General features: G+C 62.7%; 99 protein-coding genes, 2 tRNA genes and 4 pseudogenes. 58 read left to right on the plus strand and 47 right to left on the minus strand.

Annotated features, from left to right (window positions below; genetic code table 11):
- Positions 1-316: 316 nt before the first annotated feature.
- The 4 genes from NKI47_RS13370 to NKI47_RS13385 all read left to right on the plus strand — a co-directional run bounded on the left by NKI47_RS13370 (position 317) and on the right by NKI47_RS13385 (position 5686).
- Entirely contained in the window at positions 317-946 is a 630-nt protein-coding gene (locus NKI47_RS13370) for an ATP-dependent Clp protease proteolytic subunit (protein ID WP_023674655.1), read from the plus strand.
- 304 nt (positions 947-1250) lie between these two features.
- Complete coding sequence (clpX, locus tag NKI47_RS13375; protein ID WP_006332719.1) at positions 1251-2525, plus strand: ATP-dependent Clp protease ATP-binding subunit ClpX; 1275 nt, start codon at positions 1251-1253, stop codon at positions 2523-2525.
- 280 nt (positions 2526-2805) lie between these two features.
- A complete protein-coding gene (gene lon / locus NKI47_RS13380) occupies positions 2806-5217 on the plus strand; it encodes an endopeptidase La (RefSeq protein WP_023674656.1) in 2412 nt (803 codons plus the stop codon).
- 196 nt (positions 5218-5413) lie between these two features.
- Positions 5414-5686, plus strand: coding sequence for an HU family DNA-binding protein (locus tag NKI47_RS13385; protein ID WP_023674657.1), 273 nt, complete (start codon positions 5414-5416; stop codon positions 5684-5686).
- 88 nt (positions 5687-5774) lie between these two features.
- Here the strand turns inward: NKI47_RS13385 and NKI47_RS13390 are convergent, their stop codons facing one another.
- Positions 5775-6797: an aldo/keto reductase gene (locus tag NKI47_RS13390; RefSeq protein WP_023674658.1), complete on the minus strand. Its 1023-nt coding sequence runs from the start codon at positions 6795-6797 to the stop codon at positions 5775-5777.
- Between NKI47_RS13390 and NKI47_RS13395 the strand changes: the two genes are divergently transcribed.
- From NKI47_RS13395 to NKI47_RS13405, 3 genes are read left to right on the plus strand one after another with little or no spacing between them, the layout of a single operon-like run.
- Positions 6788-6985: a hypothetical protein gene (locus tag NKI47_RS13395; RefSeq protein WP_352590603.1), complete on the plus strand. Its 198-nt coding sequence runs from the start codon at positions 6788-6790 to the stop codon at positions 6983-6985. The two genes, NKI47_RS13390 and NKI47_RS13395, sit on opposite strands and share 10 nt — an antisense overlap.
- On the plus strand, positions 6982-7548 hold the full coding sequence (gene hxlB / locus NKI47_RS13400; RefSeq protein ID WP_352590606.1) for a 6-phospho-3-hexuloisomerase: 567 nt from the start codon (positions 6982-6984) through the stop codon (positions 7546-7548). Before NKI47_RS13395 ends, hxlB begins: the two co-directional genes overlap by 4 nt.
- A gap of 5 nt (positions 7549-7553) precedes the next feature.
- Positions 7554-8297 carry a creatininase family protein gene (locus NKI47_RS13405; protein WP_352590609.1) on the plus strand — a complete coding sequence of 248 codons (744 nt, stop codon included), beginning with the start codon at positions 7554-7556 and terminating at the stop codon, positions 8295-8297.
- A gap of 50 nt (positions 8298-8347) precedes the next feature.
- On the opposite strand, the gene NKI47_RS13410 is transcribed toward NKI47_RS13405, so the two are convergent.
- The 3 genes from NKI47_RS13410 to NKI47_RS13420 all read right to left on the minus strand — a co-directional run bounded on the left by NKI47_RS13410 (position 8348) and on the right by NKI47_RS13420 (position 12193).
- Complete coding sequence (locus tag NKI47_RS13410) at positions 8348-9265, minus strand: carbohydrate ABC transporter permease (RefSeq protein ID WP_352590612.1); 918 nt, start codon at positions 9263-9265, stop codon at positions 8348-8350.
- 13 nt (positions 9266-9278) lie between these two features.
- The gene (locus NKI47_RS13415; protein WP_031211226.1) at positions 9279-10400 is read right to left on the minus strand and encodes a carbohydrate ABC transporter permease; all 1122 of its coding nucleotides are present in this window, start codon (positions 10398-10400) and stop codon (positions 9279-9281) included.
- 128 nt (positions 10401-10528) lie between these two features.
- Positions 10529-12193, minus strand: coding sequence for an ABC transporter substrate-binding protein (locus NKI47_RS13420; RefSeq protein WP_023674663.1), 1665 nt, complete (start codon positions 12191-12193; stop codon positions 10529-10531).
- A 293-nt stretch (positions 12194-12486) separates the two neighbouring features.
- Here NKI47_RS13420 and NKI47_RS13425 point away from each other — a divergent pair, with 293 nt between their 5' ends.
- Genes NKI47_RS13425 through rbsK form a run of 3 tightly spaced genes read left to right on the plus strand, consistent with a single transcriptional unit; the run spans position 12487 to position 14975 of the window.
- Positions 12487-13545: an ABC transporter ATP-binding protein gene (locus NKI47_RS13425; protein WP_352456634.1), complete on the plus strand. Its 1059-nt coding sequence runs from the start codon at positions 12487-12489 to the stop codon at positions 13543-13545.
- Positions 13546-13576: 31 nt separating this feature from the next.
- Complete coding sequence (locus NKI47_RS13430) at positions 13577-14029, plus strand: RbsD/FucU family protein (RefSeq protein WP_352571442.1); 453 nt, start codon at positions 13577-13579, stop codon at positions 14027-14029.
- Between the two features lie 4 nt (positions 14030-14033).
- Complete coding sequence (gene rbsK / locus NKI47_RS13435) at positions 14034-14975, plus strand: ribokinase (protein ID WP_352590615.1); 942 nt, start codon at positions 14034-14036, stop codon at positions 14973-14975.
- Positions 14976-15211: 236 nt separating this feature from the next.
- On the opposite strand, the gene NKI47_RS13440 is transcribed toward rbsK, so the two are convergent.
- Positions 15212-15288 (minus strand) — tRNA-Asp (locus tag NKI47_RS13440).
- 216 nt (positions 15289-15504) lie between these two features.
- Here NKI47_RS13440 and NKI47_RS13445 point away from each other — a divergent pair.
- Positions 15505-15580 (plus strand) — tRNA-Val (locus NKI47_RS13445).
- A 187-nt stretch (positions 15581-15767) separates the two neighbouring features.
- Positions 15768-16106 carry a hypothetical protein gene (locus NKI47_RS13450; RefSeq protein ID WP_352590618.1) on the plus strand — a complete coding sequence of 113 codons (339 nt, stop codon included), beginning with the start codon at positions 15768-15770 and terminating at the stop codon, positions 16104-16106.
- A gap of 201 nt (positions 16107-16307) precedes the next feature.
- On the opposite strand, the gene NKI47_RS13455 is transcribed toward NKI47_RS13450, so the two are convergent.
- The 6 genes from NKI47_RS13455 to NKI47_RS13480 all read right to left on the minus strand — a co-directional run bounded on the left by NKI47_RS13455 (position 16308) and on the right by NKI47_RS13480 (position 21893).
- Complete coding sequence (locus NKI47_RS13455; RefSeq protein ID WP_352590621.1) at positions 16308-16964, minus strand: GNAT family N-acetyltransferase; 657 nt, start codon at positions 16962-16964, stop codon at positions 16308-16310.
- Positions 16961-17731 carry an SDR family oxidoreductase gene (locus tag NKI47_RS13460; RefSeq protein ID WP_352590624.1) on the minus strand — a complete coding sequence of 257 codons (771 nt, stop codon included), beginning with the start codon at positions 17729-17731 and terminating at the stop codon, positions 16961-16963. Before NKI47_RS13460 ends, NKI47_RS13455 begins: the two co-directional genes overlap by 4 nt.
- The gene (locus NKI47_RS13465) at positions 17728-18723 is read right to left on the minus strand and encodes an ABC transporter permease (RefSeq protein ID WP_352449360.1); all 996 of its coding nucleotides are present in this window, start codon (positions 18721-18723) and stop codon (positions 17728-17730) included. Before NKI47_RS13465 ends, NKI47_RS13460 begins: the two co-directional genes overlap by 4 nt.
- A gap of 162 nt (positions 18724-18885) precedes the next feature.
- The gene (locus tag NKI47_RS13470) at positions 18886-19926 is read right to left on the minus strand and encodes a sugar ABC transporter substrate-binding protein (protein ID WP_352571438.1); all 1041 of its coding nucleotides are present in this window, start codon (positions 19924-19926) and stop codon (positions 18886-18888) included.
- Positions 19927-19965: 39 nt separating this feature from the next.
- Positions 19966-20730, minus strand: coding sequence for an ATP-binding cassette domain-containing protein (locus tag NKI47_RS13475; protein ID WP_352456627.1), 765 nt, complete (start codon positions 20728-20730; stop codon positions 19966-19968).
- Positions 20727-21893: an ROK family transcriptional regulator gene (locus NKI47_RS13480; RefSeq protein WP_352590629.1), complete on the minus strand. Its 1167-nt coding sequence runs from the start codon at positions 21891-21893 to the stop codon at positions 20727-20729. The genes NKI47_RS13475 and NKI47_RS13480 overlap by 4 nt, the downstream gene beginning before the upstream one ends.
- Before the next feature lie 321 nt (positions 21894-22214).
- On the opposite strand from NKI47_RS13480, the gene NKI47_RS13485 reads away from it, so the two are divergent.
- Positions 22215-23006, plus strand: coding sequence for an alpha/beta fold hydrolase (locus NKI47_RS13485; protein ID WP_352590632.1), 792 nt, complete (start codon positions 22215-22217; stop codon positions 23004-23006).
- Between the two features lie 75 nt (positions 23007-23081).
- Here NKI47_RS13485 and NKI47_RS13490 read toward each other — a convergent pair whose 3' ends face one another.
- Positions 23082-24362 (minus strand): M23 family metallopeptidase, encoded by a 1281-nt coding sequence (locus NKI47_RS13490; RefSeq protein WP_352571435.1) that lies wholly within the window; start codon positions 24360-24362, stop codon positions 23082-23084.
- A gap of 138 nt (positions 24363-24500) precedes the next feature.
- Positions 24501-24968, minus strand: a complete 468-nt coding sequence (locus NKI47_RS13495; protein ID WP_352571434.1) for a peroxiredoxin — start codon at positions 24966-24968, stop codon at positions 24501-24503.
- A 96-nt stretch (positions 24969-25064) separates the two neighbouring features.
- Between NKI47_RS13495 and NKI47_RS13500 the strand changes: the two genes are divergently transcribed.
- Complete coding sequence (locus NKI47_RS13500; protein ID WP_352590636.1) at positions 25065-28439, plus strand: hypothetical protein; 3375 nt, start codon at positions 25065-25067, stop codon at positions 28437-28439.
- Between the two features lie 89 nt (positions 28440-28528).
- On the opposite strand, the gene tyrS is transcribed toward NKI47_RS13500, so the two are convergent.
- Positions 28529-29782: a tyrosine--tRNA ligase gene (gene tyrS, locus NKI47_RS13505; protein WP_352590639.1), complete on the minus strand. Its 1254-nt coding sequence runs from the start codon at positions 29780-29782 to the stop codon at positions 28529-28531.
- A gap of 386 nt (positions 29783-30168) precedes the next feature.
- On the opposite strand from tyrS, the gene NKI47_RS13510 reads away from it, so the two are divergent.
- Together NKI47_RS13510 and NKI47_RS13515 are read left to right on the plus strand one after the other, a co-directional pair.
- Positions 30169-30897, plus strand: coding sequence for a glycosyltransferase family 2 protein (locus NKI47_RS13510; RefSeq protein ID WP_031211231.1), 729 nt, complete (start codon positions 30169-30171; stop codon positions 30895-30897).
- On the plus strand, positions 30890-31222 hold the full coding sequence (locus NKI47_RS13515; protein WP_352458432.1) for a lipid-A-disaccharide synthase N-terminal domain-containing protein: 333 nt from the start codon (positions 30890-30892) through the stop codon (positions 31220-31222). The genes NKI47_RS13510 and NKI47_RS13515 overlap by 8 nt, the downstream gene beginning before the upstream one ends.
- Positions 31223-31263: 41 nt before the next feature.
- Here NKI47_RS13515 and NKI47_RS13520 read toward each other — a convergent pair whose 3' ends face one another.
- Together NKI47_RS13520 and NKI47_RS13525 are read right to left on the minus strand one after the other, a co-directional pair.
- The gene (locus tag NKI47_RS13520; RefSeq protein WP_352458431.1) at positions 31264-31914 is read right to left on the minus strand and encodes an FMN-binding negative transcriptional regulator; all 651 of its coding nucleotides are present in this window, start codon (positions 31912-31914) and stop codon (positions 31264-31266) included.
- Positions 31915-31920: 6 nt separating this feature from the next.
- Positions 31921-32595, minus strand: a complete 675-nt coding sequence (locus NKI47_RS13525; protein ID WP_023674683.1) for an alpha/beta hydrolase — start codon at positions 32593-32595, stop codon at positions 31921-31923.
- Positions 32596-32885: 290 nt separating this feature from the next.
- Here NKI47_RS13525 and NKI47_RS13530 point away from each other — a divergent pair, with 290 nt between their 5' ends.
- From NKI47_RS13530 to sufA, 8 genes are all read left to right on the plus strand, one after another.
- Complete coding sequence (locus NKI47_RS13530) at positions 32886-34064, plus strand: cysteine desulfurase family protein (RefSeq protein WP_352590643.1); 1179 nt, start codon at positions 32886-32888, stop codon at positions 34062-34064.
- 188 nt (positions 34065-34252) lie between these two features.
- A complete protein-coding gene (gene sufB / locus NKI47_RS13535) occupies positions 34253-35770 on the plus strand; it encodes a Fe-S cluster assembly protein SufB (protein WP_023674685.1) in 1518 nt (505 codons plus the stop codon).
- A complete protein-coding gene (locus NKI47_RS13540) occupies positions 35767-36183 on the plus strand; it encodes a hypothetical protein (RefSeq protein WP_352590646.1) in 417 nt (138 codons plus the stop codon). Before sufB ends, NKI47_RS13540 begins: the two co-directional genes overlap by 4 nt.
- Complete coding sequence (gene sufC / locus NKI47_RS13545) at positions 36176-36931, plus strand: Fe-S cluster assembly ATPase SufC (RefSeq protein ID WP_352590649.1); 756 nt, start codon at positions 36176-36178, stop codon at positions 36929-36931. The genes NKI47_RS13540 and sufC overlap by 8 nt, the downstream gene beginning before the upstream one ends.
- Positions 36932-36956: 25 nt before the next feature.
- Positions 36957-38228, plus strand: coding sequence for a Fe-S cluster assembly protein SufD (gene sufD, locus NKI47_RS13550; RefSeq protein ID WP_352590652.1), 1272 nt, complete (start codon positions 36957-36959; stop codon positions 38226-38228).
- A 178-nt stretch (positions 38229-38406) separates the two neighbouring features.
- Positions 38407-39648: a cysteine desulfurase gene (locus NKI47_RS13555; RefSeq protein WP_352541447.1), complete on the plus strand. Its 1242-nt coding sequence runs from the start codon at positions 38407-38409 to the stop codon at positions 39646-39648.
- 5 nt (positions 39649-39653) lie between these two features.
- Positions 39654-40049: an SUF system Fe-S cluster assembly protein gene (locus NKI47_RS13560; protein ID WP_352449378.1), complete on the plus strand. Its 396-nt coding sequence runs from the start codon at positions 39654-39656 to the stop codon at positions 40047-40049.
- A 110-nt stretch (positions 40050-40159) separates the two neighbouring features.
- The gene (gene sufA / locus NKI47_RS13565; protein ID WP_352590656.1) at positions 40160-40540 is read left to right on the plus strand and encodes a Fe-S cluster assembly scaffold SufA; all 381 of its coding nucleotides are present in this window, start codon (positions 40160-40162) and stop codon (positions 40538-40540) included.
- Between the two features lie 163 nt (positions 40541-40703).
- Here the strand turns inward: sufA and NKI47_RS13570 are convergent, their stop codons facing one another.
- Entirely contained in the window at positions 40704-41201 is a 498-nt protein-coding gene (locus NKI47_RS13570) for a GFA family protein (protein WP_352458423.1), read from the minus strand.
- A gap of 90 nt (positions 41202-41291) precedes the next feature.
- Here NKI47_RS13570 and NKI47_RS13575 point away from each other — a divergent pair.
- A pseudogene (locus NKI47_RS13575) lies at positions 41292-41614 on the plus strand (TfoX/Sxy family protein).
- A gap of 34 nt (positions 41615-41648) precedes the next feature.
- On the opposite strand, the pseudogene NKI47_RS13580 reads toward NKI47_RS13575, so the two are convergent.
- A pseudogene (locus NKI47_RS13580) lies at positions 41649-42580 on the minus strand (PfkB family carbohydrate kinase).
- A 277-nt stretch (positions 42581-42857) separates the two neighbouring features.
- Between NKI47_RS13580 and recA the strand changes: the two are divergent.
- From recA to NKI47_RS13595, 3 genes are all read left to right on the plus strand, one after another.
- Positions 42858-43955 carry a recombinase RecA gene (gene recA, locus NKI47_RS13585; protein WP_023674696.1) on the plus strand — a complete coding sequence of 366 codons (1098 nt, stop codon included), beginning with the start codon at positions 42858-42860 and terminating at the stop codon, positions 43953-43955.
- A 259-nt stretch (positions 43956-44214) separates the two neighbouring features.
- Positions 44215-46881, plus strand: a complete 2667-nt coding sequence (gene alaS, locus NKI47_RS13590; RefSeq protein ID WP_352590753.1) for an alanine--tRNA ligase — start codon at positions 44215-44217, stop codon at positions 46879-46881.
- A 64-nt stretch (positions 46882-46945) separates the two neighbouring features.
- On the plus strand, positions 46946-47740 hold the full coding sequence (locus NKI47_RS13595; protein ID WP_352590660.1) for a PhzF family phenazine biosynthesis protein: 795 nt from the start codon (positions 46946-46948) through the stop codon (positions 47738-47740).
- A 123-nt stretch (positions 47741-47863) separates the two neighbouring features.
- On the opposite strand, the gene NKI47_RS13600 is transcribed toward NKI47_RS13595, so the two are convergent.
- Positions 47864-48490, minus strand: a complete 627-nt coding sequence (locus tag NKI47_RS13600; RefSeq protein ID WP_352590663.1) for a glutathione S-transferase family protein — start codon at positions 48488-48490, stop codon at positions 47864-47866.
- A gap of 11 nt (positions 48491-48501) precedes the next feature.
- A complete protein-coding gene (locus NKI47_RS13605) occupies positions 48502-49713 on the minus strand; it encodes an NADP-dependent isocitrate dehydrogenase (RefSeq protein ID WP_096445278.1) in 1212 nt (403 codons plus the stop codon).
- Between the two features lie 206 nt (positions 49714-49919).
- On the opposite strand from NKI47_RS13605, the gene NKI47_RS13610 reads away from it, so the two are divergent.
- The 4 genes from NKI47_RS13610 to NKI47_RS13625 all read left to right on the plus strand — a co-directional run bounded on the left by NKI47_RS13610 (position 49920) and on the right by NKI47_RS13625 (position 52724).
- Entirely contained in the window at positions 49920-50786 is an 867-nt protein-coding gene (locus tag NKI47_RS13610) for an RNA methyltransferase (RefSeq protein WP_023674702.1), read from the plus strand.
- A 132-nt stretch (positions 50787-50918) separates the two neighbouring features.
- Positions 50919-51512 carry a hypothetical protein gene (locus NKI47_RS13615; protein WP_352590666.1) on the plus strand — a complete coding sequence of 198 codons (594 nt, stop codon included), beginning with the start codon at positions 50919-50921 and terminating at the stop codon, positions 51510-51512.
- Positions 51513-51646: 134 nt separating this feature from the next.
- Positions 51647-52459, plus strand: coding sequence for a glutamate racemase (gene murI / locus NKI47_RS13620; protein WP_352457798.1), 813 nt, complete (start codon positions 51647-51649; stop codon positions 52457-52459).
- Between the two features lie 76 nt (positions 52460-52535).
- Positions 52536-52724, plus strand: a complete 189-nt coding sequence (locus NKI47_RS13625; RefSeq protein ID WP_023674705.1) for a DUF3008 family protein — start codon at positions 52536-52538, stop codon at positions 52722-52724.
- 90 nt (positions 52725-52814) lie between these two features.
- On the opposite strand, the gene NKI47_RS13630 is transcribed toward NKI47_RS13625, so the two are convergent.
- Entirely contained in the window at positions 52815-53027 is a 213-nt protein-coding gene (locus NKI47_RS13630; protein WP_352590669.1) for a hypothetical protein, read from the minus strand.
- Positions 53028-53407: 380 nt separating this feature from the next.
- Here NKI47_RS13630 and rpsD point away from each other — a divergent pair, with 380 nt between their 5' ends.
- The 4 genes and pseudogenes from rpsD (at position 53408) to NKI47_RS35125 (ending at position 56338) form a co-directional block, all read left to right on the plus strand.
- On the plus strand, positions 53408-54025 hold the full coding sequence (gene rpsD / locus NKI47_RS13635) for a 30S ribosomal protein S4 (RefSeq protein WP_352457789.1): 618 nt from the start codon (positions 53408-53410) through the stop codon (positions 54023-54025).
- Between the two features lie 152 nt (positions 54026-54177).
- Positions 54178-55065, plus strand: a complete 888-nt coding sequence (gene ttcA / locus NKI47_RS13640) for a tRNA 2-thiocytidine(32) synthetase TtcA (protein ID WP_352590673.1) — start codon at positions 54178-54180, stop codon at positions 55063-55065.
- Positions 55055-55881: pseudogene (locus tag NKI47_RS13645) on the plus strand (inositol monophosphatase family protein). The gene ttcA and the pseudogene NKI47_RS13645 overlap by 11 nt, the downstream one beginning before the upstream one ends.
- A 49-nt stretch (positions 55882-55930) precedes the next feature.
- Positions 55931-56338 carry a UCP034077 family protein gene (locus tag NKI47_RS35125; RefSeq protein WP_502898037.1) on the plus strand — a complete coding sequence of 136 codons (408 nt, stop codon included), beginning with the start codon at positions 55931-55933 and terminating at the stop codon, positions 56336-56338.
- A gap of 18 nt (positions 56339-56356) precedes the next feature.
- On the opposite strand, the gene NKI47_RS13655 is transcribed toward NKI47_RS35125, so the two are convergent.
- Positions 56357-57556, minus strand: coding sequence for a multidrug effflux MFS transporter (locus NKI47_RS13655; protein ID WP_502897046.1), 1200 nt, complete (start codon positions 57554-57556; stop codon positions 56357-56359).
- 207 nt (positions 57557-57763) lie between these two features.
- On the minus strand, positions 57764-58099 hold the full coding sequence (gene grxD / locus NKI47_RS13660; protein WP_023674712.1) for a Grx4 family monothiol glutaredoxin: 336 nt from the start codon (positions 58097-58099) through the stop codon (positions 57764-57766).
- A 163-nt stretch (positions 58100-58262) separates the two neighbouring features.
- Here grxD and NKI47_RS13665 point away from each other — a divergent pair, with 163 nt between their 5' ends.
- Positions 58263-59069, plus strand: a complete 807-nt coding sequence (locus tag NKI47_RS13665; RefSeq protein ID WP_352590679.1) for a phosphodiester glycosidase family protein — start codon at positions 58263-58265, stop codon at positions 59067-59069.
- 12 nt (positions 59070-59081) lie between these two features.
- Here NKI47_RS13665 and NKI47_RS13670 read toward each other — a convergent pair whose 3' ends face one another.
- The 3 genes from NKI47_RS13670 to NKI47_RS13680 all read right to left on the minus strand — a co-directional run bounded on the left by NKI47_RS13670 (position 59082) and on the right by NKI47_RS13680 (position 63201).
- Positions 59082-59315, minus strand: coding sequence for a BolA/IbaG family iron-sulfur metabolism protein (locus NKI47_RS13670; protein ID WP_023674714.1), 234 nt, complete (start codon positions 59313-59315; stop codon positions 59082-59084).
- An 86-nt stretch (positions 59316-59401) separates the two neighbouring features.
- Complete coding sequence (gene purL / locus NKI47_RS13675) at positions 59402-61639, minus strand: phosphoribosylformylglycinamidine synthase subunit PurL (protein WP_352590682.1); 2238 nt, start codon at positions 61637-61639, stop codon at positions 59402-59404.
- A 149-nt stretch (positions 61640-61788) separates the two neighbouring features.
- A complete protein-coding gene (locus tag NKI47_RS13680; RefSeq protein ID WP_352590685.1) occupies positions 61789-63201 on the minus strand; it encodes an aminotransferase-like domain-containing protein in 1413 nt (470 codons plus the stop codon).
- Between the two features lie 93 nt (positions 63202-63294).
- On the opposite strand from NKI47_RS13680, the gene NKI47_RS13685 reads away from it, so the two are divergent.
- The 3 genes from NKI47_RS13685 (at position 63295) to NKI47_RS13695 (ending at position 64412) form a co-directional block, all read left to right on the plus strand.
- Positions 63295-63546 carry a DUF1127 domain-containing protein gene (locus NKI47_RS13685; RefSeq protein ID WP_023674717.1) on the plus strand — a complete coding sequence of 84 codons (252 nt, stop codon included), beginning with the start codon at positions 63295-63297 and terminating at the stop codon, positions 63544-63546.
- A gap of 164 nt (positions 63547-63710) precedes the next feature.
- Entirely contained in the window at positions 63711-64013 is a 303-nt protein-coding gene (locus NKI47_RS13690) for a type II toxin-antitoxin system prevent-host-death family antitoxin (protein ID WP_352570851.1), read from the plus strand.
- A 96-nt stretch (positions 64014-64109) separates the two neighbouring features.
- Complete coding sequence (locus NKI47_RS13695; protein WP_352590688.1) at positions 64110-64412, plus strand: hypothetical protein; 303 nt, start codon at positions 64110-64112, stop codon at positions 64410-64412.
- Positions 64413-64434: 22 nt separating this feature from the next.
- Here the strand turns inward: NKI47_RS13695 and NKI47_RS13700 are convergent, their stop codons facing one another.
- Genes NKI47_RS13700 through purC form a run of 6 tightly spaced genes read right to left on the minus strand, consistent with a single transcriptional unit; the run spans position 64435 to position 67944 of the window.
- Positions 64435-65082, minus strand: a complete 648-nt coding sequence (locus NKI47_RS13700; protein WP_352457782.1) for a Pr6Pr family membrane protein — start codon at positions 65080-65082, stop codon at positions 64435-64437.
- Positions 65083-65086: 4 nt separating this feature from the next.
- Positions 65087-65497 (minus strand): hypothetical protein, encoded by a 411-nt coding sequence (locus NKI47_RS13705; protein WP_352457781.1) that lies wholly within the window; start codon positions 65495-65497, stop codon positions 65087-65089.
- A 2-nt stretch (positions 65498-65499) separates the two neighbouring features.
- Positions 65500-66165: a glutathione S-transferase family protein gene (locus tag NKI47_RS13710; RefSeq protein ID WP_352590693.1), complete on the minus strand. Its 666-nt coding sequence runs from the start codon at positions 66163-66165 to the stop codon at positions 65500-65502.
- A gap of 31 nt (positions 66166-66196) precedes the next feature.
- A complete protein-coding gene (gene purQ / locus NKI47_RS13715) occupies positions 66197-66865 on the minus strand; it encodes a phosphoribosylformylglycinamidine synthase subunit PurQ (RefSeq protein WP_023674723.1) in 669 nt (222 codons plus the stop codon).
- Position 66866: 1 nt separating this feature from the next.
- Positions 66867-67109 (minus strand): phosphoribosylformylglycinamidine synthase subunit PurS, encoded by a 243-nt coding sequence (gene purS / locus NKI47_RS13720; protein WP_023674724.1) that lies wholly within the window; start codon positions 67107-67109, stop codon positions 66867-66869.
- Positions 67110-67149: 40 nt separating this feature from the next.
- Entirely contained in the window at positions 67150-67944 is a 795-nt protein-coding gene (purC, locus tag NKI47_RS13725) for a phosphoribosylaminoimidazolesuccinocarboxamide synthase (protein WP_023674725.1), read from the minus strand.
- A gap of 270 nt (positions 67945-68214) precedes the next feature.
- Here purC and NKI47_RS13730 point away from each other — a divergent pair, with 270 nt between their 5' ends.
- Together NKI47_RS13730 and NKI47_RS13735 are read left to right on the plus strand one after the other, a co-directional pair.
- A complete protein-coding gene (locus tag NKI47_RS13730) occupies positions 68215-68535 on the plus strand; it encodes a DUF1476 domain-containing protein (RefSeq protein ID WP_023674726.1) in 321 nt (106 codons plus the stop codon).
- Between the two features lie 118 nt (positions 68536-68653).
- Positions 68654-69427, plus strand: a complete 774-nt coding sequence (locus tag NKI47_RS13735; RefSeq protein ID WP_352590696.1) for an HpcH/HpaI aldolase family protein — start codon at positions 68654-68656, stop codon at positions 69425-69427.
- Positions 69428-69524: 97 nt separating this feature from the next.
- Here NKI47_RS13735 and NKI47_RS13740 read toward each other — a convergent pair whose 3' ends face one another.
- Positions 69525-70073 (minus strand): RBBP9/YdeN family alpha/beta hydrolase, encoded by a 549-nt coding sequence (locus tag NKI47_RS13740; protein WP_023674728.1) that lies wholly within the window; start codon positions 70071-70073, stop codon positions 69525-69527.
- Between the two features lie 271 nt (positions 70074-70344).
- Here NKI47_RS13740 and NKI47_RS13745 point away from each other — a divergent pair, with 271 nt between their 5' ends.
- Positions 70345-71157, plus strand: a complete 813-nt coding sequence (locus NKI47_RS13745; RefSeq protein WP_352590699.1) for a VOC family protein — start codon at positions 70345-70347, stop codon at positions 71155-71157.
- A 1-nt stretch (position 71158) separates the two neighbouring features.
- Here NKI47_RS13745 and NKI47_RS13750 read toward each other — a convergent pair whose 3' ends face one another.
- Genes NKI47_RS13750 through NKI47_RS13765 form a run of 4 tightly spaced genes read right to left on the minus strand, consistent with a single transcriptional unit; the run spans position 71159 to position 74335 of the window.
- The gene (locus tag NKI47_RS13750; RefSeq protein WP_352590702.1) at positions 71159-71731 is read right to left on the minus strand and encodes an alpha/beta hydrolase; all 573 of its coding nucleotides are present in this window, start codon (positions 71729-71731) and stop codon (positions 71159-71161) included.
- Positions 71731-73038: an adenylosuccinate lyase gene (purB, locus tag NKI47_RS13755; protein WP_352590705.1), complete on the minus strand. Its 1308-nt coding sequence runs from the start codon at positions 73036-73038 to the stop codon at positions 71731-71733. The genes NKI47_RS13750 and purB overlap by 1 nt, the downstream gene beginning before the upstream one ends.
- A 59-nt stretch (positions 73039-73097) precedes the next feature.
- Complete coding sequence (locus NKI47_RS13760; RefSeq protein ID WP_352590708.1) at positions 73098-73598, minus strand: hypothetical protein; 501 nt, start codon at positions 73596-73598, stop codon at positions 73098-73100.
- 11 nt (positions 73599-73609) lie between these two features.
- Complete coding sequence (locus NKI47_RS13765) at positions 73610-74335, minus strand: DUF2259 domain-containing protein (RefSeq protein WP_352590711.1); 726 nt, start codon at positions 74333-74335, stop codon at positions 73610-73612.
- Between the two features lie 247 nt (positions 74336-74582).
- Here NKI47_RS13765 and NKI47_RS13770 point away from each other — a divergent pair, with 247 nt between their 5' ends.
- Positions 74583-74837, plus strand: coding sequence for a DUF2171 domain-containing protein (locus tag NKI47_RS13770; protein ID WP_023674734.1), 255 nt, complete (start codon positions 74583-74585; stop codon positions 74835-74837).
- A gap of 46 nt (positions 74838-74883) precedes the next feature.
- Here NKI47_RS13770 and NKI47_RS13775 read toward each other — a convergent pair whose 3' ends face one another.
- Both NKI47_RS13775 and NKI47_RS13780 read right to left on the minus strand, forming a co-directional pair.
- On the minus strand, positions 74884-75903 hold the full coding sequence (locus NKI47_RS13775) for a P1 family peptidase (RefSeq protein WP_352590756.1): 1020 nt from the start codon (positions 75901-75903) through the stop codon (positions 74884-74886).
- Positions 75904-75917: 14 nt separating this feature from the next.
- Positions 75918-76991 carry a branched-chain amino acid ABC transporter substrate-binding protein gene (locus NKI47_RS13780; RefSeq protein WP_352590714.1) on the minus strand — a complete coding sequence of 358 codons (1074 nt, stop codon included), beginning with the start codon at positions 76989-76991 and terminating at the stop codon, positions 75918-75920.
- Between the two features lie 179 nt (positions 76992-77170).
- Between NKI47_RS13780 and NKI47_RS13785 the strand changes: the two genes are divergently transcribed.
- The 5 genes from NKI47_RS13785 to NKI47_RS13805 all read left to right on the plus strand — a co-directional run bounded on the left by NKI47_RS13785 (position 77171) and on the right by NKI47_RS13805 (position 81498).
- A complete protein-coding gene (locus NKI47_RS13785) occupies positions 77171-77665 on the plus strand; it encodes a flavin reductase (protein ID WP_023674737.1) in 495 nt (164 codons plus the stop codon).
- Positions 77666-77891: 226 nt separating this feature from the next.
- The gene (locus NKI47_RS13790) at positions 77892-78230 is read left to right on the plus strand and encodes an XdhC family protein (RefSeq protein ID WP_352570856.1); all 339 of its coding nucleotides are present in this window, start codon (positions 77892-77894) and stop codon (positions 78228-78230) included.
- Positions 78231-78236: 6 nt separating this feature from the next.
- Positions 78237-78941 (plus strand): XdhC family protein, encoded by a 705-nt coding sequence (locus tag NKI47_RS13795; RefSeq protein WP_352590717.1) that lies wholly within the window; start codon positions 78237-78239, stop codon positions 78939-78941.
- Positions 78938-80548: an NTP transferase domain-containing protein gene (locus NKI47_RS13800; protein WP_352590720.1), complete on the plus strand. Its 1611-nt coding sequence runs from the start codon at positions 78938-78940 to the stop codon at positions 80546-80548. Before NKI47_RS13795 ends, NKI47_RS13800 begins: the two co-directional genes overlap by 4 nt.
- Before the next feature lie 32 nt (positions 80549-80580).
- Positions 80581-81498 carry an alpha/beta hydrolase gene (locus tag NKI47_RS13805; RefSeq protein ID WP_352590723.1) on the plus strand — a complete coding sequence of 306 codons (918 nt, stop codon included), beginning with the start codon at positions 80581-80583 and terminating at the stop codon, positions 81496-81498.
- Here NKI47_RS13805 and NKI47_RS13810 read toward each other — a convergent pair.
- On the minus strand, positions 81495-82544 hold the full coding sequence (locus tag NKI47_RS13810) for a DUF1176 domain-containing protein (RefSeq protein WP_352570859.1): 1050 nt from the start codon (positions 82542-82544) through the stop codon (positions 81495-81497). The genes NKI47_RS13805 and NKI47_RS13810 overlap by 4 nt on opposite strands.
- A gap of 123 nt (positions 82545-82667) precedes the next feature.
- Here NKI47_RS13810 and NKI47_RS13815 point away from each other — a divergent pair, with 123 nt between their 5' ends.
- Positions 82668-83174, plus strand: a complete 507-nt coding sequence (locus NKI47_RS13815; RefSeq protein ID WP_023674743.1) for a DUF1993 domain-containing protein — start codon at positions 82668-82670, stop codon at positions 83172-83174.
- A gap of 52 nt (positions 83175-83226) precedes the next feature.
- On the opposite strand, the gene NKI47_RS13820 is transcribed toward NKI47_RS13815, so the two are convergent.
- The gene (locus NKI47_RS13820; RefSeq protein ID WP_352590726.1) at positions 83227-83391 is read right to left on the minus strand and encodes a hypothetical protein; all 165 of its coding nucleotides are present in this window, start codon (positions 83389-83391) and stop codon (positions 83227-83229) included.
- Positions 83392-83776: 385 nt separating this feature from the next.
- On the opposite strand from NKI47_RS13820, the gene NKI47_RS13825 reads away from it, so the two are divergent.
- Complete coding sequence (locus NKI47_RS13825; protein WP_352590729.1) at positions 83777-84844, plus strand: aldo/keto reductase; 1068 nt, start codon at positions 83777-83779, stop codon at positions 84842-84844.
- Positions 84845-84892: 48 nt separating this feature from the next.
- Positions 84893-86157 (plus strand): annotated as a pseudogene (locus NKI47_RS13830) (cysteine desulfurase-like protein).
- An 18-nt stretch (positions 86158-86175) separates the two neighbouring features.
- Here the strand turns inward: NKI47_RS13830 and NKI47_RS13835 are convergent.
- The 5 genes from NKI47_RS13835 to NKI47_RS13855 form a co-directional block, all read right to left on the minus strand.
- The gene (locus NKI47_RS13835; protein WP_352590732.1) at positions 86176-87207 is read right to left on the minus strand and encodes a histone deacetylase family protein; all 1032 of its coding nucleotides are present in this window, start codon (positions 87205-87207) and stop codon (positions 86176-86178) included.
- Entirely contained in the window at positions 87204-87713 is a 510-nt protein-coding gene (locus NKI47_RS13840; RefSeq protein ID WP_352590734.1) for a GNAT family N-acetyltransferase, read from the minus strand. The genes NKI47_RS13835 and NKI47_RS13840 overlap by 4 nt, the downstream gene beginning before the upstream one ends.
- A 238-nt stretch (positions 87714-87951) precedes the next feature.
- On the minus strand, positions 87952-88881 hold the full coding sequence (gene kce, locus NKI47_RS13845; RefSeq protein WP_352590735.1) for a 3,5-dioxohexanoate:acetyl-CoA acetone transferase: 930 nt from the start codon (positions 88879-88881) through the stop codon (positions 87952-87954).
- Between the two features lie 10 nt (positions 88882-88891).
- The gene (locus NKI47_RS13850) at positions 88892-90259 is read right to left on the minus strand and encodes an aminotransferase family protein (protein ID WP_352590736.1); all 1368 of its coding nucleotides are present in this window, start codon (positions 90257-90259) and stop codon (positions 88892-88894) included.
- 1 nt (position 90260) lies between these two features.
- The gene (locus NKI47_RS13855; RefSeq protein WP_352590739.1) at positions 90261-91901 is read right to left on the minus strand and encodes a N,N-dimethylformamidase beta subunit family domain-containing protein; all 1641 of its coding nucleotides are present in this window, start codon (positions 91899-91901) and stop codon (positions 90261-90263) included.
- 156 nt (positions 91902-92057) lie between these two features.
- Between NKI47_RS13855 and NKI47_RS13860 the strand changes: the two genes are divergently transcribed.
- The 5 genes from NKI47_RS13860 to NKI47_RS13880 all read left to right on the plus strand — a co-directional run bounded on the left by NKI47_RS13860 (position 92058) and on the right by NKI47_RS13880 (position 94819).
- Positions 92058-92306, plus strand: coding sequence for a ParB N-terminal domain-containing protein (locus NKI47_RS13860; protein WP_023674751.1), 249 nt, complete (start codon positions 92058-92060; stop codon positions 92304-92306).
- 121 nt (positions 92307-92427) lie between these two features.
- Positions 92428-92913 carry an SRPBCC family protein gene (locus NKI47_RS13865; RefSeq protein WP_023674752.1) on the plus strand — a complete coding sequence of 162 codons (486 nt, stop codon included), beginning with the start codon at positions 92428-92430 and terminating at the stop codon, positions 92911-92913.
- 22 nt (positions 92914-92935) lie between these two features.
- Positions 92936-93892 (plus strand): alpha/beta fold hydrolase, encoded by a 957-nt coding sequence (locus NKI47_RS13870; RefSeq protein WP_023674753.1) that lies wholly within the window; start codon positions 92936-92938, stop codon positions 93890-93892.
- 196 nt (positions 93893-94088) lie between these two features.
- The gene (locus NKI47_RS13875) at positions 94089-94487 is read left to right on the plus strand and encodes a GFA family protein (RefSeq protein ID WP_352457758.1); all 399 of its coding nucleotides are present in this window, start codon (positions 94089-94091) and stop codon (positions 94485-94487) included.
- Positions 94488-94606: 119 nt separating this feature from the next.
- Positions 94607-94819, plus strand: a complete 213-nt coding sequence (locus tag NKI47_RS13880) for a hypothetical protein (RefSeq protein WP_023674755.1) — start codon at positions 94607-94609, stop codon at positions 94817-94819.
- A 13-nt stretch (positions 94820-94832) separates the two neighbouring features.
- On the opposite strand, the gene NKI47_RS13885 is transcribed toward NKI47_RS13880, so the two are convergent.
- Complete coding sequence (locus NKI47_RS13885; protein WP_352590742.1) at positions 94833-95747, minus strand: hypothetical protein; 915 nt, start codon at positions 95745-95747, stop codon at positions 94833-94835.
- A 251-nt stretch (positions 95748-95998) separates the two neighbouring features.
- On the opposite strand from NKI47_RS13885, the gene NKI47_RS13890 reads away from it, so the two are divergent.
- The gene (locus NKI47_RS13890) at positions 95999-97018 is read left to right on the plus strand and encodes a GH25 family lysozyme (protein ID WP_352590745.1); all 1020 of its coding nucleotides are present in this window, start codon (positions 95999-96001) and stop codon (positions 97016-97018) included.
- The last annotated feature ends 250 nt before the right edge of the window (positions 97019-97268 follow it).

The following is a 97268-nucleotide window of genomic DNA, read 5'->3' on the forward strand; positions in this document are numbered from 1 at the left end:
AGTTCAACGTTGAATTGTAGGGTAAGCCGTGGCCGGAAAAAGCGGTTTCACCACTTTTCGTTAAGCGATGCGGTTAAGAAACTGCTAAACAACGGCCAAGCATGAGCGCCCCTTCCCACGGCAGGAGAGGGGCTGCCGGCACGGCGACAGGCGAAACTGGTTTGGAAACCTTGATTCGACTTAACCGGATGGCTAGGAGAGGCGGCCTTGCGCTAGGGTGAGCCGGCATCCTATTTACACAATAACGATCCAGAACCGATTCTGCCCGATTGCAAATCTCCGGCGCCGGAATCCCATCCTCAAAAAGGGATAGTCCATGAAGAACCCCGTCGAAACCTACATGAACCTCGTTCCGATGGTGGTCGAACAGACCAATCGCGGCGAGCGGGCCTACGACATTTTCTCGCGGCTCCTCAAGGAGCGCATCATTTTCATCACCGGCCCGGTCGAGGACGGCATGGCGACGCTGGTCTGCGCGCAGCTGCTGTTCCTCGAGGCGGAGAATCCGAAGAAGGAAATCAACCTCTATATCAACTCGCCCGGCGGCGTCGTCACCTCCGGCATGGCGATCTATGACACCATGCAGTTCATCAAGCCTGCCGTGTCGACGCTCTGCATCGGTCAGGCCGCCTCGATGGGCTCGCTGCTCTTGACGGCGGGCCACAAGGACATGCGCTTTGCCACGCCGAACGCCCGCATCATGGTCCACCAGCCTTCCGGCGGCTTCCAGGGCCAGGCTTCCGACATCGAGCGCCATGCCCAGGACATCATCAAGCTGAAGCGTCGCCTCAACGAGGTTTACGTCAAGCACACCGGCAAGAGCTACGATGAGATTGAAAAAACGCTCGACCGTGACCATTTCATGACTGCCGACGAGGCCAGGGATTTCGGCCTCATCGACAAGGTCATTTCGTCACGTGAGCCGGTCGAAGGTATTGCCTTATAGGCCCGCGGTGGCACTGCGGTGGCAATGAGTGGCGGGATCACGCGCTTTTGGCGCAGCTTGCGGCATTTCGGCCACAATTGGCTGTTCCCTCGACGGGTGCAATTGCCTACGTTAAGGCTATGTTGATTTTCGACGGCTTAGCTTTGCGTGGGGTTGTTCGAATCATTGCCCCGTTTTCCGATTTGTGTTTCGTACGGAATGCGTTGCGGGAGCCGGGGCACTGGCGGCAGCGGATTCCCGCGATAGATTGAATATGCGCCCTTTCAACCAGACCATCGGCGGGCGGCCATGAAAGGACAGGAAAATGAGCAAGGTCGGCAACAACAGCGGTGATTCCAAGAACACGCTTTATTGCTCGTTTTGCGGCAAAAGCCAGCACGAAGTGCGCAAGCTGATCGCCGGGCCGACGGTGTTCATCTGCGACGAATGCGTCGAACTGTGCATGGACATCATCCGCGAGGAGAACAAGACCTCGATGGTGAAGTCGCGAGAGGGCGTGCCGACCCCACAGGAAATCCTCAAGGTTCTCGACGACTACGTCATCGGCCAGCCTTACGCCAAGCGCGTGCTGTCGGTGGCCGTCCACAACCACTACAAGCGCCTCGCCCATGCCGGCAAGAACAACGACGTCGAACTCGCGAAGTCTAACATCCTGCTGATCGGCCCGACCGGCTGCGGCAAGACGTTGCTGGCGCAGACGCTGGCCCGTATCATCGACGTCCCCTTCACCATGGCCGACGCGACGACGCTGACCGAGGCCGGCTATGTCGGCGAGGACGTCGAGAACATCATCCTGAAGCTGTTGCAGTCGGCCGACTACAATGTCGAGCGCGCCCAGCGCGGCATCGTCTATATCGACGAGATCGACAAGATCTCGCGCAAGTCGGACAATCCCTCGATCACCCGCGACGTCTCGGGCGAGGGCGTGCAGCAGGCACTTTTGAAGATCATGGAAGGCACTGTCGCCTCCGTGCCGCCGCAGGGCGGCAGGAAGCATCCGCAGCAGGAATTCCTGCAGGTCGACACCGCCAACATCCTGTTCATCTGCGGTGGCGCTTTCGCCGGCCTGGACAAGATCATCTCGGATCGCGGCAGGAAGACCTCGATCGGTTTCGGCGCCATCGTCGCTTCGCCCGAGGATCGCCGCACCGGCGATGTTTTCCGCCTGGTCGAGCCTGAGGATCTCTTGAAGTTCGGCCTCATTCCAGAGTTCGTCGGCCGTTTGCCTGTCCTGGCGACGCTGGAGGATCTCGACGAGCCGGCGCTGATCCAGATCCTGACCGAGCCGAAGAACGCGCTGGTCAAGCAGTATCAGCGGCTGTTCGAGATGGAGAATGTCGACCTGACCTTCCACGAGAACGCGCTGTCGGCGATCGCCAAGCGCGCCATCGAGCGCAAGACCGGCGCGCGCGGCCTTCGTTCGATCATGGAAGCGATCCTGCTCGACACCATGTTCGAGCTGCCGGCGCTGGAAGGCGTGCGCGAAGTCGTTATTTCGGAAGAGGTGGTGTCAGGCAACGCCAGGCCGCTCTACATCTATTCCGAGCAGAAGGAAAAGAAGGGCAACGTCAGCGCCTGACGTGAGCCGGCAATGGATTTTTCTGAAACGGCGCCGCAGGGCGCCGTTTTGCTGTCGCACACCGCGTACGGCGCCGCCTAATGGCTGCGGATTGGAGGGACGGACCGTGTTGACCCTTGATCTTTACCCCCTGTGCCTCCAACTAATGGCAGAAGGCCGTGGTGCCGAATTCTGTGCTGTAAAACTCCCGTCACAAACGGTGGTAGGCGGAACGATCCCCGGTCGTTAATATGAGATTCGCGGTTGGCCGATTGGCGGCCGCGACATGAAAGGTTGGACAATGGCCAAATTATCCAAGGCTCCCAGCGACGGGGTCTTCGCAGTCCTCCCACTGCGCGACATCGTGGTGTTCCCGCACATGATCGTTCCGCTCTTCGTCGGGCGTGAAAAGTCGATCAAGGCGCTGGAAGAAGTGATGGGTCAGGAAAAGCAGATCCTGCTTGCGACCCAGATGAATGCCGCCGACGACGATCCGGAGCCTGATGCCATCTTTGACATCGGCACGCTCGCCAATGTGCTGCAATTGCTGAAACTGCCGGACGGCACCGTGAAGGTGCTGGTCGAAGGCGCCTCGCGCGCGAAAATCGTCGCGTTCACCGACCGTCCCGACTTCCATGAAGCCCGTGCTGCGGCGCTGGTCGAACCGGAGGAGGAAGAGGTCGAGGTCGAGGCGCTGGCCCGTTCCGTCGTCACCGACTTCGAGAACTACGTCAAGCTGAACAAGAAGATCTCGCCCGAAGTGGTGGGTGCCGCCAGCCAGATCGACGACTATTCCAAGCTCGCCGACACGGTCGCTTCGCATCTTGCCATCAAGATCCCCGAGAAGCAGGAGATGCTCGCCACGCTGTCCGTCAAGGAACGGCTGGAAAAGGCGATGGGCTTCATGGAAGCCGAAATCTCGGTGCTCCAGGTTGAGAAGCGTATCCGCTCGCGCGTCAAGCGCCAGATGGAGAAGACGCAGCGCGAATACTACCTCAACGAGCAGATGAAGGCGATCCAGAAGGAGCTCGGCGAGGGCGAGGACGGCCGCGACGAGGCCGCCGAGATCGAGGCGCGCATCAAGAAGACAAAGCTCTCCAAGGAGGCCCGCGAAAAGGCGGAAGCCGAACTGAAGAAGCTGCGGACGATGTCGCCGATGTCGGCTGAATCGACCGTCGTGCGCAACTATCTCGACTGGCTGCTGTCGATCCCGTGGGGCAGGAACTCCAAGGTCAAGCAGGATCTGGCCTTTGCCCAGAACGTGCTCGATACCGATCATTTCGGCCTCGACAAGGTCAAGGACCGCATCGTCGAATACCTCGCCGTGCAGAGCCGCCAGAAGAAGCTGAAGGGGCCGATCCTGTGCCTCGTCGGACCTCCCGGCGTCGGCAAGACCTCGCTCGGCAAGTCGATCGCCAAGGCGACCGGCCGTGAGTTCATCCGCATGGCGCTGGGCGGCGTGCGCGACGAGGCCGAGATCCGTGGTCACCGCCGCACCTATATCGGCTCGATGCCCGGCAAGGTCATCCAGTCGATGAAGAAGGCGAAGAAATCCAACCCGCTCTTCCTGCTCGACGAGATCGACAAGATGGGCCAGGATTTCCGCGGCGATCCGTCATCGGCTTTGCTCGAGGTGCTCGATCCCGAGCAGAACTCGACGTTCATGGACCATTACCTCGAGGTCGAATACGACCTGTCGAGCGTGATGTTCGTGACGACGGCGAACACGCTGAACATCCCTGCGCCCTTGATGGACCGCATGGAGATCATCCGTATCGCCGGTTACACCGAGGACGAGAAGATCGAAATCGCCAAGCGTCACCTGATGCCCAAGGTGATCCGCGACCACGCGTTGCAGCCGAAGGAGTTCTCCGTCGGCGAGGACGCGATCCGCGGCATCATCCAGACCTACACCCGTGAAGCGGGCGTCAGGAGCCTGGAGCGCGAGCTGATGAAGCTCGGGCGCAAGGCGGTGACCGAGATCCTGAAGACGAAGAAGAAGACGATCAACATCACGGCGGATAATCTTGCCGATTACCTTGGTGTTCCGCGCTTCCGCTTCGGCCAGGTCGAGAGCGACGATCAGGTCGGCGTGGTCACCGGGCTCGCCTGGACGGAAGTCGGTGGCGAGCTGTTGACGGTGGAAGGTGTCATGATGCCCGGCAAGGGCCGCATGACCGTGACCGGCAATCTGCGCGACGTTATGAAGGAATCGATTTCGGCGGCGGCGTCCTATGTCCGCTCGCGGGCCATCGATTTCGGCGTCGAGCCGCCGCTGTTCGACAAGCGCGATATCCACGTCCACGTGCCGGAAGGCGCAACGCCCAAGGACGGACCGTCGGCTGGCGTGGCGATGGCGACGGCGATCGTCTCGGTGCTGACCGGAATCCCGGTCAAGGCCGATGTGGCGATGACCGGCGAGATCACGCTGCGCGGCAGGGTGCTGCCGATCGGCGGCCTCAAGGAGAAGCTGCTTGCCGCACTTCGCGGCGGCATCAAGAAGGTACTGATCCCGGAAGAGAACGCCAAGGATCTGGCGGAGATTCCGGAGAACGTGAAGAGCGGCATGGAGATCATTCCGGTCTCACGGGTTGGCGAAGTGTTGCGCCATGCGCTGGTGCGCATGCCGGAACCGATCCAGTGGGTTGAACCCGTCAATGCGCCGGCCGTGGTCGATGTCGGGGACGAAGCTGGTAAATCGCTGGCGCATTAGCTCTTGCTAAAGTTGCAATGCACAAAGAGAGAGCCGGGCCTTGAGCCCGGCTTTTTCATGTGAAGAACCCCGGATTTCCGGGCTTTTTTCAACTTTCGTGGCGCTTTTCGACTTGGTTGCCGGAGCGCTTCTTTCTAAAGTCCGTTTCCTGCCGGATGAGTCGAGTGTTCCGGTTTTCTCATGGAAGGGAATTTTTATGAACAAGAACGAACTGGTGTCCGCTGTCGCCGATGCCGCGAGTATTTCGAAGGGTGACGCGCAGTCGGCGGTTGATGCGGTGTTTTCCGTCATCACCGGCGAACTGAAAAAGGGCGGCGATGTCCGGCTTGTCGGCTTCGGAAATTTCACCGTGTCACAACGCGCCGCGTCGACCGGCCGCAATCCGCAGACCGGTGCGGAAGTGAAGATCCCGGCGCGCACCGTGCCGAAGTTCTCGGCCGGCAAGGGCCTCAAGGACGCGGTCAACTAAGCGCCTCCTTAAGTCTTTCAGAGAAAAGAAAAGCCGGTATATCCGGTTTTTCTTTTCTGTGCCCGCAGCGTCGTTGGAAAAGGCGGCGCTATGCCGTCGGCGCGTCAGTGCGCATCAAGCCTTCCTTCTTGAGATCGGCCCACAGCGCCGATGGCGGTTTCGCGTCGAGCAGCGAGCGATTGCTTTCGACTTCGCCCGGCCGCTGGCCGCCGGGGATTACCGAGACGACCGAAGGATGCAGCAGCGGGAACTGCAGCGCCGCCTCGATCAGGCGCACGCCGTGGCGCTTGCAGACGGCCTCGATGCGGGTGACGCGGTCGATGATGTCCTGCGGCGCCTCCGAATAGTTGTAGTAGGCGCCGGGCTTCGGCCCGGTTGCCAGGATGCCGGAATTGTACGGCCCGCCGAGAACGATGCCGATGCCGCGTTGCTGGCATAGCGGCAGGAAAGACTGCAGCGCTTCCTGCTCCAGCAGCGTGTAACGCCCGGCAAGCAGGAACAGATCGAAATCGCCGCGCTCGGCCAGCGTCTGGGCAACCGGCCACTCGTTGATGCCGCCGCCGAACGCCTTGATCACGCCCTGGTCGCGCAATGCCAGCAATCCGTAATAGCCGGAGCTCATGAATTCCTGGATGCGCTGGTCCGAGGCTTCCTTGCTGCCATGGGTGAAGATGTCGACATCGTGCACGAAGAGGATGTCGATGCGGTCGACGCCGAGCCGTTCCAGCGAGGCTTCGAAGGAGCGCATGACGCCGTCATAGCTGTAATCGTAGACCTCGCGGCGCGATGGGGTGTCGAAGAATTTGCCGATGCCGGTGCGCTGTTCCGGCGGGCAGGCGCGCATGATGCGCCCGACTTTGCTGGACAGCACGTAGTCGTCACGCTTCTTCGAACGCAGGAACGGATTGAGCCGCGTTTCGGCAAGGCCCAGCCCATAGAGCGGCGCGGTATCGTAGTAGCGGCAGCCGACCCGCCATGCCGCCTCCAGCGTAGCATTGGCATTCTCATCGGATACGGCGCGATAAAGATTGCCGAGCGGCGCAGTGCCGAAGCCGAGCTCGGTGAAGGTGATGCCGCCATTGCCGATGCGGTCGAAATGCCGTGTCTTCATATGCTGCCGTTTCCTCATTTGCGATTTGCCGTGACACTATCACGGCTGTGGCGCATCAAAAGCACTGCGTGTCGTTGGACACCGATTTTCGCGGTGATAGCATGAGTGAAAACAAGCTGTTCGGGGCAGATGTGACTGAGATATTCAAATGGTTCTCCGGCACCGGCAAGCTGGTGCAAATGTCATGACGGCTGCCGGCGAAAACCTGTTTGGGATTGCGCTGAACGAGCTTGGCACCGTGCTGGAGCGCATCGACGAAAGCCGCATCGACGCCGCTTGCGCCATCCTGGCTGGAGCGAAAAAGATCGTCACCTATGGCTGCGGCCGCGAGGCGCTGCAGGTCAAGAGTTTTGCCATGCGGCTCTACCATCTCGGTCTGCCGGTGTCGGTCGTCGGCGACATGACCACGCCGCCGCTGGGCGAGGGCGATGTCTTCCTCGCAAGTTCCGGCCCGGGTGAGACGTCGACGGTGCTGACCTTGATGCAGGTCGCGCGCGAGGCCGGTGCCACAGTCCTGCTGCTCACCGCGCAAGCCGACAGCACTGCCGCGAAGCTGGCCGACTTCACACTGCTTATCCCGGCTCAGACCATGGCCGACGACCAGGACCCTGAAAAGACATCCGTCCTGCCGATGGGCTCGGTTTTCGAAGGCGCGCTGTTCGTCCTCTTCGAAGTGATGGTGCTGAAGCTCAGGGATCTGACCGGCGTCTCGCCGGGAGCGATGCGCGCCCGCCACACCAATATGGAGTAGGTGTCATGCGCTACGAATTGATGCTGCCGCACCAGATCCGCAAGGCGATCGCCGAGAACCGGCCGGTCGTGTTGCCGCTCGGTGTGCTCGAATATCACGGCGAGCACATGGCCGTCGGAATGGACACGCTGGCGGTGGTCAAGAGCCTGGAACTGTTCGAAAAAGAAGCAGAGATCGTCATTCTGCCGCCCTTCCATTACGGCGCGGCGAGCTATGCTGTTGCAGCACCGGAGGGCAGTGGTTCGCTGCAGGTCGGCGGCAATGTGCTGGCGCCATTTGCGGAAGAACTGTTCTATAGCCTGCTGCGCGTCGGCTTCCGCAACATCCACGCCATCATTCACCACCAGACCGAAAATTTTGCCGCCGGCATGCCAACCGATCTCGCCTTCAAGGCCGCCGGCCGGCAGGCGATCTTCCGCTTCCTGGAGAAAGAACGTGGCGAAGGCTGGTGGGGCTCTCCGGCGATGGCCGACTATTATGCCGAGCACGCCGAGGGCAGCAATTTCTTCAACTGGGTGCAGGTGCATCCGCTGATGCCGGCTTCAATGCACAGCCGGTACCCGTTCGACCATGCCGGCACCGGCGAGACGTCACTGATGCTGGCGCTGTGCCCGGAAGCGGTCGATGCCGGCCGCTTCGCCGACAACACCGGCTGGTACACGGCAAGTGCGCCCGAAGCCTCGGCGGAATTGGGGCAAAAAGGGGTTGCCATGATCCTCGAGCATTTGCGGGCAACACTTTCGGGTTAGCGCGCTTTTCCCTTCTCCCACAACAAGGGGAGAAGGGAGAGCCGGCGCAGTTATTTCACCGCGCCCGCTGTCATGCCCATGATCAGGTAACGCTCGAGCGCGATGCCGATGACGGCGAGCGGTGTGATGGCGGCGGTGGCAAGCGCTGCCATCGACCACCAGTTGATGCCTTGTGAGCCGGTCTGGCTGGCCACCATGACAGGAATGGTCTTTGCGTCGGTCGAGGTCAAAAGCGCGGCGAAGAAATACTCGTTCCAGCACAGCACCATCGCCAGGATGAAGGCGGCGACCATGCCCGGCAGCGCGATCGGCATGACGATGCGCAAGAAGGCGCCCCAGATCGACAGGCCGTCGACGAGTGCTGCCTCCTCCAACTCCACCGGGATGGAGTTGAACTGGTCGCGCATGATCCAGATGACGATCGGCAGCACCATCAGCGTGTAGAGCAGGATCAGCCCGACGCGCGTGTCGAGCAGGCCGACCTCGCGGTAAAGCACGAGGAAGGGCAGGGCCAAAACCACCGGCGGCAGGATCAGCTGAGACAGGAAGAAGAAGGAAATGTCCTCGTTCCTGAACCAGGCGAACTTGTAACGATAGCGGGTCAGCCCGTAGGCGGCGAGGCTGCCGATGACGATGGCGAGGGTCGACGCGCCGACCGAAGTGATGACCGAATTCATGAAACGCTTGATGAATTCGTCGCGCACAGTCGATGTCCGAAAGATCGAGTCCGGCGACAGGCCGAGCGAACGCCAGCCCTTCCAGTCGGGTTTGAAGTCGACAAACGGGATCAGATGGCCCTGGGTGACGTCGACCGCGGTCTTGAACGAGGTGGTTATCGTCCAATAGATCGGGAACAGGCAGATGAAAGCCCAGAAGATGAGGGCGCCGTAGATGAAGACGCGGTTGGCGTAGAACGCCGCCGGCGAGCGGATTTCGGAGGCGGCAAAGTCGGTGGTTTGAACGCTCATCTTGCCGGCCCGATCAGTTGACGTTGCGCACGAAGCGGCTGGCGAACTTCAGCAGCCAGGTCACGAACACGATGATGATGATCAAATAGGCCATCGCCAGCATCGTGCCGTAGCCGACGTTCGAGCGGTCGCGATATTCGCGGTAGATGAAACTGGACACCGAATCGGTCGCGCCGCCCGGCCCGCCGGAGGTGACGGTGATGATGATGTCGGCGAGCTTCAGCTTGAAGATGATGCGCAGGATGACCGCTGTCACCGACACCGGCAGCATCAGCGGGAAGGTGACCTGCCAGAAGGTCTGCCAGGCAGTCGCGCCATCGACACGCGCTGCCTCGAGCACCTCGCGCGACATCGCCTGCAGGCCGGCGAGCAGCATGATCATCATGAACGGGATGAACGTCCACGCGTCGAGCACCATGATCGAGATGCGGGCGGTGATCGGGTTGGAGAAGAAGGCCGGGTTTTCCCAGCCGAGATGGCGCGCCAGTGTCGCGGCCGGCCCGAAGCGGTATTCCATCAGCGACTTGCCGATCATCCACGACACCGCCACCGGTGACAGCATCAGGGGCATGAGAAAGACGACGCGGAAGAATTTTCGCGCCCGGATCTGCGCGTTGAGCAGCAGCGCCAGGCCAAAGGCGATGACATATTCGACGAACACCGCCAGCACGTAGAGCACCATGTTGAACAGCGCGTTGCGATAATAGGCGTCGTTCAGCATCTGCCAGAAATTGTCGAGCCCGTTGAACTGCCGTCCGCTGAAGGAACTGAGGTTCCAGTCGGTCAGCGCGATATAGAAGCCGAACAGCGTCGGGAAGATCACCATGGCAATGGTAAACAGCAGCGCCGGCAGCAGGAACAGCGCGCGCTGGCCGTCCTCGCCGCGCGTCAGTACCTGGCCGATGCCGAGCGCGACACCCCACAGCACGTAGGCGTAGACCACCGGCCGCCAGGTCTCGAAGCCGATAGTGTCGACCTCGCTCTTGTAGAGGATTTGCAGTGCGATCACCGCCAGAAGGCCGAGCGTCGCAGCAGCCATCAGAGCCCAGCCAAGCCGTTTGCGGCTCCGCGGTATCAGGTCGGATGGCACGGCGCCTGCCGGCCATTCACTTGTCGACAAAGTCTGGTCAGCCAGGGTCCGGTCAGCCACGCGTTCTTGCCCGTTCACAGGAGGCTCGATGACCGGCCGAGCCGGTCGAGGCCAAGTCGGTCAAGGTGAGGTCCGGCGGCTGTGCGCCGCCGAACCAGTTTCACTATCTCAGCCTACATGCCGAGCGAGGCCTTGTAGAGCTTGACCTGTTTGTCGCGGCCGATCTGGTCGGTCAGCTTCTCCCAGGCGGCTGCGATGGCGTCGGCGCCTTCCTGCGCCTTCATCTTGCCGGCAAAGGTGTTGGCCAAAATGTCCTCGGCGGCGCTGTAGTACTGGAAGATGCCGGGGATGCGCGGCTCGATCGCCGCGTTCGGATGGTTGTAGCTGTCGGCTTCCGACTTCAGATACGAGGTGATGAACGCCTCGTCGTAGCCCGCCGCCACCCATTCCGGAATGTTGAAATGCGAGTTGCGATAGGGCTGGAAACCCGACGGATAGGCCGCGCACCAGAGCGACAGGTCCTTGCCGCCGAGATGGGCAGCGGCAGACCATGCCGCCTTCTTCTTCTTTTCGTCGCTGTCGACGCGGGCCATGACATAAACGCCCCAGCCGAGATAGGCGCAGTTCGGTGCATGGTTCGGGCCGCTGGCGAGCTTGTCCCACTGGCCGGTCTTGGAGTTGTAGACATCGTCCGAGCCCGGCAGGATCGAGAAGCCGGTGATGTCGCCGACGACCGAGGAATCGTTGGTCTTGACGTTCGAACCGACGTCGCCCCACCAGGTAACCATCGAACCGGTGCCTGCCAAGAATTGCTGGAAGGCGGTGGTGTTCGGGTCGGCGTTGATCTGGTCGGCAGGTTCTGAGGGCAGGGCATCGATGACGTCCTGGATCGCCCGCACCCATGCCGGATTGTTGACGCGCGGCTTCATCGTGTCGGCATCGAACAGCCAGGCCTTGTCGTCGGGATGCTTGGCGTAGGCGCTGGCGCGGCTGCCGAGGAAATAAAAGCCGAAACCGCCCCAGGGCTTGGGCGCATCGAGATAGCCAAAGACATCCTGGCCCTTCACCTGCTTGCCCTTGAGGAATTTCGTCACCGCCTGCACCTGCTGCCAGGTCTTCGGCACGCCCCATTCGCCTTCTCCGCCGCCGTCCTTCCAGGCCTTGGCGAGGTCGGCATCGGCAAACACGTCGGTGCGGTAGTTGAAGTTATGCGCGTCGCCGTCAACGGTCACGCGATATTGCTTGCCGTCCCATGTGCCCACCGGCGGCTGCAGATAGGCCACGACATCCTTCATGTCGATCTGGTCCTTGACCCAGTCCGGCATCTCGGAGGTGAGACCCTTGCCGCAGACGTCGCCTTCGAACGGTGCCCCCATTTCGATGATGTCGAAATCGACGGTGCCGGTCGCGATCGACTGCTGCAGGCGGGCGTTGTAGTCAGCCTGCGCCAGGTCGATCCAGTTGATCTTGGCGCCGGTATAGGTCTCCCACGGCTTCAGGAAGCCGCGAAACAGCACATTGTGCAGGTTCTGGTTGTTGAGGCCCATGAAGGTGAGTTCGACACCGGCGAATTCGCCTTCCTTGACATTGGCCTTGGTGGCGCCAAGGCAAAGCTCGCCGACCTGCTGGAAGTCGGCATCGGTCGGCTGACCCTTGCCGACACCCGGGATCTGCAGGATCTGCGCACGCAGGTCGTCGGCGGCCGCAGCCGTGCGCGTCAGCGCACCAAGTCCGGCGCTTGAGGCCGCCGCGAGGGCGGCCATGCTGGCCGCTCCCTTCAGCACGTCGCGGCGGGTGGCCCCGGCGCGGACAAGTTGGTTATAAAGGCTGACTTTCATTTCGTTCCTCCCAGAAGGTCAATTGTGAATTGGTTCAGATGGTGGAGCGCCGATTATGTTCCCCAACGACAGCGACTCCCGTAAATAGCGGCCCGAATTCTCCCTCCCGCGACGCTTGGCATTCAGTGCCGGACAAGCGTACCGGTGCGCCCGGAACAGGGTCATAAGCCGGACACTGTCACTATTCGCACAACGAAGTGCGGTGTCAACGTGAATGGGTTTTTTATCTATAAGAGACTGACTTGCCCTCGCCGTTTGCGTTGTTTAGCTTCACGGCAACTGAAGGGGGAATGATGGCTCAAGTCGCGATCCGCAATGTGGCCAAGGCGTTCGGAACCGTCAAGGTTCTGCACGATGTCAGCGTCGACATCGCCGACGGGCAGTTCGTGGTGCTGGTCGGGCCTTCCGGCTGCGGCAAGTCCACGCTGCTGAGGATGGTGGCCGGGCTGGAAACGGTCTCCGGCGGCACCATCGCCATCGGCGAGCGCGTCGTCAACCATCTGCCGCCGGCCAAGCGCGACATCGCCATGGTGTTCCAGAACTACGCGCTCTATCCGCACAAGACGGTCGAGCAGAACATGGCCTTTGCTCTCAAGCTGCGCAAAACCGACCCGGCGGTGGTCACTGAGCGGGTCAAGCGCGCCGCCGACATCCTCGACCTCAATCCCTACCTCAAGCGCTATCCGCGCCAGCTCTCTGGCGGCCAGCGCCAGCGCGTCGCCATGGGCCGCGCCATCGTGCGCAACCCGCAGGTGTTCCTCTTCGACGAGCCGCTCTCCAATCTCGACGCCAAGCTGCGTGTCCAGATGCGCACCGAGATCAAGGAACTGCACCAGCGGCTGAAGACCACCACCATCTACGTCACCCACGACCAGATCGAGGCCATGACCATGGCCGACAAGATCGTGGTGATGCGCGACGGTCGCATCGAACAGGTCGGCGCGCCGCTGGAATTATTCGACCGGCCGGCCAACCTGTTCGTCGCCGGCTTCATCGGCTCGCCCTCGATGAACCTGCTCAAGGGCGTCGTGCGCAAGGGCGACAAGCCCGTCGTCGAGATCGCCGGGACGCCGTTCCCGATTGCGGCAACCAGTGCCGTCGAGGATGGCCGTAATGTCGTCTACGGCGTGCGGCCCGAGCATCTCGAAATCCATCCCGATGGTGTTCCGGCGAAGATTTCGGTGGTCGAGCCGACCGGTTCCGAGACTTTGGTGTTCCTGCGCTTCGGCGAGGGCGAGATGGTGGCGCTGTTCCGTGAGCGCCACGACTTCAAGCCGGGCGACACACTGCACCTGAAACCGCGGCTCGACCAGGTGCATCTCTTCGACGCAGAGACCGGCAAGCGTCTCTGATTTCGCCCCAGCAAACTTCGCGAGGAATACCATGCTCAAAGGAATCGATCCGCTGCTCAATGCCGATGTGCTGCAGGCGCTGCGGGCGATGGGCCACGGTGACGATCTGATTATCGCCGACACCAATTTCCCGTCCGATTCGGTGGCGCGCCAGACCGTGCTTGGCCGGCTGCTGCGCATCGATGCGTCGGCGGCCGACGTGGTCAAGGCGGTACTGTCGCTCTATCCGCTGGACACCTTCGTCGACGACGCGGCCGCGCGCATGGAGATCGTCGGCAAGCCGGACGACATTCCCGCCGTGCAGCAGGAAGTGCAAAAAGAGATCGATGCCGCCGAGGGCAAGGCCTGGCCGATGATCTCGGTCGAGCGCTACGCCTTCTACGAACGCGCCAAGAAGGCCTATTGCGTCATCCAGACCGGCGAGCGCCGCTTCTATGGCTGTTTTGCGTTCCGCAAGGGCGTCGTGCCACCGGATGCGGAGTAGCGGCATGCCGGCGAAACCGATCGTCATGAAGCCGGTTGTCATATTGGGCGTCTTCGTCGCCGATACGGCCTACCGCGCCGCCCGCCAGCCGCGCATGGGCGAGACGATCCTGGGCACGTCCTTCACGCTCGGCCCCGGCGGCAAGGGCTCGAACCAGGCGGTGGCAGCCGGCCGGCTCGGCGCCGATGTCACCTTCCTTACCCGCCTCGGCGTCGATCCCTTTGCCGATATGGCGAGACAGACCTGGTCGCACGCCGGCGTGAAGAGCGCCGTCATCGACACGCCGGAAAGCTACACCGGTGCCGCCTATATCTTCATCGAGGAGACGAGCGGCAACAACGCGATCATCGTCAGCCCTGGTGCGGCGATGCTGATCTCGCCCGCCGATATCGAGGCAAATGCCGGCCTGATCCGCGCGGCCGGCGTTTTCGTCACCCAGCTCGAACAGCCGATCGAGGCGGCGCTGGGGGCGCTGGAGATCGCGCGCGGGGCAGGGGTGACCACCATCCTCAACCCGGCGCCGGCGGCCAGGCTTCCGGACCGTATCTACACGCTTTGCGACTATGTCACGCCGAACGAGACTGAGGCCGAGGAACTGACCGGCATCAAGGTATCCTCCATCGACGATGCCCGCCGTGCCGCCGACAGCCTGCTCGAGAAGGGCGTGGGCGCTGTCATCGTGACGCTCGGCGAAAAGGGCGCGCTGCTGCACACGGCCGACCGTTCCGAGCATGTCGCAGCGGTCGCCGCCGGCCCGGTCATCGAGACCACGGGTGCGGGCGACGCCTTCAATGGCGGCCTGGCTGCGGCGCTGTCGAGGGGGATGGAACCCCTGCAGGCGGTGCGCTTCGCTTGCGCCGTCGCAGGCATTTCGGTGACGCGCCCGGGCACCGCGCCGTCCATGCCGACGCTGCAGGAGGTCGAGGCGCTGCTCGCCGAGGGGTGAAGCCGGGCACTGCGGGATGAGACTGTAAGCGGGAGCGAATGGGTTAGACCCGACTCTTGTCCGAGAAGCTATTGTTTTCTGGCTTGACCACAAACAGGCGGGCAGGTCGATGGATGAGGATCAATGCCAGAATTCGAAAGGAATGGACCTAGACTGGGTCACGAAAGAAGATGATTTTTGACAAATCAACGTCGACATTTCTCCGGCATCAAGGGGACGTGACCCCAAAGGAGAAATGGCGCGAGTGACGGGGCTCGAACCCGCGACCTCCGGCGTGACAGGCCGGCACTCTAACCAACTGAGCTACACCCGCGCATGGACGAGCACGTGTCAGCCGTGTTCGTCGTTGGGCGGTGGATAAGGGGTAAGCCACCGGGTGTCAAGCGGACCCGGACAGCATAACAGCAAACAGGAGAAGGTTTTTTGACAAGCCGAACTTTGTTGCCGAAACCGGCTCCCGGCCAAGCCACTGGCCGCTCATTTGGCCTTGCGAAGCCGGTCCTAACTGCTTAAAGGTCCGGCCCGGAGCGGGCGATTAGCTCAGTTGGTAGAGCGCTTCGTTTACACCGAAGATGTCGGCGGTTCGAGCCCGTCATCGCCCACCACTTTCCATCGACGTGTTCAGTTTGGGCTACACCGCTCAAGCTGATCGCCCAGGTGAGACGCATCCGACCACTGTGCTACTCGGACTTTGGTCTGATTCGAACTGTCTTTCCGCAGGGACTTAAGTCTGATCTGCTTGCCTCTCATGAGGGAAACGATTGCCGAAAGCTACAACTTGCAGTATCTCAATTGCGTATGGGCATGGGCGGGAGCGAAAATATTCCTGGATGGCTTGTGAGTCATCTTCCGGACGATCCCGTGATCGCAGGAGATCTCGCGGATAAGATATCGAAGGAAGCTGAAAAAAACCGGCTTCCAGGCGAACGGGTTGTGAAGACAACCCGTAACGAAGAAGACACCTTCAAGAAAGAACAAGTCGAAGCTTATCCCGACGCCGCGGTTGCAGGAGTCTTTGCCAGCGGTTCATTCCTCGCCCTGTTGGTATTAGCCATTTATCTGCTTTATGTGCTCTCGATTGTGGCCGGGGGAACGGTCGCGGATGTTCCCCTGCCGCCCATACTGAACTAGTAGACGCTCCGCCAACACTTGAATTAGCCCCGCACCGTGTTGATGCTGGTGACTTTCGTGTCTGCGGTGGAGCACGCGACGAAGGTTTCGTTCCCGCGGCAAAGGTGTTCACGCGGGGCAACTGGCTGCTGCAGAACGGCAGCATTGTACTTCCATAGGCCTCCCGGTTCTTTGCAACTTGGGCGGTTGGCTTGTCGCAGATCAGCCTGCAATCGCCGGAGCGTGAGCAATCCGTTTCGCCGCATAAACACAACGCTTCGATGAATCAGCGTCCTGCACCACCTCAAATCCAATCGCCTTGTAGAACCTTAGCGCACCATCGTTCTCCGGCATGACTTCGAGGTGGATGCCGGTAGAGCCGCTCGCGGCAAGCCCCTGCTCGAGGAAGGCCATCGCGCGCCTGCCGATGCCTTTCCCGCGCGCTTGCGGCAACAGGTCGATATGGCCATGCGACGGATAGGCGGTCAGCGCAGGCGGAACAGCGAAATCGGGATGATGGACCCGATGCCGCGCCCAGTCGCTGCCGCGCCAGCGAGAGCTGTCGGGTCCCGGGTCTGCCACGGGCCGCTGAAGGTCGGGATACCAGTCTGATGCCAGGCTGGCATTGAAAGCGCCCGTATCGGCCGCGCCAAGCAGGTAGCCGGCCGCACCTGCGGGACTATCGATAATGAAGGCCAGCTCGGGTTCGAGCACCTGGTAGGGAATAGTGTAGAGGAGGCCGAGCAGTTCCGGGTCGTCCTCGCGGCCGCTGGCGTCCTTGCCGGCATCGCCGGTCTTGAGACAGATCATCGCAAGCGCTGCATGATCGGCGGTGGTCGCCCGGCGCAGGAAGAAACCGCCGCCGAAATCGAGGATCATGGCGGCAGCAGCCGGAAATCCTTGCCCTCGGGCAAAAGCTGCCCGCCGTCGACGATGATGGTCGTGCCCGTGATGTAGCTGGCATCGTCAGAGGCCAGGAACAGGAAGGCATTGGCCACATCGCGAGGGCTGCCGAGACGGCCGAGCGGGATGGCGTCTTCCATGTTCTTGATGAAGGCCGCACCGCGATGCTGCTCTATGCCTTCAGTGAGGATGTTGCCGGGCTCGACGCCGTTGACCGTAATGCCGTAGCCCGAGAATTCGAGCGCAGCCGAACGGATCAGCCCATTGATGCCGGCCTTGGTCGCCGAATAATGGCCGTGGCCGGGGCTGGTGACATGCGGGCCGGTGATCGAGGAGGTGAACAGCATGCGGCCAAAATGCTGTGCCTTCATCGGCACCAGTGCGGCGCGAGCAGCGATGAAGCTGCCGCGCAAGTTTACCGCCATGACCCGGTCCCAATCGTCGGGACTGGTGTTTTCCAGCAATTGCCAGGGATAGATTCCGGCATTCTGCACCATGATGTCGAGCCGGTCGTGACGGTCGAGCGCCAGTGCAACAGCGGCCTGCGCATCGGCCATCTGCGAGATGTCGGTGCGTATGAAGGCGGCACCGAGCTCGTCCGCAGTCGCTTGCCCGGCCTCGGCCTCGGTGTCGGCGAGCACAAGCTTCGCGCCCTCTTCGGCAAAACGCTGTGCGATGCCCTTGCCGATGCCACGTGCGCTGCCGACGATCAGCGCGACTTTGTCTTCGAGACGGCCGGTCATGCCAGCCTCTGGCGGATGGTTTGCTTGAAGGCGTCGAGCAGCACCGCGGCGAGGACGAGCAGGCCATGGATCACCTGGGTGAAGTTGGCCGGCAGACCCATCAAATTGATCGCCGTATTGATGGCCGAAAGCAGCAGCACGCCGGCATAGACGCCGGGCAAGGTGCCGACGCCGCCCTTCAGGCTGACGCCGCCGATGACGACCGCGGCAAAAGCGTTGAACAACAGGCCGACGCCGAGATTAGCTGTCGCGCCGGAGGTGCGGATCGCCAGCAGCCAACCGGCAAGGCCGGCGATGGCGCCGGCGAGAACGAAGGCTATGACCAGGTTGCGGTTGACGCGGATGCCGGCGCGAAAGGTCGCCGTCTCGTTGCCGCCGATCATGACCAGGTGCCGGCCGAAGGGCGTCTTGGCCATGATCAGCGAGAACACCACGAAGCACGCAATGGCGATCCAGGCAGTCAGCGGCAGGCCGCCCAGACGCTGGATGCCGAACCAGCGGATTGCCGGCGCAAGGTCCTGCGCCGAGCGGCCGCCGGAGATGACCAGCACGAGGCCGCGCACCCAGATGTAGGAGGCCAGCGTGATGATGAAGGCGCTCATCTTCACCTTGACCACCAGGTAGCCGTTGATGGCGCCGATGAGGCCGCCGACGGCAAGCGCGATGAGCAGCGAAACGGGAACCATCAGCCATTGCGGCTGCAACTGGATGCCAAGGCCGATGCCCGACGAGCAGAACAGGATGCCGACCGCCATGGCGCTGAGCGCCGCCACCGATTCGACCGACAGGTCCATATGGCCGGCGATGATGACCAGCGCCAGGCCGATCGACATGACGCCGAGCACGCTCGAGGCCTCGATAATGTTGGCGAAGATGCCGAGCTGAAAATAGTTGGGGATGAGGATGGAAAAGACCACCAGCACGAAGACCAGCATGAACCAGACGAGATTGTCGAGGATGAACTCGAGGGTTTGGCGCGTGCGGGGGTTCATCTGCGGATCCGGTTGGCGCGTCAGCCCAAAAAACCACTCGGTTCTTCGGAAAGATCAGGCGCGGTTGAAAATTACTGCAGCATTCCCGTGCGCGTCCGTTCTAACGCGCACAGCTGCAGGGCTAAGGCTCCGGGCCTGTGGCCCGGAGCGTTTGGCGAGTTGCTATTCGACCGGCTTTATGGTTTCGGTCGGCGGCTTCATGTTGCCCCAGAACGCCGGGTTATCGACATTTTCCTTGGTGATCGCAGCGCCGGGGATCTTGATGTTCGGTCCCCACGCTTCCTTGGTCAGGGTTGATTTCAGGCCAAGCACATCATATTCGCCGGGCTTGATCTCCTGCTTGTTGACCACCTTGTCCATGAACATCGCGACCGCCGCGGCCTGGGCGTAGAGCGGCTGCTCGACTTCCACGTTGAGCCAGCCCTTGCGGATCAGGTCGAGGCCGACCGGAGCGCCGTTCGAGCTCATCAGCATGACGTCGCCCGGTTTCTTGCCGGCGGCCTCGAGCGAGGCGACGGCAGCGACCGAAAGATGCGCGGCGTGGCTGAAGATCAGGTCGATGTCGGGGTTGGCGAGCAGCTGGTCGTTCACGATGGTCCCGGCCGCATCCGCCGCCCATTGCATGGCCGGCAGCGAGATGATTTTGACGTCCGGGAACGCCTTCATCTTCTCCTCGAAACCCTTCTGGATGTCGAGCGTGTAGGGATCGCCCGGATCGCCGAGCACCTGCAGGATCTTGCCCTTCACCGAGCCGTTTTTCGCGGTCAGGAGCTTTTGCGCCTGGTCGGCGGCGACGTAGCCGATCTCGACGGTTCCGGCCACCGAGGTGAAGTCGGACGGGGTCGAGGTGATCTGGCGGTCGAACTCGACGACCGGGATGCCGGCGGCGCGGGCGGCCTCGATCGACGGTTTCAGCGCATTGAAATCGACGGCGGCAAGAATGATCGCCGACGGCTTCAGCGCGATGACGTCGTTCATCTGCGATTGCTGAGCGTCGGTCTTGTTGTCGGCGTTCAGCGTCTTCATCTCGTAGCCGACCTGCTTCAGGAACAATTCCAGCGCGCTCACCGAGCCGGTCTGGAACTCATCGAGCAATGTCGGCACCATGTAGTAGACGGTGCCCTTGGACTGGGCGAATGCCGGCGTGAGCGTGGCAAAGGCCAGTGCCAGGATACCGAAGACGGAAAGAAGTATTTTCTTCATGTCGTTCGCTCCTCTTGCGCCGGACCCCTCGTTTGTCCCTCAGTTCGTCGGTCCGGCACCGGCGAGCGTCTCTCCGGTGATCATGTTGATCACCGCGTCGGGACTTGTTTTGTTGCGTGCGACGTCGCCCGCCACGACGCCTTGCCGGATCACCACGATCCGATCGGCGACCTGGAAGGCCTGTTGCATGATATGAGTGATTATGACGACGCCGATGCCCTGGCTCGCCACCTGGCGGATCATGTCGAGGCCGCGCCGCGTCTGCTCGACGCCAAGCGCTGCGAACGGCTCGTCGAGAAGCACCAGCTTGCCGCCGAAATGCACGAACCGGTTGAGCTCGATGGCCTGTCGCTGACCGCCCGAGAGGTGCTCGACATTGGTGCGAAGCGAGGGAATGCGGGTGCCCGCGCTTGCCAAGGCTTTTTGCACCACCTGCTCCATGGCGCGCTCGTCGAGCACTGGAATGCCGAGAACCTTCCTGGTGATCTCACGGCCCATGAAGAAATTGGCGACCACGTCGACATTGGTGCAAAGCGACAGGTCCTGGTAGACCGTCTCGATCCCCGCGGCCTTGGCCTCGGCGGGGGATTTGGCGAGGAATTCCTTGCCTTCGAACAGCATGCGGCCGGAGGACGGCTCCAGGCCGCCGGCAATGATCTTGACCAGCGTCGATTTGCCGGCGCCGTTGTCGCCCAGAAGCGCCACCACTTCGCCCTTGTCGATCGAAAAGCTGATGCCTTTCAGCGCTTCGATGGCGCCGTAATTCTTGGCTACGTTGTCGAGCACCAGCAGCGGTTCGCTCATGCTGCGATCCCCTTGTTATGCAAGAGATCCCGACCGCGTTCGCGCTCGGCGGTGAAGATCTGGCCGAAGCGCGGCGAAAGCACTCCTGAGACGGCAAGCGCGGCGGCGCCGCGCAACACCGCATGCTGGCCGCCGCGCGCGACGCGGACGCGGGGGGTCGCGCGGTCGCTTCGCGCCGAGACCGAATTGGGCAGGTGCGCGGCCGCGCCGGCAAGCCTTTCGAGCAGCTCGGTGGACGCCAGCCCGCCGAGGATGATGGTTTCGGGATCGAACAGGTTTTCGATGATGGTGACGGCGTTGCGGAAGATCGGCGCAATCTCGCTCACCCACTCGGCGTCGGCGATGTTGCGGCGCCGCAGCGCTTCGAGCGAGAGATACCGTTCGAGGCAGCCACGATTGCCGCACGGGCAGGGCTCGCCGCCCGGCACTGCGGGAATGTGGCCGATTTCACCGGCGTTTCCCCAGGCGCCGCGCAATGCCGCCCCGTCATGCACCATGACGCCGCCGAGACCGACGCCGAAATAAAGATAGTAATACTCGGAATATGCCGTTCCGAGGCCGTAGAGGCGCTCGCCGATAGCAGCCGCCGCCATATCGGTTTCGAAAAAGGCCGGCAGTCCGGTCGAGGCGGCCAGCCGCTCGCGCAGCGCCACATCCTTCCAGCCGGTCATGGTGGTCGGCCCGACAAAGCTCATGGACTCCACGCCGAACGGTCCGGGCAGCGCCATGCCAATGCCGAGAACGCGGCCACCGGGCCGCAATGCCGTCAATTCGAGCACCATGGCGCCGATCAGCTCGAAAGCGTGGTCGGGCGTTGCATTTGGGGCTTCGCGGTAGGTGCTCTCGATAACATCGCCGCTTAGGTTGATCAGGGCGGCATTGATGCCCAGCGGGGTGACGTGGATGCCGACGGCATAGCCGCCTTCCGGATTGATGCGCAGCGTTGCCGGTGGCAGGCCGCGTCCCTTGGGCTCTTCGCGCAGCGACAACACGTAACCGTGCTCTTCCAGCTCGCGAACGATGGTAGACACCGTCTGCACGGTGAGCCCGACCCGCCTGGCAATGTCGCCGCGGGCGATCGGTCCGTGAAGGCGGATGGATTCGAGCACGATACGCCGGTTATACGGCCGCCCGAACTCCTGATTGGTCCCGCGCAATGCCATGTCTGGCGCCCTCTCGAGAGAGCAGAGGTTCGCACCGAATATTTATTCAGTCAAATGGAATTCAAAAATAATTCGCCTGTGGCCAAGGCCTTCTAACGCCGGCGAATTCGCGCCCGCCGGCGGATGGGCCAACTCTGGCAATTTTCCAGTATGAAGCGCCAGCGGCTGGACGGGAGCCAGGCATGACCTTGGCCGGCATTCCGATCAGCGCCCTGAAGCCCATTTCGGAACCGGTTGTGAGCCGGCCAGGGATCGGAGTTCGTTGCGCCTTTCCGTTGCAGGGAGCATACTTCCTCTCGCCGGTCTGCGGGAGGAGATGCGATGCCGAAGCTGACCCTCGACGGGATTGATCTCGGCTATGAGGTGCGGGGCGACGGGCCGCCGGTTCTGTTCGTCCACGGCAGCGTCACGAACGGCATGATGACATGGTCCGCCCAGCAACCGCTTGCGGAGCGCTGGAAGCTGGTTGTGGTCGACCGGCCAGGATACGGATCAAGTTCCCCTGCCGAACGCGAGGATTTCGTCGTCGACGCCGGACTGGTCGCCGGATTCCTCGATCGGACGCATGACCTCTGGGACGAAAGCCGCGTCCATCTGGTCGGGCATTCCTATGGCGGCGTCATCTCTCTTCTTGCAGCAGCGATGCGCCCGCGAGCGATCCGTTCGCTCACGGTGATCGAGCCGCCGGCCTTTGACCTTGCGCGCGGGGATGTTGCCGTGAATGAACTCGTGACGCGCCTGAAGACCCACTGGCAAAGCGGACCCCGCGACGATCCCGCGCTTTTCTTGCGCCAGTTCCTCCATCTGGTCGGCTCGGCGATACAATTGCCAGACCCGCTGCCGCTCCCGCTCGCGCAAGGCGCGGCCATGCTCGTCGTCGAACGCGGGCCATGGGAGGCCGAAATTCCGCTTCGGCAACTTGCCGATGCGCCGTTCCCGAAACTGGTGGTATCCGGCGGGCACAGCGCAGCATTCGACGCCGTCTGCGACGTGCTCGAAAACGTGCTTGGTGCCGATCATGCCGTGATCGCCGGCGCGGGGCACAGCGTTCAGCAGACCGGTGAGCCGTTCAACCGGCGGCTCGGCGCGTTCATGGCTGCTGCTGAGGGCTGAAAGCGATCTATCTTTGATATTGCCTGGCGGGCGGTTGGCCGCGCGCTAGGCTTCACGCCGAATGAATCGCCAGCTCTACAGATACCGCTCGACCTTCTTGCCGACGGTCAAAAACCGCAGCGGATCGATTGCCTCGCCGTTGTGGCGGACCTCGTAATGCAGATGCGGGCCGGTTGAGCGGCCGCTGTTGCCGGTCTTGCCGATGATGTCTCCGGCATCGAGCTTCTGTCCGACGGCGACGTCGATTTCGCTGAGATGCCCGTAACGCGTTACAAAACCGTTGCCGTGGTCGACCTCGATCATGCGGCCGTAGCCGCCGTTCCAGCCGGCCTTGACGACAACGCCGGCTGCCGTGACCTTGGCTGGCATACCGACCGGCGCCCTGAAATCCATGCCGGAATGCAAGGCGGCCGTGCCGAGGATGGGGTCGGTGCGCACGCCGAATGGGCTGGTAACGCTGCGGCCGGGGGCGGGGTTGGCGAGCGGCAGCCGGCGCGCTTCCTTTTTAAGATGATCCAGCGCGTCAAGAGCCTCGTCCAACTCCTTGACCTTGCTGTCGAAGACCAACGAGCTGTCGAGTGGTATCAGCGGGCCGCCAACGTCGCTCTTTTCGAATTCGCTATCGACGGGCAGGCCGGCGGCCTCGAGCGCCTGCGAGATCGCGTCGGCGCTTTTGTAGGCATTGTCGGCAAGTGTAGCGATGCGGGTGAGCTGCTGGCTCTCGATGGCCTTCAGCGAGTTGTTGATCGAAACGAAGAGCTTGTCTGCCCGGTCGGCCGCGCTTTCGCTCGGCAGCGGATCGGCGCGGGTCGACCACAGCGAGAACGGCCTGGTGTCGTCAACGCCCACAGGAGCGGCAAGGCTGGCGACAGTATACGCCGTCGGCTGGATACTCCCGGTCGCGTCGGCATGTTCGTCCGGCTTTGCCGCCGGCACGGGCGGCGTTGCGACCTCGTTTTCGGCTCGTTCGAGGATCGGGCCGAGGCGGCCGTGACGCAGGCTGAGCTGGCTCTGCCGTTCCAGCAGCTCGCTGACCTTGGTTTCCATCAGTTGCTGATCGAGTAGCTGGCGGCTGGTGATGCGGTCGACCTGGCTGCGCAGTGCCGAGATGCGGTCTTCGTAGGCCTGCTGCATGCGCGCCTGCCGCGCCGTCGTGGCACCGATCAGATCGTCGCGCAGCACCAGATAGGAGGTCGCCAGCAGGTAGCCAATGACGATCGCCGCCAGCGCCGAGCCGCAAAATGCCGCAAGCCACGGGCGTATGGTGAAATGCCTTATCTGGTCGCCCCGGGCGATGATGACCGTGTGGGGCTCTTTGCGTCTGCCGAAGACCGCTGACTGACTGGCTACGTTCACGGGACCAAGCTTTCGTTACGACACCAACGACGAGCCTGATTACACATTATTAGGGTTAACAAAGTTTTGCCGGATCGAACGACAGGCAAAGGTCTTCGCGCAAAACGGGTATCGAATTGCAGCGGCCTGGCGCAGCTCTCAAAGGGCGTGAACCGCCTCCAGCACTTCTTCGGCGTGCCCCTTGACGCGGACGTTGCGCCAGATCCTGGCGATGCGTCCGTCCCGGCCAATTAGGAACGTCGCCCGCTCGACGCCCATATAGGTGCGGCCGTAGAGCTTCTTTTCTACCCACAAATGGTAAGCCTCGATCACTTTGCGCTCTTCGTCGGCGACAAGGTCGACGCTCAGATCGTATTTCGCCTTGAATTTGTCGTGTTTCTTGACGCTGTCCGGCGAGAGCCCGATGACGACAGCGCCGGCCTTTTCGAACTCCGGCTTCAACTGCGAAAAGCCGATCGCCTCGTTGGTGCAGCCTGTGGTGTCGTCCTGTGGGTAGAAATAGAGTACGATGGGTTTTCCCAGCAATGCGGCGAGGCTGAGTGAACCGCCGCCGTCGCGCGGAAGATCGAACTGCGGCGCAACATCGCCCACGTCGAGGTCAGCCATATCGATGCCCTTGTTTGAGGTTACGCGCCAGGCTGCATCGATATAATGTCGAGCGGGGATTCGTCCACGATCGAATTCGTTTCAACGGAAGATTGCGTGGATCAGGAGCTACCGCAGCACGAGAAGATCAGGTTCAGGCGTGACGAGATCACCGACCTGGGAACCTTTCCGTCCGCGTGCCGCGTCCCGCCGCTCGGCCAGGCGTCGATCGGTCGCGGCGTCCGTATGATGGCGCGGCTGTTTGCCGGCCTTGTCGCCCTTGTGTTGCTGGCTGCCGCCGGCGTCTATGCGATCGGCGTGTCCGGCTTCGGCTCGGAGCGGCTTCGCGCGGAAGCCGAAACGGCAATCGAGAAATTGGCCGGCTTCGATGTCGACGTTGCCGTCGGGCCGGCACGGCTGACGCTTGACGGGTCGAGCTTCATTGCGCTGCAGGTCAGCGACGTCAGCCTCAAGACCGCCGACGGAAAACCAATGGCCGATGCAGGCCGGGTCCGCTTCGGCATCCGGCTGATCCCGTTGCTTTCGGGCGAGGTACGGCTGACCAGCGCCCGGATTTCCGACGCGCACATCGTCATGGCGGCAATGCCGTCCGGCGGCGACTGGACGGCCGAGCTGCGCAACCAGGACGGCCTCATCGATCCGGAAAAACTTTCCGCCGCCGTCTTCGCCAACCTCAACCGCGCGCTCGACGCGGTGCGCGAGGATTCGATGCGCCAGATCGATCTGCGCAACGTCGAACTGGCACTGCCCGAGACCGGATCCGTCAAGTCGGTCACCATCGCCGAGGCCTCCGTCTCGCAGTCGGGACCGGGAAGCATGGAGTTTTCATCCGACGCGGATGTCGACGGCAGGGCGCTTACCATCGCCGCTTCCGCCACCCGCGATCCGGCGACGCGACGCATCACCACGCTGGACGCCAGCATCCAGGCAGCGGATGCCGACACTGCGGCAGGTGGCAAATTGGGTGCGATCGCCTTGAAGCTGGCGGGGTCGGAAGGGACCGGCGACAACGGTTCGCGGCTGACCGCTGCCCTGTCACTGACCGGATCGGTGCTCGATCTCGGTTCGCGCGGCCTGCTTCCGGCCGACATCGATCTCGATGCAACACTCGTCGCCGGGTCGAACAAAATCCAGGTCGACAGTTTGCTGGTGAAAACCGGCCGCTCGACCTTCGATTTCGCCGGTTCGATCGGGCCGAAGCCGGCTACCGGCGCAGCGGGCGAGGAGCCATCCTATCGTTACGACCTGACCAGCGACGGTTCGACCCTGGCGCCTTCCGATTCGCCGGAGCCGGCACTCAGCTTCATTGCCCGTATCGCCGGCGTCTACCAGCCGACGAGCCAAAAGCTGGTCGCCGAGCAGATCGGCGTCCGGTCCGGACCGGGCAGCGAAGTGCTGGGCACGGCTTCGGTTTCATTCGTCGCCAACCAGGCGCCGGGCATATCGGTGGCGCTCAATGTCCACGACATGCCGGTCTCGCACGTCAAGCAATTATGGCCATGGTTTTCGGCGCGCAATGCCAGGCTGTGGGTGCTTAAGAACCTGTTCGGCGGCCGCGTCGTCGATGGCAGCCTGCAGTTCCAGGTCGTGCCCGGACGGCTCGGCAACGGCGTGCCGCTTTCCGCCGATGAAGTGTTCGGCCGATTCCAGGTCGAAGGATCGCGCTTCGACACGGCCGGCCGCATTCCGCCGATCCGCGATGCCGTTGGCGTCGTCGGCTTCCACGGCAATGACGTCGACGTCGCGCTGTCGTCGGGCAGCGTCTATATGCCGAGCGGCCGCACGGTGGCGGCGAGCAACGGCACGCTCACCGTCAAGGCGGCGAACCATCCGCCGGTGATCGGCGCGCTCGACATCGATGTCGCCGGCGAGGCGCCGGCAATCGCCGAGCTGGCATCCTTTGACCCGATCAACGCCATGCGCCATGTTGGCCTGCTGCCGGACGACCTGTCCGGCGCGGTGACCGGCCACGTCAAGGCCGATATTCCCCTGCAGTCCGGTGTCGACTCTTCCAAACTCGATTGGCTGGTGGCGCTCGACTACAAGGACCTGTCGCTGGGCAAGCCGTTCGAGGGCCAGACGGTCAGCCATGCCGATGGCTCGATCACCGTCGCGCCCGACCGGGCGGTGATCTCGGCGAAGGCGCTGCTCAACGGCATTCCGGCCGAGCTCGACCTGATCGAGCCGCTCAGGGATGGCGGCCCGCCGCGCAGTCGTAAAGTGGCGCTGGTGCTCGACGACAAGACGCGCGCCACCGCCATGCCTGGCCTGTCGACGCTGCTTTCCGGAACCATCAAGGTGGCGATCGACAAGAGTGGCACCGGCAACCAGAACGTGTCGGCCGACCTGACCAATGCCAGGCTGGGCATTCCCTGGGCCGGCTGGAGCAAGGGCCCCGGCATTCCCGCCAAGGTCGTCTTCGCCATGGCGAAGACCGGCGACACCACGACGTTGTCCAATTTCGAACTCGACGGCAAGAGCTTCTCCATCGACGGCAGCGCCGTGCTGGTCAACGGCGCCTTGTCCTCGGCCCGGTTCAGCAAGGTCACGTTGAACAGGGGCGACGACGTCGCCGTCTCGGTGAAGCGGTCGGGCAAGGCCTATGCGGTCGAGGTCAGCGGCAGCGCGCTGGACGCACGCTCGCTGATCAAGCAATTCACGTCCGACGTCGACACCGCCACCAAGACCACTGGCGTCGATGCGATCTCGGTCAGCGCCGACGTCAGTTCCCTGACCGGCTTCCACGACGAGGTGCTGTCGAATTTGAAGCTCGACTACAGCGCCGCCGGCTCCCGGGTGAACGGGCTCAAGGTGAGCGCCACGGCAAGTTCGGGAGCCGCCATCACCATCAGCAACACGACCGGCGGCGGCCTGCGCACGCTCAACATGAAGTCGGCCGACGCCGGCGCCATACTGCGCTTCCTCAATATCTACGAGCATATGGAAGGCGGCTCGATAACGCTGGCGCTGACCGGGGCCGGCGACGGGCCGATGAAAGGCCAGGTCGACGCCAAGAACTTCTTTATCGTCAATGAGCCGAAGCTCGCCTCGATCGTGTCGACGACGCCGGCCGGCGACAACCGCAGCCTCAACGAAGCGGTCAAAGGCAATCTCGACACGTCGAGGGTGAAGTTCGAGCGCGGTTTCAGCGAAATCGACAAGGGCAGCGGCTATCTGAAGCTGCGCAACGGCGTGCTGCGCGGCTCGCGCATCGGCACCACCTTCCAGGGCACGCTCTACGACCAGAACAACAATATGGACATGACCGGCACGTTCATGCCGGCCTACGGCGTAAACCGCATCTTCGGCGAACTGCCGCTGATCGGCGCACTGCTCGGCAACGGCCGCGACCGCGGCCTGATCGGCGTCACCTACAGGCTCAAGGGCAACGCCAACAAGCCGAACCTAGAGGTCAATCCGCTATCGGTGATAGCGCCCGGGATATTCCGGTCGATCTTCGAGTATCGCTGAGGCGGGTAGGGTAGGCGGGTGAACAACGACGCTCTGTAGCGATCCTTCGCGCCCCCCTCTGTCCTGCCGGCGTCAACAGCAGCGTAGCGTCAGACCGGCCGCACCAGAACGTGCTTCTTCTTGCCGAGCGACAGTTTCGCGACGTTTCCCGGCCCAAGGTCCTGCAGCGTCACCATCCTGCGATCGTCGGAAACTGGCTGGTCGTTGAGGCGCACGGCGCCGCCCTGGATATGCCGCCGTGCCTCGCCGTTGGACACAGCCAGCCCGGCGGTGACGAACAGCGACAATATGCCGACGCCGGCTTCAAGATCGGCCCTGCCCACCTCGACGGTTGGCAGTGTTTCGGCCAGCGCCCCTTCTTCGAACGTCTTACGCGCCGTTTCGCTGGCCTCCTCTGCCGCCTCGCGGCCATGCAGCATGGCGGTGATTTCGGTGGCGAGGATCTTCTTGGCTTCGTTGATCTCCGAGCCGCCGAGCCGTTCGAGGCGTGCGACCTCGGCGAGTGGCAGGGTCGTGTAGAGCTTCAGGAAACGGCCGACATCGGCATCGTCGGTGTTGCGCCAGTATTGCCAGAACTCGTACGGGCTCAGCATCTCCGCATCGAGCCAGACCGCGCCCGAGGCCGACTTGCCCATCTTGGCGCCGGAGGAGGTGGTGAGCAGCGGCGTCGTCAGCGCATAAAGCTGCGCGCCTTCCATGCGATGGCCGAGGTCGATGCCGTTGACGATGTTGCCCCACTGGTCGGAGCCGCCCATCTGCAGCCGGCAGCCGAGACGCTTGTAGAGCTCGACGAAGTCATAGGCCTGCAGGATCATGTAGTTGAATTCGAGGAACGACAGCGACTGCTCGCGGTCCAGCCGGAGCTTGACCGAATCGAAGGCCAGCATGCGGTTGACCGAAAAATGCCGGCCGACATCGCGCAGGAAATTGACGTAGTTGATGTCCATCAGCCAGTCGGCATTGTTGATCATGACGGCGTCGTTGGGGCCGCTGCCGAATTTGAGGTAGGGCGTGAAGTTGCGGCGGATGCCGGCGAGATTGTCCTCTATATCCTGCGGCGTCAAAAGCTTGCGCGCCTCGTCCTTGAACGACGGATCGCCGATCATCGAGGTGCCGCCGCCCATCAGCGCGATCGGCCGGTGGCCGGTCTGCTGCAGCCAGTAAAGCATCATGATCTGGATCAGCGACCCGGCATGTAGGCTTCTGGCGGTGGCGTCGAAGCCGATATAGGCGCTCACCGTTTCCGTGGCGAAAAGCTGGTCGAGGGCGGCATCGTCCGAGGTCTGGTGGATGAAACCGCGCTCGCTCATCGTGCGCAGGAAATCGGATTTGAAGGCGGACATTTTCTTTCCCGAAAGGCTTCCGGCCGAATGCGGCTCGGCTATGCATGAAGGCGGGCGTTTAGCACTCAAGCGCGATCAGCAAAAGTGGAATCCGGTTTTGCGACACCCTCTTCCCTTCTCCCCTTGTGGGAGAAGGTGGATTGGCGCGCAGCGCCAAGACGGATGAGGGGTGTTGGACGGAGTGCGGAGGGAGCCAAGCTGGAACACCCCTCATCCGACCTCGCTTCGCGCGGCCACCTTCTCCCACAAGGGGAGAAGGGAGAACCCCCAAGCGTGCGGCCTGCTTGCGTCCTCGTTTCGGCTGGCGTAATGAGGCGCCGCCAACGGGTTTCATCCGCTGGACCGCGCGGCATCGATCGAATGCCATATCCTGTGACAGAGTCGAGATGCCGGAGATATCCATCGTCATTCCTTGCCGGAACGAGGCGGCGAACCTGCCGCTTCTGCTCGACGAGATCGGCGCCGCGATGGCCGGGCGCGACTTCGAGGTCATCGTCGTCGACGATGGCTCGACCGACGACACGCCTTCGGTGCTTGCCGCACAAGCAGCGCTTCGCCGGTTTCCGCTGCGCCATCTCAGGCATCAGAAATCCGCTGGCCAGTCGCTCTCGGTGCGTTCGGGCGCCTGGGCGGCGCGCGGCGATATCGTCGCCACCATCGACGGCGACGGCCAGAACGACCCCGGTTATATCCCAGTGTTGATAGACGCGCTGCGGCAGGCTGGTCCCGATGTCGGGGCCGCGCAGGGACAGCGTCTGAAGCGCCGCGACAGCAAGATCAAGCAGCTGGCGTCGCGTTTCGCCAACGGGCTGAGAAAGGCCATCCTGCACGACGAGACGCGGGATACCGGCTGCGGCCTCAAGGCGATCCATACCGACATTTTGAGGAAATTGCCGTTCTTCGACGGCACCCACCGCTTTGTTCCGGCGCTGGTCATCCAGGAGGGCTACCGCGTCGTCCATTGCGACGTCGTCGATCGCTCCCGCCGTCACGGCAAATCGAATTACGGCATCTTCGATCGCGGCCTGCAGGGCGTGCTTGATCTTGCCGGCGTCTGGTGGCTGCGCCGCAGGCGCCGCAGAATGCCCAAAGTAGAGGAAATCAGGCATGGGTAACGTGCTTCAGGAATTGGCGACCTGGCTTCACGATGTTTTCGTCAAGCAATTCGATGCCTGGGTTCTGCTCGGCTTCGTCGCCCAGTTCTTCTTCACCATGCGCTTTCTGGTGCAGTGGGTGGCGTCGGAAAAGGCCAAGCGCAGCGTCGTGCCGATCGCCTTCTGGTTCTTTTCGCTGTTCGGCGGCGGCCTGCTGCTGATCTACGCCATCCAGCGTCAGGATCCGGTGTTCATCGCCGGCCAGGCCATGGGCCTGTTGATCTATATCCGCAATCTCTGGCTGATCGCCAACGAGCGCAAGACGGCGATGACGAAGGTCGATTGAGCCCTCGACCGGCCTGAAACCGGTCGAGCAAGCAATCCAGATTACTTGCCGTCCAGCCCGCCGTAAGACCTTACCAGTCGGACCATGTCGGCCGAATCGGCAGTCTCGCTCTCGAGCCCCTCGGCGACACCGACGCGGTCGGCGGCCGGGCGGTTCTGGCTGACTTTCCATTTGCCGCTGATTTCGGTGATTTCGATCTCCAGGCCGACGATGCCTTTGATCTGTGACTGGATGAAGGGTGCCGGCGCGTCGGTCACCGCCCACGGCGCCGAGCGGCTGCCCTCCTGCGACATCGTCAGATCGGAAATCTGCTCGGCCAGCCAATCCTGGTCTTCGATCACCGTGACGATGCCGCGCACCTGGACGATGGCGTAGTTCCAGGTCGGTACCACCTTGCCGGTTTCACGCTTGGTCTCGTACCAGGACGGCGTCACATAGGCATCGGCGCCCTGGAAGACGACCAGCACCCGCGCCAGGGGATTGTCGGCCAAAAGCCGCCATTGCGGATTGGCCTTGGCCAAATGGGCGCGGAGCCTGCCGTTCGGTGGCACATCCGCGTCTAGAAGAAAGGGAATCGCGTTGGCGACCGGCCCCTCGACGCCGTTCGACACCAGCAGGCCAAGCGGATGCGCCCGGATCAGCCCGTGCAGGACGTCCTGCCGTGTTTCCTGGAAGTGAGGCGGTTGGTACATCGCCGATTATCTCAGCCGCTTCGGCCGTGGGTCGGACAATTCCCCGGCCAGCCGGCGATCGAGGTAGTCGGCGCATTCCTCGATCAGAAGCTCCGCATGGTTGGCAAAGAAATGGTTGGCGCCGGGCAAGGTCTTCTGGGTGATGGTAATGCCCTTTTGCGTGTGCAGCTTGTCGACCAGCCCCTGCACGTCCTTGGGCGGCGCGACCTTGTCGGCGTCGCCGTGGATGATCAGGCCGGACGACGGGCATGGCGCCAGGAACGAGAAATCATAGGTATTGGGCTGCGGCGCGACCGAGATGAAGCCCTCGATCTCCGGCCGGCGCATCAGAAGCTGCATGCCGATCCACGAGCCGAACGAATAGCCGGCAACCCAGCAGCTCTTGGAATCCGGATGCAGCGACTGCACCCAGTCGAGCGCCGCGGCGGCGTCGGACAATTCGCCGGTGCCGTGGTCGAACTCGCCCTGGCTGCGGCCGATGCCGCGGAAATTGAAGCGCAGCGTGGTGAAATTGCGCTTCTGGAACATGTAGAAGAGGTCGTAGACGATCTTGTTGTTCATCGTCCCGCCGAACTGGGGGTGCGGGTGCAGGACGATGGCAATCGGCGCGCTCTTTTCCTTCGAGGGCTGATAGCGACCCTCCAGACGGCCGGCCGGACCGGTGAAAATGACCTCAGGCATGAAATACTCCACTTGGTATAAATTTGCGCGGCGCCCGGAACAACTCTTCCTCTGGCCCCAGTCTTCCTCTGGCCCCAGTCTTCCCTAGGCCCCAGTCTTCCCTAGGCCTTGACGCAGGGCGGGCGTCTTTCTAGAAGCTAGTTTAGAATTGTTCAAAACTGGGGGGCCAAAGACTGTGGCTCGGCCACCCACGCCGCAAGCCGCGTAAATAGGACGTCTTGCCTTGCAATTTCAAGGAAATAACGCGCTATCTTCGCGGAACGGCTTTTGAAGGGACCAGTTGGACGGAAATGGCCGGAGCACGCGCCTATCTCGACTACAATGCCAGCGCGCCGCTGCTTGCCTCGGCGCGCGCGGCGGTGGTCGCTGCGCTCGACGTCGCCGCCAACCCGTCCTCGGTCCATGCCGAGGGCCGCGCTGCACGGCGGCTGATCGAGGATGCCAGGCGCGACGTGGCGCGACTGGTCAGCGCCAAAGCCGAGCATGTCGTATTCACCTCCGGCGCGACGGAAGCGGCCTCGACGCTGCTGACGCCGGACTGGCAGATGGGGCGCGGTGCTGTCCGTATGAGCCGGCTCTATGTGTCCGAGGCCGATCATCCTTGCCTGCTGAACGGCGGGCGCTTCCCAGCGGCGCAGGTGACACGGATCGGCGTCGACGCCGACGGCGTCGTCAGGCTCGACGTTTTGGCCGAGGCTCTCGTCCAGCATGACAAGGTCGAAGGCTTGCCGCTGGTGGCCATCCACGCTGCCAACAATGAAACCGGCGTGATCCAGCCGGTCGGCCGCATTGCCGAAATCGTCAAGGCGGCGGGTGGCATCCTGGTTGTCGATGCCGTGCAGGCGGCCGGCCGCATTCCGCTCGATATGTCAGCGGGTTACGCAGACTATCTGATTCTCTCGTCGCACAAGATCGGCGGCTCAAAGGGCGTCGGCGCCATTGTCGCGGCGTCGGACCTGATGATGCCAAAGCCGCTGGTCAGCGGCGGTGGCCAGGAAAAAGGCCATCGCGGCGGCACCGAAAACCTGGCGGCGATTGCCGGGTTTGGCGCGGCGGCGCGCGAGGCGTCTGCCGGCTTGCAAACGATCGAAACGGTGCGGCAGCGTCGCGACGAAATCGAGGCGATCGTGAAAACGCTTGTTCCGGACGCCGAAATCTTCGGGATCGGCGCGCCAAGGCTTGCCAATACGACATTCTTCGCTATTGCCGGCATCAAGGCCGAGACGGCGCAGATTGCCTTCGACCTGGCCGGTGTGGCGCTGTCGGCGGGATCGGCCTGTTCGTCGGGCAAGGTCGGCCCGAGCCATGTGCTGAAAGCCATGGGTTATGGTGACGGCCTCGGCGCGTTGCGCGTGTCCGTCGGCCACGCGACCAGCGCTGAAGATATCGAGCTGTTCCGTTCGGCGCTGGCGACGATCGTCGCGCGCCAAGCCGGTAAGGAAAAGGCAAGCAGGGAACGAGCCGCCTGAGCGCGGCAGACGAAATGTAGGGCCTTGCGGCCTGGTAGAGCCGTGCGTTCGCATTTGGCCGGGTGAATTTCCGGCATGAACGCACTATATGAAACTTACGCCGCCTCCGGTGCCTGATGGGTGCTCGTTTGCGGTGCCATAGTTTGAAAACTGCCGGGCCTTGACCCCGGCGTGGATGGAGAACGCTGATGCCTGCTGTGCAGGAGACGATCGATCGAGTTCGAAAGATCGATGTCGACCAGTATAAATACGGATTCCAGACCGAAATCGCGATGGACAAGGCCCCCAAGGGCCTGAGCGAAGACATTATCCGCTTCATTTCGGCGAAGAAGGACGAGCCGTCCTGGATGCTGGAATGGCGCCTGGAAGCCTATCGCCGCTGGCTGACGCTGGACGAGCCGAAATGGGCGCGCGTCCACTATCCCAAAATCGATTTCCAGGACCTCCACTATTACGCCGCGCCCAAGAGCACGCCGGGGCCGACTTCGCTCAGCGAGGTCGATCCCGAACTGCTGAAGGTCTATGAGAAGCTCGGCATTCCGCTCAGGGAACAGGAAATCCTCGCCGGCGTGCAGAAGACCGATGCGTCGGAGCTCGAGGAAGCCAGCGACAACGTCTACAAGTCGGGCCGCGTCGCCGTCGATGCGGTGTTCGATTCCGTCTCCGTCGTCACCACTTTCAAGAAGGAACTGGCGCAGGCCGGCGTCATCTTCTGCTCGATCTCGGAAGCCATCCGCGAGCATCCGGAGCTGGTGAAGAAGTATCTCGGCTCGGTCGTGCCGACCTCCGACAATTTCTACGCGACGCTGAATTCGGCGGTGTTCACCGACGGTTCGTTCGTCTTCGTGCCCAAGGGCGTGCGCTGCCCGATGGAATTGTCGACCTATTTCCGCATGAACGAGAAGAACACCGGCCAGTTCGAGCGCACGCTGATCATCGCCGAGGAGGGGGCTTACGTCTCCTATCTCGAAGGCTGCACGGCGCCGCAACGCGACGAGAATCAGCTTCATGCCGCGGTGGTCGAGCTGATCGCGCTCGATGATGCCGAGATCAAATATTCGACGGTGCAGAACTGGTATCCCGGCGACGCCGAGGGCAAGGGCGGTATCTATAATTTCGTCACCAAGCGCGGCGACTGCCGCGGCCATCGCTCGAAGATTTCGTGGACGCAGGTCGAGACCGGCTCGGCGATCACCTGGAAATATCCGAGCTGTATCCTGCGCGGCGACGATTCCAGCGGCGAGTTCTATTCGATCGCCGTCTCGAACGGCTATCAGCAGGTCGACAGCGGCACCAAGATGATCCACCTCGGCAAGAACACGTCGAGCCGCATCATCTCCAAGGGCATCGCTGCCGGCTTCTCGCAGAACACCTATCGCGGCCAGGTCTCGGCGCACCGCAAGGCGACCAACGCCCGCAACTTCACCAATTGCGATTCCCTGCTGATCGGTGACCAGTGCGGCGCGCACACCGTGCCCTACATGGAAGCCAAGAACTCGACCGCTCAGTTCGAGCATGAGGCGACCACCTCGAAGATTTCCGAGGACCAGAAGTTCTACGTCATGCAGCGCGGCATCCCGGAAGAAGAGGCGATCGCGCTGATCGTCAACGGCTTCGTCAAGGACGTCATCCAGCAGCTGCCGATGGAATTCGCCGTCGAGGCGCAGAAGCTGATCGGCATCAGCCTCGAGGGGAGCGTGGGGTGAGTGACGATGAGGCAGAGAACGGTCCGCCGTTGGTCGCACGCGTTCACCAGTTTGACAGGCATTCTGGTGAGCTACCCGACAACTATCGGGCCGACCTCGATGAGCAGATTTGCGGAGAATTGGCAACGTCGCTCGGGAACTACCTTCGAAGCTTTGCTGCCGAAAGCAAAGTTGTCGTCAGTATCGAAGTCGAAGCCAACCGAATTAGCGCTGGGCGCGAAGACGGCACGGAGTTGATGATCACAGTCTACGGCCCTGAGATTTTTGAAATCACCAGGTGGCCGAATCCCGCCGACGCCGTCGAGGACGGAAGTATGCGATTTGACTTGGCACCTGAACTTGAAAGCGACGTCGCCGTTGCCCTAGCTCGGCGATATGTAGTTAACGGAACGATAGAGCAAGAGAATGCTTGAAATCAGAAACCTGCATGCCCGCATCGTCGATGACGGCACCGAGATCATCCGCGGCCTGAACCTGACGGTCAGGGCTGGCGAGGTCGCCGCCATCATGGGCCCGAACGGCTCGGGGAAATCGACGCTGTCCTATATCCTCGCCGGCCGCGAGGACTATGAGGTCACCGATGGCGACATCCTCTACAACGGCCAGTCGATCCTCGAAATGGATCCGGCCGAGCGCGCCACCGCCGGCATCTTTCTCGCCTTCCAGTATCCGATGGAGATACCGGGCGTGGCGACGATGGAATTTTTGAAGGTGGCGATGAACGAGCAGCGCAAGGCGCGCGGCCAGGAGCCGCTGAAAATCCCGGAATTCCTCAAGCGCGTGAAGGAAGCGGCCGCCTCGCTCAACATGGACATGGCGATGCTGAAGCGGCCGCTCAATGTCGGCTTTTCCGGCGGCGAGAAGAAGCGTGCCGAGATCCTGCAGATGAAGCTGCTGGAACCAAAGCTCTGCGTGCTCGACGAGACCGATTCCGGTCTCGATATCGACGCGCTGAAGATCGTCGCGGACGGCGTCAACACGCTGCGCTCGCCGGACCGCGCCATCGTCGTCATCACCCACTACCAGCGCCTGCTCCAATACATCGTGCCGGATACGGTGCACGTGCTCTACAGGGGTCAGGTGATCAAGTCGGGCGACAAGTCGCTGGCGCTCGACCTCGAGGCCAATGGCTATGCCGGCGTGATCGGGCAAGCCGCGTGAGATGCCGGAAGGCAGGACGAAACTGATGAATATGCACACGACAACACCCCAGCGGACATTAGCCGAAACGGCGCTGATCGACGCCTTTGGCGAGCGGCTGTCGCTGCTGCCCGGTGACGGCGCGGTGATGCTGAAGCGCGACGACGCCATCGAGGCGATCAAGGGCGGCCTGCCGACGCGGCGCATCGAATCCTGGCACTATACGGACCTGCGCCGGCTGCTGACCTCGGTGCCGGACTTCGATCCGGCAGCGGTTGCGAAAGCCATTGCGCCGATCGTCGAAGGCTCCTCGGTTTTGCCGGTGCTGAACGGCGTTTCGAGCGCGAAATGGGCTGCTGTCGAGGGCGTCACGGTACAGCGCCTGTCGGAGAAGCTGACCGACGGCAGCATCGCCCCGGGGCTGGATTCCTATGGCAGCGACGACGCCATCGGCGCGCTCAACACCGCCTTTGTCGCCGACGGCTATTTCGTCGACATCGCCGACGGGGCCCAAATGGACAAGCCGCTCGAATTGCAGAATTTGCAGGCCGGTGGACAGACGCATGTACGCCTGGCCGTCCGCGTCGGTGCCGGTGCCAACGCTGTCATCGTCGAACGCCAGGCAGGCGAGGAGGCGGCGCTGGTCAGTTCGGTCAGCCAGCTTGTGCTTGGCGAGGGCGCCGAGGTGACATGGCTCATCGTGCAGGAGCAGCCGGATACGGCGACGCACCTTGCCCAGTTCAAGGCGCATCTCGGCAAGAGTTCGAAGCTGACGCTGTTCGTCATGAATGCCGGCGGCAAGCTGGTGCGCCAGGAGGTCGTTGTGAAGACGACCGGCGAGGGCGCCGAATTCACCCTGCGCGGCATCAATCTGCTCGCCGGCGACACCCATACCGACGTCACCATGGTGCTCGACCACGCCGTGCCGCATACGGCCTCGACTGAAGTCATCCGCAATGTGGTGACCGGCAAGGCGCGCGGCGTCTTCCAGGGCCGCATCAACGTCCATCAATATGCGCAGAAGACCAACGCCAAGATGGCCTGCAACACGCTGCTTCTGTCGGACGACGGCGAGTTCTCGACCAAGCCGGAACTCGAAATCTTCGCCGACGACGTCGTCTGCGGCCATGGGGCGACCGTCACCGAGATCGACCACAGCCATCTGTTTTACCTGATGGCGCGCGGCGTCGACGAGAAGACCGCGCGCGGCTTGCTGGTCAAGGCCTTCGTCGCCGAGGTAATCGAGGAACTGGACGACGAGGCAATCGTCGAGGCGCTCGAAGCACGGCTCGACGATTGGTTTTTGACGCACGGGTAGAGGTGACTGAGGGGTTGGTGCCAACACCCCTCATCCGTCGCCTTCGGCGCCACCTTCTCCCACAAGGGGAGAAGGAGAGGCGCTCTTCCTTCTCCCCTTGTGGGAGAAGGTGGCCGAGCGAAGCTCGGTCGGATGAGGGGTGCTGGACGGAATGAGGCGGTGCCTCGAGAGAGTTGTGATGGACCAGAAAGTCGAAAACATCCCCTACGACGTCGAGGCGATCCGCCGCGACTTCCCGATCCTGTCGCGGCAAGTCTACGGCAAACCGCTGGTCTATCTCGACAATGGCGCCTCGGCGCAGAAGCCACAGGCCGTGCTCGACGCTATCCAGCACGCCTATTCCCAGGAATACGCCAACGTCCATCGCGGCCTGCATTTCCTGTCGAATGCCGCGACCGACGCCTATGAGAAGGCGCGCGAGACGGTGCGCCGTTTCCTCAATGCGCCGAGCACCGACAACATCGTCTTCACCTCGAACACCACGGCGGCGATCAACACGGTCGCCTATGGTTTCGGCATGCCGAACATCGGCGAAGGCGACGAGATCGTGCTCTCGATCATGGAGCATCATTCCAACATCGTGCCGTGGCATTTCATCCGCGAGCGGCAGGGCGCCAAGCTGGTCTGGGTACCGGTCGACGATCTCGGCGTCTTCCATATCGAGGAATTCGAGAAGCGGCTGACCGACCGGACAAAACTGGTCGCCATAACCCACATGTCGAATGCGCTGGGCACGGTGACGCCGATCAAGGAAATCGTGCGCATCGCGCATGCGCGCGGCATCCCGGTGCTGGTCGACGGCAGCCAGAGCGCCGTGCATATGCCGATCGACGTGCAGGACCTCGACTGCGATTTCTTCGTCTTCACCGGCCACAAGGTCTATGGCCCGTCGGGCATCGGCGTGCTCTACGGCAAGAAGGATATTCTGGAGCGCATGCGCCCGTTCATGGGCGGCGGCGAGATGATCGAGGAGGTGACGCAAGACATCGTCACCTACAACGATCCGCCGCACCGTTTCGAGGCCGGCACGCCGCCGATCGTCCAGGCGATCGGGCTTGGTGCGGCGCTGGAATATATGGAAAAGATCGGCCGCGAACGCATCGCCGCGCATGAGGCCGATCTGAAGGATTATGCGCATCAAAAACTGCGCGCCATCAACTCGCTGCGCATCTTCGGCGATGCGCCCGGCAAGGGCGCCATCATCTCGTTCGAGCTGCAGGGCATCCATGCCCATGACGTCTCGATGGTCATTGACCGGCAGGGAGTGGCGGTGCGCGCCGGCACCCATTGCGCCCAGCCGCTGTTGAAACGCTTCGGCGTAACATCCACATGCAGGGCGTCGTTCGGCATGTATAATACCAGGGCCGAAGTCGATGCTTTGGCCGATGCGCTGGAAAAAGCGCGCAAGTTCTTCGGGTGACGATCATGGATGATGCCAGCCACACCGCCGAAAGCACGGCACTGGAAACGGCCACCAATGCGGTGGTCTCCGGATCGGCCATTCCGGCCGAAGAATTGGCGCGGCTGACCGACGACATCGTCTCGGCGCTGAAAACGGTCTACGACCCGGAAATCCCGGCCGACATCTACGAGCTCGGCCTCGTCTACAAGATCGACATCGAGGACGACCGCTCGGTCAAGATCGACATGACGCTGACCGCGCCTGGCTGCCCGGTGGCCGGCGAAATGCCCGGTTGGGTGGAGAATGCCGTCGGCGCCGTCGAAGGCGTTTCCGGCGTCGAGGTCAACATGACCTTCGACCCACCCTGGTCGCCCGACCGAATGTCGGAAGAGGCGCAGGTGGCGGTTGGGTGGTACTAGCATCCGACCAGCCAGAGGCTGGCGCACTTGCGCCGGGTACAAAACTTCACCATTTTAGGTGAGGAATCATTCGGCAGGCCTTGAACCTGCGCGCAATGGAGAAGGAAAACATGGGACGCTTCGCCGTCATCACGATGACCGAAAAGGCCGCCGACCGGGTGCGCGAGATCGTTGCGACCCGTGAGAATGCGCATGGCATTCGCCTTGGCATCAAGAAGGGCGGTTGCGCGGGCATGGAATATACGGTCGACCTGGTGACCGAGCCCAACACCAAGGACGACCATATCGAGCGCGATGGCGCCCACGTCTATGTCGCGCCGGAGGCGGCCCTTTTCCTGTTCGGCACCGAGATGGATTTCGAGCAGACGGCGCTGCGCACCGGATTCACCTTCCGCAATCCGAACCAGAGCTCGGCCTGCGGCTGCGGCGAATCGGTCGAATTGAAGCCGGCTGATCTGAAGGCACTGGCCGAAGCACGCGCTTCGGCCTGAGAATTTTCTTTTCCTTAGTAGGATTTCGCGAGACCCCCTCATCCGGCCGCTTCGCGGCCACCTTCTCCCCGAGGGGAGAAGAGGTCGCGAACGGTTGAGCCAGTCTCTTCTCCCCAGCGGGGAGAAGGTGGCCCGAAGGGCCGGATGAGGGGGACTGCCGAAGCTAATCCACCCACATCCCCGTTCGCTTGTGCCAGTCTGCGATCGACTCCTCCGGGTAGACGTCGAACACCTTGTCACCCTTGCCGATGTCGGGCTCGACCCAGTTCGCCTTGTATTTCAGCATCAGATGCACCTTCTCCGGCGGTTTCGGCAGGTCTGTGTCGATCGCCGAGGCAAACGGATGCACCAGCTCCGGCCAGGTCGGATCGTAGAGCCAGAGTGCCGTCCCGCATTTCGTGCAGAAGTTCCGCTCGCCCGTCGAGGTCTCGCGTTGCGGGTGCTCGTCGTCCTCGATCTCGGCGCGGTAGACGCCGAGATGGCGCTTGCCCTGGATTTTCAGCGTCTCGTAATCGGCGCCGAGATTGATGGCAAAACCGCCGCCGCCCTGCTGCTTGCGGCAGATCGAGCAGTAGCACAGCATGAACGGCACCGGCGTATGGCTTTCCACCTCGAAACGCACGGCATTGCACCGGCAGGACCCTTTGAGCAGAAGCGGCATGAGAAACTCCGATGAAACTGATTCCGAACTTGTCAGGATGGTGCCGGTTGCGTCGATGACAAGGGGAAATCCGGGTGACATGATCGCCGCATGGACAACGAGCGCATAGAAGAGCTTTTCGAAGGCCTCGGCCCGGTCAGCATCCGCAAGCTGTTCGGCGGCAAGGGCATCTATTTCGACGGCGTCATCGTCGCCATCGTCATCCGTGGCGAATTGATGCTGAAGGCCGACGCCGAAAGCGCACCGGATTTCGAAGCGGCCGGCTGCCGGCAATGACCTATACCGGCTCGCGCCACGGCAAGCTCGTGTCGATGCCCTATTGGAGCGTTCCCGACAGCGCATTCGACGATCCCGACGAGATGGTGATCTGGGCGCGCCGCGCCTACGAGGCAGGACGGCGCGCCGGAAAATAGGCTGCGTCATGCTTTGGCAATTCCGGGCCGCACTTCACGCCAGGTCCCGCGCCTCGGGCACGAGCGCCAGCGCCTCGGCAAAGCTGGCGCTGGTGAAGGCGGCGCGCTCGACGGCGAGCATAGCTGCGGCAATGCCTTCGCGCAGTGCCGCGCGTAGCGTCAGGCCGCGCAGCAGGGCAACGATCGTGGCGCCTGCCAATGCGTCGCCGGCGCCGGCAGTATCGGTCCGCTTTTGTAGCGGCGGTGGCGAGATCGAGAACGCGCTCAATTCGTCAAACCGAGCACTGGTTCGTCGCCGGCGGTGATCACGCCGCTTTTCAGCCCGGCGCGTCTTAGGCCGTCGACGATGCCTTGATCGTCAGCATCGATGCCGACGCCGGCGAGCACGCCGGCCTCCTGCCGGTTCATGAAGGCCAGCGCCAGACGGTCGAGCACCGGCATCAGCCGCGCCGCCTTATTGGGCGAGACCGCAAGCGCAAACACCGGCTTGTCGGCGGCGAGTGCCGCCAGCCGCCCCAGCGCGGTCGACGGCAGGTTGGCGTCGCACAGCACCGCGTCGGCCGAACCGATCGCTTCCCGCACCTTGGCGCGGCGGATCTGCTTGGGAAGCGCCAGCTCGTAGAGCACCATGTCGGCAAGGCCGGCGATCAGCCCGCCGTCGCTATCGATCAGCATCGTATGGCTTGGCGTTGCTCGGTCGAGGAACACCGCCGACAGGTCGGCAATGCCGGCCTCGGTGACGGCGCGTAAAACCGTGTCGCCAAGGGCATCGCCGCCGCGCACCGAAAGCAGCGAGGCCGAGGCGCCGCGTCGCACCGCACAGCGCAAGGCGTTGAAGACGGCACCGCCGACATGCTCGCGCATCGTGCCGGGGTTGGAAGCGGCCGGCACGAAGGCGCCGGCAACCCGGCCGCGCCGCTCGATATAGGCGCCGCCCACGGCCAGGATCGTCGGGGATTTGATCATGCCGTCAAAATGCCCTTTAGCTGTTGCCCGGGGGAGACTAGGTCGCCGGGCGGAACCCTGCAATCGCGGGTTCGATTCGGTTGGTGACGGCAACGGCGCCGCATGCGAGGCGAGACACATCGGAAGCAATAATTGCGAAACAAAAATAGAACAAATAGGGATATGCGTTATTTTTCAAACCCTTGGTGCTCATTGACAAATGAGAACAAATGAGGTACATTCTTTTAAGGATTGCGGGATTGTCCGGCCTCCATTGACGACCACGGGGTGATGTATCATGGCTCAGAATTCTTTGCGGCTTGTAGAGGACAAAGCGGTGGACAAATCAAAGGCTCTGGATGCGGCGCTATCGCAAATCGAGCGTGCCTTCGGCAAGGGCTCGATCATGCGGCTCGGCGCGAACGAGCAGGTCGTCGAGATCGAAACGGTGCCGACCGGCTCGCTTGGGCTGGACATCGCGCTTGGCGTCGGCGGCCTGCCGCGCGGCCGCATCGTCGAGATCTACGGGCCGGAAAGCTCGGGCAAGACGACGCTGGCGCTGCACACGGTGGCCGAAGCCCAGAAGAAGGGCGGCATCTGCGCCTTTGTCGATGCCGAGCACGCGCTCGACCCGGTCTATGCCCGCAAGCTCGGCGTCGATCTCGAAAACCTTTTGATCTCGCAGCCCGATACCGGCGAGCAGGCGCTGGAGATCTGCGACACGCTGGTGCGCTCCGGCGCCATCGACGTGCTGGTGGTCGATTCGGTGGCGGCGTTGACGCCGCGGGCGGAAATCGAAGGCGAGATGGGCGATTCGCTGCCCGGCCTGCAGGCCCGCCTGATGAGCCAGGCACTGCGCAAGCTCACCGCCTCGATCTCGCGCTCCAACACCATGGTCATCTTCATCAACCAGATCCGCATGAAGATCGGCGTCATGTTCGGTTCGCCCGAGACGACGACCGGCGGCAATGCGTTGAAATTCTATGCCTCGGTCCGCCTCGACATCCGCCGCATCGGCTCGGTCAAGGATCGCGACGAGGTCGTCGGCAACCAGACCCGCGTCAAAGTCGTCAAGAACAAGCTGGCGCCGCCCTTCAAGGTGGTCGAGTTCGACATCATGTATGGCGAGGGCGTCTCCAAGACCGGCGAGCTGGTCGATCTCGGCGTTAAGGCGGGCGTGGTCGAAAAGTCGGGCGCCTGGTTCTCCTACAATTCGCAGCGTCTTGGCCAGGGCCGCGAAAACGCAAAACTGTTCCTGCGCGACAATCCCGACACGGCGCGCGAGATCGAGCTGGCGCTACGGCAGAATGCCGGGCTGATCGCTGAGAAATTCCTTGAGAACGGCGGCTCCGAAAGCAGCGACGACGGTTTCGAGGACGACGCTGGGGTGATGTAGGGCAAGCGACGCCTCGCTGAGCCTCAGCCAGGTTTCGATTTGATGTTTTGATTTTGAGTTTGCGTAATCGATGCGTTTCGAACCGCCGGCCCAGGGCCGGCGGTTCGCGTTTGACGGCGAGGCAGACGCATTTCAAGGCGCTGGTGAAAGCCGGGATTTGAGCCCATTTGGTGTTTCTGGACAGGCTGCGGTGCGACCGCTAAAAGGCCATGTCTATTTTCCGCCGGCAGCCGGCGGTTCTCTCGAAAAGGCAGTATTCATGAGTGGCGTCAACGAGATCCGGTCGGCATTTCTCGACTATTTTCGCAAGGAAGGTCACGAGGTCGTCGCGTCAAGCCCGCTGGTGCCGCGCAACGACCCGACGCTGATGTTCACCAATGCCGGCATGGTGCAGTTCAAGAACGTTTTCACCGGTCTGGAGAAGCGGCCGTATTCGCGCGCCACGACTGCCCAGAAGAGTGTTCGCGCCGGCGGCAAGCACAACGACCTCGACAATGTCGGCTACACCGCGCGCCACCTGACCTTCTTCGAGATGCTCGGCAATTTCTCCTTCGGCGACTATTTCAAGGAGCGGGCCATAGAGCTTGCCTGGAACCTGATCACCAGGGAGTTCGGGCTGAAGAAGGACAAGCTGCTGGTCACCGTCTACCACACCGACGACGAGGCGGCCTCGTACTGGAAGAAGATCGCCGGCCTTTCGGACGATCGCATCATCCGCATCGCGACTTCGGACAATTTCTGGGCAATGGGCGACACTGGACCTTGCGGGCCGTGTTCGGAGATATTCATCGACCGTGGCGAGCATATCTGGGGCGGCCCTCCCGGCAGCCCCGAGGAGGATGGCGACCGTTTCCTTGAATTCTGGAACCTGGTGTTCATGCAGTACGAACAGGTGACGAAGGACGAGCGCGTCGACCTGCCGCGTCCGTCGATCGACACAGGCATGGGCCTCGAGCGCATGGCATCCATCCTGCAAGGGGTTGAAAGCGTCTTCGAAACCGACCTGTTCCGCCACCTGATCGACGCTGCGTCGTCGGCGCTTGGCAAAGGTCCGGATGCGGACGCCGTCGCATCGTTGCGCGTCATCGCCGATCACCTGCGTTCGTCCTGCTTCCTGGTCGCCGACGGCGTGCTGCCGTCCAACGAAGGACGCGGCTACGTGCTTCGTCGCATCATGCGCCGCGCCATGCGCCACGCGCAGTTGCTCGGCGCCCGCGATCCGCTGATGTGGCGCCTGGTGCCGGCACTGGTCCGCGAGATGGGCCAAGCCTACCCGGAACTGGTGCGCGGCGAACAGATGATCACCGAAACGCTGAAGCTTGAGGAAACCCGTTTCCGCAAGACGCTGGTGCGCGGCTTGGGCTTGCTTTCGGAGGCGACGGAAAAGCTGGCCTCCGGCGACATGCTGGATGGCGAGACAGCGTTCAAGCTCTACGACACCTATGGCTTTCCGCTCGATCTGACGCAGGACGCGCTGCGCCAGCGCAACATCTCGGTCAACCTTGCCGGCTTCACCGAGGCGATGGAGCGGCAGAAAGCGGAGGCGCGCAAAAGCTGGGCCGGCTCCGGCGACGTGGCGACCGAGACGGTATGGTTTCCGGTGCGCGAGAACGCCGGCGCCACCGAGTTCCTCGGCTATGAGACCGAGCAGGCGGAAGGCCTCATCCAGGCGCTGGTCAGGGACGGCAAGACCGTCGACAGTGCCGGCAAAGGCGACGCCGTTGCCGTGGTTGTCAACCAGACGCCGTTCTATGGCGAGTCCGGTGGCCAGATGGGCGATACCGGCGTCATTTCAGGCGACGGGTTCTCGATCGAAATATCCGATACCCAGAAGAAGGCCGATGGGCTTTTCGTCCATCTCGGCAAGGTGGCTAACGGCACGGTCAAGACAGGCGCGACCGTCGAGCTGAAGGTGGACCACGCGCGTCGCTCCAGGCTGCGCGCGAACCATTCCGCCACGCATCTGATCCATGAGGCGCTGCGCGAGGTGCTGGGTACCCATGTGGCGCAGAAGGGCTCGCTGGTCGCGCCCGAGCGTCTGCGCTTCGACATTTCGCACAACAAGCCGATCTCGCCGGACGAGCTCGAAGAGGTCGAGCGCATGGCAAACGAGATCGCCGTTCAGAACGGCCCTGTAACCACGCGGCTGATGTCTGTCGACGACGCCATTGCCGAAGGCGCCATGGCGCTGTTTGGCGAGAAATATGGCGATGAAGTGCGCGTCGTTTCGATGGGCACGGGCTTGCATGGCGCCAAGGCCAACCGGCCCTATTCGGTCGAGCTATGCGGCGGCACGCATGTCAGGGCGACCGGCGATATCGGCCTGGTGCGCATCGTGTCCGACAGCGCGGTCGCTGCCGGCGTGCGCCGCATCGAGGCGTTGACCGGCGAGGCGGCCAGAAAGCATCTCGACGAACAGGACAAGCGGTTGAAGGCGGCCGCCGCCGCGTTGAAGATTTCGCCGGCCGATGTGCCGGCCCGCGTCGAGGCGCTGCTGGACGAACGCAAGAAGCTCGAAAAGGAGCTGATCGAGGCGCGCAAGAAGCTGGCGCTGGGCGATCGCTCGCCAGCCGGTGTGCCTGCGGAAAACGAAACCATTGCCGGTGTCGGTTTTCTCGGCAAGGCGGTATCGGGCGTCTCGCCAAAGGATCTTAAGCCGTTGGCCGATGCCGGCAAGAAGTCGCTCGGCTCCGGCATCGTCGTCTTTGTCGGCGCCGGCGAGGACAACAAGGCGAGCGTCGTCGTCGCCGTCACCGATGATCTGACCGGCCGCTTCAACGCCATCGATCTGGTGCGCGTCGCGTCCGCGGCATTGGGCGGGCAGGGCGGCGGCGGGCGACCCGATATGGCTCAGGCCGGCGGCCCGGACGGCTCGAAGGCCGAAGACGCGATCGCTGCGGTGAAGGCGGCTCTCGAAGCGGCGTGAACCTGCACCGGGGGCGGCACGGCCGAAATGGCGCGCCGCCCAGCGGATATCTTTGAGGGCCGATATGCCGACGCTGACGATGTATCAGGTCGATGCCTTTGCCGAACGGGCCTTCCAGGGTAACCCTGCCGCCGTTCTCCTTTTAGAGGAATGGCTGTCGGAGCAGGTAATGCAGGCCATCGCCAACGAAAACAATCTTGCTGAAACCGCGTTTGTGCGGCCGAATGGCAAAGGTTGGGATTTGCGCTGGTTCACGCCGGTCCATGAAGTCGACTTCTGCGGCCACGCCACTCTTGCGGCCGCCCATGTGCTGGCTACGGAATACAATGGTCAGGGCGAAATGGCCTTCGCCACCCGGGTCGGCGAGCTGCGGGTTTCCCGGTGGGGAGGGGCCTATCAGCTTGATCTGCCGTGTTTTCCGCCGCAGCCCATCGAGGAAGAGCTGAACTCGGCGCTGCAAGCGATATTGCCTCAGCGGCCGGTTGCGAGCTTCCGCAATTTCGAGAACCTGTTTGTCGAGCTTGCCGACGAGACAACCGTGCGATCTTTCGTTCCCGATCTGCTCAGGATCGGACGTTTTCATCCTCTCGGCCTGGTTATTACCGCGCCTGGGCGAGCCCACGATTTCGTCTCCCGTTACTTTGTGCCCGGGGCGGGCATTCCCGAGGATCCGGTTACCGGCTCCATTCATGCGACGCTGGTACCTTACTGGGCTGAAAAACTCGGCAAGACGCATCTGTCGGCATTCCAATGCTCGCAGCGCGGCGGGCATTTGCTATGCGAACTGGCCGGAGATCGCGTGCTGATCACAGGCCGTGCGAAGACCTTCATGAAGGCGGAGATCTACCTTCCCGATTGAGCGGCTTGCGAGGCAGAGAAGGCAAGGATCTGGGAGAATTTGTCGCCAGCCTCGGCGGTAAAGCACCCCCCTCTGTCCGGCAGGACAGAGGGGGGTGCTGTCCCTCGGCCTCTCGTATCTTTGTCACCCTGCCTTTTCGGCTTTCGCAAAACTCGCGCGTTGAGTGATGCGCGCATACCAATCCCGAATATCGGCAAACTCGGCCAGCAGGGCTTGTCCCTCGGCGACCTTAACGAAATAGCCGATGATCGGTGCGGCGTGCAGGTCGGCCAGCGTCAGGTCCGTCCCCAACAGCCAAGGCCCTTCGGCTTTCAGCGAGGAGAGCGCCTGCAATGCCGTTCTTGCCTGCCGCAACCCGTTGGCGATCACGGCTTCGTCGGGCGGCGTTTTTTCCAGCCGCTCGACAGCGACATCCCAGACCATGGTCCTGTAGGCGTAGGCGTCGAGCAGGCCGGTGATCTGGTTCATGCGTGCTCGAGGCCGGGCTCCGGCCGGCTGCAGCGCCGGGCCGTCAAAGGCTTCGTCGACATAACGGGCAATCGCGCCAGTCTCGTAGAGGCGAAAGCCGTCATGCTCGAAGGTCGGGATGCGGCCGAACGGCTGGTGCTCGAAATACCAGCCGGGAATGCCGTCCGCGGCAAAGACGTCGACGGGCACGAGCTCGTAGCCGACGCCCTTTTCCTCCAGCACCAGCCGCACGATGCGCACATAGACGCTGTAGTCCGCGCCGTAGACGACGGGCTTGCCCATGCCGGTTGGGCTCAGGCCATCGCTTTCTGCAAATTCTCGTCGATCTTGTCGAGGAAGCCGGTGGTCGAAAGCCATGGCTGGTCGGGGCCGATCAGCAGTGACAGGTCCTTGGTCATGAAGCCGGACTCGACCGTCTGGATGCAGACCTTTTCCAGGGTCTCGGCAAAGCGCTTCAGTTCGGCATTGTCGTCGAGCTTGGCGCGATGCGCGAGGCCGCGCGTCCAGGCAAAGATCGAGGCGATCGAATTGGTCGAGGTCTCCTCGCCTTTCTGGTGCTGGCGATAGTGGCGGGTAACGGTGCCGTGCGCGGCTTCCGCCTCGACGGTCTTGCCGTCCGGCGTCATCAGCACCGAGGTCATCAGGCCGAGCGAGCCGAAGCCTTGCGCCACCGTGTCGGACTGCACGTCGCCGTCATAATTCTTGCAGGCCCAGACATAGCCGCCCGACCATTTCAGGCTGGAGGCCACCATGTCGTCGATCAGCCGGTGCTCGTACCAGAGTTTCTTCGCTTTGAATTCTGCTTCGAACTCCGCCTCGTAGACCTCCTGGAAGATGTCCTTGAAGCGTCCGTCATAGGCTTTGAGGATGGTGTTCTTGGTCGAGAGGTAGACGGGATAATTGCGCAGCAGGCCGTAGTTCAGTGAGGCGCGGGCGAATTCGCGGATCGATTCGTCGAGATTGTACATGGCCATGGCGACGCCGGCGCCGGGTGCGTCGAACACATCGTGCTCGATCACCTGGCCGTCCTCGCCGACGAATTTGATCGTCAGCTTGCCCTTGCCGGGGAAGCGGAAGTCGGTGGCGCGGTACTGGTCGCCGAAGGCGTGGCGGCCGACGATGATCGGCTTGGTCCAGCCGGGCACCAGCCGCGGCACGTTCTTCATGATGATCGGCTCGCGAAAGATGGTGCCGCCGAGGATGTTGCGGATGGTGCCGTTCGGCGACTTCCACATCTTCTTCAGCTTGAATTCCTCGACGCGCTGTTCGTCGGGCGTGATCGTCGCGCATTTCACGCCGACGCCGTATTTCTTGATGGCATTGGCCGAGTCGATGGTCACCTGGTCGTTGGTGGCGTCGCGGTGCTCGATGCCGAGGTCGTAATATTCGAGCTTGAGGTCGAGATAAGGGTGGATCAGCTTGTCCTTGATGAACTGCCAGATGATGCGGGTCATCTCGTCGCCGTCGAGTTCGACGACCGGGTTCGCCACCTTGATCTTCGCCATGGAAAGAATGCCTCGCTTTTGGGGAACGGAACGGCCTTGCCCGCACGGCTGCCGGCCCTGGGATGCGGCCCGTATATCAAAGGCTTTTTGGCCGCGCAAACGGCGAACCGCGCCGTAGTGTCGGCATTCCTTGCGAAAGCTTCATTTTCGCCGCCAAATGTGGCAGGGGACTGCGAAATGCCGCAAACAGCAGTTCACTGACAACCATGGCCGCTACCCAGGATCCCGCCACCCCTCTTGCCTCCGGAACTCCAGCGTCCGGACCGGCGATCATCCTGGTCGAGCCGCAGCTCGGCGAGAATATCGGCATGGTTGCGCGCGCCATGGCCAATTTCGGCCTTACCGAGCTGCGGCTCGTCAATCCGCGCGACGGCTGGCCGAGCGAGAAGGCGCGTGCCGCCGCAAGCCGCGCCGACCACGTCATCGATGCCGTCACGGTGTTCGATGACCTCGCCTCGGCAGTCGCCGATCTGAACTTCGTCTTCGCCACCACGGCGCGCGCGCGCGACAATTTCAAGCCGGTGCGCGGTCCGGTCGAGGCGGGCAGGGCGCTGCGCGCGCGGCAGCGGGCCGGCCAGCGCACCGGCATCCTGTTCGGCCGCGAGCGCTTCGGCCTCTATAATGATGAGGTCGGCCTTGCCGACGAGATCGTCACCTTCCCCGTCGATCCAGCCTTCTCCTCGCTCAACATCGCCCAGGCGGCCCTGCTGATGTCCTATGAATGGATGAAGTCCGGCCTGGAAGACGAGACCAGGACCAACTTCTCCGGCCCCGAAATGCCGCCGGCTGCCAAGGAAGAATTGCACGGCCTGTTTGCGTATCTGGAAGGTGCACTGGAGGCGCGCGGCTATTTCCGCCCGGCAGCGAAGAAGCCGAAGATGGTCGACAATTTGCGTGCAGTGCTGACCCGCGCCGGCTTTGCCGAGCCGGAGCTTAAGGTGCTGCGCGGCATAATATCATCGCTGGACAGGTTCTCGCCGGCCATGCCGCGCGGCGACGGATCGCCCGGCGACGACCCAAGGCGGCTCCCGGCGGCCGCGGCACGCGCTGCGAGGGCGAAAGACAAAGACTAGCCTCGGAACGACCCATACCTCACCAGGTAACCGAATGTTATTTGGTGTGATCCATTGTCCGGCGAACGATGGATCCTTTCGATGTTCAATTCAAATATCGGGCGTCTTCGCTTTTTCTTCTATTCCGCGGCCTTGCTGGTTGCGGAAATCGTGACCTTTGTGCTGTGCGTCGTGGAGACCATCGGCATCGAGGGTTTGGCCAATTCGAGGCCCGGACCTTCCAGGGAAGGGCTGGCCGCGGCTGTTCTCGTTACCTCGCTGGTGATCGTTCTGTTCCGCGCGAATTTCGCGTGGCGTCGAAGCCGCGACGCGCAAGGGTCGAGTTGGATCCTTTGGTCGTATATCGTGTTCTCGACCCTGTTCGCGATCCTGCAGGCCGGCACTGTTCTTGTCGTAAAATTCGACGGCGAAGATTCGCATTCCGGCCTCAACCTGCTGGGATTAGCTCTTGTCGGGCTGTGGGCCGTCATCTTGGCGGGCAAGCCGGCGGGCGGTGGCTCTGCGGATATGGCGTCATCCCTGAGTTTCGACGATTTCGACCCGCCCGGGCCGCTGCGCGGCGCCGCCGCGCTCCATTCAGCGTCAGCCGCCGGCGCGACGGCCCTGGCTCCAGCCTACGCCACGCGGGCCGCGCCGGTGCCGTCGAACCACCCTGCATCTCAACCTGCATCTCCGGCGAACGGCCGGCCGCGGCCCGGCGGCTTCGGCAAGCGGGGCCTTGTGTGATCGTCTCGCCGCATCAAGGCCATGATGGTTCCAGATAGAAGCGTCAGAGATAAAGCCATCGCCGACGCAAAGGATGGGCCCGCCTTCTCTCTTTCGAGCCCACGTGATCCCAGCCCTTAGTGAATTCAATGACGATGACCGATCCATCAAGCGCCCGTCCGATCCTGATGTTCGATTCCGGCATTGGCGGCCTCACCGTGCTGCGTGAGGCGCGCGTGCTGATGCCTGACCGCCGCTTCATCTATGTCGCCGACGACGCGGCGTTCCCCTTCGGCGCCTGGGAGGAACCGGCGCTGAGAACACATATCCTGGAGTTGTTCGCCAGGCTGCTCGACCGGTTTTCGCCGGCCATTTCGGTCATCGCCTGCAACACCGCCTCGACACTGGTCATCGATGCTTTGCGCGAGAGGTTTCCCGGCCATCCTTTCGTCGGCACCGTGCCGGCCATCAAGCCGGCGGCGGAACGCACGCGCTCAGGTCTGGTTTCGGTGCTGGCGACGCCCGGCACCGTCAAGCGCCAGTACACGCGCGATCTGATCAGCAAATGGGCGCAGAAATGCCATGTCCGCCTGGTCGGCAGCGACAGGCTGGCGGGATTGGCCGAAGCCTATATGCGCGACGGTTTTGTCGACGAGGACGCCGTGCGCGCAGAGATCGCGCCGTGCTTCGTCGAGCATGACGGGCTGCGCACCGACATCGTCGTGCTTGCCTGCACCCATTATCCGTTTTTGGCCAACCGCATGCGCAAGACAGCACCGTGGCCGGTCGACTGGCTCGACCCGGCCGAGGCGATCGCACGCCGGGCGCTGTCGCTGCTTGCCGATACCGAGGCCGCTTATCGCAGAGAGGCACTGCCGGAAGGCGCCGACCTTGCGTTCTTCACCTCGAACAGCGCCGATTTTCCGACGCGCCGGCTGATGCAGGGATTTGGCCTCACGATATCCTGACCGCAAGCAATTTTCGCTTTGGGAACATCACACCAGACAATGCGTTTTCCTCTCATCGGAAACGGGAGAAACCATCATGCCAGCCACCTCAAAAGCCCAGCAGAAAGCGGCCGGCGCGGCATTGTCAGCCAAGCGCGGCGAGACCAAGAAGGGCGCGCTCAAAGGCGCGTCAAAGGGAATGTATAAATCCATGAGCGAAAAACAGCTCGAGGAATTCGCCGAGACCAAGCGCAAGGGCCTGCCGGAAAAGAAGTCGAAACACTGATCGATTGGCCATTCTGACGGCGGATGCCGGTCAATAAAAGGCCCGCGGCTGAGCCGCGGGCCATGAAGTCTCAACGGGCGAGGACGAAAATTACCAGTTCCAGCTCCACCCGCAGCGCCGCACTTTGTAGCGGATGACCTTGCGATGACCGTGGCGCCACACCACCTTCTTCTTGACCACGATGCGGCAGACCTGGTGATGCCTGTGCCCATGCCAATGCCGGGCCTGCGCCGGCTCGGGCGCGACCGCCATCGTGCCGGCCATCACCGCGGCTCCTACCAACGTAAGGAAGAACTTCTTCATGCGAATTCCAGCTCCTCTGACTTCAGTCCCTTCCTGATGCCGCTGGCGCAACCTCCCGCCACATCCGGCACGTTCTACAACCGTAACACTATCCGGTTCGGCGATTCGCGCCAGCCAGAAGCTTGACAGCGGTTAAATCTCCGTTTAACCAGCCCACCAACACCGGGCCGCAATGCCCGGTGGTTTTCTTTATGTGTGCAAGACGTTTGGGAAGCCGGTTTTACTTTCCCTATGTCTTGTTTGAAATGACGTGTCCCGTGGGTTTTCCGTCGCGTTGCGTGGAAAACCCTGTCAGGTCTCGAAAACGGAGGCCAGAGGAGGGCGCGTTTCCTTCACCCGGACCATGAGGTTCCGGGTATGTTGTTTTGAAAGGGAATGCGATGAGCAAGCGCGAATCCGCGAAGTACAAGATCGACCGCCGTCTTGGCGAAAACATCTGGGGCCGCCCGAAGTCCCCGGTCAACAAGCGTGAATACGGCCCCGGCCAGCATGGCCAGCGCCGCAAGGGCAAGCTTTCCGATTTCGGCCTGCAGCTGCGCGCCAAGCAGAAGCTAAAGGGCCACTATGGCGACGTTTCGGAAAAGCAGTTCCGCAAGGTCTATGAAGAGGCGGACCGCCGCAAGGGCGACACCTCGGAGAACCTGATCGGCCTGCTCGAATCGCGCCTCGACGCGGTCGTCTACCGCGCCAAGTTCGTGCCGACCATCTTTGCGGCGCGCCAGTTCGTCAATCACGGCCACGTCAACGTCAACGGCAAGCGCGTCAACATCGGCTCGTACCGCTGCAAGCCGGGCGACGTCGTCGAAGTGCGCGAGAAGTCGAAGCAGCTGGTCATCGTGCTGGAATCGGTGGGCCTGGCCGAGCGCGACGTGCCCGATTACATCGAGGCCGATCACAACAAGATGACCGCGGCTTTCACGCGCATCCCCGGCCTGGCGGACGTTCCGTTTGCCGTGCAGATGGAACCGAACCTGGTCGTCGAGTTTTATTCGCGCTGATCGGCGCGTTCGTCGCGATACAATCGAAGGCCGCCCGTCGAGGCGGCCTTTTCTTTTTCGTTCCTTTTCCGCGGCGTGATTCCGAAATCGATTTCGATTTTCGGTCCGATGCGGTACTGCGGGCGGCAACAGGATCTTGGGGCCGAAGCGCCATGAATATGCTGCCAGACGCCGAAACACTCGAACCGGTCGCCGACACCGAAGGCGGCTTTCATCCTCTGTTTGCCGATGTGCCGTCCTCCGTCGAGTTCAACAAGCTGCGCAAGCGGCTGTTGCGGCTTGCCCGCCAGGCGATCGACGATTTCTCCATGGTGAGGCCCGGCGACCGGTGGCTGGTCGCTCTGTCGGGCGGCAAGGATTCCTACGGCCTGCTTGCCGTGCTGCTCGATCTCAAATGGCGCGGGCTGCTGCCGGTCGAGCTGTTAGCCTGCAATCTCGACCAGGGCCAGCCGAACTTTCCCAAGCACATATTGCCCGATTATCTCGATAGATATGCCATTCCGCATCGCATCGAATATCAGGACACCTATTCGGTGGTCACCGACAAGCTGGCCGAGGGCAGCACCTATTGCTCGCTGTGCTCGCGGCTACGGCGCGGCCATCTCTATCGCATTGCCCGCGAGGAGGGCTGCTCGGCGCTGGTGCTCGGCCACCACCGCGAGGACATACTGGAAACCTTTTTCATGAACCTGTTCCATGGCGGACGCCTCGCCGCCATGCCGCCGAAGCTGCTCAACGACGAAGGCGATGTCATGGTGCTGCGGCCGCTCGCCTATTGTGCGGAAGCCGATCTCGAGAAATTCGCCGGCGCCATGAAGTTCCCGATTATTCCGTGCGATCTGTGCGGTAGCCAGGAAGGCCTGCAGCGCAACGCCATGAAGGCGATGCTCGACGACATCGAGAAGCGCATGCCCGGCCGCAAGGACACGATGATCCGCGCCCTGACCAATGTGCGGCGTTCGCATCTGCTCGACAGGAAGTTGTTCGATTTCGTCGCCCTCAACGAAACCCTCACCACCAGGCGTCCCGATGACATTTGACGACAGCGCGATCGACTGGCTTGCTGACCTTCTGTCGGAAGCCGCCGTCGCCGAGATCATGCCGCGCTTTCGCCGGTTGAGCGAGGGCGACGTCCGTCGCAAGACCTCGGCCGCCGATCTCGTCACCGAGGCCGACGTCAATGCCGAACGGCTCATCACCGCCAGGCTGCGCCAGCGTTATCCCCACGCAATGATCGTCGGCGAGGAGGCCTGCTCCGACGACCCGACGCTGCTCGACGGTCTCGGCGATGCCGAACTCGCCTTCGTCATCGACCCGGTCGACGGCACCTTCAACTTCGCCTCCGGCGTGCCGCTGTTCGGCGTCATGCTTGGCGTCGTGATCAAGGGCGAGACGGTCGCCGGCATCATTCACGATCCCGTCGGCAAGGATTGGCTGATCGGCGTTAGTGGCGCCGGCAGCCATATCCGCCATGCCCATGGCGATCTGGAAAAGGTCCATGTCGCCAAACCGGCGCCGATGTCGGAAATGACCGGTGCGGTCTCATGGCACTATGTGCCCGAGCCGGACCGCTCACGTTTGGCGCGCAACCAGACCAAGTCGCTATCGCAGTTCAATTATCGCTGCGCCGCCCATGAATACCGCCTGCTGGCCAGCGGCCACGGCCATTTCGTCGTCTACAACAAGCTGATGCCTTGGGACCACCTGGCCGGCGTGCTGATCCATGCGGAGGCCGGCGGCCATGCCGCGCGCTTCGACGGCAGCGCCTATCTGCCGTCGCATGTCGGGGGTGGCCTGCTGGTCGCACCGGACCGGGAGACTGGCGGCAGCTGCGCCGTGAGCTCTGGGCGGAATAGCTCTTCGCTGCCAAAGTTGTCCAATCTTGTGCGAAACCGGAGATCTCGAATGAAACCTCGGTCCGCAATTGTTGCAACGGCCTTTGCCCTTGCCTTGGTTGCCGGTGTCCATGAAGCAAGAGCTGGGGAACGCGCATGTCGCAGTCCCGACTCCGTCGACACCATAGACGAGATGTTCTCCGCGATCTTCGCCTGTTGGAAGCCGCCGCGCGGAAGCGCGGGCATGACCCTGACGCTGCAGTTCTCAATTCGCCGAAACGGCACGCTTATCGGCAAGCCGCGCGCCACCTACTCACATCTAGGGGACGATGGTCCGCTCAACCGGGCCTTCGTGGCTTCCGTCCTCGAGGCGCTCGACAAGGCTCTTCCACTGCCCGTTTCGGACAGTATGGGTGGAGCAATCGCAGGACGTACGCTGTTCCCTCGCTTCACCGCGGTCAGTGAGGGTGCATCCTAGGCGCACGCGCAATGGGCATTAAACCGGCGGGTTATGCGGCTGGAACAGTCTGCCGCGCTCGGCCAGCAGGATCATCAGCAGCGCCGCCACCGACACGCTGCAGAACCCGGCGGCCAGCGGCGTCACCGTGCCGTTGAAGGCTTGGCCGATCAGCGTGCCGAGAATGCCGCCAAGAAATGTCTGCATGAACCCAAGGATCGACGACGCAGTGCCGGCCAGGTGCCCCAGCGGCTCCATAGCGAGCGCGTTGAAGTTCGCGCCGAGCGCGCCGAACGGGACCATGGCGCAGGCAAAGAAGGTAATGAAGAGCCAGAGCGGCATCTTTATTTCGATGGAAACGACCAGCCAGGCAAGGCTGATGGCCAGAAACAGCAGCAGCGCGCTTTGCGACAGACGGCGCATGCCGATGCGGCCGACGAGGCGCGAGTTGAGGTAGTTCGAAAAAGCAAGTACGCCGGCAACCCCCGCGAAGATGACGGGGAACATCTCGCCGACATTGAACACGCTGACATAGATCTGCTGGGCCGAGGCGATGAAGCCGAACATGGCGCCGAAGATGAAGGTGCTGGCGAAGGCGTAGCAGAGCGCGATGCGGTTGGTGAGAACGATGCGGAAGCCGCCGATGATGGAGGACAACGTCAGCGGCCGGCGATATTCGGGGTGTAGTGTCTCGGGCAGGCGCAGCAGCGACCAGGCGGACACGATCAGCGCGCCGGCTGCCATGGTGACGAAGATCACATGCCAGGTCGCAAACAGCATGATGAACTGGCCGATACCGGGCGCCACCACCGGAATGGCCATGAACACCATGAAGATCAAGGACATGACTTCGGCCATGCGCCTTCCGTCGAACGTATCGCGCACGATCGAGACGGCAATGACGCGCGTCGCCGCCGCACCGATGCCTTGCACGGCCCGGCATAGCAGAAGCGTGGTGAATGACGGGGCGATTGCCGCAGCGCCGGCCGCCAGGACGTAGATCACCAGCCCTGCGACAAGCGGCGCGCGGCGCCCGAAGCGGTCCGAGATCGGCCCGAAGAACAGCTGTCCGCCGCCAAAGCCAAGGATATAGGCGGTGACAACATATTGCCGGTGGTTTTCATTTTCGATGCCAAGCGAAGCGCCGATCTGCTGCAGCGCCGGCAAAATAATGTCGATGGCCAGCGAATTGAGCGCCATCAGCGCCGCGCACAGCGCAATGAATTCCCAGCGCGGAATAGGCAAGGTGCTTGCCTTTTGCTGCGCTTGTGCTTGCTGATCCACGGCCAGTCCGATCCTCAAACGAAAATGCGCCGGCTGGCCGACGCATCCATTCGTTGATTGCCCGATAATGGGCAGAACTTTTTGCCAAGGTGGGGGCTGCCCCGGCGCTTAGCGCATGACCCCCGAAAATCGCAGGCGGAAGGTCATACGCAGAAACAGAAGTCAGGCGGCGCCTTTGACGCTGACGCCCTTTTCGACGAGGAAGGTCTGCAATTCGCCCGCCTGGAACATCTCGCGGATGATGTCGCAGCCGCCGACGAACTCGCCCTTGACGTAGAGCTGCGGGATGGTCGGCCAGTTTGAATAGTCCTTGATGCCTTGCCGCAGTTCGGCCGAAGTCAGCACGTCGACGCCCTTATAGTCGGCGCCGATATAGTCGAGGATCTGCACGACCTGGCCGGAAAATCCGCATTGCGGGAAGCCGGGCGTGCCCTTCATGAAGAGAACGACGTCGTTGCCCTTCACTTCATTGTCGATGTAGTCGTTGATGCCGCTCATGGAATACCCTTTCATGCCTGTGGGAGTCAGGCTCGAACATTACCCTTCAAATAAACCCATGGGTTGCGCGAAACAAGATGTTTGCCGCCTTGCCACGCAAATGGCGCAAAGGAACGTCTGATCTTGGGCCAAGAGCGTTGGCCACCATCTTTCCCGAGGCGCGATGAAAAGACGATATCTCGCCGGGTGCCTCCTCGCCGTTCTGTTCGCCGCACTGTCATTGATCTGGTGGGCCAGGTCGCCGAGACAGCCATCTCTCGTCGTCGGCGGTGAATTACCGGCGCCGTGCCGCGATACGAGCTTCGAGGCGGTCGCCTATGTCGTCTGCGAAATCGATCTGCGCCACTATGACATCGGTGTGTTCCACGCAGGCCTTGACGGCAAGGCTTTCGGTTCACTGGACAAATTCGACAAGGCGATGGCGGATCAGGGCCGGCCGGTGCTGCTCGCCATGAACGCCGGCATGTATCACCAAGACCTGACTCCGGTCGGCCTTCTCGTCGAAGACGGCCGGGAGAAGGCGACGATCAACGTCGCCGACAGCGGAGGCAATTTCTTCCTGAAACCGAATGGCGTCTTCCTGGTCCGCAAGGACGGCAAGGCGGCGGTCATGGAGACAAGCGCCTATGCTGCGACCAGACTGGACGTCATGTTTGCCACGCAATCCGGCCCGATGCTGGTGATCGACGGCCGGCTTCATCCCCGCTTCGAGCAAAACGGCACATCGCGCTATATCCGCAATGGCGTCGGCGTGCGTGACGAAAACACCGTCATGCTGGCGATCTCGCGCTCTGAAGTCAGCCTCGGCAGCTTCGCGCGACTGTTTCGAGACGCGCTCGATTGTCCCAACGCGCTTTTCTTCGACGGGGCCGTTTCGGCGCTGTCGAACGGCGAGCGGATGATTGTTGGTGGAAAGTATCCGGCGGGGCCGATCATTGCCGTGACCGGTAAGAAGCTTGCGAGCCGGTAACTGCAAGAGAGCTCAGTCCGGCACGCTAGTCTGCAGGGCAAGCGCGTGCAGTACGCCGCCCATGTTGCCCTTCAGCGCGTCATAGACCATCTGGTGCTGCTGGACGCGGCTTTTGCCGCGAAAGCTTTCGGCCACCACCTCAGCCGCATAATGGTCGCCGTCGCCGGCCAGGTCGCGAATCGTCACCTTGGCGTCGGGAATGCCTTCCTTGATCAGCCGTTCGATGTCGTGGGCGTCCATTGCCATGTGAGGATTCCTTGTTCAGGTCGTGATCTCATAGATATGGTCGAAATGGCGGATGAACCACAGGGAAAGGGGCCCACTCGATCACATCACGGGTCCACGACCTCATTTGCCATGAAGCGAGGGAACCAGGATTCGTGGGCGGCGGTCAATTCGCTGACCGGTATCGCACGCGCCTCGCCCAGCTTCAGTTCGCTGCCGCCGGTCGAGCCGATCCACGGCGCAAAAACGCCGAGCTTGTTTTGCTGTTCGCGAATGGCGTCCCATTGCTCGCTCTGCGGGTCGATCGACAGCGTCAGCAGATAACGGCCCTGGTCCTCGCCGAACCAGACCGGGATCGGATCTGCACCGATCAGGCCGGGAATGGTCGCGCCGATGCCGGAGGCCATCGCCATCTCGGCCAGCGCCACCGCGATGCCGCCATCGGAAACGTCATGCGCCGCGGTAACAACACCGGAGGCGATCAGTGCCCGCACATGGTCGCCGACCCGCTTCTCGTGGCCGAGATCGACCGGCGGCGGCGGGCCGTCGGCGCGGCCAAAGATGTCGCGCATATAGACCGACTGGCCAAGATGCGAGCCCCATATCGTCGGGGCGCCGACCAGCACGATCATCTGGTCTTCGGCGGCAAAGCCGATGCGCACCATTTTCGACCAGTCGGCAATCAGACCGACGCCGCCGATGGTTGGTGTCGGCAGGATGCCTTGGCCGTTGGTCTCATTGTAGAGCGAGACGTTGCCGGAGACGATCGGGAAGCCGAGCGCCCTGCAGGCATCGCCAATACCTTTCACCGCGCCGACCAACTGACCCATGATCTCCGGCCGTTCCGGATTGCCGAAATTGAGGTTGTCGGTGGCCGCGAGCGGCAGAGCACCGGTGGCGGTAAGATTGCGCCAGCATTCGGCAACCGCCTGCTTGCCGCCCTCGTAAGGGTCGGCCTCGCAATAGCGCGGCGTCACGTCGGAGGAGAAGGCGAGCGCCTTGGTCGGATGACCATCGACGCGCACGACACCGGCGTCGCCGCCGGGAAGCTGCAGGGAATTACCCTGGATCAGCGTGTCGTACTGCTCCCACACCCAGCGGCGCGAGGAGAGGTCCGGTCCGCCCAGCAGCTTGAGGAGTGCGTCGGCCACATCGGTTCGCGGTGCATCGCCAGCCAATGGCGCCGGTTTCTTCGGCTCGACCCAGGGACGGTCATATTCCGGCGCCTGGTCGCCGAGATCCTTGATCGGCAGGTTGGCGACCTCGTCGCCCTGGTGCAGCACGCGGAAGCGCAGATCGTCGGTGGTCTTGCCGACGATGGCAAAATCAAGGCCCCATTTGTGGAAGATCGCCTCGGCCTGTTTTTCCTTTTCGGGGCGCAGCACCATCAGCATGCGCTCCTGGCTCTCCGAAAGCATCATCTCATAGGCGCTCATGCGCTCTTCACGCACCGGCACCTTGTCGAGGTCGAGCTCGATGCCGAGGTCGCCCTTGGCGCCCATCTCGACCGCCGAGCAGGTGAGACCAGCGGCACCCATGTCCTGGATGGCGATAACGGCGCCGGACGCCATCAGTTCGAGGCAGGCTTCGAGCAGGCACTTTTCGGTGAAGGGATCGCCAACCTGGACCGTGGGCCGCTTCTCGTCGATCTTGTCGTCGAACTCTGCCGAGGCCATGGTGGCGCCGCCGACGCCGTCGCGCCCGGTCTTGGCGCCGAGATAGACGACCGGAAGGCCGACGCCCTTGGCCTCGGACAGAAAGATTGCGTCCGTCTTCGCGAGGCCCGCGGCAAACGCATTGACCAGGATATTGCCGTTGTAGCGGGCGTCGAAATTGACCTCGCCGCCGACCGTCGGCACGCCGAAGGAATTGCCATAGCCACCGACGCCGGAAACGACGCCGGCAACGAGGTGTTTGGTCTTGGGATGGTCCGGCGCACCGAAGCGCAGCGCGTTCATCGCCGCGATCGGCCGCGCGCCCATGGTGAAGACATCGCGCAGGATGCCACCGACGCCGGTCGCAGCTCCCTGATAAGGCTCGATATAGGAGGGGTGGTTATGGCTCTCCATCTTGAAGACGACGCAGTCGCCGTCGCCGATGTCGACCACACCGGCATTCTCGCCCGGGCCCTGGATGACTTGCGGCCCGGTGGTCGGCAGCGTGCGCAGCCACTTCTTCGAGGATTTGTAGGAACAATGCTCGTTCCACATCGCCGAAAAAATACCAAGTTCGGTAAAGCTCGGTTCGCGCCCGACCAGGTCGAGGATGCGTTGGTACTCGTCGGGCTTCAGCCCGTGCGCGGCAATGAGTTCCGGAGTGATCGGCACGGAATTGGAAATGGTCATGGTCGGCAAATTGTGTCCTTGGGATCGAGTCCCGTCTTATCGCAAGCTTTGCAGCCGATACACCCCGTTAGATGACTAAAACGATGGAAAGCAACAGCTGACGGCAAGTAGCGAAAGATCGCCACTCGACCCGCCGGTTTCAAGCCGGTTCAGGAAAAGCTGTCGTAGCCGGCGCGGCCCTCGTCCAGAAGCCGCCGGATCACCGCGACGCCGTGCGCGATATCGTCCCGCTGTCGCGGCTGCGAGATGCCAAACCGCACGCCGTGAAAGGCCTGTTCAGAACGCCCTGCCTTGAACTCATCCTCGTCGTCGATGAGCACGCCATGTTCGAGGCAGGCCTGTTTGAAAGTGCCGGAAAGCCACGGGTCGGGCAAAGTGAGCCAGACGAACGGCACATTATCCAGCGCCTTGAAGTCGAAGCCGTCGAGTGTCTCGCGCACGATCGCTATGCGCGCACCGATCTCGGCAATGCTGCGCTTGCGCATCTCGGCGGCCTGACTGGACAGCACCAGCCGGCTGCCCACCTCCGCCAGCAGAAACGGCAGGCCGCCCGTCATCATCTTGTGGGCAACCCGGATGCGGTGACGATAGGCCGGCGGGCAAGCGAGCCAACCGCCGCGAACACCCGCCGCGACCGATTTCGAGAGGCCGCCGGCAACGATGGTCCGTTCGGGAGCATATTCGGCCATTAAAGGCGTTGGGTCATCGGTCAGTCCGCCATAGAGATCGTCCTCGATCAGGACGACGTTATATTGACGGGCGACATGCGCGATTGCCTCGCGGCGCGATGCCGACAGCGTTGTCAGTGTCGGGTTCTTGGCCGTCGGCATCAAAAACATCATCTTCGGGTGCTTTTGCGCACAGACGCGCTCGAAATCCTGGGGATCGATGCCCTCGTCGTCCGCCACCACCAGTGCGGTCCGGCGACCGATCAAGCCGGCGCTGCGGGAAATCTGCGAATAGGTGAGGTGCTCGAAGACGACATAGTCGCCGGGGGAGGTGAGCCCCGCAATGGTTGCCATCACCGCGGCGTGGGTGCCGAGCGTGGGAACGATGGCATCCGCCGCCGGGCGAAAGGAATTGCGCGACAGCCAGCGCCTGCCGGCTTCGAACCAGCGGTCCGGGAAATCACGCGTGTAGCTTGAAATCTCATGCGGATGGTCTTGCGCCGTGCGTGTCAACACGTCAGCGACGATGGCACCCTGGCCGACATCCGGTGCGGCGGTGCTATCGAAGCGCAGTTTGTCGCCGGGCGCATCCATATAGCGCGTGCCTTGTTCGACCGGCCCCAGGAAATCCGGCTTTGCGCTCTCCGACTGTTGAGCGATAACATAGGTTCCGCGGCCGACCTCGCCGCTGACCAATCCCCGCTCGCGCAGCAATTGATAGGCCCTGCCGACCGTGCCGACAGTCGTGCCGATGTCGTATGCCAAATCGCGCTGCGGCGGCAGCTTTGCCCCTGCACCGATCAGGCCGCGGTCGATGTCCGTCTCGATGGAATCGGCAAGCCGCTGATAGAGCGGGCCAGTGCCGGCTGTAAGGTCTGGAAGCCAAGTTGTCATGGTGACAATTTTTTACATTGCACCGAAATGAGAGTCAATACATATGAAGCGGGCTGTACAAAAGGGCACAATTGCAATCTTGGCAGAAAGAAAATGGGTACAATAGAGACAATCCGCTACGCGGCAGTTGAATTGCAGGTGCAGGTGGCGCGCCCGCCGGGCAGGCCGACCTATGTCAGTCGGCTGGTGCGTACGCTCAGATCCTTCGCGAGGTGGATCGACGGGTTAATGGATCGCCGGCGCAGCCGGCTGGTCCTGCTCGAGATGACTGACGACCAGCTCAAGGACATCGGTATCTCGCGTTGCGATGCCCATCGTGAGGGGCTGAGGGCGTTTTGGGACTGAGAGCAGCCGGATGCTCCGTCTCGAACGTCGCGTGGCATATCGGCGGTTAGACGAGAGCGTCAATATCGACATCGGAACCAACGCGATCTTCTTCATCACTGAGATACCATCCTCCTTCGTGCCCTCACAGCATTCGCTCGCGACGTCTCCAGTGAATAGGGGTATTGCTGAAAACAGCTAATTCCCTTATTTTGGGGATAACGAAGGAGATGACCGTGGCAAGTTTCACCCTCACAGATCTCGGCAACAAATCCGGCGAGGTTGTTGAGGCCGCGTTCCGCGGCCCTGTTGACATTACCAAGCGCGGCAAGCGCAAGTTCGTTCTCCTGACGGCAGAGCAGTTCGACCGCATCACCAGTCGCAGCGCGCAACGGGCACACCGCGTCGAGGATCTGTCGGCCGAGGAACGCGACAGGCTTCTAACCGGCCTCGACGCAGTCGCGCGAGATGATGTTCGGGATGACTGAACCCGGCCACGGACAGATCATTCTTATTCCTATTTGTGGGCAAGGGAATATGACCGGGGCGAGGAAAGCGGACGCAAGGCGCGGCCGACTTGCGTTATGCTGATCGTTGCCGGCAAGAATGGCCGCAAGCAGGCCCTGCTCTTTCCAATCACGAGCCAGCCGCCACGACCTGGCGCGCACTATGTTGAGATTCCTGAGACCGAGGCCCGCCGCGCCACCCTCTTTACCCCAGCCTGGGTTATCGTCGACGAATTCAACACCGATGATCTCGCGACGAGCTGGGCGCTCGAAGATGCCAAGCCGCTCGGCCAATTCACGCGCAAGTTCATGTCACGGATCGCTCGCGAAGCTGCTGCGGCGATCCGTGCAGGCGCCGCGCGAACCGTGCCAAGACGCTAAAGGCTGCCGCGGCGGGAGAGCATCATCGCGGATGAACGCCCGCCGCCCTGATCCGCGTGACACCGTGGTCCACAAGCACCGCCACGATGCACAGCATCAGAAAGAGCCCGGTGATGGCCAGAGCCGAGACGGCGACGCTGGTCGCGCCGTTCTTGGCGAGATCGAGGAACGGGTAGGGCACTTCACCGGCAATCGGCGCCCGCAGCAGCGCGTAGGCCAGATAGGCGATCGGATAGATCATCCACCAGGAGATGTCGCGCCACCGCGTCGAGCCGTCGGCGCCTGCCACAAGCCACCACAGCACGAACAACACCGGCGTCACATAGTGCAGGAGCACATCGCAGAGCAGGAACAGCCCTTGCGGCTGCCAAAGCTGCGCCAGGACCGTTGCATAAACGATGAGGACCAGCGTTATGGCGACGGCTACGCCCGCCCGCATCCGTGGCGCGGAAAAGGCCGGAAACCAGGCATAACCCGTCGACGACAGCAACGAGGCATGGACGAGCACCGCGCCGATGTTGGTCAGGATGGTGAAGAAGCTGAAATAGAAGACCAGCGAGCCGGCAAAGCCGCGGCCGGCTTCCATTGATGCCGGGACGGTGATGCAGAGCTGCAGGACGAGCCCGGCCAGGCCGACGACCAGACCGGTGATCTGCAGCACGCGACCCATTGGGCTAGGCAGCAGCGCCGCAGGCCGGATTGCCCGCCTGCCAGCGGGCAATGTCCGAGCCGATGCGGGCGCCGAGCGGTTCCGCCATCAATGGGCCGAACACGTCGACGCGGCTCGAATTGCCTTGCGCCTGCACGACCAGCAACGGCTTTCCACCATAATGTTTGGCCGGCACCAGCAGGAAGCGCGGCGTGCCGCTGAACGAATTCAGCTCGTTGGCCATCTGGTAAGATTTGAAGGCAGGGTCCTTGCTGGCGATCCAGCATTTGTGGGCAGCTATTGCCACCTGCTCCATGGCAAGCAGTGACGCACTCTTGCCCGCCGGCGCCGGCGCGCTCTTCGGGCCTGACTGGCAGGAGGCGAGTACAAGCCCGGCGGCAGTAGCGACGGCGAGGCGCGTGGTCGTCGGTCTCATGTTCAAGCGGCGCCCATCTCGAGTTCGGACAGAAAGATCTTCAGACCGTCTGTCATCTCACCCCAGACGCGCGACAGCGCCGGATGCTGCAAGGCGATTTGCTCGTAGGCATCGAATTTCGGATAGGCGTCAAGCAAATCGGGGCGGCCGATCGTTGTCCTGAAATTGTTGAAGACGAAGCGGGTCGGCGTCAACCACGCATCGGCAAAGGAGATGTCGTCGCCGAGCGCGAACGGGCCATGCGCCATGCGGGCCTCGATTGCCGCAAGCCCGTGATGCAATCGGGCGAACTGTGCCTTGATCTCCGCCTCGTTGCGCTGCGGCACGAAATGGAGCTCGAACAGCTTCATCGTCGGGGCGAGCACGTCGAGGTCGGTGATGCGGGCGAACATGCGCACCAGCGCCCGGTCCTTCGAGTCCCTCGGCAGCAGCGCCGGCTCGGGAAAGCGCTCCTCCAGATATTCGGCGATGACCACCGATTCGACGATCGTTTCGCCGGAGCCGGTGATCAGCACCGGAATCCGGTTCAACGGCGAGATGGCACGAAACGCCTCCGGGATGGGAAACCCCGGCGGCGGTGCAATGAGCTTGAGCGGCACGTTCTTGATGTAGGCCAACGCCCGCACGATCGACGAATAGGGCGACAACGGCCGCGAATAGAGTTTCATGACCGTGGCTCCAGGAGGAAAATTGAAGGCATCAAGCAGCGATGCCCAGCGCGCTTTCGAACAGCGCCCGGCCGTCGCTGCCGCCATGCGCCGCTTCGATCAGGTTCTCGGGATGCGGCATCAGGCCGAGCACGTTGCCGCGGCCGTTGACGATGCCGGCAATGTCGTTGATCGAGCCGTTGGGATTGGTGCCTTCGGCATAGCGGAACACCACCTGGCCTTCGCCTTCGAGGCGGGCCAGCGTTTCGGCATCGGCAAAATAATTGCCGTCATGGTGCGCCACCGGCGCCCGGATGATCTGGCCCGGCTGGTAGCGGCGGGTGAACATCGTGTTGGCATTGGCGATCTGCAGCTTCACCTGACGGCAGACGAATTTCAGCGAGGTATTGCGCATCAATGCGCCCGGCAGCAAGCCGGCCTCGACCAGGATTTGGAAGCCGTTGCAGACGCCGATGACCGTGACGCCCTTGGCCGCCTTTTCGGCCACAGCCCGCATTACTGGCATGCGCGCGGCAATGGCGCCGCAGCGCAGATAATCGCCGAACGAAAAGCCGCCGGGAATGGCGATCAGGTCGACATCGGGAATTTCGGTGTCGGTCTGCCAGACGGTGACCGGCGGCGTGCCGGAAATCTTGGTCAGCGCCGCGATCATGTCGCGGTCGCGATTGAGGCCTGGGAGCAGGACGACGGCTGATTTCACCTCAGGCGATCTCCACCGCGTAATTCTCAATCACTGTATTCGCCAGAAGCTTGTCGCACATGGCTTTCAGATCGGCCTCGGCCTTGGCGCTGTCGCTCTCGGCCAATTCGACGTCGAAAACCTTGCCTTGCCGCACCTGGCCGACGCCGCCGAAACCCATTCCGGACAGCGCGTGCTCGATTGCCTTGCCTTGTGGGTCTAGCACGCCGTTCTTGAGGGTTACGGTAATGCGGGCCTTGATCACGCTGGACATGCTCCTGTTCACCTGTTGAGCGGGCAAGCCGTCAGTGCGGCTTACCTTTGACACCGTCGGTCGATGCGACGAGCACCGGCCCGGCCGGACGCGGTGGCTCGTTCTCGTTCATGATGCCGAGACGGCGGGCAACTTCCTGATAAGCCTCGACCAGCCCGCCCATGTCGCGGCGGAAGCGGTCCTTGTCGAGCTTGTCCTGCGTCGCCACGTCCCACAGCCGGCAGGAATCCGGCGAGATCTCATCGGCAACGACGATGCGCATCATATCGCCTTCGAACAGGCGGCCGCATTCGATCTTGAAATCGACCAGCTGGATGCCGACGCCCATGAACAGGCCGGAAAGGAAGTCGTTGACGCGAATGGCCAGCGCCATGACATCGTCGATCTCCTGTGGGCTCGCCCAGCCGAAGGCGGTGATGTGCTCTTCCGATACCATCGGATCGTCGAGCGCATCGGCCTTGTAATAGAATTCGATGATCGAGCGCGGCAGCACGGTGCCTTCCTCGATGCCCAGGCGCTTGGCCAGCGAGCCGGCGGCGACGTTGCGCACCACCACTTCGAGCGGGATGATCTCGACTTCCTTGATCAACTGCTCGCGCATGTTGAGCCGGCGGATGAAGTGGGTCGGAATGCCCATCCGGTTGAGATGATTGAAGATGTGCTCGGAAATGCGGTTGTTGAGCACGCCTTTGCCATCGACGATTTCATGCTTCTTCTTGTTGAAAGCGGTAGCGTCGTCCTTGAAGAACTGGATCAGCGTGCCAGGCTCCGGTCCCTCATAAAGGATCTTGGCCTTGCCTTCATAAATGCGGCGGCGATTTTTCATCTGATTTTTCTCTGGATTTGCGGGCAGGCGGCAAGCGACCAGTTCCTGTCCGTCTGCCTAAAATAAGATGGCGACGGTGGGGTTCAATGCCGGTGTCTATCCCAATCGCACTGTTTGCTCAATCGGCAAATCCTTTCAATCAACCGCTTTCGGGCACCGAAATGCCGCAGCGCAGCAAGCAATGTAGCATATTGACCGGCCGGCGCCCTTTTGGTTTGTGCTCCGGCAACACATATTGGCACAACGAATCGGATTTCACGGAGGGATGCCATGAGCAGCATGAAAGACCGCGAAGAGGGCTTTGAGCGCAAATTCGCATTCGACGAGGAACTTCGGTTCAAGGCTGCGGCACGCCGCAACAGAGCGCTCGGCCTGTGGGCTGCCGAAAAGCTCGGCAAGTCCGGCGCCGATGCCGACGCTTATGCCAGGGAAGTGGTCGTCAGCGACATCGAGGAAGCCGGCGATCACGACGTTTTCCGCAAGATACGCAAGGATTTCGATGCGGCCGGCATCGACCAGTCGGACCATCAGATCCGCCGCACCATGGATGAATTGATGGCGCAGGCGATCGAGCAGATCAAGAACACCTGATCCCCATCGATACTCTTCGAATGCTGGACCAATCGACCGCCCGGCCTCACCGGGCGGTTTTTCTTTGCCTTTGCGGTCATTTCCGGCTGAATTGCTGCAAGCAAAGAGGAAATCGCCAATGTCCCTGAAGTCACGCCTTGCGGCCGACGAGACGCTGTTCACCGCATGGTCCGGCGTGCCGGATGCCTTGACGGTCGAGATACTGGCCAGGCAAGGGTTCGACGCGGTTACGCTCGATATGCAGCATGGTGGGCATCACGAGGATAGCGTGCTGCGCGGGCTTGTGCCGGTGCTGGCCGCCAACAAGCCGGCTTTGGTACGCATCCCGGTCGGCCGCTTCGACATGGCCAGCCGTGCGCTTGACTTCGGCGCCGAGGCGGTGATCGCCCCGATGGTGAATTCGGTGGCGGACGCAAAGCTGTTTGCTACCGCAATGAAATACCCGCCACTCGGCGAGCGCTCCTGGGGCCCGACCTATGCTTTTCCGCGCCATGGCAAGGGCGACTATGCCGACTGGCTGCGCGACAGCAACCAGCGCACCATGGCGTTCGCCATGGTCGAAACGCGGGCCGCGCTTGATGCACTCGACGGCATCCTCGACACGCCGGGCATCGACGGTATCTTCCTTGGCCCGTCGGATTTCTCGATCGCCTGGTCGCAGGGCACCACCGTCAGTTCGACGCTGGAGAGCATGATGGGGACCGTCGCCTCGATCGCCGAGCGCACCCGCAAAGCCGGCAAGCATGCGGCGATCTATGTGATGGAACCGGCCATCGCCGGTCGCGTGGTGTCGATGGGTTACCGGCTGCTGGCGATGGGTTCCGAGCATTCGCTGATTTCGCTTGGGGCAAAGACCCTGCTGAGCAGCGTCAGGGATTCGATCGCTTCCTAGAGCAATTCCAGAAAAGTGTGAAACGGTTTTCCGTCCGGAATTGCGTCAAAACAAAGAGATAGAGCGGTTCGCCGTTTCCGTGAAGCGGTGAACCGCTCTAGAGATCCGTCAGGAATTTTGCGAACGTCATCGAGCCTTCAGGCCAGGGGCCGAAGCCGGAATCCGCGTTGAGATGACCGGCATCCCCGGCGTCGATGAACAGCGAGCCCCACGCCCCGGCAATGTCCTCGGCGACGCCGAAGGCGCAGAACGGGTCGTTGCGGCTGGCGATCACCACCGACGGAAACGGCAGCGGGTCGCGCGGATAGGGGCCGAAGGTCATCAGGTGCCTCGGCTTTATCTCTGGATTGGCGACATCGGGCGGCGCCACGAAGAAAGCGCCGGCGACCGGCCTCTCGAACCGAGGCAATGCTTGAATGACCGCCGCGACGCCAAGCGAATGGGCGACGATGACGACCGGCCGCTCGGCCTCGTTAACCGCCTTGGCGACACCGGCCGTCCAATCCTCGCGCACCGGCTTCGACCATTCCGCCTGTTCGACGCGGCGCGCTGTCGATAGTTTCGACTGCCAGCGGCTCTGCCAATGATCGGGGCCGGAATTGGTGTAGCCCGGCACGATGAGAATATCTGCTTCCCTGACTTTCATGGCGCGCATGTAGCGAGAGGCGCTGTCGGGTGCAACCGGGTATGAACTCAACAGCGACACGCAAACGGCCGCTCACGAGCCCGGTTCTGCTCGCTATTGTGAACACCCTGTTCGCTTCTTGCGCTCTTGTGTGAACGATCGCGATCAACGATCTGTCGCCAGGAAAGAATGGCTGTTCCGAGATTTTGGCACGGACATGGCGTAGAATGATTGATGGCGCCGGATTGCTCTGTTGGAAGCTTGTCGAGCGCCGCCTGAACGGAGCACTTTGATGAGCGAACTGCCTTTTGCCGCGACGACCCCGGTCAGCGTTGCCCGCGTCGGCTTGCGGGCGCGCGATGCAGACAATCTCGCTGCCTACTATCGCAAAGTCGTCGGTTTGCAGGAACTGAGCCGCGCCGGCGGCACGATTACGCTCGGCGCAGTCAATCGCCCTTTGCTCGACATCGAAGCGGATCCGGCCGCGAAACCCGATGACCCGCGCAGCGCCGGTCTTTTCCACACCGCCTTCCTGCTACCCAGCCGGGCCGATCTCGGCCGCTGGATCAATCACGCCATCGCCGGCAAGATCGGCATCGAGGGCGCATCCGATCATCTGGTCAGCGAGGCTCTTTACCTAACCGATCCGGAAGGCAACGGCATCGAGATCTATGCCGACCGCCGTCCGCAGGACTGGAAATGGAACGGTGACAAGATAGCGATGGCGACGGAGCGGCTGAACATTCCGTCGGTCGTTGCCGAGGTGCCGGCCGGCGACACCGGCTGGCAGGGCGCGCCGGAAAACAGCATTATCGGCCACGTCCATTTGCGGGTCGGCAGGCCGGAAGAAGCCGAAGCATGGTGGCATCAGGAGTTCGGTTTCGACACAGTGGCAAAGTACGGTGGCGCGGCGGTGTTCCTGTCGTCCGGCGGCTATCATCACCACATTGGCGCAAATGCGTGGCAGAGCGCGGGCGCCGGTCGCCGCGATCCCGCCCGCTCCGGCTTGGCCTGGGTCGAGATGCGCTCGGACAATGCCGCAAGCGAGACCACCCGCGAGGATCCGTGGGGCACGGTAATAAGGACGGTTCCCGGTAAGGCGTAGGTTAGAGGTTCGCTTTTTCGAGCAAGCGGCCAAGCATGAGCAGGCCCGCTGGCCATACGCCCAGGCGGGCCTCGTTTCCCATATGGCCGAGATCGCCGGCATCGGCGATATCCGCGCCCCAGGCTGCGGCAAAAGCGGTCGCCTTGTCGAAGGTGACGCGTGGGTCGCTGCGGCTCGCCACCACCAATGTCGGGAAGGGCAGGCGCTTCAGCGGCATCGGCGCGAACGGGCGCACCGCGTCGAATGAGGGATCGGCATCGTCGACATTGGTCGCGGCAACCAGGAATGCCGCCGCGACCTTGTCGAGTTGGCCTTGACTGGCCCCAGCAGCCCACTTCACCGCCGTCGCCACCGCCAGCGAATGCGCAAGCAGCACGACGCGGCGCGGAGCGGCGGCCACCGCGGCATCCACCTGGCCGATCCAGTCTTCAGGCTTTGGCCGGTCCCACTCGGCCTGCAGCACGCGGCTCGAATTGGGGAACACCCGGCACCAATGCGACATCCAATGATCCGGCCCGGAATTGCCGCGCCCGGGCAGGGCGAGGAAATCGAAATCTCCGGCCGACGAAATCATCAGGCTTCTCCAAACACTCGGCTAAAGATCGTATCGACGTGCTTGGTATGATAGCCCAAGTCGAATTTCTCGCGGATCTCGGCCTCGGGCAAGGCTGCGACAACGTCCTTGTCGGCCAAAAGTTCCTCAAGAAAATCAGCGCCTTGCTCCCATACCTTCATGGCGTTGCGCTGCACCAGCCGGTAGGCGTCCTCGCGCGAAACACCGGCTTGCGTCAGCGCCAGCAGCACGCGCTGCGAATGCACAAGGCCACGGAATTTGTTCATGTTCTTCAGCATGTTGTCGGGGTAGACCAGCAGTTTGTCGACGACGCTGGTCAGGCGTGAGAGCGCGAAATCGAGCGTCACCGTCGCGTCGGGCCCGATCATGCGCTCGACCGAGGAATGCGAGATGTCGCGCTCGTGCCACAGCGCCACATTCTCCATTGCCGGCAATGCGAAGGAGCGCACCATGCGGGCAAGGCCGGTGAGGTTCTCGGTCAGCACCGGGTTGCGCTTGTGCGGCATCGCCGACGAGCCCTTCTGTCCGGGTGAAAAGTACTCTTCTGCTTCAAGTACCTCGGTGCGCTGCAGATGGCGCACCTCGATCGCCAGCCGCTCGATCGACGAGGCGATCACGCCGAGCGTGGCGAAGAACATCGCGTGGCGGTCGCGCGGGATCACCTGCGTCGACACCGGCTCCGGCTTCAGTCCGAGTTTCTTGGCCACGTATTCTTCGACATAAGGGTCGATATTGGCGAAGGTGCCGACCGCACCAGAGATGGCGCAGGTGGCGATGTCCTCGCGTGCATGCACCAGCCGATCGCGGCAACGCGAGAATTCGGCATAGGCCTGCGCCAGCTTGACGCCGAAGGTGGTCGGCTCGGCATGGATGCCGTGGCTGCGGCCGATGGTGATGGTGTCCTTGTGCTCGAAGGCGCGGCGCTTGAGCGCCGCCAGCAGCCCGTCAATGTCGGCCAGCAGGATGTCGCTGGCGCGGGTGAGCTGCACGGCAAAACAGGTGTCGAGAACGTCGGAGGATGTCATGCCCTGGTGGATGAAGCGGGCATCCGGCCCGACGAATTCGGCAAGATGGGTGAGAAAGGCGATGACGTCATGCTTGGTGACCCGCTCGATCTCGTCGATGGCGTCGACGTCGAACTTCGCCGCTCCGCCTTTCTCCCAGATGGTCTTGGCGGCCTCCTTCGGGATGACGCCGAGCTCGGCCAATGCGTCGCAGGCGTAGGCCTCGATCTCGAACCAGATGCGGAACCGGGTTTCGGGCGACCAGATGGCCACCATTTCCGGCCGGGAGTAGCGAGGGATCATCAGTCGGTCCTGACTTGCGAGAGCATTTGCCCGCGTCCTATCAGAGGCAGGCAAAATGCTCAACGTTGCTGGCGCGCAAACCAGACACTGGCGACAGCGAGCGCAATGAAACCGAGCGGAAAATACAGCCGGATGCCAAGGACGACGAACTGATAGAGCGCCGTCAACATCGTGAACACGAACTGGAAAACCCAGGTGATGGTGAGCGCGGGTGCATGCCATTGGACGTAGTAGGAGCGGTATTGCAGCCCAAAGAGGCCGCCGGTGAAGGTAATTGTCGCGGCGAGAAGGCAGACGAAGGCGGCGGCGACGGCGATTTCCCAGTGGCGTCCGAGCGAGACGAGCCGCGCCATAAACAGCCCAACCGGGAAGGCCAGCGCGCCGCCGGCAGCATAAAGCAGCGAGACGAAGCGGATCTTTACCGGGGTCTCCCAATCGTACAACAGCAGATTGAGCAGCGCGCTGGCGCCCATCGCCATGGCCCACAACAAGGCACCGGCAAATGCGGTGCGCAGCGGCGGCAAGGAGCGGCGGAGACGATGCAGGGCGCGATAGCGCATGGCGGGGAACGTCACAGGCGACCGGTTACCGCGATCCAGCGATAGTCCGGCCCTTCGAAGCCGTATTGGCGCACCGCGATCAGCACGGCATAGGTGCTGACGCTATCCAGCGAAAATGTCTGAACCGCGCCGATCTGGTAGCCATTCGGACAGCCTCTGCTTTGCGGGATCGATTTGTCCTCGTGAATGATCCTCGTCTGGCCGCCATCCTTCGCCTCGATGCGCAGCAGGCGAAAGCCATTGATCTCGCCCTGGCTCTGGCAGCGTTCGGTGTCGTTCATGCCGATCTGGTCGAGCCGGAACTCGAGCGGATCGTCGACCGGCGAGAAGATCGGGCGCGGATTGACCACCATGCGGAAGGGATCGGCAGAAAGCTCGGTCACCGGGTTGAAGCCGGCGGTGATGCCGCGATTTGCCGTGAGTTCCGCCTGACCGACGATCGCTTCGCCCCTTTGCCGGGCCTGCAGCCGCGCTGCGGCCACCGTGGCATTCTCGTCGTCGAGCCGGACACGTATCGGCGAGCCCTTCAGGAAACTGTCGTCGGCCGTGTCGATATAATAGCGGGTCGCATAGGGAAATCCCGATCCGTCCTGGACGCCGTATTCCTCGAAGGCAAAGACCCCGCCATCACTGCTGAAGCCGAGGATCTCAAGCTCGGCGACATCGCCTGCGTGGGCGGCGGCCAAAGTTGCAAGCGGGGCAAGCAGGCAGACTGCAAACAGGGCAAGATTTCGCATGGGGCTTTCCATTCCGGCGGTCGACGCCGTTAAATTCCTATCACGATGCCGTCAAAAGATCGTGCTGACTGAAACACAAAGTCGATGCATCCAATCCGGCCGCCGTTTGTTATTGTCGGCAGCTTCACCGCATTGTGCCTTCCGAAAATCAGAATCGATTTTCGGAAGGCACGATGCATTGATTCAAAATGTTTAGAGCGTCGTTTGCGCGTCCAAAGGGACGCGCGGCGCTCTAAGGGAGACCCCCATGACAGATGCAGCCAAGATTCGCGAACGTATGGAAGTGATCGGTGCCGACGGCGTCCATGTCGGTACCGTCGACAAGGTTGACGGAGATCGCATAAAGCTGACCAAGCGCGACAGCGGCGAGGGCGCGCACAGGGGCCATCACCACTTCATTCCTCTCAGCCTTGTCGCCGAGGTCGAGGGCCAGAAGGTGCGGCTGTCGGCAAACTCGGATGTTGCGGTCACGTTCGAGGAAGAAAAATCCGAACCCACCTGATCATAATCCAGTCTGATTACGGCTCACCCGAATGAGCGTTGCGCGTTCAGCGCGACGACCAGACCGGGAACAGATCGCCCTCGGCCGGCGTCGCGGCAAAGACGCCGCGGCTGATGGCGCGCGCCATCGTGGCGCCGGCCGCGGCGTAGAGATCGATTGCATCGTCGGGCTCAAGCTCGATGCCGCTCTTGCCCGTTGCCAGCGCGAAGACCAGATCGCCGTCGGCGGGCGTATGCGTCGGCCAAATGGCGCGGACAAAGCCGTCATGCGCCGATATCGCCAGGCGTTTGGCGGCGGCCTTCGTGAGTACCGCATCGGTGGCGATCACGGCGATGGTCGTGTTGGCGCCGGTTTCCGCCTGCTCTGCCGCATGCTTGTCACGGAACTTCAGCAGGACCTTTCTGGCATCGTCAGGCATCGGGTGGGGATAGCCTAACCCGCCGAACTCGTCGCCGATCTCGAACGGTGCCGCCCAGAAATGGCGGGTCCCGGCGACCGTCACCGAGCCGGTCGGGTTGACGGCGGCAAGCGCGCCGATGGTGACGCCGCTGTCCAGCACCGTCGAGGCCGAGCCGAGCCCGCCCTTCAGGCCGGAGCTCAGCGCGCCGGCACCCGCGCCGGCGGTGCCGAGCGCAAAGTCGATCGCGGCGGCTTGCGCGGCTTCGTAGCCGAGGTCGCGGTAAGGCGGATACCGGCCCCAATCCTTGTCGCCGCCATTGCGCAGATCGAACAGGATCGCCGCCGGCACGATCGGCACGCGAAAGCCGCCGACCTCGACGCCGATGCCCCTTTCACGCAATGCCGCCTGCACCCCCGACGCGGCGTCGAGGCCAAAAGCCGACCCGCCCGAAAGCACCACGGCATGGATGGCGTGGATCGAATTGTGCGGCTCGAGCAGGTCGGTTTCGCGGGTGCCCGGCGCACCGCCCAGGATTTGCACGCCGGCCACGGCCGGTTCGTCGCAGATGACGGTGGTCACACCGGATTTCAGCTTGGCATTCGCCGCATTGCCGACACGCAGGCCGGCGACGTCCGTGATGAGATTGCGCGGACCCGTATGGAACATCCCTGTGCTGGACATCATTGGCTCTCCGCCGGCGCGAAACGGCCGCCGTCGAAACGGTAGGCTCGATAAGGATTTTGCGTCAGGTCACCTTTTTCGTCAAAGCGGATCGGTCCGATCGCCGTGGTGAAGTCATGCGCGGTCAGCACGTTGGCCAGCCTCTCGCCGGAGCTTTGCGGCAATGCTGAAGCCGCCTTGGCGATCTCGACCGCGGCATAGGCGGGAAGCGTGTAACCTTCCGGCACGATGTTTTGTGCTGCAAAGCTTTGCAGTACCTTGGGGTCGGCGACGTCGGCCCATTCGGGCGGCGCGATCATCAGCGTGCCGACGGCATAAGGCACGTCGCCGAGCGGCGCGCGCAACGCTTCGCCGCCGGCAAACACCATGCCGGTATTTAGCTGGCCGGCATCCCGGCCCATAATGGCGACATCATCGCCGTCGCCGCCGGCAAAGACATGCGTTGCGCCGGCTTTCTTCAGCCGGCCGATCAGGCCGATCTGGTTGTCGAGCTGCGGCCGGAACGTGTCGACGAACACCGGCTTCAGAGCCGCTTGCTCGGCGGCTGCCCGAAACGTCTCGGCCATTTCGCGGCCATAGATCGTGCCGTCGTCGACTATGGCGAACAGCTCGGTTTGCCATAGGCGGGTGAGGATGGCAGCGACGGCATTGCGCTCGTCGTCGCCGCGCGGCCCGAGACGATAGATCGGCCATCCGGTCTTGGCGCGCCGGTCGGTCAGGCTTTCCGTGCGCACGCCGACGGTGATCACCGGTATGCCGGCATCCTTGAGGATCGGCAGAGCCGCCTCGATTGCGTCGGTGCACAAAAACCCGATGACGACGTTGACCTTGGCCGCGGTGAACTCCCGCGCGGCGGCGGCGCCACCGTCGGCCGTGCAGGCGTCATCGATCGACTTGATTTCGGCATCGTTCGCTTCAGCCGCCATTGTCGCGCCGGCCTCGATCTGTTTGCCGAGGATCGCCGACGGCCCCGACAAAGGTGCCGCGACGCCGACCAGCAGCGTCTCGGCATTTGCACTGCAGGCGACCGAGAGCCAGGCCAGCACCGCTATCGTGGTTGTCCAAGGTCGCATGCGAGCGAAGAATTCCTCCACGCCGGTCGCGTGGTTGCCGGCGCCAATGCCGTCAAGACCTAAAGGCTGGCCAGCTTTGGCGCAACACGCGAATTCGGGATATAGGTCAAGCACTTCGCTTGTGGCCTGCAATATCCCCCCATATATAACGGTTGGTTCTGACTAGTGGAAAATCATCGGTGCTGAAGAAGAATGACATCGGGCCGCAGGCCTACCGCGACGCGATGGCCCATTTTGCTGGCCATGTGCATGTAGTCACCACCGATGGCCCTGCCGGCAGGCGCGGCGCGACGGTGATCGCGGCCTGCTCGGTGTCGGACACGCCGCCAACCATCCTGGTTTGCCTCAATCGTGAAAATCCCAAGAACGAGCCGTTCGTGGAAAACGGCAAATTTGCCCTGAACACGCTGGCTTCGGATCAGGAGCCGCTGTCGATCGCCTTTTCCGGCATTACCGGCCTGCCGGTCGAGGAGCGTTTCGCGTTGGCCGAATGGGATGTGATCTCGACCGGTGCGCCGACGCTGAAGGGCGCGCTCGCCGTCTTCGACTGCGAACTGATCGACTCCAAGGATCTGGCCACCCACCGTGTGCTTTTTGGCAAGGTTACAGGTTTGCGCATCGGCGATAATTTGCGGCCGCTGATCTATCACAACCGCGGCTACCACGCTTTGTAGAGGCTTTCAGATGGCCGCGCCCGCGAAGACAGAATGACCGAGTTGAAAACCGCGTCCGGCGCCGCGGATGATCGACGAGACGCTCGATCTGTTGACCCGTGCGGATTATGTGGCGGACCGGTCGCTGGCGACCGTGCTGTTTTTATGCGTTCGGTCGACCCGCGGCGGTGGATCCAGGCTGGCGCGAAGCGCGTCGCATAACCACATGTCTGCCAGGGAGAAAATCATGGAACACAGTATCTATCTCGATGAGGCCCGCGATCCGCTGATCATCGCGGAGGGCTGGATGAAGGACGGCAAGGATGTCGCCATTGCCACCGTGGTCGAGACCTGGGGCTCGGCGCCGCGCCCGGTCGGCAGCCACCTAGTGATCGACGCGGAAGGCAATTTCCACGGCTCCGTCTCGGGCGGCTGCGTCGAAGGCGCGGTGGTGACCGAGGCGGTCGATGTTATCGATAGCGGCACGGCCAAAATGCTCGAATTCGGCGTCGCAGACGAGACCGCCTGGCAAGTCGGCCTGTCATGCGGCGGCCGCATCAAGGTCTATGTAGAAAGATTGGGTTGATCTCGAATGGATCCCTATGCGCTGAAGACACTCAACGCCGAACGCCGCGCCCGCCGCGCGGCAATCCTGGTCACCGATCTCGGCGACGGCCGCGACCGTGTCGTGCGCGAGGGCGACCGGGTAGCCGGCGAACTCGGGGCGGCCATCGCCAAGGCATTTCGCACGGGCAATTCCGGTTCGGCCGAAGCTGAGGGACGGACCTTCTTCCTCAACGCACATCTGCCGCAGCCGCGCCTGGTGGTGATCGGCGCCGTCCACATCAGCCAGGCGCTGGCACCGATGGCCAGGATCGCCGGCTATCCTGTCGAGATCATCGATCCGCGAACGGCCTTTGCCACGCCCGATCGTTTTCCCGATATCGCGCTGCATGCCGAATGGCCAGAGGATGTGCTGACGCGTCAGCCGCTCGATAGCTATACGGCGCTGGCTGCTCTCACCCACGATCCGAAGATCGACGATTTCGCGCTGAAGGCGGCGCTCGACGCCGGCTGCTTTTATGTCGGCGCGCTCGGCAGCCGCAAGACCCACGCCAAACGTGTGGAACGCCTGCTGGCTTCGGGAGCGACCGCCGACCAGATCGCCCGCATTCATGCCCCGATCGGCCTCGACATTGGGGCTGCCAGCCCGGCCGAGATCGCCGTCGCGGTGTTGGCGCAAGCGATCCACGCCTTTCGCTCCCGTGGTCTCGAATCCAAAGGCGCGGTCGCGTGAAATTTGGTCCCGTTGCGATCGATGCGGCCGAAGGGGCAGTGCTGGCGCACGCCACCACAGCCGGAGAGCGCCGCTTCCGCAAGGCGCACAGGCTAAGCGCCGGGGATGTGTCCCTGTTGAAGGCCGCTGGCATTTCCGAGGTCGTAGCGGCGGTGTTGGCGCCCGATGATCTCAGCGAGGACGTCGCTGCCGAAAAGATCGCCGCATCCATGATCCATCGCAACATCGAGGCGAGGCCCGCCGCGACAGGTAGGGTCAACCTCCACGCGCAGGCTGCCGGCATGTTCACCGTCGACGCGGCGATGATCGACGCCATCAACGCCGTCGATCCGACGATCACCATCGCCACGCTGGCGCAGCATGCGCCGGTCGAAAAAGGTCAGATGGTAGCAACGGTGAAGATCATCCCATTTGCGGTCGCCTCCGCTTTGGTCGATGCCGTGGCAAGGATCTGCGCCGGCGGCGAGATATTTGCGGTCAACGCCTATCAGCCGGTGCGCGTCGGCGTCATCCAGACGGTGCTGCCCGGCATCAAACCCAGCGTGCTCGACAAGACGCTGCGCGTCACCGAAGCACGCTTGGCGCGTTCGGGCGGCGGGCTGACGGCGGAGCGTCGAACCCCGCATGAAATTATCCCCGTCGCCGAGGCTGCGGCCTCGCTGATCCGCGACAACGATATGGTGGTTATCTTCGGCGCCTCGGCGATGGCCGATTTCGGCGACGTCGTTCCCGCTGCCATCGAAAAGGCAGGCGGCACTGTCATCCGCGCCGGTATGCCGGTCGATCCCGGCAATCTGCTGGTGCTCGGCACACTCGGCGGCAAGCGCATTATCGGTGCGCCGGGCTGCGCCCGCAGTCCCAAGGAGAACGGCTTCGACTGGGTGCTCGACCGGCTGATCGCCGGTCTCGACGTGACCGCCAGGGATATCGCCGGCATGGGCGTCGGCGGGCTGTTGATGGAAATTCCGACGCGGCCGCAGCCGCGCGAGCCATTGCCGGCCAAAGCCGAACCAAAGGTCGAGATCGTGCTTCTGGCCGCCGGCCGCTCCAGCCGCATGGGCGGGCCGAACAAGCTCTTGGCGCTCTTCGACGGCAAGCCGCTGGTCCGTCGCACTGCCGAACGCGCGGTCGGTTCGAAAGCCGCGGCCACCATCGTCGTCACCGGCCACCAGCGCGAGCGCGTGCGCAGTGCACTGTCTGGCCTCGATGTGACCTTCGCCGACAATCCGGATTTCGCCGAGGGTCTGTCTTCGTCGCTGAAGGCCGGCATCGCCAAGATTTCCGGCGACGCCGCCGGCGCCATGATTGTCCTCGGCGATATGCCCGGCGTCGCCTCGGCCGACCTCGACAGGCTGATCGAGGCGTTCCGCAAGTCCGAAGGGCGATCGGTGGTGCGCGCCGCTCATGATGGCCGGCGCGGCAACCCGGTGCTGCTGCCGCGCTCGCTGTTCGCCGCGATCGCTCACCTCGAAGGCGATACCGGTGCCCGCCATCTGGTCGAGGCCGAAGGGCTCGACGTCATCGATGTCGAGATCGGCGAAGGGGCAGCCGTCGATGTCGACACGCGCGAGGCGCTGGAAAGCGCCGGCGGCGTGCTGCAGGATTGACAAACCGAAGCCGAAAAACGCATGGCTGCGGAATGGCCTTTCGTTCCTGCCTCCGGTTCCGCTTGCCCCCCTCCGGCCTCCCGGCCCTTCTGATCGCGATTCTTTGGTCGCTCTTTTGTGCCACTTACGCCAACGCTCTCGAACTCAAACCCTTCAAGGACGATCTGTTCGCCTATCCGGTCACACTCTCGTCCGAGAGCAACGGCGCCTATACGGTCGTCGATTATCGTGAGCTGCGCGACATCAACGCTCGTGACGAAGTGCCTGAGCGTCGTGTGCACGCGCAATACACCGACACCGGCGTGCGTAAGGTGCAGCAGGATCTATTGCTGCCGACCGATGCAGGCGATGTCCGCCACATTGCCGTCGGCAAGACCGGGGGCGCCAGCATCATCGTGCTTTATCTGCACGGGCAGGGCGGCAGCCGTAAGCAGGGTGCTGACGACTTCACTTTCGGCGGCAATTTCAACCGTATCAAGAACCTGATGGCCGGTAATGGCGGCCTCTATCTGTCGCCGGATTTTTCCGATTTCGGCGACACCGGTGCCGCCCAGATCGCCGCATTGATCGGCCACTATGCCGAACAGTCGCCGCGCGCAAAAATCTTCGTCGCCTGCGGCTCTATGGGCGGCGCGTTGTGCTGGAAGCTGGCAGGCCGCAAGGACTCCGGCGGGCGCATCGACGGGCTGCTGCTGCTCGGCTCGCTGTGGGACGAGAGTTTCTTCTCAAGCTCCGCATTCAAGCGCCGTGTGCCGGTCTTCTTCGGCCAGGGCAGCAAGGACCCGGTGTTTCCAATCGAGAAACAGGAAGCCTTCTTCCGATCGATTCTGGGCAAATCGAAAGCCTACCCGACCCGCTTTGTCCGCTTCGAGACCGGCACACATGGCACGCCGATCCGCATGACCGACTGGCGGGGCACACTCAACTGGATGTTATCGAAGGTCCCTTAGGGCGCGGTGTTGTAGTCGAGCACGGTCTGCGGGTTGATCTCGCCGTCATAAGAGGCATCGACCTCATACTGCACCAGCGAGAAATTGCCGTGGCGAAACAGGTAGGTGCCGGCCGACGAGGCGTCGCCGACGCCGCGCCACTTGTTCAAGGATGAAATCGTTTTGGTGGCCTCGTCATATTCGGAGTTGACCAACTGGTCGTCAGTCTGGAAGCCGATGATGTTGATGCCCTCGACCTTGCCTTCGCTATTGTTGTTCTCATAGCGAATATCGAGTTCCGGTGACGCGAATTGTAATTGCCGGACGCCCGATACGTCGTCGTAGATGTAATAGACTGCGCTCTCATTGTAGGCGGCCATCGAGCAGAAAAAGCGAAACAGCCGTGTCTCGCGTTCGGGCTCGTTTTCGGCCGCCCCCGCATCCTTGTAGCGGAGCGAGTAGGCGTCCGGCTCTCCTCGCGGATCGCCGCCGGGCATGTCCTTGTCGCACTGGTCGCCATAAGTCGCGGCAAACGCCTTGTTGGCCTGCTCAAGCGCTGCGTCCTTCTTCGGCGGCGGCGGTCCTTCGCCGCAGCTTGCCGGCACGGCATCTTCGAAATCGGCCTTTGAGGGTTTCAGCGCACCCTTGTCGATGAAGATTGCGCGAAATGGCGGTTCCTGGATCGAGGCGTTGATCTGGCGCAGCGTATAGCAGCCGGCAAAGACATTCTCGCTGCCGTCCTTGGCCGTCGCCCGGATGGCGACCGGAACGCTGTAGTAGATGCTGCCGGCAGCCCCGTCTTCGGATACGCCACCGGTTTTGACTTCGACCGTGTCCGTGCCGTCATAGCCTTTGACGAAGGAATTGAAATCCTTGGCCGGCTTGGTGTCGCCGAAATAGTCCCAGGCGCGCGCGAATTCGTGCCGGCTGATGGCACTATAAAGCGACCGGATGACCGCTTCGGCATTCGACCTGTCGTCTATGTAAGGCGCGTCGGCGGCGAGCACCGGTTGGCTGGTAGCGGCAAGGGAGAAAAAAGCGGTCGCTGCGAACAAGGCGCGTCTCATCGGGAACCTCCACTCGATGAAAAATCCTATCATATCGATTGCGGCGGCGTGGTGACGCTTGAACAATCGCCTGCGAAAGCGCTACCTCTCGCCGTGGGCAGTCGGGCCGCGTGGAGATTTCTTGTGACCATATCAATGTATGAAGCATCCGTGCCGGTATTTTCGGCGAGGCTGAAGGCACTAGCCAACGTGCTGAACATTGCCGAGCAAAATGCGGCTGATCGCAAGATCGATCCGCAGGTGTATCTGACGGCGAGGCTGGCGCCGGACATGTTTGCGCTGACCAGGCAGGTACAGATTGCCACCGATCACGCCAAAGGCGCGCCGTCGCGGCTTGCCGGGCGCGAGGTGCCAAAATATGAGGACAATGAGGCGAGCTTCGCTGATCTGCAGGCCCGCCTTGCCAAGACATTGGCTCATCTCGCGACATTTTCGGCGGCCGAATTCGATGGTTCAGATGACAGGATGATCGAACTGCGGCTTGCGGGACGCGAGGTTTCGATGCCGGGAATGCAGTATCTGCTGCATGCCGCCATGCCCAATTTCTATTTCCACCTGACCACCGCCTATGACATCCTGCGTCACAACGGCGTGCCATTGGGCAAGTCGATTTTCCTCGGATTGCGTTGAGATTCGCTCGGGAGATATCCCGGCCGCGCCGGGATATCTCGCGGCGCGCTGTTTAGCGTAGGGACATTTCCCGGGCGATGCGCGGGAAATCGGCCGGCTTGACGCCGATATCGGCGCGATCGGCATTGCTCATCGAATGGAGCAGCGCCAGCGCCGCGCGATAACGCAGCTGTTCCCGCGGACGCGGACGGGCGAACATTTCAGTTAAGAATCCCATGATTCAAGCCCCTTTATTGAACCTCCACGGCCTCCAATATAGGCAGATCATGACAATTGTGCAGTGCAGCATCCGCATGGCAGCCATGCTGCCCCGATCTTTTTTGACATAATTCGGCTGTTCCGGCGAAACTTCTGTGGCGCTTCGACCGTAGGAGTCAGTGCCGGCACTTGGCCGGTTTTTCCTCGCCATTCCTGGCGAAATTCCGGACTGCATGAAAATGCGGTCCGGCTTTTTATTGGCCGCGGGGATAAACCCCGTTCGCCGGCGTCCTGGGAAAGTCGCCTGGCCTGCCGGCGGTGGGCTTGGAAGCGGGCGGCGCTTTCCTGTATGCTGTTGTTTCCTCCTCGCGCAGCCGCGCAAAAATTCCCACCGGAGAAACTCCATGCACAAACGCCGTCTCGGCCAGACCGATCTTTTCGTGTCGCAAATCTGCCTCGGATCGATGACCTGGGGCCAGCAGAACACCGAGGCGGACGGTCACGCCCAGATGGATCTGGCGTTTGCTCGCGGCGTCAATTTCATCGACACCGCCGAACTCTATCCGATCCCGCCCAAGGCGGAGACACAAGGCCGTACCGAGACAATCATCGGCAATTGGATGAAGGAGAAGCGCAATCGCGACCAGGTGATCATCGCCTCGAAGGTAGTTGGTCGCACCACCAACAGTTGGTTTCGCGGCGACCGCCCGTCTAAGCTGGTGCGCGCCGATATCTTCGACGCTATCGATAAGTCACTCGCCAGGCTCAACACCGATTACATCGACCTCTATCAGATCCATTGGCCGGAACGCGACGTGCCGTGGGGCGCCAATCCGAACCGCATCGGCGCCGTACCGCGACGCTCCGATGCCGCCGGCGTGCCGGAAGGCGAGACGCCGATCGCCGAGACGCTTGCCGTATTCGATGAACTGGTGAAGGCCGGCAAGATCCGCCATTTCGGCCTGTCGAACGAGAATTCCTGGGGAGTCATGCGTTTCATCGCCGAAGCCGACAAGGGCCTCGGCCCGCGCGTCGCCTCGCTGCAGAACGCCTACAATTTCGTCAATCGCACCTTCGAGGTGAACCTTGCCGAAGTCTGCGAGCGCGAGCAGGTGTCGCTGCTTGCCTATTCGCCGCTGGCGCAAGGCTATTTGACCGGCAAATACGATCATGGCGCGCGGCCGCAGGGCTCGCGCTCGCAGTTGTTCAACCGCGGCCAGCGCTACGAGACTCCGAATGCTGCCGAGGTACAGCTCGAATACAACCGGTTGGCGCGCACCTTCGGCATGGAGCCGGCGCTGTTTGCCAATGCCTATATCTCGAACCGGCCCTTGGTCACCTCGAACATCATCGGCGCCACCACCATTTCGCAACTCGAAATGGCGCTCTCTTCCGCCGACGTGGTCTGGACCGAGGACATGCAGAAAGCCGTTGATGCGATCCACCAGCGCGTCGGCAATCCGTGCCCTTGATGCGTCGGGACGTGGTTGTCCGATCGTCATAAGGAGAGGGGAACAGCCGTGGACTTCCGGATCGACGCGGTGCGCGCGAAATTTCCGGCTTTGTCGCTGACCGACAAGAGCCGCCGGCGCATCTATCTCGACAATCCTGCCGGCTCGCAGGTCCCGCAGGGGTGGCGGACGCAGTATCGCGTTGCTTGCTGACCACCAATGCCAACCTCGGCGGCTTCTTCGAGACCACCGTTGCCGCACAAGACATCGTGGACGAGGCCCATCTGGCGATGGCGGATTTTCTCGGCGCTGCGAGCCCGCAGGAAATCATCATGGGTGCCAACATGACGACATTGACCTACCACATGTCGCGAACGCTCGGCCGCACGATGAAGCCCGGGGACGAGATCATCCTCACCCGCATGGACCATGAGGGCAACGTATCACCCTGGCTGCAACTGGCTGAAGACCTTGGCCTTGTCGTGCGCTGGCTGCCTTTCGACCAGCAGAGCTGGCAGATCGAGGAGGCGGCGCTCGCCGCGCTGCTTTCCGAGAGGACGCGGCTCGTCGCGCTCAACTACGCCAGCAATCTCACCGGGTCGATCAACCGGGTGAAGGCGTTGACCGGCATCGCCAGGCGGGCTGGTGCGTTGGTCTACGTCGATGCCGTCCAGTTCGCGCCGCATGGCCTGATCGACGTCCAAAACCTCGGCTGCGATTTCCTGATCTGCTCGGCTTACAAGTTCTTCGGCCCGCATATGGGAATTTTGTGGGGCAGGCTGGACGTTATCGATGCGCTTAAGCCGTATAAATGCCGCTGCTCGTCCAATGCCCTGCCGGAGCGCTTCGAGCTCGGCACGCCGCAAATCGAACTGATGGCCGGCCTGTCGGCGGCTGTCGATTATTTTGCCGAGTTGGGCGCGGCAGCCGGCGCGCAAGGATCGCGTCGGCTGAAAATCGCCAAGGCCTTCGAAGTTTCAATCGCTTACGAGAACCCGCTGGCGCAACAGCTGATCGACGGTCTGTCGGATATTGCCGGCCTGACCATCCACGGCATCACCGATCCGAAGCGGATCAATGAGCGTGTGCCGACGGTGTCGTTCACTGTCGAAGGCATCGTGCCGGAGACGATCGTGCGGCAGATGAATGCCGAAAACATCTTCCTGTGGTCCGGCCACAACTACGCCTGGGAGATCGTCCACCAGCTCGGCATTCCGGCCGAGCAGGGGGTGGTGCGCATCGGCATCGCTCATTACAACACTTCAGCCGAAATCGACGAGACGCTGGAGAGCGTGCACCGCGTTGTCGCCATGCTGAGGCAGGAACGATCCTGAGCGGCCCTCGCGGGCGGATCATCGCTTGTGGGCGCCGCCAAAACCGGTGAGGAAGGCGGTGAGATTGTCGCCGAGCTCGTCGCAGAGATAGCCGCCTTCCTGGACGATGACCGTTGGCAGGCCGAGCCCGGCGATCACCTCGCCAATGCGCGAAAAACCAGGCGTGCTCACCGACAGCCCGCCGAACGGATCGCCTTCGAAGGCATCTAGCCCCAGCGCCACCACAAGCGCATCGGGCGAGAAGGCGTTGATGCGCTGGAACGATGCCTCCAGCGCTTCGAGGAACGCTGCATCGCCGGATTTGCGCGGCAGCGGCAGGTTGAGATTGTAGCCGAGGCCGGCGCCTTCGCCGCGCTCGTCGCCATGGCCCCAGAAGAACGGATAGAAGCGCACCGGGTCGGCATGCAGCGACACGGTGAGCACGTCCGGCCGGGCATAGAAGATGCCTTGCGTGCCGTTGCCGTGGTGCAGGTCGACATCGAGGATCGCCACCCGCGCCGCCTGCTTGCGCAGAACCTGTGCAGCGACCGCCGAATTGTTGATGAAGCAGAAGCCGCCGGCGACATCGGCAAAGGCGTGATGGCCGGGCGGCCGGCACAGCGCATAGGCGGCCGGCGCTCCCGACATCACCGCCTCGGCGGTTTCAACCGCGCTCCAGGCGCTCCACAGCGCGCTCTGCCATGTCTCGCCGGAGATAGGACAGGCAGTGTCAGCCATGTGGTAGCCGGCCTGGCCGACCGCCGAGGCCGGATAGAAGCCGTTCCGCGCGATCGGATGGATGTTGGGGATGACCTCGGCTGAGGCACCCTCGATGCGCTGCCAGCGCGCGAAGATATGCTGGAGGAAATCGAGATATTCGGGCGTATGCATCGCCGCAATCGGGCCGAGCCCATGATCCCGCGGCCGTTCAATCGTGCAGCCGGCAGCTTTTGCGCCGGCTAGCAACCGCTCGATCCGTTCGGGCTTTTCCGGATTGGGCTGCGGCGCCCCGCTGGAGAGGAACGCCTTCGGGTCGTGGCGCTTCTGTTCTTCGGCATAGAAGGCTTTCATGTTGGCTCCTCCGGTGCATCGGCAAAGGCGAAAAAGGCGTCGCCGACGATCTTCTGCACCTGCTCGTAGCTGGACCAGGCAATGCCCAATCGTTCGTAAAAAGCCTTGGCGGTCTCGTTGTCGGTGTCGACGGACAGCCTGAGATAGACGCCGCCTGCCTTCCGGCACTGCGCCGCCACCCGGCGCAGCAGGCGCTCGCCGATCCTGCGGCCACGAAAACGGTCCTCGACATAGAGGTCCTGCACATAGACGCCGGGCCGTCCCATCCATGTCGAGAAGATCGGAAAATACAGGCAAAGCCCGGCAAATTCGCCACCGACTTCGGCGATCAAGGTCGAGAAGGCAGGCTTTTCGCCAAAGCCATAGGTGCGGAGATCCTGAGCTGTCGAGGTGATCTCCTGATGTGCGCCGACATGCGCGCCGAGCCGTAGGAGTGCGGCGTGGATGGTTTCGACGTCCTCGACGGTCCCGGGCCGGATGTTGATCTCGGGCAAAGCGACAGTCACTGGAGGTACGATGCCAAGGCACCCCCCTCTGGCCTGCCCTCTTTACGACTACTTGGCATCTCCCCCTCAAGGGGGGAGATCGGATCACCTCCGCGTTCGCCAATCTCCAACGCTGAAAAAGGGGCAGGACGGCGAAGCTGCCAATCTCCCCCCTTGAGGGGGAGATGCCAAGTAGTGGTAAAGAGGGCAGGACAGAGGGGGGTGGACCGGGAGCCAAACATTTCAGATTGCCTTCATCTCAGAACGCCACGCGGTCGCAGCCCTTGAGCGCCAGCATCTGCCGTGCCTCGGCCGGCGTTGCGACGTCCAGCGACAGCCCTTCCAGCACGCCGCGGATCCGGCGGACGTGGTCGGCATTGGACTTGGCGAGCTGGCGCCCGTCGTAGAGGCTGTCCTCCAGCCCGACGCGGACGTTGCCGCCCATTGCCGCCGCAATCGAGATCATCGGCATCTGGTGGCGTCCGGCGGCCAGCACCGAAAACCGGTAGCTCTCGCCGAACAGTTTGTCGGCGATGCGCTTCATGTGGACCAGGTTTTCTGGATCGGCGCCGATACCACCCAATATGCCGAACACGAATTGGATGAACAATGGTCCCGACACCAGCCCGCGGTCGCGGAAATGCGCAAGCGAATAGAGATGGCCGACATCGTAGCACTCGAATTCGAAACGCGTGCCACAGCCGCGCCCAAGCTTTTCCAGGACCGTCTCCATATCGGCAAAGGTGTTCTTGAAGATCGTGTCACGGGTAGCCTCGAGCAGCTTCGGCTCCCATTCGTGCTGCCATTCTCGCGGCCGCTCGAGCATCGGGAACAGCGCAAAATTCATCGAACCCATATTGAGCGAACACATTTCCGGCTCGGCCCTGAGCGGCGCGGCCAGCCGCTGGTCGAGCGTCATCAGCGACGATCCGCCGGTGGTGATGTTGATCACCGCATCGGTCGCCTGCTTGATGCGCGGCAGGAACTGCATGAACACCTCGGGGTCGGCGGTCGGCCGCCCATCCTTGGGGTCGCGGGCATGAAGATGCAGGATCGAAGCGCCGGCCTCGGCGGCGGCGATCGCATCTGCGGCGATCTGGTCCGGCGTCACGGGCAGATGCGGCGACATCGACGGGGTGTGTACCGACCCGGTGACGGCGCAAGTGATAATGACTTTTCGCGGCGCCATGGCTCGCCTTTCAGCCTTCGACCGGCAGGTCGAGCTCGCCGGCCAGCACGTCGAGCGAGTCGCCGATGATGGATATGATCTCGCCGATCTGCGCGGCGGTGACGATCATCGGCGGCGCGACCATGAAATTGTCGCCATCGACGCCGCCCTTGACCTTGCGTCCGTAGATGATCAGGCCGCGCTCATAGGCGAGGTCGAGTAGATGCTGGGTGGCCTTCTTTGCCGGCTCGATCGGCCTCAGCGTTTCTGGGTCCGCGACCATTTCGGCACCGGTGAGCAGGCCCTTGCCGCGGATGTCGGCGATGAACGGAAACCGCTTCGCCAATCCCTTCAGCTCGTCCATCAAAAGCTCGCCCATGACAGCCGCGTTGGCGATCAGGCCGAGACGGTCCATTTCGCCGAGTACGGCGAGCCCGGCGGCGCAGGCGAGCGGGTTGCCGGCGTAGGTATGGCCGTGCTGAAAGCCGCCCGATGCGAGCAAAGGCTGCACCAGCCGCATCGGTGCCGCCAGCGCGCCGAGCGGCGCGTAGCCAGAGCCCAGCCCCTTCGACAGCGCGACGATGTCGGGCTTGCAGTTCCAGTGGTCGCCGCCGAGGAATTTTCCGGTGCGGCCGGCACCGCTCATCACTTCGTCATGGATGAGCAAGATGCCGTAGCGATCGCAGATCTCGCGGATGCGCGGATAGTAGCTGTCCGGCGCCACCAGTGCTGCCGTGGCAGCGCCGCCGACTGGCTCCATGATGAAGGCGAGCACGCTCTGCGGTCCCTCGGCGAGGATCTTTTCCTCCAGCATGTCGGCGTAGCGGATGCCGCGCTGTTCCATCGAAAGATTGTCGCGGTCGCGCCAGGCGATGGGCGCCGGCACGGTCGGCATCATCTGCATCATCGGCACAAATGTTTCGGACAGCGCATCGTCGCCGGTAACGGCGAGCGCGCCGAGCGTGCCGCCATGATAGGAGGGAAAGCGCGAGATCACCTTCCAACGGCTGGGCTGGCCGGTGGCGACCGCCCATTGCCGCGCCAGCTTGACGCAGGATTCGGTCGCTTCCGAGCCGCCGGAGACAAAGAAGATGCGGTCAATGCCTTCAGGGAGTTTGGCGGCCAGCTGCCGCGCGAGCTCCTCGGCCGGTTCGTTCTCGAAATGCAGGCGGTAGGCGAAGGTGGCGCGGTCCATCTGCCTTTTCATCGCGTCGAGCACGTTGCGATTGGAGTGGCCGATATTGGCAACCATCGGACCGCTCGATCCGTCGATGAAGCGGCGGCCATCCTGCGTCCACATGTAGATGCCTTCGGCGCGGTCGATCAGCGGCCGGCGCAGGCTGGATAGATAAAACAGATGCGAGGCTTCGCGAGTTTCCGGGGCAGGAGACTTCAACATGTCATGGCTTTCCAAGATAGCGGTCGAGGACATTTCTGGTGACGCGCTCGACCATCGCATCCTGCCTTAGCAGGCCGGCAACCCATTCGCAGCTTCCGGCGTGAAACACCTCGCCTTTGCCGCGCGGGAAATTGACGATCATGCCGTTGCCGCGTTTGACCTTGTCGAGGTTGGCATCGCTTGCCTCGCCGAACAGCGTCTCGGCGGTGAAGCGTCCGTCCTCGTCGCCGAGAAACTGGTCCTCGAACGCAATGTCGGCGCTTTCCTCGACCTGGCTCGCCATGCCGACGGCCAGCACTTGCAGCCCGTCCGGTGCACCGCTGTCGGGCTTGGGGTAGGGCAGGCCGCCGCGGATCTCGAAATCGAGCCCGTCGACCTCGTAGCCATAGACATGGCTGTCGGCGCCGAGCAGATCGCCATAGTAGATGCCGGTGCCGGCAAACGCCCAATGCTCCGGCCGGTAGACCGGAAAGCCGCGTACGCCGCGCGGCGCGCAGCCGCCCCAGCCGGCATAGAGGCCTCTTGTCGCGTTGAGGCCGAAGGTCGCCGCACCCGGCCGGCCGATTTCCGGCGCTTCCCAGGAATTGGTGGCGCGCCTTATATCGTCGCCGCGATAGGCCGGGTCCTCGGCGCGGGCGCGGTATTTGTAGCAGACCTGCCGGCGGCCTTCGTCCTCCAGCCTGGTCTGCCACATGAAATTGCCGGCAAAGCGCGCCGCATGACCGCCGCGCTCGACATAGGTGTCGACCGCATCGCGCATTTCCCAGGTCCAATATTCGTCGTGGCCGACCAAGACAACGCAGTCATAGCCGTCGAGAATGTCGGGCGAAAAATGCAGATCGTGCTGGCTGGCGAGATCGACGGCGTAGCCGGCACGCTCGGCGAAGCGGAAGAAATGGCTGTCGTAGCTTGCCCAGCCGGACGAGGCGTATTTCTTCGAATGGCCGGTGGCAAAGGCCCATTCCATATGCGGATAGCGCGGCACGGTTTTCGGCGGCACGGCGACTTCGAGCGGCACGCGCGGCGCGTCCCTGGGCAGCACGACGAAGCCGCGGCACCACGGCCGTTGGGTCGACACCATTCGTGCATATTGGTCCCGGCCTGGCCCGGTGATGCCTTCGTAATGGTTGGAACCGCCCCATGTATTGTAGGCGAGCCAGGTGCCGGTGGCCGCCACCTGCAGCACACGGCCAGGCTTCTTGCCGGGCTGCGGCGCGACGATAAAAAGATGGTGGCAGCGGATCGGCTTGCCGTCCCGGCCATCTGCCGTCAGCGTCACGCGATAGGCGCCGGATGGCCAGTCGTCGCCGATGCGAAACTCGAACGACGCTTGCCAGCCGCAGCCTTCGACCGAACATTGATCCGGCGTATCTTGCCAGCGCGCCGCAATCCCGGTCCTTTCGAACATTGTCGTTTCCGCGCCGCCGTCGCGGATGATTGCGATGCCGAAACCGGCGGCCGTCGAACTGACATGCAGCGCCACCATCTCGCCGGGGCGATAGGAAAAACGGTCGCTGTAGCACCAGATTTCGCCGCGCCTGCCATCCATACCGGGCCATTCCCAGTAATGGCTGCGCACCGCCTGGCGTCGCTGCTCCGGCGTCAGTCCGAAATCGGGAAACTCGGTCGGCGGATGGTTCATGGACACCGCTAAGGTCGAAGGCCGCCATTTCGGCCATCCGCCGGCCAAGCGTCAATTGGAAACGATCGGGCCAGCCATTGCCGGGCTGCTCCCTTGGCCTTGCCTGACAAACAGACTATCTCACAAAGGGCGGCGTTGTCCGCCACGGGAGCCGATATGCTGAGAGTGCAAAAGGTCAGGGTCAACGATATCTACGTGCCGACGGCGCGCAAGAAGACGCTGCATCCCGAGACCGTCCGCCATCTGGCCGAGGACATTCTGGAAAACGGCATGAAGATGCCGATCCAAGTGCGCCATGACGGCAAGCGCCATATCCTGGTCGAAGGGTTGCATCGGCTGGAAGCGGCCAAGTGGCTCGGCGAGACCGAGATCGACGCCTATCTGGTGCAAGCCAAGCGCCACTGAAGCCACTTATTTCCGTCGTTCGAATCTCCTGTCCCGCGGATTTTTTCGCGGACCGTGTCGGCTTGCGTCTTGTCGGTTCGTCCTAGACACGGAAGCCAAAACCGACATGTGAGGAAACATCATGACCACCAAGCTCGACATCGCCCCCAACTCCGATCGCGAGCTGGTTCTCGCCCGCATCATCGATGCGCCGCACGAGAACGTCTATCGCTGCTGGACCGAGCCAAAGCTGTTGACGCAATGGTTCTCGCCGACGCCGTGGATGACGCCGCGCGCCGAAATGGATGTGCGGACCGGTGGCTCCACCCTTGTCGTCATGGCCGATCCCGACGGCAAGGAGTTCCCGAATCCAGGCATCTTCCTCGAAGTCGTACCGGGCAAAAAGCTCGTCTTCACCGATGCCTATACGAAGGCGTGGGAGCCGTCCGAAAAGCCGTTCATGACGGTCGTGCTGACCTTCGAGGACGAGGGCGAGGGCAAGACCCGCTACATTGCCCGCGTCGCGCATTGGTCGGTCGCCGACCGCGAACAGCACGAGAAAATGGGTTTTCACGAGGGCTGGGGCCAGTGCGCCGAACAGCTTGAGGAGGTCGCAAACCGACTTTGATGCAAACGAGAGAGGGAGACTGATGTCCAGATCGGTATTTTTCGCCATTTTCGCCTCGGCCGCCGCGCTATTTGCCGCGCCGGGCACCATCAACGCAGAGGAGGCCAAGCCCGCCATGACGACCGCAACCGCAACACTGCCGACGCCGGAAAAATCCGGCCTGCTGCCGATCAACGGCCTGAACTATTATTACGCCGTCTATGGCAAGGGCGAGCCGCTGCTTCTGCTGCATGGCGGTCTCGGCACGACCGACATGTTCGCGCCGATCCTGCCGAAGCTTACCGAGAACCGCACCGTCATCGGGGTCGACCTGCAGGGCCATGGCCGCACCGCGCTCGGCGACCGGCCGCTCAGCCTGGAGGCGATGGGCGACGACATGGCGGCAATCGTCAAGGCACTCGGCTACGACAAGGTCGACGTGATGGGTTATTCGCTGGGTGGCGGCGTCGCCTTCCGCATGGCCGTCCAGCAGCCTGAAGCGGTGCGCCGCCTGGTGCTGGTCTCGACCGGCTACGCCGCGGACGGCTTCTACGCCGAAATGCGTGGCCAGCAGGCACAAGTCGGCGCGGCGATGGCCGACATGATGAAGGACACGCCGATGTACAAGTCCTACGTCGCGGTTGCGCCGCATCCGGAGGATTTTCCGAAACTGCTCGACCAGCTCGGCGCCTATATGCGCAAGGACTACGACTATTCGGCCGACGTGCCGAAGCTGAAAATGCCGGTGATGCTGGTGTTCGGCGACAGCGATATGTACCGGCCCGAGCACGAGATCAAGTTCTATCAGATGCTCGGCGGCGGGTTGAAGGACGCCGGCTGGATGCGCGAGAACCTGTCGCAGAACCGCCTGGCGATCCTGCCGAACCGCACCCACTACGACGTGTTCTTCGCGCCGGAACTGACAGCTGCCGCGCTGCCGTTCCTCAATGGCCAGACCAAGGTCAAGACCTGGGACGAGGTCGTCAACGAAACGAACTGACGCCCAGTCAATTGTCTGCCGGCCGTCTTCCGCGAGATGGCCGGCATGTCGCCCATGGGGCCTTGGCCCGGCGCATCGGCCAATCGTGGATCGGCCGCATCACAGCTATAGATGGCGCCATCAAAGCTTTTCAATTGACGCTGCCACGCCTATCGATAGGTATGCCGCCTATCCTCACAGGGCAGGGACGCGGGTGATGGCAAGATATCAGGGCGGGTGTTTGTGCGGCGCGGTGCGCTACCGCGCCGAGGCGGCACCGATCAATGAGCGCGTCTGCCATTGCCGGTTGTGCCAGAAGGCGCTGGGTGCCGCCTTTAACGCGCGCGTGCTGTTCCGCATCGACGATGTGACGGTCGACGGACCGCTGGCGACGGTGAATTCCTCGCCCGATCTCAAGCGCGGCTTTTGCCCGCGCTGCGGCACGACGATGTTTTCCCGGCGCGATTCCGCCGGCATTATCGGCATCACCACCGGCTCGCTCGATGATCCCTCGTTGTTCAGGCCTGAGATGCATATCTGGACCGCCTCGAAGCAGCCCTGGGTGCAGATCGACGACGGCCTGCCGCAGTTTGAAGGCGCGCCACCTCCGGCTTGAGGTGGAATCTGGACAAAATTTAATCCGAAGCGACACGAGATAGCCGGCAAAGCGTCATTGGCGGGCCATCATTGCTGCCTATCTATTGGCATGCGGGCAGGCAGTCGAGGAGGCGACGGATGAACGACAGCATCAACACCCTGGATGAACTCTTGAGCGATCCGATGATCAAGCTGGTAATGGAGCGCGACCGCGTGCAACCGGCACAACTTCGCACGTTGCTCGAAGAAAAGGTCCGCCGGGTAGACGATGATGCGCCGGTCAACGATCGCTTTGTACCGCCGGCCCACCTCATGGCCACGACCTGTCACAAGCTGTGGTTGTGCAGCTAGGGTCTTGAAGCGGTCAGCCGGAATTTGCCGGCAAATAGCTGTAATGGCTGCGGAAATAGGCAAGCTTGAAGCCGAGGCGTGCATAGTTGCGGTAGGCTGGCCCGTCACGTTCGGCTCGCGGCGCCTCGATATCGGCCACGAACAGTTTTGCACCGGCCGCAAGTCCGTCGCGCACCATCGCTTCGCCGAGCATTGCATCGAGGTCGAAGCTCGGCGCCATGATGCCGGGCACCGGCGCGTCGATGCCGCTCCAGGCCATGCCGTCGGCGCCGATGAACATCGAGCGCACCGCCGCCACCGCGTCTTCCCGCCGCAGCATGTAATGATGCCAGCCGCGTCGGCCGGCCAGCGCCAGCAACCACGGTGAGGTCGGCAACCGATATTGGCTGTCGATGAACCCAGCCCATTCCCTTGCCGTTGCCGGCGTCACCCGCTCGACCGAGACATCCTCCGTCGGGAAAAGCGGCTCAGCGGGCAATGGCGTGGCGTCGCGAAAGATGCGTTCCCAGCCGCCCTGACGTTGCAGGCCGCGCGCCTCGAGCCAGCAGCTGAGCGTCGCGGGCTCGGTGTGTGGGTTGGTGTAGAACCAGGGCCGCAGAATGCCGGCGTCGCGATAATGCGCCAGAAGCGCGTCGAGCCGGCTCTCGGTGGCCGCGCTCTCGACGCCGAAATTTTTGACACAGTTGAAATGGATGAACGGGATCGTCGTGCAGGTGGCCCAGACGAGATCGCCATCTTCGGCGATGGCAAGGCCTTGCTTTGCGGCAAAGTCTGCCGGGGCGGCGCGATAGAGATCGAGCCACGCATTGACCTCGGCGCGTTCGATGGCGCGGCTGAGGTTGCGAGGTATCTCGTCGACCCCGATGGCGGGCGAGCATGGCTCCGGCGGGACTACGGGCTGCAATTCTGACAGGGCGGCGGGCTGCATGACGTCCTCCACGTGGTGCCTTACACCGTAAGATTAGTGGAGACTAATCTCATGCCGTGAGTTGTCAAGCCGAGGCAGCGACGTGGCCGAACATTGGAGGGACAGCGCACCTCCGCCCGGCCAACGTCCCGCCGCAAAGCCCTAACAATTCGATTCAAACTTTGTTGGTAGTTTCTTGTTAGGAATCCAGCTTGGTTTGTCCGGCGGCGTTGTCCTGCCTTCGGTCTGTTGTGTTTTGCGTACAGGTCCAGATGCGGTTATCAGGCGTCGTCATCTTTTCGATCGCAGCGCTGTGCCTTGCCGGCTGCACGTCAACCTCCGGCGTCGATGCGCTGCAAGTGCCGTCCAGCGAGACCACCAGCTCGGTTGTGCGGCCACCCGCGCCGGTGGCATCCGTGGCGAAAACTGATGCTGCGCCCGCTTTTGCCGACCAGGAGCAGGACGAACAGCCGGTCGCGATGGACGTACCCGATCAGGACGTCGAACCGCCGGCCGAGGTGATCGCGCTGATGTCGCCGCCGAAGCGGCTGACACGCGCGGCACCAGCAATGCTTGCCGAACCGGTCACACGCTATGGTTTTCGCGATGCCAAGCCGATCAATTTCGGCAAGGCATCCTCGCCGAGGCGTCTCGCCGTCCACGGCGTCGACGTTTCGCGCTGGCAGGGCAATGTGAACTGGGGAAAGCTGCGTGCCCAGGGCGCCAACTTCGCCTACATCAAGGCCACCGACGGCGGCGATCATCTCGACCCGATGTTCACCAGGAACTGGCGCAGTGCCGATGCCGCCGGCCTCAAGCGCGGCGCCTATCACTTCTTCTATTGGTGCCGCACCGCCGGCGAGCAGGCCGACTGGTTCATCCGCAACGTGCCGCGGGTCGAGGGTGCGCTGCCGCCGGTGATCGACGTCGAGTGGAACGGCGACTCCAGCTGCAAGCGCCGCCCATCGCGGCAAAAGGTGCTGGAAAAGATGCAGGTGTTCATGGACAAGCTCGAGCGCCACTACGGCCAGCGGCCGATCATCTACACCGCGCCCGACTTCTACCGTGACAATCTCAGGGGCGCCTTCCTCGATTATCCGTTCTGGCTGCGCGCCGTGGCGGCGCACCCGTCAAAGGTCTATCCCGACCGCAAATGGCTGTTCTGGCAATATTCCGGCTCCGGCCTGTCGCACGGCGTAAGAGGCCGCATAGACCTCAACGTCTTCCACGGCGATGAGAGGGCCTGGCGCGACTGGGTGGGCGGCCGGCAGATGGTGGCCGAGGCGGAGTAGCGCGGCAGCTTCTTCCTTCTCCCCTTGTGGGAGAAGGTGGATTGGCGCGCAGCGCCGAGACTGTTGAGGGGTGTTGGACGGAGCGCCGCCGGTGCCAAGCTGGAGCACCCCTCATCCGACCTCGCTTCGCGAGGCCACCTTCTCCCACAAGGGGAGAAGGGGAGGCGCCGCGCCATCCCCTTTGGTTGGTCTCGAACGTCGGCCCTTATCTGAGGATTCCTTGGAGGTCGTCCCCAGGATTGGATAACGT

This window comes from Mesorhizobium sp. M0633, from assembly GCF_040320645.1.
GTDB lineage: Bacteria > Pseudomonadota > Alphaproteobacteria > Rhizobiales > Rhizobiaceae > Mesorhizobium.

Bases quoted from the DNA above. Each gene is read 5' to 3' on its own strand.
- NKI47_RS13745 (WP_352590699.1), top strand. From the start codon at position 70,345: ATGAGCGAACTGCCTTTTGCCGCGACGACCCCGGTCAGCGTTGCCCGC.
- NKI47_RS13730 (WP_023674726.1), top strand. From the start codon at position 68,215: ATGAGCAGCATGAAAGACCGCGAAGAGGGCTTTGAGCGCAAATTCGCA.
- NKI47_RS13890 (WP_352590745.1), top strand. From the start codon at position 95,999: ATGCGGTTATCAGGCGTCGTCATCTTTTCGATCGCAGCGCTGTGCCTT.
- NKI47_RS13680 (WP_352590685.1), bottom strand. From the start codon at position 63,201: ATGACAACTTGGCTTCCAGACCTTACAGCCGGCACTGGCCCGCTCTAT.
- ttcA (WP_352590673.1), top strand. From the start codon at position 54,178: ATGAATATGCTGCCAGACGCCGAAACACTCGAACCGGTCGCCGACACC.
- NKI47_RS13870 (WP_023674753.1), top strand. From the start codon at position 92,936: ATGTCCAGATCGGTATTTTTCGCCATTTTCGCCTCGGCCGCCGCGCTA.
- NKI47_RS13795 (WP_352590717.1), top strand. From the start codon at position 78,237: ATGGATCCCTATGCGCTGAAGACACTCAACGCCGAACGCCGCGCCCGC.
- NKI47_RS13390 (WP_023674658.1), bottom strand. From the start codon at position 6,797: ATGAAGACACGGCATTTCGACCGCATCGGCAATGGCGGCATCACCTTC.
- NKI47_RS13810 (WP_352570859.1), bottom strand. From the start codon at position 82,544: ATGAGACGCGCCTTGTTCGCAGCGACCGCTTTTTTCTCCCTTGCCGCT.
- NKI47_RS13875 (WP_352457758.1), top strand. From the start codon at position 94,089: ATGGCAAGATATCAGGGCGGGTGTTTGTGCGGCGCGGTGCGCTACCGC.
- sufA (WP_352590656.1), top strand. From the start codon at position 40,160: ATGGGACGCTTCGCCGTCATCACGATGACCGAAAAGGCCGCCGACCGG.
- NKI47_RS13835 (WP_352590732.1), bottom strand. From the start codon at position 87,207: ATGAAAGCCTTCTATGCCGAAGAACAGAAGCGCCACGACCCGAAGGCG.
- NKI47_RS13555 (WP_352541447.1), top strand. From the start codon at position 38,407: ATGGACCAGAAAGTCGAAAACATCCCCTACGACGTCGAGGCGATCCGC.
- NKI47_RS13410 (WP_352590612.1), bottom strand. From the start codon at position 9,265: ATGAGCGTTCAAACCACCGACTTTGCCGCCTCCGAAATCCGCTCGCCG.
- clpX (WP_006332719.1), top strand. From the start codon at position 1,251: ATGAGCAAGGTCGGCAACAACAGCGGTGATTCCAAGAACACGCTTTAT.
- hxlB (WP_352590606.1), top strand. From the start codon at position 6,982: ATGACGGCTGCCGGCGAAAACCTGTTTGGGATTGCGCTGAACGAGCTT.
- NKI47_RS13740 (WP_023674728.1), bottom strand. From the start codon at position 70,073: ATGAAAGTCAGGGAAGCAGATATTCTCATCGTGCCGGGCTACACCAAT.
- NKI47_RS13610 (WP_023674702.1), top strand. From the start codon at position 49,920: ATGGCCGCTACCCAGGATCCCGCCACCCCTCTTGCCTCCGGAACTCCA.
- NKI47_RS13510 (WP_031211231.1), top strand. From the start codon at position 30,169: ATGCCGGAGATATCCATCGTCATTCCTTGCCGGAACGAGGCGGCGAAC.
- NKI47_RS13470 (WP_352571438.1), bottom strand. From the start codon at position 19,926: ATGAAGAAAATACTTCTTTCCGTCTTCGGTATCCTGGCACTGGCCTTT.
- NKI47_RS13860 (WP_023674751.1), top strand. From the start codon at position 92,058: ATGCTGAGAGTGCAAAAGGTCAGGGTCAACGATATCTACGTGCCGACG.
- recA (WP_023674696.1), top strand. From the start codon at position 42,858: ATGGCTCAGAATTCTTTGCGGCTTGTAGAGGACAAAGCGGTGGACAAA.
- NKI47_RS13670 (WP_023674714.1), bottom strand. From the start codon at position 59,315: ATGGCAATGGACGCCCACGACATCGAACGGCTGATCAAGGAAGGCATT.
- NKI47_RS13605 (WP_096445278.1), bottom strand. From the start codon at position 49,713: ATGGCGAAGATCAAGGTGGCGAACCCGGTCGTCGAACTCGACGGCGAC.
- NKI47_RS13850 (WP_352590736.1), bottom strand. From the start codon at position 90,259: ATGTTGAAGTCTCCTGCCCCGGAAACTCGCGAAGCCTCGCATCTGTTT.
- NKI47_RS13560 (WP_352449378.1), top strand. From the start codon at position 39,654: ATGGATGATGCCAGCCACACCGCCGAAAGCACGGCACTGGAAACGGCC.
- NKI47_RS13710 (WP_352590693.1), bottom strand. From the start codon at position 66,165: ATGAAACTCTATTCGCGGCCGTTGTCGCCCTATTCGTCGATCGTGCGG.
- NKI47_RS13600 (WP_352590663.1), bottom strand. From the start codon at position 48,490: ATGGGCAAGCCCGTCGTCTACGGCGCGGACTACAGCGTCTATGTGCGC.
- NKI47_RS13880 (WP_023674755.1), top strand. From the start codon at position 94,607: ATGAACGACAGCATCAACACCCTGGATGAACTCTTGAGCGATCCGATG.
- NKI47_RS13855 (WP_352590739.1), bottom strand. From the start codon at position 91,901: ATGAACCATCCGCCGACCGAGTTTCCCGATTTCGGACTGACGCCGGAG.
- NKI47_RS13750 (WP_352590702.1), bottom strand. From the start codon at position 71,731: ATGATTTCGTCGGCCGGAGATTTCGATTTCCTCGCCCTGCCCGGGCGC.
- NKI47_RS13495 (WP_352571434.1), bottom strand. From the start codon at position 24,968: ATGGCTGACCTCGACGTGGGCGATGTTGCGCCGCAGTTCGATCTTCCG.
- NKI47_RS13805 (WP_352590723.1), top strand. From the start codon at position 80,581: ATGGCCTTTCGTTCCTGCCTCCGGTTCCGCTTGCCCCCCTCCGGCCTC.
- NKI47_RS13420 (WP_023674663.1), bottom strand. From the start codon at position 12,193: ATGAAAGTCAGCCTTTATAACCAACTTGTCCGCGCCGGGGCCACCCGC.
- NKI47_RS13520 (WP_352458431.1), bottom strand. From the start codon at position 31,914: ATGTACCAACCGCCTCACTTCCAGGAAACACGGCAGGACGTCCTGCAC.
- purB (WP_352590705.1), bottom strand. From the start codon at position 73,038: ATGATCCCTCGCTACTCCCGGCCGGAAATGGTGGCCATCTGGTCGCCC.
- NKI47_RS13595 (WP_352590660.1), top strand. From the start codon at position 46,946: ATGCCGACGCTGACGATGTATCAGGTCGATGCCTTTGCCGAACGGGCC.
- NKI47_RS13465 (WP_352449360.1), bottom strand. From the start codon at position 18,723: ATGAACCCCCGCACGCGCCAAACCCTCGAGTTCATCCTCGACAATCTC.
- NKI47_RS13820 (WP_352590726.1), bottom strand. From the start codon at position 83,391: ATGGGATTCTTAACTGAAATGTTCGCCCGTCCGCGTCCGCGGGAACAG.
- NKI47_RS13370 (WP_023674655.1), top strand. From the start codon at position 317: ATGAAGAACCCCGTCGAAACCTACATGAACCTCGTTCCGATGGTGGTC.
- NKI47_RS13515 (WP_352458432.1), top strand. From the start codon at position 30,890: ATGGGTAACGTGCTTCAGGAATTGGCGACCTGGCTTCACGATGTTTTC.
- NKI47_RS13790 (WP_352570856.1), top strand. From the start codon at position 77,892: ATGGAACACAGTATCTATCTCGATGAGGCCCGCGATCCGCTGATCATC.
- purC (WP_023674725.1), bottom strand. From the start codon at position 67,944: ATGAAAAATCGCCGCCGCATTTATGAAGGCAAGGCCAAGATCCTTTAT.
- NKI47_RS13865 (WP_023674752.1), top strand. From the start codon at position 92,428: ATGACCACCAAGCTCGACATCGCCCCCAACTCCGATCGCGAGCTGGTT.
- NKI47_RS13665 (WP_352590679.1), top strand. From the start codon at position 58,263: ATGAAAAGACGATATCTCGCCGGGTGCCTCCTCGCCGTTCTGTTCGCC.
- NKI47_RS13475 (WP_352456627.1), bottom strand. From the start codon at position 20,730: ATGAGCGAACCGCTGCTGGTGCTCGACAACGTAGCCAAGAATTACGGC.
- NKI47_RS13455 (WP_352590621.1), bottom strand. From the start codon at position 16,964: ATGATCCTCGATTTCGGCGGCGGTTTCTTCCTGCGCCGGGCGACCACC.
- NKI47_RS13765 (WP_352590711.1), bottom strand. From the start codon at position 74,335: ATGCGAAATCTTGCCCTGTTTGCAGTCTGCCTGCTTGCCCCGCTTGCA.
- NKI47_RS13425 (WP_352456634.1), top strand. From the start codon at position 12,487: ATGGCTCAAGTCGCGATCCGCAATGTGGCCAAGGCGTTCGGAACCGTC.
- tyrS (WP_352590639.1), bottom strand. From the start codon at position 29,782: ATGTCCGCCTTCAAATCCGATTTCCTGCGCACGATGAGCGAGCGCGGT.
- NKI47_RS13775 (WP_352590756.1), bottom strand. From the start codon at position 75,903: ATGTTCCATACGGGTCCGCGCAATCTCATCACGGACGTCGCCGGCCTG.
- NKI47_RS13570 (WP_352458423.1), bottom strand. From the start codon at position 41,201: ATGCCGCTTCTGCTCAAAGGGTCCTGCCGGTGCAATGCCGTGCGTTTC.
- NKI47_RS13700 (WP_352457782.1), bottom strand. From the start codon at position 65,082: ATGGGTCGCGTGCTGCAGATCACCGGTCTGGTCGTCGGCCTGGCCGGG.
- NKI47_RS13385 (WP_023674657.1), top strand. From the start codon at position 5,414: ATGAACAAGAACGAACTGGTGTCCGCTGTCGCCGATGCCGCGAGTATT.
- grxD (WP_023674712.1), bottom strand. From the start codon at position 58,099: ATGAGCGGCATCAACGACTACATCGACAATGAAGTGAAGGGCAACGAC.
- NKI47_RS13780 (WP_352590714.1), bottom strand. From the start codon at position 76,991: ATGCGACCTTGGACAACCACGATAGCGGTGCTGGCCTGGCTCTCGGTC.
- NKI47_RS35125 (WP_502898037.1), top strand. From the start codon at position 55,931: ATGAAACCTCGGTCCGCAATTGTTGCAACGGCCTTTGCCCTTGCCTTG.
- sufC (WP_352590649.1), top strand. From the start codon at position 36,176: ATGCTTGAAATCAGAAACCTGCATGCCCGCATCGTCGATGACGGCACC.
- NKI47_RS13430 (WP_352571442.1), top strand. From the start codon at position 13,577: ATGCTCAAAGGAATCGATCCGCTGCTCAATGCCGATGTGCTGCAGGCG.
- alaS (WP_352590753.1), top strand. From the start codon at position 44,215: ATGAGTGGCGTCAACGAGATCCGGTCGGCATTTCTCGACTATTTTCGC.
- NKI47_RS13825 (WP_352590729.1), top strand. From the start codon at position 83,777: ATGCACAAACGCCGTCTCGGCCAGACCGATCTTTTCGTGTCGCAAATC.
- NKI47_RS13485 (WP_352590632.1), top strand. From the start codon at position 22,215: ATGCCGAAGCTGACCCTCGACGGGATTGATCTCGGCTATGAGGTGCGG.
- NKI47_RS13770 (WP_023674734.1), top strand. From the start codon at position 74,583: ATGACAGATGCAGCCAAGATTCGCGAACGTATGGAAGTGATCGGTGCC.
- NKI47_RS13760 (WP_352590708.1), bottom strand. From the start codon at position 73,598: ATGCGCTATCGCGCCCTGCATCGTCTCCGCCGCTCCTTGCCGCCGCTG.
- NKI47_RS13625 (WP_023674705.1), top strand. From the start codon at position 52,536: ATGCCAGCCACCTCAAAAGCCCAGCAGAAAGCGGCCGGCGCGGCATTG.
- NKI47_RS13705 (WP_352457781.1), bottom strand. From the start codon at position 65,497: ATGAGACCGACGACCACGCGCCTCGCCGTCGCTACTGCCGCCGGGCTT.
- NKI47_RS13735 (WP_352590696.1), top strand. From the start codon at position 68,654: ATGTCCCTGAAGTCACGCCTTGCGGCCGACGAGACGCTGTTCACCGCA.
- NKI47_RS13480 (WP_352590629.1), bottom strand. From the start codon at position 21,893: ATGGCATTGCGCGGGACCAATCAGGAGTTCGGGCGGCCGTATAACCGG.
- rpsD (WP_352457789.1), top strand. From the start codon at position 53,408: ATGAGCAAGCGCGAATCCGCGAAGTACAAGATCGACCGCCGTCTTGGC.
- NKI47_RS13405 (WP_352590609.1), top strand. From the start codon at position 7,554: ATGCGCTACGAATTGATGCTGCCGCACCAGATCCGCAAGGCGATCGCC.
- NKI47_RS13695 (WP_352590688.1), top strand. From the start codon at position 64,110: ATGCTGATCGTTGCCGGCAAGAATGGCCGCAAGCAGGCCCTGCTCTTT.
- NKI47_RS13530 (WP_352590643.1), top strand. From the start codon at position 32,886: ATGGCCGGAGCACGCGCCTATCTCGACTACAATGCCAGCGCGCCGCTG.
- rbsK (WP_352590615.1), top strand. From the start codon at position 14,034: ATGCCGGCGAAACCGATCGTCATGAAGCCGGTTGTCATATTGGGCGTC.
- NKI47_RS13460 (WP_352590624.1), bottom strand. From the start codon at position 17,731: ATGACCGGCCGTCTCGAAGACAAAGTCGCGCTGATCGTCGGCAGCGCA.
- sufD (WP_352590652.1), top strand. From the start codon at position 36,957: ATGAATATGCACACGACAACACCCCAGCGGACATTAGCCGAAACGGCG.
- purL (WP_352590682.1), bottom strand. From the start codon at position 61,639: ATGACCATTTCCAATTCCGTGCCGATCACTCCGGAACTCATTGCCGCG.
- NKI47_RS13630 (WP_352590669.1), bottom strand. From the start codon at position 53,027: ATGAAGAAGTTCTTCCTTACGTTGGTAGGAGCCGCGGTGATGGCCGGC.
- lon (WP_023674656.1), top strand. From the start codon at position 2,806: ATGGCCAAATTATCCAAGGCTCCCAGCGACGGGGTCTTCGCAGTCCTC.
- kce (WP_352590735.1), bottom strand. From the start codon at position 88,881: ATGGCGCCGCGAAAAGTCATTATCACTTGCGCCGTCACCGGGTCGGTA.
- murI (WP_352457798.1), top strand. From the start codon at position 51,647: ATGACCGATCCATCAAGCGCCCGTCCGATCCTGATGTTCGATTCCGGC.
- NKI47_RS13685 (WP_023674717.1), top strand. From the start codon at position 63,295: ATGGGTACAATAGAGACAATCCGCTACGCGGCAGTTGAATTGCAGGTG.
- sufB (WP_023674685.1), top strand. From the start codon at position 34,253: ATGCCTGCTGTGCAGGAGACGATCGATCGAGTTCGAAAGATCGATGTC.
- NKI47_RS13525 (WP_023674683.1), bottom strand. From the start codon at position 32,595: ATGCCTGAGGTCATTTTCACCGGTCCGGCCGGCCGTCTGGAGGGTCGC.
- NKI47_RS13885 (WP_352590742.1), bottom strand. From the start codon at position 95,747: ATGCAGCCCGCCGCCCTGTCAGAATTGCAGCCCGTAGTCCCGCCGGAG.